This is a genomic window from Pandoraea sp. LA3 (assembly GCF_022696215.1).
GTDB lineage: Bacteria > Pseudomonadota > Gammaproteobacteria > Burkholderiales > Burkholderiaceae > Pandoraea > Pandoraea capi.
Map to the genome: position 1 here is coordinate 173,015 of NZ_PTPY01000025.1, position 90,390 is coordinate 263,404.

Sequence of the window (90,390 nt, forward strand, 5' to 3'; positions counted from 1 at the left end):
CGTCACCCAGGCGTCTTCGCACGAACGTCCCGTGGGCAGCAACACGCCTTCGTAACCGAGCGAATCGACCGCACTCGCGATCTGCCGCGCGTAATCGAAATCGAACACGCGCCCGCCGTCGGACGTGCCGAGATAACGGGTGTCGCCATGCGTCGGAATGAACCAGAACACTTGCATACGAACGGACTCCGGCGATCAGGCAGCGAGCGTGGCGCGCACGGCACGATGGCCCTGCGCAACCCTGGCCGGCCACTGACGAATCACTTCGCGCTCGTGCAGCCACTGCGAGAGCTGATCGACGCTCGCCTCCAGACGCTCGGCAATCGCGGCATCCAGCGTGGCGCCCTCTTCCTTCGGCACCTGCTGGTCGACGGCGAACACGCCGCGCAGAATGTGCTGCGCACCCAACGCGGAAAGCACTGGCTTGAGCGCGTAGTCGAGTGCGAGCAGGTGCGCCGGACTGCCGCCGGTGGCGAACGGCGCAATGAGCTTGTCGGCCAGGCCGTCTTGCGGCAGCACGTCGAGAAAGGCCTTCAGCAGGCCGCTGTAAGCCGCCTTGTACACGGGCGTCGCAACCACCACCGCTTGTGCGCCGGCCACTTGGGCAAGCGCGTGGCGCAGGTCGTCGTGCGACGTGTCGGCGGCGAGCAGCGCAGCCGGCGACAATGCCCGAATGTCGATGCGGCGGACTTCGATGCCGGACGCAGTCAGTTCGGATTCGACGAAACGCAGCAACCGGGCGCTGCGCGAGGCGGCCGACGGGCTGCCCGAGATCGTAACGGCGTATGTCATACTTCCCTGCCTAAGACGGGCCGCTGGCCCTGTGGAATCGAAGCGCATCGCGTAGTCGCCGGGCCTCACGGCCCCCCACCTTCGCGGTGCCGGCCGGGAACACTCCGGCCACTGGAGACCCAGTGTAGCGACCCGTTCTGCGCGGCCGAACCAATCAATCCGGGATAGCTTTGCGCGTTTTTTCATAACCTGAAGTCATGCACCTTGGCGGCCTTATGCTCCTGAAGCACCGAAACGGTGATGAAGGTGAGCACAGTCCGCCACGCAGCGTTTTCATCTGTCATGTCCACCGCCGCCACGCGCCTCGAACTGCGCGAGTACCGCCCGACCGATAGCACCGACACACACGACTTTCATCAGGTCGTGATCGGGCTATCAGGACGCATGTCGCTCTCACTCGACGGCGATGCCACGACCTATGGGCGTGTCGGCGCGCGTAACGGCGTGGTGATTCCGGCAGGCGTGCGTCACGACTACCGGGGCGACGGGCCGAACCGGCAGGTCGTGCTCGACGTGCCCGCGAACATCGCCCGGGAGACGGGCACGGCGCGCGCGTTCGCCCATGAGGCGTTCTTTGCGCTCGATGCGCCGCTGCTCGCGCTGGCCAACCGGGTGAGCGACAGCGTCAAAACCGGGCGCGCGCTCGACGCCGACGATCCTGTGGTACGCGAATGGCTGGAAGCGCTGGCCGCGCGGCTGACCCCTGTGCGCCATGCGTCGCGAACGCTTCGACTGGATCTGACGCAGGTCGACGCGAGACTGCAAGCCGATCTGGCCACCCCGCTGGATACGGCAACGCTCGCCCGGGAAGCCGGCATGAGCGTGCGGCACTTTCACGACTGCTTCGTCGCGATGACCGGCGAAACCCCTCATCGGCACCTGATGCGTTTGCGGCTCGCCCGCGCTGCCTCGATGCTGCTGACAGTCGACACCCCGCTTGCCGACATCGCGCTCGACGTCGGCTTCAACGACCAGAGCGCCCTCACCCACGCGTTTCGCCAGCATTACGGACTGACGCCTGCGGCGTGGCGCCGGGTGCGAACCGCGCAGGGCATGGGCGACTGACACTGCTGCGCCATTGCCGCCAGCCCTTCCTCATCTGCCAACTCCCGTCTGCCGCCTGCCGTATTTCACAAGCCTGCCGGACCAGTCGCGGATTACGCTCGCCGCTAAATCATTGATCGGCAAGGCAAGGGAGCAAGACATGACGGATTTCAGCGACAAGACAGACGCGGCAACCCCTATCGAATGGCAAGACTTCGAGAAGATCGAGTTGCGCGTGGGCACCGTCGTCGCGGCTCGCATCAACGAAAAGGCAAGGAAGCCCGCTTATGTGCTGGAAGTGGATCTCGGGGAACTGGGGGTGAAAACGTCGAGCGCGCAGATCACGGTGCACTACACACCGGAGAGCCTCGTCGGCCGACAAGTGCTGTGCGTGTGCAACTTCGCGCCGAAGCGCATTGCAGGCGTCGTCTCGGAAGTCCTGGTGACGGGGTTCGCGGATGCCTCCGGGGCCATCGTGCTGGCCGGCGTGGAGCGCACAGTGCCCAATGGCGCGCGGCTGCATTGACAGCCGACGCCACGGGTTCCTAAGAAATCACTGAATACCGACTGCCGTTCGTCCCAAAATTTAGGCAGTCGCGACACCATTCACCCAATCTCTGGTCGAATCGCATCGTTCGAGCGATGTGTGATAGCCATCGCCCGACAGCGACTATCGACAGGCATGCCTCGACGTGCCAGCAGCATTGGGGGATCTCCATCTTGAAATCACTTCTTTACCGCCTGTGCCTAGGGCTGGGCGGCCTTGCCGCGTTCTGGGCGCTGGGCATGATCAGCGCGAGCGAGTACGGCAAGAGCGCGGCGATCATGGCGACCGCGCTGCCCGGCCTCGTCGGGTTGTGTCTGTTGCTCGGCGCGCGTCCCGCCTGGCTGAGCGCGACGACGCTCGGCGTGATCGCCGTCTTCTTCCTTGACGCGGCCACCAAAGGTTTCCTTCGCGACTACTTCGGCCTGCGTCCCAACCACCTGCTGGTGTTGCAGGCGGTGTTCAACACGAATGCGTCGGAGACCGGCGAATTCTTCCGCCACAACTGGCGCGACGTGGCCGAGGCCAGTGCGGTATTTGTCGTTCTCATGGCGGGTGTCGTGGCGCTTGAGCGCCGACTCACACGCAGAGAAGCGACGCAGCCGTCTGCACCGCTGCGCCGCCGCAGCAAGGTCGCCGTGGCCACGCTCTTCACCGGTTTTCTCGCGTTGCATCTGAATCCGACGATGGCCAAGGAAAACCCGCTGCTTTACTGGCCGATTCGCTACTTCGATTACAAGGGACAACTCGCGCATGCCGACGAATTGCAGCGCACGCTTGAGCACAGCATGGCGAAGCCGGACGAATGGCAAGTGCAGTACCGCGGGCCGGCGCGCAAGACGGTCGTCTGGGTCATCGGCGAGAGCCTGAACCGCAACAACATGTCGATCTACGGTTACCCGCGCAACACCACGCCGATGCTCGGCTCGTTGCGCGACGATCTGACGGTATTTCACGACGTGGTGTCGTCCGAGCCGGCGACGATGGCCTCGCTCATGAAGATGCTCACCCCCGCAAGCCTGGACGATCCCGATGCCTGGACACGTCAGCCCGACCTCGTCATGCTGGCCAAGGCTGCGGGGTATCGCACGTACTGGATCTCGAATCAGGTGCCCAACGACGGCTGGCTGGGCCTGGTGGCCAACCGGGCCGACGAGCGGGTATTCATCAACAAGGGGGCTGGTCGCGGCGAGAACAATCTGGACGGCAACCTGCTGCCGGACTTCGAGGCTGCGCTGGCAGGCGATGCGCAACGCAAGCTGATCATCGTGCATCTGCTCGGCGCGCATCCGACCTACGACATGCGGTACCCCGACGAATTTGCCCGCTTCGACAATACCGACGATAGCGTGATGGCGAACCTCGAAGCGCAGGGGCGCTCGCTCTGGGTGCGTCATGCACGCAACGACTACGACAATGCCATCGCGTACAACGATTACGTGGTCTCCAATCTGATTCGCAAGACCATGGCGACATCGCCGCAATCCGACGCCAGCCTGCTGTTCAGTTCGGACCATGCGCAGGAAGTCGGTCACACCCGCAATCATGCCGGGCAATCGGTCTCCGACGCGTCCGGCTACGAGATCCCGATGCTGGTGTGGCAGCGCGATACGCCCCGTGCGCAGACGCGCGCCGCATGGGAAGCGCGTCCGTATCAGACCGACCGTCTGGAACACACGATGCTCGGATTGCTCGATATCGAAACGCCGTACTACGACGCGTCGCAAGACCTGCTGAGCGAGGCGTTCGTTCCGGTACCGCGACGTATTAATGGCCGACCCTATATCCCGTCGGCATTGGCGGCAGTATCGTTGCCCGAGGGCTGAGACATTCGCGGCGGGACTCGGGGGGATTGCAACCTCGCGAGTCTCGAATTCAATAGCAAGAAACGGGGTGTCAACTTTCCCCGCCGTCCATAGACTCCCGTCGAGATAATGCTCTCGAAGGGTGTCCCATGTCTGAAGCACAACAACCCGCCTCGCCCGCTCCAGCTGTGGCCAATCTCGCCACAGACGTCGATGCCGACGCGACCGTGAACGCGGCATCGTCAGCGTCATCGGTCGCATCCGTCATCGCTTCGCTCTCGCGAGCCAACCTCGCGGCACAGTTCAGCGAACAGATGACGCTGGCCGTCATTCCGATCATTGCCGTCATCGCGCTGAACGCCTCGGCAGAACAGACCGCATCGCTGCAAGCCGCCACGACGTTACCGTTTCTCCTTCTGTCGCTTCCCGCAGGGGTGCTCGCGGACCGCTATCGGCGCAAACCGCTCATGATCGCCACGGAGTTGCTGCGTGCCATGGCGTTGCTGATGCTCTTTGCCTTGCTACAGGCGAATTGGTTGACGCTGACGGCGCTGGGCGCAATGGGCTTCGCCATGGCGACCGGGACGGTCGTCTTCGGTGCCGCCGCGCCGTCGCTCGTCGCGACGCTGGTCGGCCCCTCGCATCTGCTCGCTGCTAACCGGCGTCTGGAAACCGCTCGCAGCATCGCGTTCACCGCAGGCCCGGCGATTGGCGGCGTACTCGCCGGTGTGGCGTCGGGCAGGGTCGCGTTTGCTGCCGCTTTCGCGTTGTCGCTGGGCAGCGCGTTCTGGTTGTCACGCCTGCCGATGGAGGCGCCACGGGCGGCGTCGCGCCGTCATTTCGTCCACGAACTCGGCGAAGGCATTCGCTTCATCGTGCGCAATATCCATCTGCGCTCGATCGTGACGACGGCTTTCGTGTTCAACACGTCGTGGTATCTGCTGCTGTCGGTCTTCGCGTTTTACGCGATCGACACCCTCGCCTTTTCCGCACGTGGCGTGGGTGCCGCGCTCGGGGTGTACGGCTTTGGCATGGTGTGCGGTGCGGTGGGTTACGCTCGCATCGCGCAGCGCTTGCGCTTCGGTCGGCAGATCCTGCTCGGCCCGGCCTGCGCCGCGCTCGCGGCAGTGCTAATGGCATCGACGACCGCATTTGCGCGGACCAGCACGGCAAGCTTCGCGTTATATGCCGTTGTGTTCGCCGCCTTCTTCCTGTTCGGTTTCGGCCCGATCGTCTGGACGATCTCCACGACATCGCTACGCCAGATCGTCACGCCCGGCGAGTTGATCGCGCGCGTGTCGGCCGTCACGATGACAGCCACGTTCGGGGCGCGCCCGCTCGGCGCCTTCGTCGGCGCGTGGATCGCGGCCGCGTTCGGCGTGAAGGCGTGCCTGTTCGCAATGACGGCAGGTTTCGCACTGCAACTGGCGATCATCGCCCGCTCACGTTCGACAACGTTGACGTCACTCGACATGGCACACGGGCGCTGATCGCCACACCGCGGGGTGTCACGCGACATGCCGGGTCGCGCTCTCGTAGCGAGGCACATGCACCGACGAGGGCAACAGGGACCGGTGCAATCAATGTTACGCACCGGTCCCGGCCCCGCGCCGCCCGTCGGCAGCGCACCCCCACCCCCTATCGTCCTGCTGTCCTGCTCGCGCGCCCCTTCCTCCGGCGCTTTGCTTTTTTCCCATTACCTGCGCGCCACCTTCTCGTGTACGGCCTGATCGTCATCGCTGTAGGAAAACTGGGTGCGACCTCCCTTCTCCGCCGGCAATGCAATGCGAACGATCGGGATGGCCTGCGCATAAAGGTCGAAGTACTTCTGCTGATCCGCGCGGGCACCGGCGAGCCCATCCGCATTGCCATCGCCATAGAAGAACGCGATGATCGGCAGGTCCTTGCCAACGCCCTGCGCCCACGTGGCGAGACGCAGTTCGTTCCACTGCACCCAAAACCGATCCGGAATCATGTGTTTCGCCAGGATCACCTGCACGAACCGGTCTGCCTGATCTCTGGCACTTTCCCGAAGATTGAAGCCGCACACCTGCGACATCTTGTCGAACGCGGCATCCCACTTCGCAAACCATTGCGCCGCGGTCGTCACCCCCACGATGTCGCATGGACGACTCTCCACCGGATACACCACCGACTCGCCGCATCCCTGCTCATCCCGGTAAGACGTCAGCCCATCCATCGAAAACCCGCAGAGCACTTCGATGTTGCCGATCTTGTCCGTCGGCGTGCGCATCCTGGGATAGAAGATGAAGCCGTTGGTGCGACTAATCGGAATCAGCGAGAAGTTCGCGTCCTGACGCAGCCAGGAGAACGACGTACCCCCGCTCTCGATCGACGACGCGCTCGGCTCCCACGGCGTGCCATCGGGCACGTTCTGCGTGGCGCGAATCGGCACGCCGCTGCATAACACGGCCGGAAGCTGAGGACCACCGCAATCCATCACGGTCGAGTTGTAATAGACGTAAAGCTCGACGATCGTCTCCAGCCCGCGCGTGTGCAGGCTCTTGATATCGCGTTGTGCAGATATGCCCGGCGATTGACCGCCTGCCGTTCGCGTAGGCACAGACATGCAGGCGCTCAGCAAGCACACAAACAACACGACGCTACATGTGTTCACCAGAAAACGCATCATGATGAGATCCCCCATTTCGTGCGGTTTCGCTGAAAAGGGAGGCAAACTCCACCTCACAGGGGGGATTTTTGCAGCGGGATTTACGGGCGACAACTGACAAGGTTGACAGTTGTCGCGCGTCACACGTTTCGCGATCCTGCCCGCATGGCCTACGAGGCAACATCGTCGGAAGGGCCGTCCACAAGGAACGCAATCATGACGTCATCACATCGCAACGGGCAGCCCGACGCCGGATTCGGCACGCAAGGGCACGTCGACATTCCCATGGCCAGCGGCGTCTCGCAGTTGCTGCCCGACGGCAAGATCATCAGCTTCGGCACCGAGGAGCGGCATCGCAACGGCGTGTTTGCGTATCGCCATCTTCCGAACGGTGAGATCGACGGCACCTTCGGTACCAACGGGCGCCTTTACATCACGTTCGGTGACACCACTGGAGAAACTTTCTATCCCGAGACCGCGGCCCTCACCGACGACGGCAAGATCGTCCTCGCCAACCTGATCGTCGCTCGCCCGTTCGCAGGCTTCCGTTTGTTGCAAGTCTGCCGCATCGATCAGAACGGGACGCTGGACACGACATTTGGCCTGGAGGGCAAATACGTCATCCATATCCCACCCGGCCTCGATGACTCGTTCGTCGGCATGCACTTGCTGGGCAACGGCAAGATCATCATCCTCGGTAATTCGTCCCAATCCACCACGGCCCCTCCGGCAACAACGTTTGCGCGACTCACGGCCAACGGCCTCCCGGACAGCAGCTTCGGAAGCAACGGCCTCGTGCCGTTTCCTGCCGCGTCCGGCGTGGCATCCGCTTTCGCAGCCCTGCCCGACGGCCGGATGTACACCGGCGACAGATCGGGCATCTCCTGCTTCGATGCCGCCGCGAATCTGGATCCCTCTTTCGGCACAGGCGGCCATGTGCCACTCGATTTTTCGAGTGACTATCCGGCACTGCGGCATTGGAACGTCAGCCAGATTGTCGTTCAGGCCGACGGGAAACTCGTACTCGCGGGCACCGTCGGCGACACCCAGGCGGAGCCCGGCAAGAGCGCAGTCGCGTGGTTTTTTCGCCTGTTAGCCAACGGCAGCCTCGACAGCACCTTCAACGGTGGCGTGCCGGTCATTTCACGTTTAGGCGATAGCAGTAGTTACGCCCCGTTCTCGCTCGCCATGCAGGCAGACGGAAAAATCGTTGCGGCAGGTGCGCTCTACGGCACGTCCGGGGCAGTGCTCGAGCGGTTGAATCCGAGCGGCAGTCGCGATACGACATTCGGGAACGACGGCATCATCGTCGAACCACCGCCCGCCGGCAACCTGTTGGTCATGATGCGAAGCCTCGCGATTCAACCCGATGGAAAGCTGCTGACGACCGCCCGGTCGTTCGGTGTCGAACCAGCACTCACACGACTGAGTCGATACCTGCCCTGAGCGGCAAGACTTTCCCTTGCCAACTGACAGGGTAGACCGTCGTTGCCGAACTCTGCCGGCACGAGACTACGCGGATGACCCCCTCGATGAAGATGATCAACGACCGACGATCGCGTGCTGCGCGGAGTGGCGAATCCACGTCACTCCGCGCAGAGGAAGCACTGAGGCCTTGTGCTGCGCGATGCGAGTCAGATCGCCCCAAGCAATGCGCTCAGCGCATCGGAGAGTGCCACGCATTCCGCTTCCGTTCCGACCGTAACCCGCAGGAACTGCGCGATGCGCACATGCTTGAAGTGACGCACGATGATCGAGCGCTCACGCAGCGCTGCGGCCAGTTGCGCCGCATCGTGTGCCGGGTGACGCACGAACACGAAGTTCGCCTTCGACGGCAGCACCTCGAAACCGAGCGCCGTCAGTCGCGACGTCAAGGCTTCACGGCTTTCGATGACCGCACGACGCGTCTCGTCGAAATACGCTTCGTCTTCGATGGCCGCCACGCCCGCCGCCTGTGCAAGACGATCGAGCGGGTACGAGTTGAAGCTGTTCTTCACACGCTCCAGCGCTTCGATCAGATCCTTGTGCCCGATGGCGAAACCCAGACGCAGCCCCGCCAACGAACGTGACTTCGACAGGGTCTGCACGACCAGCAGGTTCGGGTACTTCGCGATCAGACCGGCCGCCGTCTCGCCACCGAAGTCGATATACGCCTCGTCGATGACGACCACCGAGCCCGGATTGCCTGCGAGCAGACGTTCGATCTCGCCCGACGCCAGCACGCGTCCCGTCGGGGCATTCGGATTCGGGAAGATGATGCCGCCGTTCGGCTTGAGGTAATCGTCGACGGCAATCTCGAACGTGTCGGTGAGCGGCACGGTTTCGAACGCCACGCCATACAGCCCGCAATACACGGGATAGAAGCTGTAGGTGATGTCCGGGTACAGAATCGGCTTGTCGTGTTTCAGCAAGCCCTGGAACACGTTCGCCAGCACTTCGTCCGAACCGTTGCCCACGTGCACGTTGGCGACGTCGAGGCCAAAGCGCGTGGCAATCGCCTGCTTGAAACGGCGTGCGTCGGGATCGGGGTACAGCTTGAGCGCATCGGCATCGGCACCGAGCGCCTCGCGAATGGCAGCGACGACGCGTGGCGACGGACCGTACGGGTTCTCGTTGGTGTTGAGCTTGATGAGGCGCTGCATCTGCGGCTGCTCACCCGGGACATAGGGCGTCAGATCGGCGACGCCGGCGCTCCAGAATTGGCTCATGACTTGAAACCGCGTGCCAGATCGGCCTGAATGTCAGCCGGCGATTCCAGACCGACCGCCAGACGGATCAACCCTTCGGTAATACCCGCCGCAGCGCGCGCTTCCGGCGTGATACGGCCGTGCGTGGTGCTCGCCGGATGCGTGATGGTCGTGCGCGTATCGCCGAGGTTGCCCGTGATCGAGCACACACGCGTGCTGTCGATCACGCGCCAGGCGTTCTCGCGTTGCTCGGCAGGCGTCGCGCCCTTGAGTTCGAAGGCGACGATAGCGCCGCCCGACTTTTGCTGACGCTTCGCCAGTTCGTACTGCGGGTGCGACGGCAGGCCCGGATAAAACACGCGACCGACCTGCGGCTGCTGCTCAAGCCACTGTGCCAGTTCGAGCGCATTGGCCGATTGCTTCTCCACGCGCAACGACAACGTCTCCAGCCCCTTGAGCAACACCCAGGCGTTGAACGCCGAGAGCGTCGGGCCGGCGCTGCGCACGAACGTGAAGATCTTGCCCATGATGAAGTCTTTCTTGCCGACGATGGCGCCGCCCAGCACACGACCCTGACCGTCAAGGTACTTCGTGGCCGAGTGCACCACCACGTCCGCACCGTATTCGATCGGACGCTGCAACACCGGCGTACAGAAACAGTTGTCAACGACGAACAGTGCGCCCGCTTCCTTCGCGATCTTGCCGATCGCTTCGATGTCGGCAATGTCGGTGAGCGGGTTGGACGGGGTTTCCAGGAAGAACATCTTCGTGTTCGGACGGATCGCGGCACGCCATGCGTTGAGATCGGTCGGATCGACGAACGTCGTCTCGACACCGAAGCGGCTGAAGATCGTCGAGAAGACGTTCAGCGTCGAGCCGAAAATGCTTTGCGAACTGACGAGGTGATCGCCCGCCGAGAGCGCGGTCATCACCACGGACACGATGGCGCTCATGCCCGAGGCCGTCGCCATGCACGCCTCACCGCCTTCGAGCGCGGCCAGACGGTCCTGGAACATCGATACGGTCGGGTTGGTGAAGCGCGAGTACGTGAAGCCCTCTTCCGAATGCGCGAAGCGCTCGGCAGCCTCGGCCGCGCTCTTGAAAACGAAGCTCGAGGTCAGGTACAGCGCCTCGGAGTGTTCACCAAACTCGGAGCGTTGCGTGCCCGCGCGCACCGCCAGGGTATCGAAGTCGAAGGAATCCATCGTGTGTCTCGTCATTGGGTCGGCGCGCTCGCCGGCCAAAAAAAGAAAAGCCCGTTTCGCTTGTCAGCAAAACGGGCTCGAAATCCATCTGTCTAGGCCTCGCTTTAGCTGTTTCGGGGATATTCCCCCACGTCCGCAAGCTGAAATCAAATCGACGTGAGAAGCAGTGTAGCACGTTGCGGGCGAGGACGGAAAAACTCCGCCACCCCGCCCGGCAGCCCCGATCCGTGGGGGCTTCCGGTCATCATTGCACCGGCTGCACCAGGCTCAGAGGCCCAGTTGCGCGCCGCGCGGTTCGTTTTCATCGCCTTCGCTGGACTCCACGACCGGCGCCTTCGGCGCCTTGCGTTGCTGCTCCAGACGATTGAGGTACTCCGGCGTGACATCACCCGTGATGTAGTTACCGTCGAAGCACGAAGCATCGAAGTCGGAGAGCGCCGGGTTGATGTCGCGCACGGCAGCCTTCATGTCTTCGACGTCCTGATAGATCAGTTCGTCGGCGCCGATGATGCGCGCCACTTCCTCATCGCTGCGATCGTGCGCGACCAGTTCGCTGCGCGTGGGCATGTCGATACCGTATACGTTCGGGAATTTCACGGGCGGCGCCGCCGAGGCGAAGATCACCTTGCGGGCGCCGGCGTCACGCGCCATCTGCACGATTTCCTGGCTGGTCGTGCCGCGCACGATCGAGTCGTCGACGATCAGCACGTTCTTGTCCTTGAACTCCACGCGCATGGCGTTGAGTTTCTGGCGCACCGACTTCTTGCGCATCGCCTGACCGGGCATGATGAAGGTGCGACCGACGTAGCGGTTCTTGAAGAAGCCTTCGCGATAGTTCAGACCGAGACGCTTGGCGACCTGCATGGCGGCCGGACGGCTGGAGTCCGGAATCGGCATGACGACGTCGATGTCCTTGTAGTCGATTTCGCGACGAATCTTCTCGGCGAGGTAATCGCCCATGCGCAGACGGGCGTCGTAGACCGGCACGCCATCGAGCACCGAGTCCGGACGCGCCAGATACACCAGCTCGAAAATGCACGGATGCATCGACGACGATGCCGAGCACTGCTTCGACGTCAGTTCGCCGTCGTTGCTGATAAAGATCGCCTCACCCGGCTTGACGTCGCGCTCGAACGCGAAGCCCATGCCTTCGAGTGCCACCGACTCCGACGCCACCATCCACTCCGTGCCGTTCGGGCCATCGGAGCGGCCGATACACAGCGGGCGGATACCGTTCGGATCGCGGAACGCGAGCAGGCCGAAGCCGGAGATGATGGAGACGATGGCGTACGAGCCGCGCAGACGGTTGTGCACCTTGCTCACGGCCTGGAACAGCGACTCGACGGACAAGCCGTCGCGCGAGCTTTCCTGCAACTCGTGCGCGAGCACGTTGAGCAGGACTTCCGAGTCGGAGGTGGTGTTGATGTGACGACGGTCGACGCGGAACATCTCGTCCTTGAGCTGTTCCCAGTTCGTCAGGTTGCCGTTGTGGGCAAGCACGATGCCGTACGGCGCGTTCACGTAGAACGGTTGGGCCTGCGCCGCGCTCGACGAACCTGCCGTCGGGTAGCGCACCTGGCCGATACCGACCGTGCCCGGCAAATCGCGCATGTTGCGCGTGCGGAACACGTCGCGCACCATGCCGTTGCCCTTGTGCATGTAGAAGGACTGGCCATCCGTCGTTGCGATACCGGCGGCGTCCTGGCCGCGGTGCTGCAGCAGCAGCAAGCTATCGTAAATGAACTGGTTGACCGGGGATTTGGAGACTACACCGACGATGCCACACATGGCATGAATCCTTCAAAAAACATCGAAATCTGCGTCAAACGGACAGTATTATCCGTCATTCGGAAACCTTGTGCAGGCCGGTCGACGGCGTGGGCGTTCCGCCGGGGGCTGCCGAGCCGCCCGATCCCCCTACGCCACCGCTGCGCATGCCCCAGCCCTGCTGCTGGGCGTTGGCCGCATCCCCCGTCCCCTGGGCATTCAGCCCCGCACCGGACAGCGCCGTACCGCTGGTGTCGCGAAGCGCGCCACCCATGAGGTTCGACAACCGCGTCGAAACGGCTTTCGCCGCGCCGTTCTTCACTTCGTTCGTCACGTCGTTCGCAACGTCGTTGACGATACCGCTTGCCGCACCGCTCTGGCCGCCGGAAGGACGCTGTGCACCGTCGCCCGACTGACCGCCCTGACCGCCCTGCCCGCCCTGACCATTCTGGCCGCCGCGATAGGGTTCCAATTGTGGCAAGGGAATCGTCGTTCCCATCGGATTGACGCTCGGCACGACCGCCTCGGGTTTGCGCAAGTAATGCTGCACCGCCTCCGGCAGGTACGGCATCAGTCGATCCAGCCCCGCCTCGACCCATGGCCGCGTCAGCGACTGTTGCCAGACCGGTTGTTGCGGCAATGCCGTTAACTTGGCGGCGACCATCAACAACATCAAGAGCAGAATGCCGCGAACGATGCCGAATAACATGCCCAAACCGCGATCGGCCGGACGCAGGCCGATCATATCGGTCATGCGTCCCACCAGCGCACTGACGATTCCGGCGCCAAACACCACCGCCACCAGCACCAGCAGGAAGCCCAGCGCACCTTGCGTCAGTTCGCCGCCGGGAAGGTCGGCAGGCAGCCAGTGCGCCACGGTCGGGCCAAAGGCGCGCGCCACGAAGAACGCCACGACCCAGCCCACCAGATTGAACAACTCGCGAACCAGGCCGCGCAACATGCCCAGCAACATCGAACCGAGCAGAATGGCGATGGCCGCGTAATCCACCACGGTCAACAGACCGCTATGCACCGTATCGCCCAAATCAGCCCGCCTCGGCGACCTGCGCCGTCAGTCCGGCGTCGCGAATCTTCTTGCCGGCCGCTTCCGCCGCCGTGCGATCCGGGAACGGGCCTGCCCGCAACAGGTACAACTCGCGGCCGTCAACGGTGCTCTTGACCATGTAGCTCGGCACGTTCACCAGCTTCAACTTGACGAGCCAGGCCTGTGCCCGGTCCTGCGTCGAGAAGGCCCCGATGCGGACCAGATACTTGCCATTCGAGGCTGGCTTCTGCGCGGAATCGTGCGTGTCCGGCTTGGCGGCCGGTTTGGCCGTGGCATTGTTCTGCGCGAACTGCGCGATCGGATCCGCCACGTTGTTGTTCGGCTGCTGCGGCTTGGCCGGTGCCTTGGCCGCGTCGTGCGACTCCGGTTTGGCTGCCGGCTTGGCGTCGGCGTGCTGCTCCGGCTTCTTGACCTCGGGCTTGGCTTCCGGCTTGGCTTCCGGCTTCACCTCGGGCTTCGCTTGCGCGATTTGCGGCTCAGGCACGGCGCTCGGCGCGGGGGACGGCGTCGGGGCGACGCTGGCCGACGGCGGCACGGCCGTCGGTGCCGGCGCGGGCTTGGACGACGCCGCGAGCGTGCTGCTGTCGACGGCTTCCTCGCCCTTGTCGAGCGACGCATCCGATGGTGCAGTCGCCGCAGTCTGAGGCTTCACGCGCACAGGCGGCGAGTTGGCATCCTTACCGGGGATCTGGATGGCGATGTCGTCAGCCGTCGGTTTGGGCTCGGGCGCCAGCACCATCGGCAAAATGATCACGGCCGCAAGCACCAGCGCAAGCGCGCCGACCAGGCGGCGGCGCGCGCGTTGCTTTTCGGGCAGCAGCGGGTCGAGTTGCTCGTGCTCGCTGTACTCGCCCCCTCCTCCCGCCGTACGGGTGCCGGTGCGGCCGCTCCTGCGGCTACCGCGCTTCGGGGGAACGGCTTCGGCGTCTTTCTTGCGGAAGGAAAACAATCCCATAGGCCCTTGGCTCAGGTCGAAACTTGCGTCGTTGGATTGATCATCGCGCATCTTGTGCGTGCTGCGCATGACATTTCTCGTAAGCAAATGTCACGACATACGCGTCGACACACCTCAGTGGCGCTGCAACTTGCGGTGCGACATCACGCCCGCCACCGTAAAGAACGATCCAAAAACCACAATTCTATCATTCTCGCCGCACTGCTCGAGCGCGGCAGCGTAAGCTTTCTCAGGCGATTCGAAGGTTTCGATCGAATGATCGGCATCTTCGACGAATCCGACGGCACGCAGCTTCTCTTCGAGCAGCGCCGGACTCGCGGCACGCTCGGTCGGCAGCGCGCACAGGCGCCAGTGATCGACCTTGTCGACGAGATGACGCAGCACGCCTTCGATGTCCTTGTCGGCCATCGCGCCGAACACGGCGTACGTGTACGGGAAGAAGCCCATCCCGTCGAGATTGTGGCCGAGCGCTGCTGCGGCGTGCGGATTGTGCGCCACGTCGAGCACCACGGCGGGACGCCCCGGCAGCACCTGAAAACGCCCCGGCAACTCGACGGACGCCAATCCCAGACGGATATCCTGCGCCGACACCGGCAGCACGTCGCGCATCGATTCGAGCGCGGCGAGCGCCGCCGAGGCGTTGAGCAACTGGTTGGCGCCACGCAGCGCCGGGTACGCGAGCGCCGGACGACGCATCTGGCGCCCGCCATAGCTCCACTGCTGCTTGTCGCCCTGATAGTTGAAGTCACGCCCGAACAGCCACAGGTCGGCGCCGATACGCTCGGCCTCCGAGATCAACGTGGCCGGCGGCATCGGATCGCCACAGACCGCAGGCTTGCCCGGACGGAAGATGCCCGCCTTCTCGGTGGCGATCGCCTCGCGCGTATCGCCGAGATACTGCTGATGATCGATGTCGATGCTCGTGATGACGGCGCAATCCGCATCGACGATGTTCACGGCGTCCAGGCGCCCGCCCAGCCCCACCTCGAGAATCACGGCGTCGAGCCCGGCCGTGGCGAACATATGCATGATCGCGAGCGTGGTGAATTCGAAATACGTGAGCGAGACCGGTTCGTCAAAGCTCGTGCGTGCCTTCTCGACCGCTTCGAAATGCGGCAGCAGCGTGGCATCGTCGACGATTTCGCCGTTGAGGCGTGCGCGTTCGTTGAACGAGATCAGATGCGGCGACGTGTGGCAGCCCACGCGGTAACCGGCGGACAGCAGAATCGCTTCGATGATGGCGCAGGTCGAGCCCTTGCCGTTCGTGCCGCCGACCGTGAAGACGGGGCACGGGAATGTCAGACCGAGGGCGTCTTTCACGCGGCCAATGCGCGCGAGCCCCATATCGATGCCCACAGGGTGAGCGGTTTCCAGATGGGCGAGCCAGGCGTCGAGGGTGGAGTATGTCGGCATGGTATGCGGGCAGAAAAACAAAAACGCGGACGTCTCTAACGTCCGCGCTTTCTATTGCGTTCGATGCGTTGGATCCGCTCGACTTACGCGACGGCGTCTGCCGGCTGACACTGCATCAGGGCGATCAGGCGGGCGATTTCTTCACGCAGCTTGCGACGGTCGACGATCATGTCGATCGCGCCCTTCTGCAACAGGAACTCCGAACGCTGGAAGCCTTCCGGCAGCTTCTCACGCACGGTCTGCTCGATCACGCGCGGGCCGGCGAAGCCGATCAGCGCCTTCGGTTCCGCAATCACTACGTCGCCGAGGAAAGCGAAGCTGGCCGATACACCGCCCATCGTCGGGTCGGTCAGCACGGAGATGAACGGCAGCTTGGCGTTAGCCAGCTTGGTGAGCATGGCCGTGGTCTTTGCCATCTGCATGAGCGAGAGCAGGCTTTCCTGCATACGCGCACCGCCCGAAGCGGTCACACAGATGAACGGCACGCCCTGCTCCAGCGCATTCTGCGCGCCGCGCACGAAACGCTCGCCGACCACCGAACCCATCGAGCCGCCCATGAACGAGAACTCGAAGCAGGCCACCACGACCGGCAGCGTGTGGATCGCACCGCCCATCACCACCATCGCGTCGGTTTCGCCGGTGTCGTCCATCGCTTCCTTGATGCGATCCGGGTACTTGCGGCTGTCCTTGAACTTCAGCGCGTCGACGGGGACGATTTCCTGACCGAGTTCATAACGGCCTTCCGAGTCGAGCAGCGAGTCCAGACGCGCGCGCGCACCGATGCGCATGTGATGGTCACACTTCGGGCAGACGTGCAGATTCGCCTCCACGTCGGCGCGATACAGCACGGCCTCGCACGACGGGCACTTGATCCACAGCCCTTCCGGGATGCTCTTGTTGCGCTGCGTCGGATCGGTTTGCTTGATCTTGGGGGGCAGCAGCTTATCGAGCCAGCTCATAGTTACTCCTTGCGAAACGCCCGCTACGTTGTGGCAGCAGGCGCTTTCGGGGGTTCACGGCGACCGTGTAATACGATCGTTTCAATTCAGCGTTTTATCGGGCGGTAAAGCGGACAATCCAGCGGATCCCACTGCGGGCGGCACCGACACCCCGTCGCCGCCTTCCCGCCTCCCGGCAAATTTCTGCCGCGAATTTACGCCGTTTTGGCGCCCGAGTCGAGCGCCTGACGGATACCGCCGATAAATTCAGCCAGCGATTTTACCGCGTTCTGGCCCTCCAGATCACGCGGCGTGTTTTCCAGCAACTGGACGATGGCGCTGCCGATCACCACGGCATCGGCCACATTCGCCACCGCGCGGGCCGTTTCGGCGTCGCGAATACCGAAGCCCACGCCGACCGGCAGGTCCGCCTCGGCCTTGATCTGGGGGATCTTCGCGGCCACGCTGGCCGTATCCAGACTGGTAGCGCCCGTCACCCCCTTCAGGGAGACGTAATACAGATAGCCGCTCGCCTGACGCGCCACCGCCGCAATCCGGGCGTCGGTCGACGTGGGCGCGAGCAGGAAGATCGGATCGATGGCATGCGCGCGTACGGCGCCGGCAAAGGCTTCGGCCTCTTCGGGCGGGTAATCGACGACGAGCACGCCGTCCACGCCGGCTTTGGCGGCGCGCTCGGCGAAGGCGTCGAGCCCCATCGCTTCGATCGGGTTCGCGTAGCCCATCAACACGACCGGCGTACGGTCATTGGTCTGACGGAACGCGGCCACGTAGCCGAGCACTTCGGCGAGGCTCACGCCCCGGGCGAGCGCGCGCTCGGAGGCACGCTGAATGACAGGCCCGTCGGCCATCGGGTCGGAGAACGGCACGCCGAGTTCGATGACGTCGGCGCCGTTGTCGGCCAGCGCGTGCATGAGCTTTACCGTCCAGCCCGGCTCGGGATCGCCGGCAGTGATAAACGGAATGAGGCCTTTTTTACCCTGCGCTTGCAAGGCTTGGAACGTCGCTTGAATGCGGGACATGATCGGAAAGTCTCTGAAGTCGTTGGTTGGCGAGCGCGTGGTAGTGCGCGTTCAGCTCATAGCCGACGAAACGCCGGCCGTGCAGCGCGCAAGCCACGGCAGTCGTGCCGCTGCCCATGAAAGGGTCGAGCACGAGACCGCCGGGCGGGCAACTGGCCAGCACCATGCGCTCAATGATATGCAGCGGTTTTTGCGTCGGATGGTCGACCCGTTCGGGGTCTTGCCGGTGCAATCGCGAAATCGACCACAGATCCTTGGGGTTGTACCCCAGCTCCAGCCATTTACTGCCCTCGAAGATACGGCGCGAGCGCGCCTTCTTCGTGGCGGCGTCGTACGGCACGCGCACGGCATCGAGGTCGAAGTAATAGTCCTTCGAAACCGCGAAAAAGCCGATGTTGTCGTGCACGGACGAGAACCGCCGCGTACTGCCGCCCATGCTGGGCACGCGGCGATCCCAGATGATCTCGTTGATCATCAGCATGCGCTGCTTCAGAAAGACGAACAGTTCCGGGGCGTACTGCCACGTGCAGAACAGGTAGAGCGAGCCGCGCGGCGCGAGCTTCGGAATCGCCGCTTCGAGCCACCCGTACGTCCAGCCGAGAAAATCCTCGCCGGAACGCTTGTCGGAGTCGTTGCCGTAATCCTTGCCGAGCCCATAGGGCGGGTCGGCAAGGATCAGGTCGACGCTACCGTCTTCCAGTTCGTGCAGATGTTGCAGAAAGTCCGCATGACGCAACGTGATGTCGCCCGGCGCCCATCGCGCGCGCAACTCGCCGGCCGCTTCCAGGGCCTCGAGACGCGCGGCGGCGGCTTCGGTCGCATCCACGGGACGCTCGGTCCCGGGGACGTCGCGGCGCGCCTTGCGATCAGTCAGATCGGTCATGCTGGTTCTGTTGTCCTTCACCGCTCAGGTGCTTGGTCGGGTGCTTGGGATCGGTGGTCGTCGACGAATGCGACTTATGCGCCTTCCGGTGCCGGCTTCGCCAGCGCCATCACGGTGTGCATGTCCTTGTCGCCGCGCCCCGAAAGATTGACCAGAACGATCTGATCCTTCGGCAGCGTCGGCGCCAGCTTGCACGCATAAGCGAGCGCATGGCTCGACTCCAGTGCCGGGATGATGCCCTCGATCCGGCAGCAGTCGTGGAACGCACGCAGGGCTTCCTTGTCGGTAATGCCCACGTACTCGGCGCGCTTGATGTCATGCAACCACGCATGCTCAGGTCCGACACCCGGGTAGTCCAGGCCTGCCGAGATCGAATGCGTCTCCGTGATCTGCCCGTTGGCGTCCTGAAGCAAATACGTGCGGTTGCCGTGCAGCACGCCGGGCGTGCCACCGATGATCGATGCCGCATGACGGCCCGACTCGATGCCATCGCCCGCCGCTTCCACGCCGATGAGCTTCACGTCCGGCACATCGATGTACGGATAGAAAACGCCCATCGCGTTCGAACCGCCGCCCACGCAGGCCAGCACGTAATCCGGCTGACGGCCGGCCAGTTCCGGCATCTGCACCTTGCACTCTTCCCCGATCACGCTCTGGAAGTCGCGCACGAGCATCGGATACGGATGCGGGCCGGCCACGGTGCCGATGATGTAGAACGTGCTTTCGACGTTCGTCACCCAGTCGCGCATGGCTTCGTTGAGCGCATCCTTGAGCGTCTTGGAGCCGGACTCCACCGGCACGACGGTCGCGCCGAGCAGTTGCATGCGGTACACATTGGCGGCCTGACGCTTGACGTCTTCCGAGCCCATGTACACCACGCACTCCATGCCGAAACGCGCAGCGATGGTTGCGGTGGCCACGCCGTGCTGACCGGCGCCGGTCTCGGCGATCACACGGCGCTTGCCCATGCGACGCGCGAGCAGCGCCTGACCGATCACGTTGTTCACCTTGTGCGCGCCCGTGTGATTCAGGTCTTCGCGCTTGAGGTACACCTGCGCGCCGCCCAGCTCCTGGCTCCAGCGCTTGGCGTGATAGATCGGCGACGGACGGCCGACGTAGTGCTTCAGTTCGTAATGGAATTCTTCGAGAAAGGCCGGATCCTGCTGATACTTGGCATAAGCCTCACGCAGTTCATCGAGCGCGTGAATCAGCGTCTCGGCCACAAAGACACCGCCGTACTGGCCGAAATGGCCGCGGGCGTCAGGTAAATCGTACATGGTCGTCACTCTTCGCGTTACCGGGTGCGCGGCCCTTGCGGCCGCCCCGGCGGGTTGCATTAGCTTTCGGCGTCGGCTGCCAGAACCGCTTGCACGAACGCCGTCATGCGGGCGTGATCCTTCACGCCCCGCGACGCCTCGACACCGCTCGATACATCGACGGCATAAGGCGTCACCCGACGGATGGCATCAGCAACGTTGTGTGCGTTCAAGCCACCACTCAAAACGGCCCGACGCGCGATGTCTTTTGGAATAAGTGACCAATCGAAAACCTTTCCTCCACCGCCATAGCCCTCGACCAGAGCGTCGAGCAAGATCCCTTGCGCGGCGGTGTATGCATTGGCGAATTGTAGCAAATCGCCGCTGTCTTTCGTCTCCGGGCCGATACGCATAGCGCGCATATACGGACGGTTCCCTGCTGCGGCCGACAACGCGGCGCACTGCTCGGGGGTTTCGTCCCCATGAAACTGGAGTGTGGTGAGCGGCACGGCGTCGACGGCGCGCGCGATGTCATCGGCGCTGGCGTTGACGAACAGGCCGACGACGCTGACGTACGGCGGTACCCGGCGGGCCAGTTCCGCCGCACGCGTCAGGTCGACGTAGCGCGGGCTCGGCGGGTAGAAGACGAGACCGATGGCGTCGACACCGAGCGCCACCGCATGATCGATGTCGGCGGGCTGCGAAAGGCCGCAAATCTTGATACGCGTACGAGATTTCATGAACTTGCCCACGGCATCGGGAACGGCCAGGCAGCCCAGTTGGGCTCCGGCACCTGGAATGACTCAGGATACCCCACGCGAGCGAGATAGAGGCCGTCGGGCATGAACGTCGGGGCGGCCTGACGGCGGTCACCACTGGCGAGCACGTGCGTCATCCAGCTCGCCGGCTGGCGTCCCCGCCCGATCGACACCAGACATCCCATGATGTTGCGCACCATGTGATGCAAGAAGGCACTTGCGCGGAAGCGGAAGAGGAAGAAATCGCCCTGCTGCTCGATGTCGATGGCATAGAGGTGTTTCACGGGCGTCCTGGCCTGACATTCGGACGAACGGAACGCCGAAAAGTCATGCTCGCCCACGAGCACCTGACTGGCGGTGCGCATGGCTTCCAGATCGAGCGGCGTGTGGAGCCATCCCGTGCGGCCGTGCAGCAGCGGCGAGCGCACCGGATTGGCGTACAGCACGTAGAAGTACGTGCGCTCGAAGGCAGCGAAGCGCGCGTGAAAGTCGTCCGGCATGGCTTGCGCCCATTGCACGGCGACCGTCTTGGGCAGGAACGCGTTGACGCCTCGCACCCACGAGAACATCGCCCGGTCCAGGTCGGTATCGAAATGCACCACCTGACCGATGCCATGCACGCCGGTATCGGTGCGGCCCGCTACGGTCGTAGGCAGCGCGACGCCGCCGAATTCGCGCAATGCGGTTTCGAGCGCCTGCTGCACGGTGTTGCCATGCGGCTGCGATTGCCAGCCGGAGAACGCCGTGCCGTCGTAATGGATGCCCAGTGCGATTCGCATATGAAAAAGAAAAATGGGCGCTCAACCAACGAGCGCCCCAAACTACGGTCAATCAGTTCTGTACAGGCCGTAACGGGTGAACCCGACTCGATTCGTGCGCAGCCGGTGCGCCCATCCGAGCTGAGTCCGATCCGGCGACTGCGCGGGACACCGCATCGCACGGCGCGATATCACGCCGCGAACACCAGTGCCGCTCCGCGTTACTTCCCAAGTTCGGCCAGTCGTGCCCGCGCGACGGATTGCTGCGACGCATCGCCACCGGCGATCACCTCTTCGAGCAACTCACGCGCGCCCTCGTCGTCGCCGATGGTCTGGTACGCCGTGGCGAGTTCGAGCTTCGTGTGGAACTCGTCCGGCACGCCCGGCTCTGCGGCGCGCGGCTCGATCGGCTGAGCGTTCGATGTCGGCGCGGACGCTACCGGCTCCAGGGCAACGGCGTCGGGCGCCACGACCTGCGGTTCCTGCGGCGTTGCCGGCGCCTCGGCGTAAGGCGTCTGCGGCACGGGGGCTGCCAGTGCTTCGTGCTCGACCAGCGCTTGCTCGCCGACCGCTTCGGGCAACGTCGGCGCGGTGACGAATGCCGCTGCAGCCGGGGCTGCCGCAGCGTCGTCCCCCTTCAGATCCAGACTGAAATCCGACAGGTCGAACGACATCGGACGCAGCGACGGCGCTTCATGCGCCGAATCCGTGTAGCTGCGCGGCGCTTCCGGCGCGCTGGTGGCCTGCTCAGCCTGTTTCATCGCGGCGTCGAAATCAGCGTCGCTCAACTCGCCATCGAGATCGTCGGCCAGATCGGACATGTCATCGGCCATATCGCCGGAATCCGCACCGCGCGCCTGTTCGAGACGCGGATCGCCCGGAGGCGCCATCGTGAACTGCACCGAACCGATGCCTTTGCTCAACGACGGCAGCGCGTCGCTCGAAATCGTGCCGACGTTCGCCGGCTGGCCCGGAATGCCCAGATCGAGGTCGCCAAGCATGCCTGCCACACCACCATCCGGCGTCGTGTCCTGGTCGGCCTCCGATGCGGACGCTTGCGCCGCTTCCGGTTCGGATGGCGACGGCGCTGCTACGGCCACGCCACCGATGGCAGCCGCAGCACCCAGCGCTTCGAGCGACGAGAGCGTGGCTTGCGCCGAATCGTCCTGCGGCGCAGCCGCGACCTCGCCCGCTTGCTCCGCGAACGCGGCATCCCAATCGATTTCCGGCTCGCTGGCGGCCTCGGCAGGCACATCCTGCGCTGCGTGCGACGCCTCATCCATCAGCGGCTCAGCGGGCACATCGAAGGCTTCTGAGGCGATCGGCGACGCGTCGGCTTGCGCGCTGGCAGCCAACTCATCGGTCACGTCATCTTGCGCGGCATCCCATGCATCGAGTTCGTTCGTCGTGGCGTCGGCCGCGGCGGGGACTTCGCCCTCCGGCGTGGGCCAGGTCGTCTCGGCTTCCGGGTGCAGGTGTTCGTCGGCTTCCGCCTGATTGGCCGCGTACATGGCCGCAGCCCCTGCTGCGCCAGCCGCTGCAACGCCTGCGGCAGCCGCCACGCCGGACGATACCGGAGCATCCGCTTGCGCGGCCGCCTGCGGTGGGACGGGACGGTCGCTGCCGTCGTGGCCATCGTGCCCATCACGACCATCGTCATACGGCCCCGGCTGCCCGGCCGACGGCTCGGCACGACGACGTCGCATCAGCCACCACAGGCCGAGCAACACCACCAGCGCGCCTGCGCCCGGCAGCACGTAAGGATTCTGCGTCACCGCGCGCCAGTTCATCGCGGCATTCGGCGCCGGCTTCGTATCGGCCTTCGTATCGGCCGCCGGAGCACTTGCCGCCGTTGCCGCAGACGCGGCGGCTGCTGTGGCCTCGCTGGCCGACGCAGCCGCGGTCGCGGCGGAAGCATTCGCGTCAGCCGACGCCGCCGAAGCCGCATCAGCCGCAGCGGCACCGGACGCGACAGCCGCCGCAGCACCGCTCGCAGCAACATCGGCAGCTTCGGCCGGTTTGGCATCGGCCGTCGCCGGCTTGTTCGCTACGGCGCCTGCCGGCGCGGTCGTCTTGCTATCGGCGGGTTTCGCCGTCTTCTCTTGCGCAGTCGCCCCGGAAGCGGTGGCGGCCTGCTGCTCCAGATTAGCGACGGCCTGATTCTTCATCGCCAACAGCTTCTGGAGATCTGCTACGTTCTTCTGCAACTCATTCACCCTGCCCTGAGCCTCGGTCTGTGCCTTGCCCTGGGCGATTTGCTCTTCTTCGCTGCCACTGGAACGACCGGCCGAACCGGCCGCCCCACCCTTGCCGGGTCGAGACAGCTTCAATTCATCGCGCGTGGCGGGAGCGGCAGCTTCCGGTGCCTTGCCCGCTTCGATCGCGCCCTGTGCACTGCGGCCACCGGCCGGTGCTGCCTGCTGCGCCGTCGATTCGGCCAGCCGCGCGCGATACGCATCAAACTGTTCCCGCGCCGCCGACACGAACTTGCGTGCCTGCGCGGGAGGAATATTCTGCACCTGCGCATCGGCGGGACGATTCAACGTCGCCCCAAGACGCAGCCGATTGGGATCGTTGCCAATGAATGCCGAGCGGTTCGCCTCGAACAACGCGGTCATCATCTGCGCCAGCGTCGTGCCGCCCTCTCCACCCGTGTACTCCCGGGCGATCGACGACAGCGAATCGCCCCGACCGACCTTGTGCGTGTCATCACCCGACGCCGCCGCGCCGCCAGCCGACGCACTGCCCGATTGAGCAGCCGTTGCGGGGGCCGGCGCAGGCGCCGGTGCGGAAGCCGGGGTCGGGGATGATGCCGACGACTGGGTCGCCGCGGCAGGCACCACGGCCTGCGGCTGTGCCGCGCTGGCTTCGGGGATCGCCGACAACGTCACGGCGTTGGACTGACGGCCCGTGCGCCATTCGAGCACCAGCAACAAATCGAGGAAGGACGTGCTGACCGGCTCGGCCGAATCGACGTGCACGAGATACGTGCCGCTGTACCCGGCTTCGCGCCCACCCGTCGGCGTGACCGACACGGAGAGCTTCTCGAGCGTCGGGTCGTAGCGCAGCCCCGCCTGTTTGAACGCCTCACGCGGCGCGAGCTTCACCGACAGTCCGTCGGCTTCGGCCTGCGACACGTTGCCCAGCACGATCACGGCACGCAACGGCTGGCCCGGACCCGAGCGCACCTGTTGCGGACCGAACTCGGCGGCCCCGGCGTTGAGAAGCCCGAGGCTCCACAAGACAGCCGCTGCCGCACTCAAGCGAAACGAACTACGGGACGAATTTGCGCGCTTGCCGGTCGAGTATTTCCGCACTGTGTCTTGTCTAGCCTGTCAGTCGTTTGTCACTGGCGCCCCAACGAATTGGAGGGCCTCCCAAAGCGCGGACGGCGGCCTCGCGGGCCGCCGTTCTTCACGCACTACCGATACGCTGCAACGCTCAAGCGTCGAGCAGGATCCGCAGCATGCGGCGCAGCGGTTCTGCCGCGCCCCACAACAGTTGATCGCCCACCGTAAATGCCGACAGGTACTCAGGACCCATCGACATCTTGCGCAAGCGACCCACCGGGATCGTCATCGTGCCGGTCACGGCCGCAGGCGTCAAATCAGTCATCGACGCTTCGCGCGTGTTCGGCACCACCTTCACCCAGTCGTTCGCCTGGCCGATGATGTCGGTCAGTTCGTCTAACGGCACATCTTTCGTAAGCTTGATGGTCAGCGCCTGGCTGTGGCAACGCATCGCGCCGATACGCACGCACAGACCGTCGACCGGAATGGCGCGCGTGCCCGGGAAACCATCGCCCAGACCCAGAATCTTATTGGTCTCGGCACCGCCCTTCCACTCTTCCTTCGACTGACCGTTGCCCAGGTCCTTGTCGATCCAGGGAATCAGGTTGCCGCCCAGCGGCACGCCGAATTGCCTGGTTTCGTCGGCCGTCAGCGAGTGCTGCTTGGCGAGCACCTTACGGTCGATCTCTAGAATGGCCGAGTGTGGATCGTCGAGCAGCGCCTTGACTTCCGCGTTGATCGTGCCGAACTGCGTGAGCAGCTCGCGCATATGCTGCGCGCCGCCACCCGACGCTGCCTGATACGTCATCGACGTCAGCCAGTCCACCAGACCATGCTGGAACAGACCGCCCAGACCCATCAGCATGCAGCTCACCGTGCAGTTGCCGCCGACGAAGTTCTTCGTGCCCTTGGTGAGCGCGTTCTTGATGACGTCGAGGTTGACCGGATCCAGAACGATGATCGCGTCATCCTTCATGCGCAGCGTCGATGCTGCGTCGACCCAGTAACCGTTCCAACCCGCAGCGCGCAGCTTCGGGAAGATCTCTGTCGTGTAGTCACCGCCCTGGCAGGTAATGATGATGTCGCATTTTTTCAGCTCGTTGACATCATTGGCGTCTTTCAGCGAAGTCTCGTTCTTCGCCATCGACGGGGCTTTGCCGCCCGCGTTGCTGGTGCTGAAAAACACCGGCTCGATCAAGGCAAAGTCGTTCTCCTGCTGCATACGCTGCATCAGAACCGAACCGACCATGCCCCGCCAACCTACCAGACCTACGGTTTTCATTTATCCACTCTCTTATCGTTGCAATTGCGCCGAGGGGCGTCTCACGACGCCCCGTCAACGTTATAGTGCGGCCACCACTGCCGCACCCATTTCGCGCGTACCGACCTTGGTCGCGCCTTCCTGCCAGATATCGGGCGTGCGCAACCCCTGCGCCAGCACCTTCTTCACTGCATTCTCCACGCGGTCGGCCTGCTCGGCACGGCCCAGCGTGTAACGCAGCATCATGGCAGCCGACAGGATCGTCGCCAACGGATTGGCCACGCCCTTACCGGCAATATCGGGCGCCGAACCGTGCGACGGCTCGTACAACCCCTTGTTGTTGGCATCGAGCGATGCCGACGGCAGCATGCCGATCGAACCCGTGAGCATCGCGGCCTCGTCCGACAGGATATCGCCGAACATGTTACCCGTCACCACCACATCGAAGTTCTTCGGTGCCTTGACCAGCTGCATCGCGGCATTATCGACGTACATGTGCGAGAGTTCGACGTCCGGATACTGCTTCGCGACCTCGATCATCGTGTCGCGCCACAGCTGCGACGTCTCCAGCACGTTGGCCTTGTCGACCGAGCAAAGACGCTTGTCGCGCTTGGCCGCCGCCTGAAATGCCACGTGTGCGATACGCTCCACTTCGGGCACGCTATAGCGCATGGTATCAAAACCTTCGCGCGCACCTTCGAAAGCCCCGTCCGGCGATTGACGGAAGCCCTTCGGCTGACCGAAATAAATATCGCCGTTCAGCTCGCGAATGATCAGGATATCCAGCCCTGCCACGATTTCCGGCTTCAGGCTCGACGCATCTGCCAGTTCCTTGTACAGAATGGCCGGACGGAAGTTGGCGAACAGTTGCAGATGCTTGCGCAGCCCCAGAATCGCCTGCTCGGGACGCAGCGCGCGCTCGAGCGAATCGTACTTCCAGTCACCCACGGCGCCGAACAGAATGGCGTCCGCTTCCTTGGCCAGCTTGAGCGTGGCGTCCGGCAGCGGATGACCCGCAGCCTCGTAGCCAGCGCCACCCACCGGCGCCTCTTCCAGCTCGAACTTCTCGCCGAGTGCGTTAAGCACATTGACGGCTTCCGTCACGATTTCCGGACCAATGCCGTCACCCGGCAACACAGCGATTTTCATGCAATCTCCTTGGATGTACCTGACGCCCTCTCCACGAACGCGCAAGCACCTTCAGTACACGCGGCGCACTCGGTCACCCGGTGCGCCCAGCACATGGAATCAGCCCGGCAAGCGCGTTGCGAGCCACGGTTGCTTGGCGATCCGCTCGGCTTCATAGGCGCGAATCTTGTCGGCGTGACGCAGCGTAAGGCCGATATCGTCGAAACCGTTCGTCAGGCAATACTTGCGGAACGGGGCGATGTCGAACTCATACGCGCGGCCGTCCGACGTGATCACCGCCTGCTTGTCCAGATCGATGGTCAGCTGATAGCCGTTGAACGCAAACGTGTCGTTGAACAGGTGATCAACCTGCATCTCGGACAGCGCGATCGGCAGCAGCCCGTTCTTGTAGCAGTTATTGAAGAAGATGTCGGCAAAACTCGGCGCAATCACGGCACGGAAGCCGTATTGCTGCAGCGCCCACGGTGCGTGCTCACGCGAGCTGCCGCAGCCGAAGTTCTTGCGCGCGAGCAGCACGGTCGCACCCTGATAGCGCGGCTGGTTCAGCACGAAATTCGGGTTGAGCGGACGCGTGCTGCAATCCTGCCCCGGTTGCCCCACGTCGAGATAACGCCACTCGTCGAACAGGTTCGGGCCGAAGCCCGTTCGCTTGATCGACTTCAGGAATTGCTTGGGGATGATCGCGTCGGTATCGACGTTTTCGCGATCCAGCGGTGCCACCAACCCCGTATGGACGGTAAATTTTTCCATCACGAACCACCTGATCAAAACAGTTCGGTTACGGCCTGCCGCTTCGGGGCATGGCCGTCAAAACCGGGAATCTCAAAGGTGCGCGCGCCGGGCATCCCGCCCGTGCAACGCGCACCGTCGCATCACTTCTTCGCGGCGTTCTCGAGGGCCGAGCCAGCGGCTTGCGTATCCTTGCCGAGGCCCGCCATCGTGTTGCAACCTGCTACGCCCAACAGCAGCACCGCACCGATCAGCATCCACAGTTTCTTCATGGTCTTGTCTCTGTCAAAGAAATTGTCAAACGACGGATAAATCGATGCGGGCGCGTCAGACGAGACGTCGCACGTCCACGAAATGACCTTCGATGGCAGCCGCTGCCGCCATCGCCGGGCTCACCAGGTGGGTACGCCCGCCTGCGCCCTGACGGCCTTCGAAGTTGCGGTTCGAGGTCGAGGCACAACGCTCGCCCGACTCCAGACGGTCGGCATTCATCGCCAGACACATCGAGCAGCCCGGTTCACGCCATTCGAAGCCGGCGGCCTTGAAGACCTCGTCCAGACCCTCCTGCTCGGCCTGCTGCTTCACCAGCCCCGAACCCGGCACGACCATCGCCAGACGCACGTTCGACGCGACACGTCGACCGAGCTTCTTCACGACATAGGCTGCCGCGCGAATGTCTTCGATGCGCGAGTTGGTGCACGAACCGATGAACACCTTGTCGACGTTGATGCTCGCCATCGGGGTGTCCGGCGTGAGCGCCATATACTCCAGCGCGCGCTCCATGGCGCTGCGCTTGACCGGATCCTTTTCCTTCTCGGGGTCCGGCACGCGATCTTCGATGCTCACCACCATTTCCGGCGACGTGCCCCAGCTCACCTGCGGGCGCAGCGTGTTCGCGTCGATTTCGACCACGTGATCGAACACCGCACCGGCGTCGGTGTGGAACGTGCGCCAGTAGGCTTCAGCCTGCTGGAATTCCACGCCGGACGGGGCAAACGGACGGCCCTTGACGTAGTTGATCGTCGTGTCGTCGACGGCGACCAGACCGGCACGCGCACCGGCTTCGATCGCCATGTTGCACACGGTCATGCGACCCTCCATCGTCAGCGAACGAATGGCCGAGCCGGCAAACTCGATCGTGTAACCGGTACCGCCTGCGGTGCCGATGCGGCCGATGACGGCCAGCACGATGTCCTTCGCGGAGCATCCACGCGGCAGCGTGCCTTCGACCTTCACGAGCATGTTCTTGCTCTTCTTCATGAGCAAGGTCTGCGTCGCGAGCGTGTGCTCGACTTCCGACGTACCGATACCGAACGCCAGCGCCCCAAAGGCGCCGTGCGTCGACGTGTGCGAGTCACCGCACACCACCGTCATGCCCGGCAACGTGGCGCCCTGCTCCGGGCCGATCACGTGCACGATGCCCTGACGGACGTCGTTCATCTTGAATTGGGTAATGCCAAAGCTGTCGCAGTTCGAGTCGAGCGTATCGACTTGCAGGCGCGACACCGGATCGGCAATGCCTTGCGTACGGTCCGTGGTCGGCACATTGTGGTCCGACACGGCGAGGTTGGCGGACAGGCGCCAGACCGGCCGCTGCGCGAGTTTTAGACCCTCAAACGCCTGCGGACTGGTCACCTCGTGCAACAGGTGACGGTCGATGTAAAGCACGGTCGTGCCATCGTCCTCGGTATGCACGACGTGTGCATCCCACAACTTGTCATACAGCGTCTTGGCCATGATAAAAAACGCGGGGGCGGAATATCGTTCTGGGAACGGAAACTATCGTTCTGTGAACTTTTGATTATGCCATAGCGCTTTCGCGCCGGCGGAATACGAAATCCCCGGAAAACCGGGCGGTAAACGCACGATGAACCGGGGATTTGTGCGAATCACGGCAGCTTGTGCCGTGGATTCGAATATAGCGCAACGAGGGCTCGTTGCGGGGCGCACCGCCTTGCCGTTTCGGCAAGGTTACGGTGCCGGCACGGCAAGCGGGGGCCGTGCCGGACGCCTCGACAACGCTTAGCGCTTGTCGATGGTCGCGACTTCGCGCGGCGTGTGGCCGATGAACAGCTGACGCGGACGGCCGATCTTCTGATCCGGTTCGCCGATCATTTCGTTCCACTGCGCGATCCAGCCCACGGTACGGGCCAGTGCGAAGATGCAAGTGAACATCGAGGTCGGGATACCCAGTGCGCGCTGGACGATACCCGAGTAGAAGTCGACGTTCGGGTACAGCTTGCGCGACACGAAGTATTCGTCTTCCAGTGCAATCTTCTCAAGCTGCATGGCCAGCTTGAACAGCGGGTCGTCGTGCAGGCCCAGTTCGTTGAGCACTTCGTAGCACGTCTCGCGCATCAGCTTGGCACGCGGGTCGTAGTTCTTGTACACGCGGTGACCGAAGCCCATGAGCTTCACGCCCGAGTTCTTGTCCTTCACCTGCTTGATGAATTCAGGAATCTTGTCCGGCGAACCGATCTGCTCGAGCATGTTCAGCGCGGCTTCGTTCGCACCACCGTGCGCCGGGCCCCACAGACATGCAATACCGGCAGCGATACAGGCGAACGGGTTCGCACCCGACGAGCCGGCCAGACGGACGGTCGACGTCGAAGCGTTCTGTTCGTGATCGGCGTGCAGGATCAGGATACGGTCGAGCGCGCGCACCAGCACGTCGTTCACCTTGTACTCTTCGCACGGGTTGGCGAACATCATGCGCATGAAGTTCGCGCTGTACGACAGGTCGTTGCTCGGGTACACGAACGGCTGACCGATGCTGTACTTGTACGCCATGGCGACGAGCGTCGGCAGCTTGGCGATCAGACGAATCGCCGACACTTCGCGGTGATTCGGGTTATTGATGTCCAGCGAGTCGTGGTAGAACGCCGACAGGGCACCGACCGAACCGGTCAGCACGGCCATCGGGTGGGCGTCGCGACGGAAGCCACGGAAGAAGAAGTTCATCTGCTCGTGAACCATCGTGTGACGGGTCACGGTGTCGACGAAGTCCTTCTTCTGCTCCGCGTTCGGCAGCTCGCCCTTGAGCAGCAGATACGAGGTTTCGAGGAAGTCGCAGTGGGTGGCCAACTGCTCGATCGGGTAGCCGCGGTACAGCAACTCACCCTTGTCGCCATCGATGTAGGTGATGGCCGAATTGCACGACGCCGTCGACATAAAGCCGGGGTCATACGTGAATTTGCCGGTCTGGCCGTACAGCTTGCGGATGTCAATCACATCCGGGCCCATCGTACCCTGATAAATCGGCAGCTCTACGCTGGGCGAATCGTCAGAGAAAGATAGGGTGGCTTTAACATCAGACGGAGTCATATCGCTTCCTCAAAAAAATTCCAAAACCCCTACACGGCACGCAGAAGCGCCAGCAGGCGCCGCACGTCCGGCCCGTCCAGATCCGCCTCGGGCTCTTTACGCGCTAGCAGCAGATCCATCAAATCGTTATCGCTCAAGTCGAGCAATTTCGTGAGGGCGCCCACATCCTCGTCGGTCATCGACGCTTCGTACCTGGCGAAGAATCGTTCGAGAATGAGGTCGTTTTCCAGCAAACCGCGGCGTGCCCGCCAGCGCAGGCGGGCACGTTTTACCGGATCGGACTGGTGATTGGTATCCGGCATGATCAATGCATCAGACGGCGCGACGCACCATCAGCTCCTTGATCTTGCCGATCGCCTTCGTCGGGTTCAGACCCTTCGGGCACACATCCACGCAGTTCATGATCGTGTGGCAGCGGAACAGGCGGTACGGATCTTCCAGGTTATCCAGACGCTCGCTGGTCGCCGTGTCGCGGCTGTCCGCGATGAAGCGGTAAGCCTGGAGCAGACCGGCCGGGCCGACGAACTTGTCCGGGTTCCACCAGAAGCTCGGGCACGACGTCGAGCACGATGCGCACAGAATACACTCGTACAGACCATCGAGCTCATCACGTTGCTCGGGCGACTGAAGACGCTCCTTCTCCGGTGCCGGCTCGGGGTTGATCAGGTACGGCTTGATCGAGTGGTACTGGTTGAAGAAGTGCGTCATGTCGACGATCAGATCGCGAATGACGGGCAGACCCGGCAGCGGCTTGAGCACGATCTTGTTCGGCAGATCGTTCATGTTGGTCAGGCAGGCCAGACCGTTCTTGCCGTTGATGTTCATCGCGTCCGAACCGCACACGCCTTCGCGGCACGAGCGGCGGAAAGCGATGCCTTCGTCGATCTTCTTGAGCTTGACGAGGGCGTCGAGCAGCATGCGCTCATGACCGTCGAGTTCGACCTCGTAGGTCTGCATGTACGGTGCGGCGTCCTTGTCCGGATCGTAGCGGTAGACTTCAAAAATGCGTTTCATGATCTTGCGAATCCCTTAGAACGTCCGCGCCTTGGGCGGAACCGAGTCGACGGTCAGCGGCTTCATCTGCACCGGCTTGTAATCCAGACGGTTGCCTTCGCTGAAGAACAGCGAGTGGCGCATCCAGTTGGCGTCGTCGCGCTCCGGATAATCGCTGTGCGCGTGTGCGCCGCGGCTTTCCTTGCGGGCTTCGGCTGCGATCATGGTGGCCTTGGCCACTTCGATCAGGTTGTCGACTTCCAGCGCTTCCATACGCGCCGTGTTGAACACCTTCGACTTGTCCTTCAGGTGGACGTGCGACACGCGCTCGGCCACTTGCTTGATCTCGTCCACGCCTTCCTTGAGCAGGTCCGACGTACGGAACACGCCAGCGTGCTTCTGCATCGTCGCGCGGATGTCGTTGGCGATGTCCTGGGCGTACTCGCCCGAGCTGGAGCCTTCCAGACGACCCAGACGCGCCAGGGCGTTCTCGCCGGCATCGGCGGGCAGCGGCTTGTGGTCACCGTGGTTCTTGACGAAGTCGACGATGTGGTTACCGGCAGCACGGCCGAACACCACGAGGTCGAGCAGCGAGTTCGTACCCAGACGGTTGGCACCGTGGACCGACACGCACGAGCACTCGCCCACGGCGTAGAAGCCGTTGACGGGCACCGACGAGCCGTCCTTCTGCAGGACGACCTGACCGTTGTAGTTCGTCGGAATACCGCCCATCTGATAGTGGATGGTCGGCACGACGGGGATCGGTTCCTTGATCGCGTCGACGTTGGCGAACTTCAACGCAATTTCACGAATCGACGGCAGGCGCTTCATGATCGTCTCGGCACCGATGTGCGAGAGGTCGAGCAGCACGTAGTCGCCGTTCGGGCCGCAACCACGGCCTTCCTTGATTTCCTGGTCCATCGAACGCGACACGAAGTCACGCGGCGCCAGATCCTTCAGCGTCGGGGCATAGCGCTCCATGAAACGCTCGCCGTTCGAGTTACGCAGAATACCGCCCTCGCCGCGCACGCCTTCGGTGATCAGCACGCCCGCGCCGGCCACGCCGGTCGGGTGGAATTGCCAGAATTCCATGTCTTCGAGCGGAATGCCTGCACGCGCAGCCATGCCCAGACCGTCGCCGGTGTTGATGAACGCGTTGGTCGATGCAGCGTACACACGGCCGGCACCGCCGGTCGCGAACAGCGTGCACTTGCCTTCGAGCAGGTAGACTTCGCCGGTTTCGAGTTCCAGCGCCGACACGCCGAGGACATCGCCCTCTTCGTTGCGGATCAGATCGAGCGCCATCCACTCCACGAAGAAGTGCGTCTTGGCTGCGACGTTCTGCTGGTACAGCGTGTGCAGCAGCGCGTGACCGGTACGGTCGGCAGCCGCGCAAGCGCGCTGAACGGGCTTCTCGCCGTAGTTGGCCGTGTGACCGCCGAACGGACGCTGGTAAATCGTGCCGTCCGGGTTACGGTCGAACGGCATGCCGAAGTGTTCCAGTTCGTAGACGGCGTTCGGCGCCTGACGGCACATGAACTCGATCGCATCCTGGTCGCCGAGCCAGTCGGAGCCCTTGATGGTGTCGTAGAAGTGGTAATGCCAGTTGTCTTCGCTCATGTTGCCGAGCGAAGCGCCAATGCCGCCCTGAGCGGCCACGGTATGCGAACGGGTGGGGAACACCTTGGACAGCACTGCCACCGACAGACCGGCCTTGGCCAGTTGCAGCGAAGCGCGCATGCCCGAACCACCTGCGCCCACGATGACAACGTCAAAGCGGCGGCGCGGCAGCGAATTTTTAATTGCAGCCATTCTTTACACTCTCCACAGAATCTGCGCGGCATAGCCGGCACAAGCCAGCAGCCAGACGATCGTCAGCGCGTACAGCGCCAGTCGGATACCGACGGGCTTGACGTAGTCCATCCAGATGTCGCGCACACCGACCCACGCGTGATAGAACAGCGCGAGCAGCGTGACGAACGTAGCCAGCTTCATCCACTGATGCGAGAAGATGCCAGCCCAGCCTTCGTAGGAGAAATCCTTGGCGGTGAAGAACCACACCAGCAGGATCACGGTGTACACGGCCATAATGACCGCGGTCATGCGCTGCGCAATCCAGTCGCGCAGGCCGTAGTGGGCGCCGACGACGAGGCGCTTGGAACCGATATTGTTCTGTGCCATCTTAGAACGCTCCGAACAGCTTGAGGGCGACGGCCAGCGTCAGCACCAGCGACACGGCCAGCACGACCACAGCCGAATTCTTGCCGCCTTCCTTGCTCACTGCGTCGTGATTGAAGTCCATGCGCAGATGGCGCACGCCGGCACAGAAGTGGTGCAGGAAGCCCCACGACAACGCCAGGATGACGAGCTTGACAAACCAGTTGGAGGCGACGCTTCGCAGAGTGTCGAAGGTCAGTTCCGACGTGAGGCTCTGTTCGAACAAATACAGCGCGAACGGCAACAGAAGGAACAAGATGACACCGCTAATACGGTGCAGAATCGAAACGATACCAGCCGGCGGGAGACGGTACGAGACAATCTGTCCGATACCGATATTCCTGTAGACTGGCCGCTCTTTTTTTACCACTTCAGCCATGCTAGACCCCATGTAGTTACATCAGCCCCGGATTTTAGCGCCGATTCTAGTGCGTTGCACCATACCGGTTCCAATGCTCCGGAAATTCCTGCCAACGGCGCACGACACGCCGCCCCCAAGCCTCGACTCCCAGGGACTTGCCAGCCACGACACCGGCGCATTCCCGAGAACGTCTCCCTACCCTCTCAATACCAATTCAAATCAGATTCATCGACAGAATCAATGTCATGCATCAACTCAGTTCGTTCTGATAATGATGTTCGGTGGTGACATACCAACCCCGGCGCACTTCCACCGGTTTGTCGCCGTAGGTGAAGGACACACGCTCCACACTCAGCAACGGAAATCCCTTCGGCACCTTAAGCAGATCCGCGGTCATGTCGTCTGCGGCCACGGCGCGGACTTTTTCCACGGCGCGAATCATGCGCGTACCGAATTCGTCTTCAAACAGGCCGTACATCGGCCCTTTGTACTCATTGAGTCTTTCCGCGGTCAGCCCGCGAAACAGCGAACCCGGCAACCAGATTTCGTCGAGCACCGTCGGACGGTCCGAGAAATCCATCATGCGACGGATCAGGATCACGCCATCGCCCGCGCGCAAATCGAGCTGACGCGCGATTTCCGCCGGTGCGCGCATGCGGCGGCACTCGATCAGGCGGCTTGGCGGGTGATGGGGTTCGCCCGAGTCGGGCGCAAGACGCAGGAACCGGAACTGCACCCGGTCCTCATGATGGGTAGCCACGAAGGTGCCCCGGCCCTGACGGCGCACGAGCAGATTCTCGGCAGCCAGTTCGTCGATGGCCTTGCGCACGGTTCCCTGACTCACCTTGTAACGGGAGGCCAGATCGACTTCGCTGGGAATGATTTCGCCGGGCTTCCATTCGCCGGCTTGCAGGCTCTGGGTAATGAGCCCCTTGATCTGCTGATACAGCGGACTGAATGTCGGCGACGCTCCGGCAGCCGCACCCTGTTGCAAGGCCTGAGCGGCCTGAGTTACTGGTGCGGCGTCGCGCGCGCTGTCCGATCGCTGCGGGGCATCGACAGGCGGCGTAGTGTTGGATGTGTCGCGAACGTTCGCATTCATGGCGGGGATTTGACCACAAATCAAGACCTTCGTCCATCGAATAACAGCAATAATCCTATGTCTTATATAAGACATAAGATAGAGTTGACATTCGATGTGGCCACTCCTACACTGGCGCGGGCTAACAGGGGCCTGCAGCTGCAGCACGGCTATCTTATAAGATAAGAAAGACCGGTGCTTCGCACATATCGACCGCAGTACACCCCGCGCAGCCCGCAAGCTTCCGTAGGTCAAGGAATTTTAGAAGCTTCATGTGACGCGGCGCTGTCAGCCTGGCAAAAAAACTGCCACCCGGACGGCGAGCCTCTCTTGAGCTTCGCAGGAATTTGTACACGTCTGGAGAGATTCTCATGGCAAAACCCGCAATGCGTGTCGCCGTCACCGGCGCCGCTGGCCAAATCGGCTACTCCCTGCTGTTCCGTATCGCCAATGGCGACATGCTCGGCAAGGATCAGCCCGTCATCCTGCAACTGCTCGACCTCCCGCAAGCTCAAGCCGCCGTCAAGGGCGTCGTGATGGAGCTGGAAGACTGCGCATTCCCGCTGCTGGCTGGCGTTGTCGTGACCGACGACCCGAAGGTCGCCTTCAAGGATGCCGACGTCGCCCTGCTGGTGGGCGCCCGTCCCCGTTCGAAGGGCATGGAGCGTAAGGACCTGCTCGAAGCCAACGGCGCAATCTTCACGGTGCAAGGCAAGGCCCTGGACGAAGTCGCCAGCCGCAATGTCAAGGTGCTGGTCGTCGGCAACCCGGCGAACACCAACGCCTACATCGCCATGAAGTCGGCCCCGAACCTGCCGAAGGAAAACTTCACCGCGATGCTGCGTCTGGACCACAACCGTGCCCTGTCGCAACTCGCCGCCAAGACCGGCAAGCCGGTCGCCAGCATCGAAAAACTGGCCGTGTGGGGCAACCACTCGCCGACGATGTACGCCGACTACCGCTTCGCCACGATCGACGGTCAAAGCGTCAAGACCCTGATCAACGACGACGTGTGGAACAACGACGTGTTCCTGCCGACCGTCGGCAAGCGCGGCGCCGCCATCATCGAAGCCCGTGGCCTGTCGTCGGCCGCTTCGGCAGCCAACGCCGCCATCGACCACATCCATGACTGGGTGCTCGGCTCGAACGGCAAGTGGGTCACGATGGGTATCCCGTCGGATGGCTCGTACGGCATTCCGGAAGACGTGATCTACGGCGTGCCGGTGATCTGCGAAAACGGCAAGTACAAGCGTGTGGAAGGCCTCGAGATCGATGCCTACTCGCGTGAAAAGATGAACATCACGCTCAACGAGCTCGAAGAAGAGCGCGCCGGCGTGGCGCATCTGCTGGGCTGATCCTCCAGGATCGCCCCAGGGAAACGGCCCCACGAGATGCCAAAAGCATCGCAACGGGCCGACAGCGCGCCGGCGGCTACCCCCAGTGCCGGCGCCACTTCCCTAACCTGGTAGCACCTGAACGTTCCTTGAATCCAGAGTGACGACATCGCGCAAGCGCCCCATGGCGACGCAAAACGGGCAAGCCCCGTTGTCGCAATAGGCTCCCGCCACTCCCTCAAGCCTCATCGAGCGATTTCTTGGCCAAGCGAATGCAGCGTCTGATTGCCGCAAGCAACGCAACGCTCCGGACGACCGGCGTCGACAATGTCCGCGACGAGCGTATTGTCCCCTGCCCTGCCCGCGACTTCGTGCATCGTTTCGCGCTCATCTCGCGCTCGTTTCGCCAAGCATTCCGCGCTCTCGATTTCCCGCATTTTTCCGCACCGTCTTCCCGCAGCACGATCCGGGAAAAGCCCCGCCACACCCGGCGAAACCCCGAATTCCGCAATGCAGCACGATCAAACGCGACGCCGTCTCATCCCGCCGTCGCCCATTGCGCTTGCCTGAAAGGAATTGAAAAAATTTGTGTGGTGACGTCGAACGACGCAGAGTTCGTACGATAATCTGCGCTTTTGTGAACGTCGGACTTTTCCCTCTGGAGACTCACCATGAAGAAGCTTTGCCTGACTGCGCTGGTTGCCCTGTGCTCTGTTGCCGTCTTGCCGAATGCGTTTGCCGCTGAACCGGCGAACAAGACCACGGCCAAGAAGGCTGCGCCGAAGAAGAAGGCGCCGGCCAAGAAGAAGGCCGCAGTGGCTGCGGCGCCTGCGCAACCGGACGAAGGTTCGGAACTCTGGAGTTGCAAAGAGAGCAATCGGTTGTACATCAAGGGCGACATGAAGCGCGACCAGATCCTGACGATGTTCTGGCAAGGTCGTAACTACAAGTTGCCGCGCCAGCAGACGACGACCGGCGCCGACCGCTTCTATGACGCCGCAAGCGGCATGGACCTGGTCGTGATCCCGGCCAAGGCGATGTTGTTCAAGCACGAACGCAATCCGATGGATGACACGCGTCTGGCTGACGAGTGCGTGACGCAGGCGATGTCGGAGCAAAACAAGGCTGCCCCGACGCAATCGAACGAACTGATCAAGGTCACGAACTGAGCGAGTGCTCAGTGGACGCCGACTCAGTCCGTGTAATGCGCCAGCCGCTTTCCTGCTGTAGCTTTTGCAAGATTTGCAGTAACCCGTACGCCGGATGTTCGACGTACAGGTGTCGCAGCGAGCACTCACGCAGGTGCTCGCGCGATACCGTCCCCCGTTAATCGCATCACCACCGCTTTGTTTTTCTGTATCACTCAAGGAAAGATCATGGCCCACAACCTCCACAAAACGCTTAAAGAGTTCAAGCTCGGCGGCAACAAGAAAGGCAAGTTCTACTCGCTGCCCCAACTGGGCAAGGCCCTGGGCGTGAACGTCGATCGTCTGCCGGTATCGATTCGCCTCGTGCTCGAGTCCGTGCTGCGCAACTGCGACGGCAAGAAAGTGACCGAAGAGCACGTCAAGCAACTGGCCGGCTGGAAGCCGAACGCCGAGCGCACCGACGAAATCCCGTTCGTCGTGGCCCGCGTCGTGTTGCAGGACTTCACGGGCGTGCCGTTGCTCGCCGACCTGGCCGCGATGCGTAACGTCGCAGAGCGTCAGGGCACGAACCCGAAGCGTATCGAGCCGCTGGTTCCCGTGGATCTGGTGGTCGACCACTCGGTCACGATCGACCACTTCCGCGAGAAGAAGGCGCTCGACCTGAACATGAAGCTGGAATTCCAGCGCAACAACGAGCGCTACCAGTTCATGAAGTGGGGGATGCAGGCGTTCGACACGTTCGGCGTCGTGCAACCGGGCTACGGTATCGTTCACCAGGTGAACCTGGAATATCTGGCACGCGGCGTCCACAAGAAGGACGACGTGTACTACCCGGACACTCTCGTGGGTACGGACAGCCACACGACCATGATCAACGGTATCGGCGTGGTGGGCTGGGGCGTGGGCGGCATCGAAGCCGAAGCCGGCATGCTGGGTCAGCCGGTGTATTTCCTCACGCCTGACGTCGTCGGCGTGGAACTGACGGGCCGTCTGCGCGAAGGCGTGACCGCCACCGATCTGGTGCTGACGATCACGGAAATGCTGCGTCGCGAGAAGGTCGTCGGCAAGTTCGTCGAGTTCTTCGGCGAAGGCACCTCGAGCCTGGCGTTGCCGGACCGCGCCACCATCGCCAACATGGCCCCGGAATACGGCGCCACGATGGGCTTCTTCCCGGTCGACGAAAAGACGATTGACTACTTCGAAGGCACGGGCCGCACGAAGGAAGAAATCAAGGCATTCGAATCGTACTTCAAGGCACAGAACCTGTTCGGCGTGCCGAAGACGGACAGCATCGACTACACGAAGACGCTCAAGCTGGATCTGGGCACCGTGGCACCGTCGCTGGCTGGCCCGAAGCGTCCGCAGGACCGCATCGAAATCGGCAACGTGAAGCACACGTTCCAGGACCTGTTCACGAAGCCGGTCGCCGAGAACGGTTTCAACCTGACGAAGGAACAGCTCGAAACGACGTACAAGACGGCCGGTGGCATCGACGTCAACAACGGCGACGTGCTGATCGCCGCCATCACGTCGTGCACGAACACGTCGAACCCGAGCGTGCTGCTCGCCGCCGGTCTGCTCGCGAAGAAGGCCGTGGAAGCCGGTCTGACGGTCGCCCCGCACATCAAGACGTCGCTCGCCCCGGGAAGCCGCGTGGTGACCGAGTATCTGGAAGCGGCAGGCCTGCTGCCGTACCTGGAGAAGCTCGGTTTCGGCGTGACGGCTTACGGCTGCACGACCTGTATCGGTAACGCCGGCGATCTGACGGCCGAGCTGAACGAAGTCATCACCAAGAACGACATGGTCGCGGCCGCCGTCCTCTCGGGCAACCGTAACTTCGAAGCGCGTATTCACCCGAACATTCGCGCCAACTTCCTGGCATCGCCCCCGCTGGTCGTGGCTTACGCCATTGCCGGCAACGTGCAGCGCGACCTGATGACCGAGCCGGTCGGCAAGGGCAAGAACGGCCGCGACATCTTCCTGGGCGACATCTGGCCGACCAGCGACGAGATCCACAAGCTGATGAAGTTCGCCATGAACGCCAAGGTGTTCAAGGCCAATTACGACTCGGTGAAGGAGCCGAGCCCGCTGTGGGCGAAGGTGAAGGGCTCGAAGGGTCAGGTCTACGATTGGCCGACGTCGACGTACATCGCCGAACCGCCGTTCTTCGACGGCTTCGCGATGGAACCGAATGCCGACATCAAGCCGATCCAGGGCGCACGCGCACTGGGCGTGTTCGGTGACTCGGTCACGACCGACCACATCAGCCCGGCCGGTTCGATCAAGGAAACGTCGCCGGCAGGCAAGTGGCTGCTCGATAACGGCGTGCTGAAGGCCGATTTCAACAGCTACGGCTCGCGTCGCGGGAACCACGAAGTGATGATGCGCGGTACGTTCGCGAACGTGCGCATCAAGAACCTGATGATCCCGGCGAAGGCCGACGGTTCGCGCGTCGAGGGCGGTCTGACGATTCACCAGCCGAGCGGCGAACAGCTCTCGATCTACGACGCCGCCATGAAGTACGTTGGCGAAGGCACCCCGACGGTGGTGTTCGGCGGCGAGGAGTACGGCACGGGTTCGTCGCGCGACTGGGCCGCCAAGGGCACGCAGTTGCTGGGCGTGAAGGCGGTCATCACCCGCTCGTTCGAACGCATCCACCGCTCGAACCTCGTCGGCATGGGCGTGCTGCCCCTGCAATTCAAGGGCTCGGACAGCGTGGAATCGCTCGGTATCACGGGCGAGGAAACGTACGACATCGAAGGTCTGACGGCCGACATCAAGCCGCAACAGGATGTCACGCTGGTGATCCATCGCAAGAACGGCGAAACGCAAAAGGTGCAGGTCCTGCTGCGTATCGATACGCCGATCGAAGTGGACTACTACAAGCACGGCGGGATTCTGCCGTTCGTGCTGCGTCAGTTGCTGGCGGCTGCCTGAGTCTTCTGGCAGACGTAGCCACTTAGACGTTATGCATTGTGCCGTCGGCGGGTGGATTCCCTCCCCCGACGGTGCGCTAAACCCGGCCCTTGTGCCGGGTTTTTTTGTAGCGTTCTTGCGCGCCTCTTGGGTTGAGCCTCGTCCCGGAAACCCCGCTGTCCCTTATTTCCCCCACCCTCCCACAACGCAGCGGGACAGACGCCAGCGGACACTTCCCGACACTCCACCGAAAGTCGCATCGGTAAGCGCCCCCTGGCGTCTGCCTGCCTTGCCCAGGGCTAACACCACACCCTACTTTCCCGCACTTCTGCCCTCCCCTCTGCCCTCCCTTCTCCCTTCCCGTCCCGTCCACTTTTCATCTTGCGCTTTCCTTGCCATGTCCGAAAATGACTAGCCTGACGTACGGCTCGCGCGTAGAGTGGTGCGCATGTTCCCCCGCACTTCCCTCTCCATGACGCTCGATCCGGAAGTCTGCTACAAAGCCGTCTCCGCCCGCGACCGGCGCTTCGACGGCTGGTTCTTTGTCGGTGTTTCGTCCACAGGTATTTACTGTCGGCCGGTCTGTAACGTCCGGACGCCCCGCTTCGAGAACTGCTCGTTCTACGGCAGCGCCGCCGCTGCGGAAAAGGCCGGCTACCGCCCCTGCCTGAAATGCCGCCCGGAACTCGCCCCCGGCAGCGCTCGCTTCGATGCCTCCCGTGAACTCGCCGATGCCGCCGCCGCCATGATCGACGAAGGCTTCCTCAATCACGCCGCCCTGCCCGATCTCGCCGCCCGTATCGGCATCACCGAACGACACCTGCGACGCATCTTTGCCGACGAATTCGGCGTCTCCCCCGTCGAGTACGCGCAAACACAACGCCTGCTGCTCGCGAAACGTCTGCTGACCGATACGGCTTTGCCGGTGACGGAGGTCGCGCTGGCGTCCGGATTCGGTAGCGTCCGGCGTTTCAATGGCCTGTTTAAATCACGCTATGGCTTTGCACCGGGCCGGCTGCGCCTTAGCGCCCACAACGCGCGGATGGCCCGCATCGCGGCACTACCGGACGGCGATCTGGTCTTCCAGCTCGCCTATCGCCCACCCTTCGCCTGGCACGCCCTGCTCGATTTTCTCGGTGACCGCGCCATCGAAGGCGTCGAACGCCGCGAAGGCGATGTCTACACCCGCACGCTGCGCATCGAGCGACAGAGCGCACAGCCGATCACCGGCTGGTGCCGCGTCTCCCCGCTGCCGGATCGTCATGCCCTCCAAGTAACACTGCCGCCGGCGCTCGCAGGCAGCGTGCCGCAAGTGCTGGGCAAGCTGCGTCATCTGTTCGATCTCGGTGCCCGCCCGGACGTCATCGATGCCCATCTGGGCCCCCTCGCAGGCGCGACACCGGGCCTGCGTGTGCCGGGCGCCGTCGACGGCTTCGAGATCGCCGTACGCGCCATCGTGGGCCAGCAAATCACCGTCAAAGGGGCACGACGTCTGCTCGGCCGACTCGCCCAACGCTTCGGCACGCCACTGCCGGCCCCCGTCCACGGATTGACGCACACCTTCCCGAGCGCCGCGCAAATGCTCGCCGTTCCCGTCGACGCCCTCGGCGAAGCCGGTATCATTCGAAGTCGTATCGCCGCAATTCACGGTGTTGCACAGGCGATCGTCGAAGGACGTCTGCGGCTCGATCCGCTCGCACCGATCGATACGACGATGGCATCGCTGCTCGCCATCAAGGGCATCGGCCCCTGGACCGTCCAGTACATCGCGATGCGCGCCCTCGGATCGCCCGACGCGATGCCCGTGGACGATCTGGTGCTGCGTCAGGCGCTCGGTGTCGCCGATGGACGCGCCGTGACTTCCCGGGCCCATCAATGGGCCCCGTGGCGCGCGTACGCTGCGCTGCATATCTGGCGCGCAGCGGCCCAAGGACCGGCAGGCCAGCCGGTCGAGACTTTGCAGGAGGCAATTGCATGACCCGTATCACTTCCGCCACGCCAGTGACCCACTACGAAACGCTGTACGAGAGTCCGCTGGGCCAGATGCTGCTCGTCGCGAACGGCGACGCGCTGACCGGCGTTTATTTCTCGCATCAGAAGTATTTCCCGCAGGACGGCGATGTGCGCCGCGATGGCGACGGCGTTGCCGTGCTGACAGCCGCCAAACAGCAGCTCGACGAGTATTTTCACGACGGACGCCGCCTCTTCGAACTGGACCTCGCCCCCGAGGGCACGCCGTTCCAGAAGAGCGTGTGGGATGAACTACGCCGCATTCCCTTCGGTGAGACGCGCAGCTACGGCGATCTCGCGCATGCCTTGGGCGACGCCAACAAGTCGCGCGCCGTCGGCGCCGCCAACGGGCGCAATCCGATAACGATTATCGTGCCGTGCCATCGCGTGATCGGCGCAGACGGTACGCTCACGGGCTACGCCAGCGGCGTGGAACGCAAGCTCGCCCTGCTCTCGCTCGAAGGCGCAGCGCTCTCCCCCGTCAAGGGTGCGAGCGCCGCGACGACGCGCCATACGCGACTCTCCGCCCCGGCCAATCTCGCGTTCGACTTCTGAACGCCCCCGAAACGCCACGTCCCGCAACCGCCACGTCGCAGCGAACTTGGGGTGACGTGGAGGCAACTGGCGGCAGGCGTCGACGCGATTGGTGCAAGCGTCCCATCTATCGCGTTCACGCATGCCGTACAATCGTGAGTTCATGTGTTTCTGCTTTGCACGACTATGCGCTCACGCACCGCCAAACGACTGACCCCCGACGCCGAAAAGCTGGTCGGCCACGCGCTCGCGCTGGCTGCCTCGGGTAGCCGCATCGAAGACCGCTTCTGGGAAGCCCAGCTCGACACGTTGCTCACGCGCGTGCTGCGCACGGGCAACCAGCCGGCGATCGACGCCGCGCTCGACCATCTTCAGGCCAACCACAGCGAAGCCTATGGCGCACTCGCCGATCTGATCGAATCGCAAAGCGAATCCGCAGAACCCGAAGCCGACGGCGAAATCTGGGACGGCCTGCTCGTCGCCATCCCCATTCTCGCGTGGACGCGTTACGCGATTCCCTCGGGCCCGGTGAAATCCGACGCTCTCATGCCGGTGCGTGCCCATCTGCACGCCCACGTGCTGGCGGAATCGGCTCGCGTGGCCATTTCGCCCTACCTCTACAGCATCGATCAGCTCCCGCGCACGCACTGCGAATCGTGGAAGGTCACGCAACAACTCGTGCAGGCCGCCGTCAGCAACGCCGAAGTGAAGCAGCCCGGCAGCGACTTGCCGGAAACCGCGCCGATCCTCGCCGATCCGCGCTTCCTGCTCGCCGCCGTGACCGTGCCCAAGGGCGCGCCGATGTTCCGCTGGCAGGAGGATGGCGCACGCCACGCGGAACGCGGTCAATGCCAGGAAGCCTGGTCGGCCCAAGGCGGTCCCAACCTGAACGCGCTGCTGCCGGGCTGCGAGATCGAATGCCTGCTGCCCGACGCTTACTACGCCAGTTGCCGCGAAGCCGACGAGCGTATCCGTCCGCACACGATTCGCACGGCGCTGCGTTATCTGGAAGATGTGCTCACGCTCACGCCGCCGGAACTGCGTGCCGTCGTCGCCGGCTTCGGCGAGCAGAATATCGACGAGTACCGCATCGGCTTCACGCAGCGCGGCAGCAACGACGTGATCTACGGTGTGGTTTGGCCGCTGTATGGCCGTGAGAACGGTGAAGTCGAAGGCGGTGCCCTCGATGAAGTCACGGACCTGCTCAAGGTGTGCGGCGTGACGGACATTCGCAAGCATCCGGGGCGCTTCGATCCAGAGTATTGCGACGATTGCGGCGTGCCGCTCTATCCGGACCCCGTCGGCGAAGTCGTTCACGCGGAAATGCCGGAAGACGCCGAACCGAGCCGTCCCCACTTCCACTGATCGTCGATCCGACGCCGACGTTCGCCTCCGGGCACATCGGCGTTGCAAAATGCAACCGGCCGTGCGCTCATCCCGCACGGCCGGTTGCGTTTATGGGCGACCGAATCGACACTGGCGACCGAATTGCATCCGCAAGATCATTGGGACGGCAGCATGACCACGCAGCGATGCAAGCCGTGTCCAGACGCCAGGTACTTGCGTTCGAAAGGCGTGATGGGCTCCACGGATGCCGGACCGTCCTGCGGCGGCCACGCTTCGACGTGGGGCGTGACGCCGCTCAACCACGCGACCGCCAGCGCGAATTCGTCGATGTAGATGTCCCAGTTGCTACGACACTCCAGCACGCCGCCGAGGGCGACGACCGTCGGGAACACGGCATGCGCATGCCATCGACGAGCCAACTGACCGATCTTCGGCCACGGATTCGGATAGAGGATGTAGTGACGCGCAGGACGAATGCCCGCGTCATGAAGCTGCCGCCAGAAGTCCACGAGATCGGCGCGCACCCACACGAAGTTCTCGGGCCACACACCGTCCCACCAATCCTTGCCGCGCACGATGCGGCTCTCCGACTGATCGATGCCGATGACGAAGTGATCGGGGAATTGTGTGGCCAGCCGCAGCGTGCTCTCGCCGACACCGCATCCAGCATCGATGATCAACGGCGCAGCGCCTGCATTCCGCCACGCGGCGATGGCGGCATCGAATGCCGCAGCACTGTACGCCGCAAGCGGCTTGCGAAAGGTCGCGTTGCGATGACGCGCCACGAGCTCTGCGAGTTTGTCGTGCGGACCGGTTTGGGCACTGTCGACAGTGCGTGAATTTGCAAACATACCGAAGCGTAGAAACGGGAGATGGCCTGAGGCGACGCGCAAACGTGCATTGCACAAACCGCGTGAAATAGCGTGAATTACGCCGCTATTCGAACGATTGCGCGAACGCCCCGGATGCCACAATGCGCCCCCTGTTACCGCAGGACACGCGCTTTCGCCGCGAAACACGCGTGTGGATGGCGCAGTGTTTGCATGATCGATGCAGTCTCGCCGGAGGATCGAAGCGCGTTGCGCCGCATCGAATCACGTCGAAACATCGCTCAGACAGGGCCGCATTGTAGCGCGGTGTAACTTTCACTAGGCGCACTGTTACGTCTGCGGGCTTACCCGGCGGGCGTCAGCGGCTTTTTTTCGGTTAAGATGGATGCCGCTTCGCCGCTGTCTTTCAAAATGCGGTCAAGCTTCTTCGCGAGCGGTGTGTGCGAGCGATTCGTGAAATGAGTCGTCGCATGCCCGCATTGCTCAGCAATACTCAGGGCCGGTTCATGCGAACAGCCTGAACGGTCTGTCAGCCCCCGAGATTACGTCAAGCAATGTCGAATCGATTTTTTCAACGCGCCGCAGGCGTCGTGATGCGAGCCGTGCGCCAGGTCGCCGGCATCGCCGCGGTCGCTGCGCCGCTCTGCCTGTCGGGCTTCACTGCCCCGGCACAGGCCTTCACGCTCGAACAGCATCGCACGCTGGTCGAGCAATTCATCAACACCCGTCACGCGGATCCGCTGGTGGCCGATTGCGCTGCGCACGCGAGTTTCGTCGTCGCTACGCTGCCCGGTTACGAGAGTGTGGAGTATGGCGAGACGGCGCTCGACGCGGGGCACGCGAAAGTCGAACCGTGGAACGGTCCGTTCGACGATCGCAAGCAACGTGTCGACGTCACGCAGATGGTGGAGCTCGACGGCGTCGGCAAGCGCACGACCGGTCAGACCGACAACATCCACATTCGCTGTGGCTATGCCGATGGCCGCATGATGGGCTTCGATTACACCTCTCCGCTCTCGCAGGTGGAGCAGCCCGTGAAGCGCGCAACGCGCAGCAATACGCGCGGCAAGGCATCGCATGCCACGGCGAAGTCAGGCAAGCGCACCACGACGGCAAAATCGTCGGGAAGCAAGTCGACGGCGAAGTCGAGCACCGCGAAAAAGAGCACGACGAAAAAGAAGAACTGATCGTCGGACGGTCGCGGGTAGCGGTATGACGCACGGCGCATTGCGCGCCGTGCGTTGTCGCGTGCGTAGCCTTTCGCTATGAAGCCCGACGTGACGCCTGACGTAACGCCCGATGTGACACACATTACGACGCTACGACATCCACCAGGGCGACGCGCAGGCCCGCATCACGGCGTGCCTGCATGCGACATCGCCGTTCAGACCTGATCGGCCTGTAGCTGCGCCCAGATCGCGGCAAGCATCGACGCGCCCAACGAAGCACTGCGCGCCCCGCTCCATCCGACTTGCGGATCGGGGCGGTTCGCGTTGTCCTTGAACGGCATTTCAAGCGTGAGCGACAGGCAGCCGAAACGGTGCGCGATCCATTTCGAGGCCAGCTTCAGCGACTCGGGACCGTGCTTGCCCGGCGGATAGCCGAACTTGTCCTGAAAGTCGAGGCTCGCCGCTTTCAGCCGTTCGCCGAAGGCTTTCTCGCGCGCGAGCACGGCATCCGTGCCCCATTCGACACCGTCGTTGCCCGCGAGAAATACGTAAGGCAAAGCCTCGTCGCCATGGATGTCGAAGAACATGTCGCAGCCGGTCGCCTCGATGGCGGCGCGCACGTGATACACCTCGGGGCTGCGCACGAGATCAGGCGCTGCCCACTCGCGATTGAGGTTCGCGCCCGTCGCGTTCGTGCGCAGGTTGCCGCGCGACGACCCGTCGGGATTCATGTTCGGCACGACGTAGAACACCGCGTCGTCGAGCAAGGCCGGTGCGAGCGGATCGCCCGCCCAGTCACCCGCGCCGAGCAAACGACGCAGCATGCCTTCGACGAACCACTCCGCCATCGTCTCCCCCGGATGCTGCCGCGCGATCACCCAGATGCGGCGCTTGCCGGCACGCGGCTCGCCCACCGTGAGCAACGTCATGTCGCGACCGTCGACGGTCTGCCCCAGCGAGCGAGAACGCACCAGCGGCGAATTCTGCGAAGTACCCAGCAACGCCAGATGACGCTCCTCCCCATACGGCTCGAAGTACGCCAGATACACGCTGTCGTGGGCGGGCGTGAAGGCCACCGTCATGACCTGCCCGTCATACGACGTCGGCACGCGGAACCACGTCACCCGGTCGTAGGACGCCACGGCACGATAGTTTTCCCAGCCACGCGGATAAGACGTCTGCCCGGCGTTATCGAACACGATGCGGCATGGCACGCCTTTCACGCCCTGCACACAAAAATGGAACCACTGCGCGAATTCGGCGGCGCCGTCCTGCGCAATACGAACGTGGATGTCGTCGGCGCGCTCGGCGCTCACTACCTGAATGGCGCCGCTGTCGAACTGGCTGCTGATGCGTACGGTCATGGCGAGTCTCGCTGGCGAAAAAGGAAAGCCCCGGGACATTGCCCGGGGCTGAAAGAAGGCTGGCGTCAGGCCACGCGGCGACGGAAAACCCACAGCGAATCGTTCGAGACGCTGTCGTCGAACGCATACCCTTCGGTGTCGAAGGCCTTGAGTTGCTGCACGTCGGTCACGCCGCGCTCGATGGCGTAACGGGCCATCAGACCGCGCGCGCGCTTGGCGTAAAAGCTGATGATCTTGTACTTGCCGCTCTTCCAGTCCTCAAACACCGGCGTAATCACCGGCGCTTCGACCAGACGGCGCTTGACGACCTTGAAGTACTCTTCCGACGCGAGATTGACCAGCACACGGCGCGTCTCGCTATGCTCGGCGAGCGATGCGTTGATCGTCTGCGTCACACGCTCACCCCAGAATGCGTAGAGGTCACGACCGCGCTTGTTCACGAAGCGCGTGCCCATCTCGAGACGGTACGGTTGCAGCAGATCGAGCGGGCGCAGCACGCCGTAAAGGCCCGACAGAATGCGCAGGTGCTTCTGGGCGAATTCGAGCTGGCGGGCGTCGAGCGTGCGCGCGGAAAGGCCCTCGTAGACGTCGCCATTGAAGGCAAGTACGGCCTGCTTGGCGTTGGTGGTGTCGAAGCGCGGCGACCACTCGGCGTAGCGCGTGGCGTTCAGCGCGGCGAGTTGATCGGAAATGCTCATGAGCGAGCCGACCTGTGCCGGGCTCAGTTCACGCAGACCTTCGATCAGTTCGGCAGCGTCGTCCACGAACTGCGGCACGGTGTGCGTGCTCACGTGCGGCGGCGTTTCGTAGTCGAGCGATTTGGCCGGCGAGAGAACAATTATCATATCGGGTGCAGCGTTCCTGCTTGATCAAGAAACTAACGAGAAACCGTCATTCTATCCAATGCTTCAAAACGCTGTTGCCACGCCCGCTGATCGGGCCTTCGCCGAGCATCTCGACACGCTCGCCACGCCACCACGCGTGGTCCTCGACACCAATGTGTGGATCGATTTGCTCGTCTTCGACGATCCGGTGGCGCGCCCGGTGCGCGACGCCATCGTCGAGCGCCGCCTCACCGCGCTGATGGCGCCGCGCTGCCGCGATGAGCTGGCCATCGTCCTCACGTACCCCCAATTTGCCTCGCGGGAGATCGACAACGACGCCGCGCTGGTCTGGGTCGACACCCACACGCACCGCATCGTCGTCCCCGACGACGCCCCTGTGCCCGCGCAACTCCCGCTGTGCCGCGACCGAGACGATCAGAAGTTCCTCGAAGCCGCCCGCGACGGCCATGCGCATTGGCTCGTCAGCAAGGACAAGGCCGTGCTCAAGCTGCGTAGCCGCGTGGCGCGTCAGTTCGGCTTTCGGATTCTGACGGCGAGCGCCTTCACGTCGCTGCTGGTCACGGCGGGTCGTTGATCGTCGTTGATCGTCGTTGATCGTCGTTGATTGTCATTGAAGACGCTGAACGGGGACACGTCCGAAAGCCCGCTAAGAAAATACCGGCGGACGGCCTATCGATAGTCCGAAATCGCTGGCGCCGTGACCGTGGATGGCCCGCAGCGGCGGCGCGACGGCGTTAGAATGGCGACCTGATCACTGCATCGTTTACCGCCAACATGAACGCGCCTCACACTGGATCCACCACGCCTGCGCTGGTTGCGCCGCCGCTCGCGTCGCGCCTGCCGAACGTCGGCACCACCATCTTCACCGTCATGTCGGCGCTGGCTGCCGAGAAGCAGGCGGTGAACCTCGGGCAAGGTTTCCCCGACTTCCCATGCGATCCGAAGATCGTCGACGCCGTCTCGCGCGCCATGCGCGAAGACCACAACCAGTACCCCCCGATGGCCGGTGTGCCCGCGCTGCGTCAGGCTATTGCCGCCAAGATCGGCAAGCTCTACGGCCAGGCGTACGACTGGAACACGGAAATCACGGTGACGGCCGGGGCCACGCAGGCCCTGCTGACGGCGATTCTCGCCACGGTGCATCCGGGCGACGAAGTCATTGTGTTCGAGCCAACGTACGACAGCTATGTCCCGTCGATCGAGCTGGCTGGCGGCAAGCCGGTGTTCATTACCCTCGAGGCCCCTGAGTTCCGGATTCCGTTCGACAAGCTGGCCGCTGCCATCACACCGCGTACGCGCCTGATTCTGTTCAACACGCCGCACAATCCGAGCGGCACCGTGTGGCATGAGCAGGACCTCACGAAGCTGGCCGACATCGTGGCAGGCACCGACATCCTGCTGATCTCGGACGAGGTCTACGAACATATGGTGTACGACGGCAAGCGTCACGAGAGCGTGGCGCGTCACCCCGAACTCGCGCGCCGTAGCTTCATCGTGTCGAGCTTCGGCAAGACGTATCACGTGACGGGCTGGAAGGTCGGTTTCGTCGCGGCGCCGGCGTCGCTGTCCGCCGAATTCCGGAAAGTGCATCAGTTCAACGTGTTCACGGTCAACACGCCGATGCAGGTCGGTCTGGCCGACTACATGCGTGACCCTGCGCCTTATCTGGAACTCGCAGGTTTCTATCAGAAGAAGCGCGACCTGTTCCGCGAAGGTCTGGCGGGCACCCGCTTCAAGCTGCTGCCGTGCGAAGGCACCTACTTCCAATGCGTGGATTACAGCGCGATCAGCGACATGAGTGAAGCCGACTTCGCGCTTTGGCTGACGGGCGAGATCGGCGTTGCGGCGATCCCGGTCTCCGCGTTCTATCACGAGCCGCACGAGTCGGGCGTGGTGCGCTTCTGCTTCGCCAAGCAGGACCACACGCTGCGTGAAGCTCTGAAGCGTCTCGCCAAGGTCTGACGTGACGACAATCGGCGCCGCCCCCGGCGCCGATTGCGCTCAACCTGGGTTCAACCCGGGCTCAACCTGCCTTCTTGGCCTGTTGCGCCTGCTGATAGGCCTTCTGCTCGGCACGCATGCGCTGGAACGACTCGCGCTCGGAGAGCATCTTGCCGTAGGCTTTCCAGTCGATGCCTGCCGCATTCAGGAAGTCTTCGCCATACACGGCTTGCGTGGCCATGCCGAGAATGGGCAGATGGATGCCCGCGGCGACGTCGACCATCGTGAACGTTTCGCCCGCCACGAACGGCGCGAATTTAGCCAGACGCTTGAACGCCACGATATTCCGGCGCAACAGCTTCTCGGTGCGATTGCGCGTGCCTTCCGACACCGTGCCGCCGAAGAACGCCTGCGAGTAGATCTCGCGCACCACCAGTTCCAGATGCAGCTCCACCATCGTGAGGAGTTCGCGCTCTTTCGCCTGCCACCACGGATCGGCAGAGAACAGCGCCGGCGTCGGATGCGTCACTTCCAGGAAATCGCAGATCACCTGCGACTCGGCCAGAAAGCCGTTTTCCGTTTGCAGATACGGCACCTTGCCCAGCGGCGAGCATTGCAGCAGCGGCTCGTCCTGGCACGGGATGGATTCGGACTCTTCGAAGGGCAGCCCCTTCTCGTACAGCACAACCTTAACCTTGTTGTAATAGTTGCTGACTGGAAAGCCGTACAGCTTCAACATGATGTCTCCCATGTGAGTAGGCCCGCGTTTGCCCGCCCGTCGGTAACCGACTGGCGAGCGCCGGGTACCGGAAGTGTACCGTCACTGCACAACGGTTCGTGAGCGGAATTCAACCGCCGCCGTCCCGAATTTCGGCGTCATGCCCCATAGCGCTCCATCGCACCCAGACGCCCGCCTAACCCCTTGCCCTGACCGCTCAGCGGAACAATCGCTGGCAACGGCGGCGAGATCGGCGACAATAGCCGCAACGCGATTTGGGCATCGGTTTGCATCGCCCGGCAACTCGGCAGGAAATTCATTTCCCGACCGACCGGTCGGACGATAGAATGACGAGTCACGTCGACAGCATCGAGCTGCGGGCCTTCAGGCGGGCGGGCTTGCATGCCGACCTGCGCAGATCCGCGAGATGCCGCGCACCATCAAAACGATATCGGTCGACGACCATCGACCCCAACTTCGAGACATGCCGAATGACTGCATCCCCCTCTTCCGCTGCGCCTGCCGCCCCGATCACCTCGCGCCCCGCCATCGAAGTCCTCGGCATCGTCGGTGCCGGCGCCATGGGTCGTGGTATCGCCCAGATCGCCGCGCAAGCCGGTCTGCGCGTCAAGCTCTACGACACCAACGCCAAGGCCGTACAAGCCGCGCTGGATGCCTTGCGTGACACGCTGGACAAGCTGGCGGCCAAGGGCAAGATCGAGGCATCGAGCGTCAACGCGACGATGGGCCGCCTGCAGGCCTGCAACGCGCTGGAGGATCTGGCCGACTGCCAACTGGTCGTCGAGGCCATCGTCGAGAAGCTCGAGATCAAGCGCGACCTGTTCCGTTCGCTTGAAGGCATTGTCGCTGCCGATGCGATTCTGGCGTCGAACACGTCGTCACTGTCGATCACGGCGATTGCTGCGGCGTGCGAGCGCCCGGAGCGCGTCGCCGGGTATCACTTCTTCAACCCGGTGCCGCTCATGAAGGTGGTCGAAGTCATCGACGGCCTGCGCACCGCCCCGGAAGTCGGCGACGCCCTGCTCGCCCTCGGCCAGCGCATGGGGCACACGGCCGTGCGCTGCAAGGACATGCCCGGCTTCATCGTCAACCATGCCGGTCGCGGCATGAACACCGAAGGGCTGCGCGTGGCGAGCGAAGGGATCGCGAGCTTTGCCGACATCGATCGCATCCTGCGCGAACAGGCGGGTTTCCGCCTCGGCACGTTCGAGTTGCTCGATCTGACGGCCCTCGACGTCTCGCATCCCGTGATGGAATCGATCTATCACCAGTTCTACGAGGAAGCCCGCTTCCGCCCGTCGCCGATCACCGCCGTGCGCTTCGCCGGTGGCCTGCTGGGTCGCAAGGTCGGCGAAGGCTTTTACCGCTACGTCGATGGCAAACAACAGGTGCCGCCCGAAGCACCGGTGCCGGACACGCTGCCGGCAAGCGTCTGGGTCAGCCGCGCCGACACGCGCGGCTTCGCTGCCGTGGTCGAACTGCTCGGTGCAACGGGGGTGACCATCGAAAGCGGTGACAAGCCGTCGGAGACGGCGCTGATCGTCGTCACGCCGCTCGGCCTCGATGCGACGACCTGCGCGGTCGAGCAGGGCCTGGACGCCACGCGCACCGTTGCCGTGGACACGCTGTTGCCGCTCGCGGGTGCGAAGCGTCACACGCTGATGACCACACCGGTTACCACGCCGGAAGCTCGCAACGCCGCTCACGCGCTGTTCGCCCAGGGCGGCACGCCGGTGACGGTGATCCGGGACTCGGCGGGCTTCGTCGCGCAGCGTGTCATCGCCACCATCGTGAACATCGGCGCCGACATCGCGCAGCAACGCATTGCGACGCCGGGCGACATCGACCGCGCCGTCACGCTGGGCCTCGGTTACGCCAAGGGACCGCTCGCGCTCGGCGACGCTGTCGGCGCGCGTCAGTTGCTCACCGTGCTGCGCAACCTGCAATCGTTCTATGGCGACCAGCGCTATCGCCCGTCGCCGTGGCTCACGCGCCGTGCGCAGCTCGGCGTGTCGCTGCTCACCGAAGAACAGTGATCCGGAGACCCGCTCATGGCCGCTGAACTGCTTGCCGAACGCGTCGACCACACGCTGGTCCTGACGCTCTCCAACCCCGGCGCCCGCAACGCCCTGCATCCGGACATGTACGCCGCCGGGGTCGAGGCGCTGGCCACCGCCGAGCGCGACGCCTCGGTGCGCGCCGTGGTGCTCACCGGCGCCGACAACTTCTTCTGCGCCGGCGGCAACCTGAACCGCCTGCTGGAAAACCGTCAGAAAGACCCGTCCGTGCAGGCCGCGAGTATCGATGCGCTGGCCGAGTGGATCGAAGCCTTGCGTGCCTGCCCGAAGCCGATCATCGCCGCTGTCGAAGGCGCAGCGGCCGGCGCCGGCTTCTCGCTGGCGCTGGCGTGCGACCTGCTGGTCGCGGCAGACAACGCGAAATTCGTGATGGCGTACGTCAAGGTCGGTCTGACGCCGGACGGCGGTGGCTCGTGGTTCCTGTCGCAGGCACTGCCCCGCCCGCTCGCCACGGAGATCCTGCTCGAAGGCAAGCCGGTGACGGCCGCGCGCCTGGCGACGGCCGGGCTCGTCAATCGAGTCGTCGCGCCGGGCCAGGCCCGAGCGGAAGCCCTGAACTGGGCGACGGATCTCGCCCAGTTGTCGCCGAATGCCGTGGGCCGCATCAAGGCGCTCGTCGAGAGCGGCGCGAGCGAGACGCTGACGTCGCAACTCGGTGCCGAGCGCGATAACTTCGTGGCGTCGCTGCATCACGCGGATGGTCTGGAAGGGATCAGCGCCTTCCTCGAGAAACGTCCGGCACAATACACCTGATCGCTCGTCGGATGAACGGCATGCATGACGCGTTCCGTTCATCCTGCACATGCTTCCTACGCACTGGCGAGTCCGGCGGGTTGTCACATCGGGACGCGCGCCATCGGTCACTGCCGGGCACGCCGCGCTAGGCCAAGGTACGCTGACGGCTGCCCCACGTTCAGGAGAATTTCCGCATGAGTTCACTCGGCCATCTCGGCCCCGCCGCCGGTCCGCTGGCGTTCACGCTGCCGCAGCGCCGCCGCATCTATCTGATGCGTCACGGCGACGTCACCTACTTCGACGACAGCGGCAAACCGATCGATGCCGATGCCGTCCCGCTCAATGCACTGGGCCGCACGCAAGCCACCGCTGCCGGACGTGCCTTCGCCGCCGAGCACATCCGCTTCGACCGCGTGATCGTCAGCGGCCTGCCGCGCACGCGCGAGACAGCGGAACGGGTCCTTGCCGAGACAGGTCAACAGATCGATATCGAGACGTGGACGTGCTGGCAGGAGATTCGCGCCGGTAGCATCTCTCATCTGCCCCCGGCCGAACTGGCGCAGGCCTTTCTCAGCGCGTTCGATGGGCTGGTGCCCGAGGACACGCGTTTCATGAACGGCGAGTCGGTGCGTGAGCTGCTCGATCGTGTGGTCCCGCCGCTCACCGAACTTCGGGACGACAAGTCGTGGGACACGGTACTGCTGGTGCTGCACGGTGGCGTGAATCGCGCGATTCTCTCGCATGCCATGCACCCGGACGGCCGCCTCTTTCTCGGTCAGCTCGCACAGACGCCCGCGTGCATCAACGCCCTCGACGTCGGCGACAAGCCCTCGGACTGGGTGGTGCGCCTCATGAACTATGCGCCGCCGCAGCCGCTGCATCGTGACAACCGGCTCACCGTCATGGAGAAAATCTTCGCGTCGTTTCTTGGCTCGCGTCAGGGGCGTTAAGCGTGCAAGCGTCACGCGCACCTCGTCAGTCCTGATGTCGGCGCACGGATCGGGCCATCCCGATCCGTCGATAAGCATCCGCGCCCCACTGAAGTCGTCTCTCTGAAGTCGTCGTAACCGGCAAACCCTACGAATTCGTCTCGATCAACGCAGCACCGGAAATGCAGGAGACAGCATGGCCGAGGAGCTTGTACAGGACTTTTCCGCATTTGCAGGCGAACGCACGTTAGGCGATCGCATTCCCTTCGACGCCGCAGCGCTCGAACGCTGGCTGACTACCTACGTAGATGGCTACGCCGGCCCGCTCGTCATCACACAGTTCAACGGCGGACAGTCCAATCCGACCTACCGGCTGACGACGCCCGCGGCCGCCTACGTGCTGCGCACCAAACCCGCCCCGGCGGCCAGACTTCTCCCATCCGCACATGCCATCGAGCGCGAGTATCGCGTGATGGATGCGCTGTCTCGCACCGACGTCCCCGTCGCGCGCATGCGAGGCCTGTGCGAAGACGAAAGCGTGATCGGACTCGCGTTCTATGTGATGGATTTCGTAGACGGTCGCGTGCTGTGGGATCCGTCGCTCCCGGGCATGACGTCGACGGCGCGCAGCGAGATCTACGACGAAATGAATCGCGTCATCGCCGCGCTGCATCGCGTTGACTATCGCGCCGTCGGCCTCGAATCGTATGGCAAGCCGGGGGACTACATGGCGCGTCAGATTGCGCGATGGAGCAAACAGTACCGGGCGTCGGAGACAGACACCATCGACGCGATGGATCGGCTCATCGACTGGCTGCCCGCCCATTTGCCCGCCGTCACGGCAAGCGCCCCTGAGCGCACGACCCTCGTACACGGCGACTTCCGTCTCGACAATCTGATCTTCCACCCGAGCGAGCCACGCGTGCTCGCCGTGCTCGATTGGGAGTTGTCGACGCTGGGCGATCCGCTCGCCGACTTCAGCTATCACTGCATGGCGTGGCACGTCAGTCCCGGCGTGTTTCGCGGCATTGCGGGACTCGACTGGCCAGCGCTCGGCATTCCCGATGATGCCGACTACATCCGTCGATACAGCGAGCGCACGGGTAGCGTCCCGCCTGCGCAGTGGGACTTCTATCTCGCGTACAACATGTTCCGGATCGCGGCGATCCTGCAAGGCATCATGAAGCGCGTGAGCGACGGCACCGCCGCCAGCGCACAGGCGCTGGACGCCGGCAAACGGGCGCGTCCGATGGCGGAACTCGCGTGGGCGTATGCGCAGCGAGCGGAAGGTAGAGACAGTCACTGAACGGAGACCTCATGGATTTCAGCTACAGCCCGAAAGTCGAAGCGCTGCGTGCGCGCCTGTCCGCGTTCTTCGACCAGCACATCTTTCCGAACGAGCAGCGCTATCTGGAAGAGATCGACGTCGCGCGGCGCAACGGCGACGCGTGGCAGCCGTCGCAAGTCATCGAGCGTCTCAAGCCCCTCGCACAACAGGCCGGGCTGTGGAACCTGTTCCTGCCCGACTCGGGGCGCGGCGCAGGGCTTACCAACGTCGAATACGCGCCGCTGTGCGAGATCATGGGACAGGTGCCGTGGGCGCCGGAGGTCTTCAACTGCAACGCGCCCGACACCGGCAATATGGAAACGCTGGAGCGTTACGCCACCGACGCACAGAAAGCGCAATGGCTCGAACCGCTGCTGCGCGGCGAGATCCGTTCCGCCTTCCTGATGACGGAACCGGACGTAGCGTCGAGCGACGCGACCAACGTGCAGTGCCGCATCCGGCGTGAGGGTGACGACTATGTCGTCAATGGTCGCAAGTGGTGGTCCACGGGCGCGGGCGACCCGCGCTGTGCGCTCTACATCGTGATGGGCAAAACGGATCCGAACGCCCCGAAGCACGCGCAGCAATCGATGATCCTGATCCCGGCGGACGCGAAAGGTGTGTCGCGGGTGCGTCCGCTCACCGTCTTCGGCTATGACGATGCCCCGCATGGTCATATGGAGATCGTGCTCGACGACGTTCGCGTGCCCGCCAGCAGCCTGCTGCTCGGCGAAGGACGCGGCTTCGAAATCGCGCAGGGACGCCTCGGCCCGGGCCGCATCCACCATTGCATGCGACTGATCGGGCTGGCCGAGCGAGCCCTTTCGCTCATGTGCCGCCGCACGCTCTCACGTGAAGCGTTCGGCAAACCGATTGCAGCGCAAGGCGTCACCCGTGAGCGCATCGGCGAAGCGCGGTGCCTGATCGAGCAGGCGCGTCTGCTCACGCTCAAGGCCGCCTACATGATGGATACGGTTGGCAATAAGGCCGCACGTGCCGAGATTGCCATGATCAAGGTCGTCGCGCCGAACATGGCATGTCAGGTGATCGACTGGGCGATTCAGGCGCATGGCGCGGCGGGGTTGTCCGGAGACTTCCCGCTGGCTTATGCCTACGCCAGCGCCCGCACACTGCGCTTTGCCGACGGCCCCGACGAAGTCCATCGCAACGCGATCGCGAAGCTGGAACTGGCGAAGTACGCCGCGAACGCCGCCGACGGTCATTGACCTGCAATGGCGCTCGCTCCGCTTTGGAGGTCCTGCGTGTTGCAAACGCCCCGCGAGCCGGGGGACGGCGGCGTCGCCGGCCCCTCCTACGGGCTTCCCACGCTCCCAGACCCCTCGCCCGGCAGGGAAAAACGTTCTGTGGTGTAATTTGCGAGCCGTTTTCCCCGGGGACGTGAGCGATTCGCGCCCCTGGTGTGCTTCGCTGTCGTCACCGTGCCGGGCGCCCTGCGCAATCGTTGCTGCGCCAGACAAGGCGTGACGTCGACCGACGCCCGAGCGTCGCTGTCGAACGAGACGAATCGAATCGTTCCATGGCGTTCGCCGACGTCCCCCACCGTTCCAACAAGGAGCCGCAATTGATTCAGGTCTATTCCTGGGCCACGCCCAACGGCCACAAGGTCCACATCATGCTCGAAGAGTGCGGGCTGGCTTACCACGCGCATGCCGTCGACATTGGCGCGGGCGACCAGTTCAAGGACGAATTTCTCGCCATTTCGCCGAACAACAAGATTCCGGCCATCGTCGATGAAGACGGCCCGGACGGCAAACCGATCTCCCTGTTCGAATCGGGCGCGATCCTGCTGTATCTGGCCGGCAAGACGGGCCGCTTCCTGCCGGAAGACGTCCGCGGCAAGTACGAAACGCTTGAATGGCTGATGTTCCAGATGGGCGGTGTGGGGCCGATGCTCGGGCAGGCGCACCACTTCCGTATCTACGCGCCGGAGAAGATCGATTACGCGATCAAGCGCTACACGAACGAAGCGCGACGTCTGTACGGCGTGCTCGACAAGCGTCTGGGCAACCATCCCTATGTCGCGGGCGACATGTACACCGTAGCGGACATCGCCATCTGGCCGTGGCTGCGCTCGTGGAAGAATCAGGGCGTGGAGCTCTCGGACTTCCCGAACGTGCAGAAATGGTTTGAAGCGATCGAGGCACGCCCGGCGGTGCAGCGCGGTATCAAGGTGCTCGCCGACGCCCGCAAGCCGCTTCAGGACGACAAAGCGCGCGAAATGCTCTTCGGCGCGACGCAATACGCCCGACGCTAATCACCTGGTACGGCAACTTGCCGGTCGCCGCCCTCCGGTCGGTCTGGGGGCGGCAATGGGTTTCCCCTTGCCATGACGACGGCACGCTGCGTGAACTTCTGCGCACCGTGCCGTCGGACGCCATCTCTGCCGCTTGGGCCACAGATCGCCATTCGGCGGGACGTCACTTAAAGTGGTTTACACTTCGAAACAAAGTGCGGTATCGCCGAAATGCGGGCGGTGCTAATCTAGGCGCATTCTCGGGCGCGGTGCACAGCCGTCGTCCCCTTGCAGTTCGCAGTCCCTCGCCGCTGGCTTTTGGAAGATCCGGGAGATCCACATATGTCAGGCAAGTTCGAACTCAAGCGCAGCCCCAACGGTGAATTCCACTTTCATCTGCTGGGCGAGAGCGGCCACACCATTCTTTCCTCCGAAACGTACAAGGCGCGCGCGTCGGCGCAGAACGGCATCGAGTCCGTTCGCAAGAATTCGGGGGAAGATCACCGGTTCGAGCGCAAGACGTCCACCTCGGGACGCCCCTACTTCGTGCTCAAGGCGCGCAACGGCGAGATCATCGGCCAAAGCCAGATGTTCTCCACCGCCGAGCAAATGGAAGACGGGATCAAACAGGTCAAGCACGACGCACCTGCGGCCTCAGTGAGCGATTTGTCGCATTGAGCACCGCTTCGACTCGGCATCACGACGTATCGCCTTCATGCGTGGCAAGCGAAGTTTGGCAAACCTGACACTGCTTGGGCGTCGCAAGATCACGATCGGTCTGCGCGAATCGGGCGAGATGTGCCGTAGTGTGCCGGTGTTCGATGCGACGCTCAGGCGCCGCGCTTTCGATACAACCCCGTGCCCCGGAAGCGGCAGACTTCCTCGCCGTGCTGATTGGTGGCGGTCCAGAGTTGGCGCACGATGCCACGGTCGGGACGGCTCTTGGATGCGCGCACTTCAAGCGTGCTGCTGGTGACCGTTACCGTGTCGCCGGGGCGCACCGGCTTGAGCCATTCGATCTGCTCCACGCCCGGCGATCCCATGCTCGACGAGCGGGACAGCAGCTTGTCGACGTTCATCCGCATCATGATGCTGCACGTGTGCCAGCCGCTGGCGACCAATCCACCAAAATGCGACTCGCGTCCGGCCGCTTCGTCGATGTGAAACGGCTGCGGGTCGAACTGACGGGCGAAATGCACGATTTCGTCAGCCGTGAACGTGTATTCCCCCAGATCGAAGGTGTCGCCGACCGCAAAGTCCTCAAAGTAGTACTCGAGCGTTGCCATGCCAACCTCCCGTGGTGCGAGTGATCGATACGCGGCCAGATCAGGCCGGCGTCAGAGGGACATTATGCATGAGCGCACGACGTCGCCATCCGCCACGCGATGTACCGGGGATAGACGAACGGCGGGCGGGACCCTTGAGGGAATTTGAGGAGACGGGACGGAAGATCTCAGTCGGATCGTTATTGCAGCGTTTCCTTCACGCTGTCGGGCAACGGCAGTGACATGACATCGATCCCTTCGTCGGCGAGCGCCTCGGCTTCCTCACGTGACGTCGTACCGCGAATGTTGCGCTCGGGCGCTTCCTGATAATGAATCTTGCGGGCTTCCTCGGCAAAGTTCGTCCCGACGTCTTCAGTATTTGCCATGACGTGCCGCACAGCTTTCATCCACAGCGTCTGCAACTGACGCTGCGTGTCGGCAACCTCGGGCGAGGCTGCCCTCGCCGGCGCGGCAGCACTGGCCTGCGTCGCCCCCGACAGGTTCAGACGAGGCGCGGACGGCATGCGCACGATAGCCGTGTCGCCGCACACCGGGCAACTCACCAGTCCCCGGGACTGCTGCGAAAGGTAATCGTCCTCCGAGCCGAACCAGCCCTCGAAGGTGTGCTCATGGGCACAACGCAAATCAAAAACCTTCATGATGCGACGGAAATGTCCCCGCCCCGGCGGATGGCCGGGACCGGGATGCAAAAGTGACCGCGTAACGGCAAATCAGCGGGTAAATCAGCGCAACGGCGAACGCTCGCCGGGCTGCCAGACTCCCGATAATATCTTTTCCAGCCAAAACGCGCCGATGATCGTCTTGACATCAGTGACACGCCCATCGCGCACCCACTCCAGAAGTTCCGTCGCCGGCATCTTGAAGACGTCGAGGAACTCGCCATCGTCGAGCTTCTGCTCGCCCTTCGTGAGGTCGCGTGCCAGCCAGATATCGATGAACTCGGTCGAATAGGAAATCACCGGGTGAATGCGGGTGAGATAGTCCCAGCGCTTCGCCATATAGCCCGTTTCTTCGAGCAGTTCGCGCTGACCGCACACGAGACCGCCCTCGGCCTCGTCGAGCTTGCCGGCGGGCAATTCCGTCATCACACGCTGCAACGGATACCGATACTGACGCTCCATGAGCACCTGGCCGTCTTCGAACAGCGGAATCACCATTACGGCGCCCGGGTGCGTGGTGTACTCGCGAATGGCGGTCTTGCCGTCGGGCAGACGCACCCGATCGCGCTTGATGGTGAGGAAGGCCCCGTCGTACACGGTATCGCTTTCGATGCCCGTCTCGATCAGGTGCGAATCGTCATGCTTAGGTTGGGTCATAAGCCCTCCACGGCTAAAAATTGGCGAACCCAAAATACAAAACGCCGCCCTGGGGCGGCGTCTTGCTAGGCCATCATCTCACGCGGCAGCCGCCGGTCGATGACGCCACAAATACCGATACACGAATCCCGGGAACGCGAATACGACGAACAGGCTGGCGGTCACGGCGTAAAACTCCCAGCCCTGCGAGAAGACGTTACCGATGCCGGACTCGATCAGATAACCGAGCGCGCCGACCACGAAGTACGCCACGATCATCTCGACCAGACGCAGCCATAGCGACTTGGTCGCCGCCTTACGCGCGATAAATCCGAACAGCCGCTGGTTCACGAACGGCAGGTTCGCGCCCAGCACGGCCAGCAGAATCACCAGCGTTCCCCCTGCCGACATGCCCATCGTTCCCATCTCCCGCAACGTCCCGCAATGTCCCGCGCGATTCCGTCGTTCAAACGACAAGGCAGATCGTTCCGATCCGCCCTGTCCTGTTCCCTAAATGCCTTTGCTTGCCGCCGCTTAGCTGGCCAGCGTCAGCTTGATCGTACGCAGGCACCAGTCCATCAGCGAACCCGGCATCAGGCCCAGATAGAGCATGGCCAGACCGTTGAGCGACAGCACGAAGCGCATCGTACCGCTGCCTTGCAGCGCGTTGGTGTCTTCGGCCTTGTCGAAGTACATCAGCTTCACGACACGCAGGTAGTAGAACGCGCCGATCAGCGATGCCACCACAGCCACCACGGCCAGCCACACCATACCGGCGTTCACGACCGCTTGCAGCACAGCCAGCTTGGCGTAGAAACCTGCCAGCGGCGGAATGCCTGCGAGCGAGAACATCAGCATCAGCATGACGAACGCAAACCACGGGCTACGCTGGTTCAGGCCCTTCAGATCCGAGAGGTTCTCGGCTTCGAAGCCCTGACGCGAAAGCAGCAGCACGATACCGAAGGTGCCCAGCGTCGTCAGCAGATAGATCACGCTGTAGAACATCGACGAACCGTAAGCATCGGCGATACCGTCGATCTTGCCGCCCACCACGCCCGAGAGCATGCCCAGCAGCACGAAGCCCATGTGCGAGATCGTCGAGTACGCCAGCAGACGCTTGACGTTGGTCTGCACGATAGCCGTCAGGTTACCGATCAGGAGCGAGAGCACTGCCAGGATGATTAGCATCTGTTGCCAGTCGATCGCCAGCGGCAGCATGCCTTCGACGAGCAGACGCAGCAGCAGTGCGAAGGCACCCAGCTTCGGCGCGCCGCCGATCAGCAGCGTGACCGGGGTCGGCGCGCCCTGGTAGACGTCCGGCACCCACATGTGGAACGGTGCCGCGCCGAGCTTGAACGCGAGACCGGCGACCACGAACACCACGCCGAACACCAGCACGATCTTGTTCACGGCGCCCGAAGCGATCACTTCGAAGACCTTGGCCAGTTCGAGCGAACCCGTCGCGCCGTACATCATCGACATGCCGTACAGCAGGAAGCCCGAAGCGAGCGCACCCAGCACGTAGTACTTCATGGCCGACTCGGTCGCATTCGTCGAATCGCGCCACACGGCGGCGAGTGCATACAGCGACAGCGACATCAGTTCCAGACCCAGATACAGCGTCAGGAAGCTGTTGCCCGAGATCATCACCGACAGGCCCAGCAGCGAGAACAGGCTGAGGACATAGAAGTCGCCACGGGCGAGACCGCGCGCTTCCAGATACTTCTGACCGTAGATGAAGGTGACGAACGTCGCCAGACCACCGAAGGCCTTGAGCAGGTTCGACATCGGGTCGGCGACGAACACATTGCCGAACAGGTAGTGCGACGCCGGGTCGGCGGAGTTGCACGCCCACAGCACCGACACGACAGCCGTCGTGATGAGTGCCAGCACGTAGTTGAGCTTGCGCGTCTGGCCGAGGAACGCGTCGCACATCATGATCACGAGGATCATGAGCAGCAGGATGGCCTCCGGCAACGCAGGCAGCAGATTAATGTTTTGCATGATCTAGATGTCCTCCCCGATTACGGCAGCTTGGTCTGCGCCACGTGGGCGAGGAGGTTAACCACGGAGGTATGCATCAGGTCCGTAAAAGGCTTCGGATAGATACCCATGAACAGCGTGAGGGCCGCCAGCACCGCAAGCATGAAGAACTCGCGCTTGTTGATGTCGACCAGTTCGCGCACGTGATCGTTGGCGATGGCGCCGAAAATCACGCGCTTGTACATCCACAGCGAGTACGCAGCACCGGTGATCAGCGAGGTGGCAGCCAGCAGGCCCACCCAGAAGTTCAGCTTCACGGCGCCCAGAATCACGAGGAATTCGCCCACGAAGCCCGACGTTGCCGGCAGACCGCTGTTGGCCATCGCGAACAGCATCAGGAAGGCGGCGAACTTCGGCATCGTGTTCACGACACCGCCGTAATCGGCGATGTTGCGCGAGTGCATGCGGTCATACAGCACGCCGATACACAGGAACATGGCGCCCGACACGAAACCGTGCGAGATCATCTGCACCATCGCACCCTGCATGCCGATTTCGCTGAACATGAAGAAGCCAAGGATCGCGAAGCCCATGTGAGCGATCGACGAGTAAGCCACGAGTTTCTTCATGTCCGTCTGCACCAGTGCCACGAGGCCGATGTAGACGATGGCGATCAGCGCGAGCGCGACCATGAAGCCCGACAGGTAATGGCTGGCGTCCGGTGCGATCGGCAGCGAGAAGCGCAGGAAACCGTACGCGCCAAGCTTCAGCATGATGGCAGCCAGCACCACCGAGCCGCCCGTCGGGGCTTCCACGTGGGCGTCCGGCAGCCAGGTATGCACCGGCCACATCGGCACCTTCACGGCGAAGGCCATGAAGAAGGCGACGAACAGCAGTATCTGCACGTTCATCGGCAGCTTCGCGGCGTACCAGTCCGTCAGCGTGAACGAACCCGTCACGTTGTACAGATAGATCAGCGCGACCAGCATCAGCAGCGAGCCGAGCAGCGTGTACAGGAAGAACTTGAACGCGGCATACACGCGGTTCGGGCCGCCCCACACACCGATGATCAAGTACATCGGGATCAGCGTGGCTTCGAAGAACACGTAGAACAGCAGGCCGTCTTGCGCCGAGAACACGCCGATCATCAGACCCGAGAGGATCAGGAACGCGGCCATGTACTGCGCCACTCGCTCCGTGATCACTTCCCAGCCCGCGATCACCACGATCACCGTGATGAGCGCCGTGAGCACGACCAGCCACAGCGAAATGCCGTCGATGCCCAGGAAGTAGTTGATGTGGAAGCGTTCGATCCAGCTCGACTTCTCGACGTACTGAAACGCCGAGGCCTTCGCGTCGAAATTCGAGATCAGCGGCAGCGTGACCAGGAAGCTCGCCAGCGAACCGATGAGCGACAGCGCACGTGCGCCGCCCGGATTGCGGTCGTTACCCACCGCGAGGACAAGAATCCCCGAAACGATGGGCAGCCAGATGGCCAGACTCAGAAGCGGTATTGATTGCATTGTTATTGGCTCCCCCTATTACTTGCCGTTCAACGTCACAAACAGCGTCAGGAGCCCGAGCATGCCGATGATCATGGCGAACGCGTAGTGGTAGATGTAACCGGATTGCACGAAGCGGATGACACCCGCGAACCAGCCCACCAGACGCGCGCTGCCGTTCACGACTGCGCCATCGATCAGGCCCTGATCGCCCGCCTTCCACAGGCCGCGACCAATCTTCAGCGCGCCCTTGGCGAAGACCACTTCGTTGATCTTGTCCATGTAGTACTTGTTATCGAGCAGCTTGTAGACGCCCGAGAACTTGTTCTTCAGCGCTTCCGGAATGTCCGGGCGCTTGAGGTAGAAGAACGCCGCGAGAATGATGCCCAGGGCCGACAGTGCGATCGGCAGCGTGCCGAACGAGTGCAGCGCCATGGCGACCCAGCCGTGGAACTCGTGGCCGAGTTCTTCCATCGCCGGGTGATTCTCGCCGATAAAGATCACGTCCTTGAACGCCACGCCCTGCTTGAAGAACTCGCCGAAGAGCATCGGGGCAATCGCGATGGCGCCGATGATGACCGACGGAATCGCCAGCAGAATCAGCGGAATCGTCACGACAGCAGGCGACTCGTGCGGCTTCTGACCCGGCGCGAGACCGTGGTGCTCGTCGTGTGCGTCCTCTTCTTCCTCGTGGTGCGCGTCGTGATGGTCATGCGCATGCGCCTGACCGAAACGCTCCTTGCCGTGGAAGACCAGGAAGTACATACGGAACGAGTAGAACGCCGTGACGAACACGCTGGCGACCACTGCGAAGTAGGCAAAACCCGAACCCGGCAGATGCGAGGCGGCCACCGCTTCGATGATCGAGTCCTTCGAGTAGAAGCCCGAGAAGAACGGTGTACCGATCAGGGCAAGCGAGCCCAGCAGCGACGTAATCCACGTGATCGGCATGTACTTCCACAGGCCGCCCATGTTGCGCATGTCCTGATCGTGGTGCATGCCGATGATGACCGAGCCGGCACCGAGGAACAGCAGCGCCTTGAAGAACGCGTGCGTCATCAGGTGGAAGATGGCGACCGGGTAGGCCGACACACCGAGCGCGACCGTCATGTAACCGAGCTGCGAGAGCGTCGAGTAGGCTACGACACGCTTGATGTCGTTCTGGATCATGCCCAGGAAGCCCATGAACAACGCCGTGATCGCACCGATGATCGTGATGAACGACAGCGCGGTGTCCGACAGTTCGAACAGCGGCGACATGCGGCTCACCATGAAGATACCGGCCGTCACCATCGTTGCCGCGTGAATCAGCGCCGAGATCGGGGTCGGACCTTCCATCGAGTCCGGCAGCCAGACGTGCAGCGGGAATTGCGCCGACTTACCCATCGCGCCGATGAACAGGCAGATACAGGCCACGGTGATCAGGCGCCAGTCGGTGCCCGGGAACGACAGGGCCGCGACTTCGTTGGCCTTGGCGAACACTTCGCCGTAGTTCAGCGTGCCGGTGAAGGCCAGCAGCAGGCCGATACCGAGCAGGAAGCCGAAGTCACCGACACGGTTGACCAGGAACGCCTTCATGTTGGCGTAGATCGCGGTCGGACGCGTGTACCAGAAACCGATCAGCAGGTACGAGACCAGACCCACCGCTTCCCAGCCGAAGAACAGTTGCAGGAAGTTGTTGCTCATCACGAGCATCAACATCGAGAACGTGAACAGCGAGATGTACGAGAAGAAGCGCTGGTAGCCCGGATCTTCCGACATGTAGCCGATGGTGTAGATGTGCACCATCAGCGACACGGAAGTGACCACGCACATCATCGTCACGGTGAGCGTATCGACGAGGAAACCGATCTCGAGCTTGAGTTCGCCGATGCGCGCCCATTCGTAGACCGTGGCGTTGAAGCTCGCCCCGTTCAGCACGTCGATGAAGGTCATGACCGACAGAACAAACGCGACGAGTACGCCGAGGATCGTGACCGTGTGGGCGCCCGCGCGTCCGACTTGCTTGCCGAACAGGCCGGCAATCATGGAGCCGACGAGCGGCGCCAGCGGAATCGCGAGCAGCAGGTTGGGATTCAATGTGGATGCCATAACAGCGTTCGCTTTTAACCCTTGAGGCGGTCGAGATCTTCGACGTTGACCGTTTCGAGCTTACGGAACAGCGTGACCAGAATGGCCAGGCCAATCGCAGCTTCTGCGGCGGCCACCGTAAGAATGAAGAACACGAATACCTGGCCGGCAATGTCGCCCAGGTAATGCGAGAACGCGACGAAGTTCAGATTGACCGCGAGCAACATCAGCTCGATGGCCATGAGCAGCACAATCACATTTCTGCGGTTGAGGAAGATACCGGTAATGCTGATCGCGAAGAGAATCGCACCCAGCACCAGGTAATGCGCTAGCGACAACGACATCATGCTGTCTCCTTATTCCGCCGCCGGCTTGTCAGTGCCGGTGGATTGCTGCCGGGCTTCGGCGGGCATCGACACCAGACGCACGCGGTCGCGCTTCTTCACGCGCACCTGCTGGCTCGGGTCGGTCTGTTTGTGGTCCTTACGGCTACGCATCGTGAGCGCAACGGCTGCCACGACGGCCACCAGCAGGATCAGACCTGCCACTTCGAAGGCGAAGATGTAGTCGGTGTACAGCGCAATACCGAGCGCCTTGGTGTTCGGCACATCCGGTGCCGACACGGCCTTGACCGGAGCACGCGTGGCACCGTAGCCGCGCATCAGCACGAGCGCCGCTTCGACGATCATGATCGCGCCGACGGCACTCGCCAGCGGAATGAACTTGCCGAAGCCGCGACGCAGTTCGTCGAGATTGATGTCGATCATCATCACTACGAACAGGAACAGCACCATCACCGCGCCGACGTAGACGAGCACCAGCATGATTGCCAGAAACTCGGCTTCGAGCAGCATCCAGATCGCCGCAGCGTTGAAGAAGGCCAGCACCAGGAACAGTGCAGACTGCACGGGGTTGCGCGAGGTCACGACCTTGAGGCCGGAGATCACGAGGATCAGCGCAAACACGTAAAAAAGAAAGGTTGTGAATTCCATAATCACCGGGTGTGCCGAGAATTAGCCAACGTCTGTTGCCGTACCGGGCGCGCTACACAGGCAACGCGCCCTGCCCTGCTTTAACGGTACGGCGCATCGGCCGCCTTGGCCGCCGCGATTTCGTTTTCGTAACGATCGCCCACCGCGAGCAGCATCTCTTTGGTGAAGTAAAGATCGCCGCGCTTCTCGCCGTGATACTCGAGAATGTGCGTCTCGACGATCGAGTCCACCGGGCAGCTTTCTTCGCAGAAGCCGCAGAAGATGCACTTGGTCAGATCGATGTCGTAGCGCGTGGTACGACGCGTGTTGTCTTCACGCACGTCCGATTCGATCGTGATGGCCATTGCCGGGCACACCGCTTCGCAAAGCTTGCAGGCGATGCAGCGTTCTTCGCCGTTCGGATAACGACGCAGCGCATGCAGACCGCGAAAACGCGGCGACAGCGGCGTCTTCTCTTCCGGAAACTGCACCGTCACCTTGCGTGCGAACGTGTAGCGCCCCGTGAGCGCCATGCCCTTGAGCAGTTCCAACAACAGGAAACTGCCGAAAAAGTCCTTGATTGCCCTTACCATGGGATTCCTCTACTCCGTTCGCCTCAGCCCCAGATGTTCCAGGGCGACATGATCCAGCCCCCAACCACGATCACCCAGAGGATCGTCAACGGCAGGAACACCTTCCAGCCCAGACGCATGATCTGGTCGTAGCGGTAGCGCGGGAACGTCGCACGCACCCAGATGAACACCGACAGCAGCAGGAACACCTTGAACGCCAGCCAGAACACACCCGGGATGAACGACAGGAAGCCGAACGGGGCACTCCAGCCACCCAGGAACAGCACCGACGCCAGCGCCGAGATGATGATCATGTTGATGTACTCGGCCAGGAAGAACAGGGCGAAGCCCATGCCCGAGTATTCGATCATGTGACCGGCCACGATTTCTGACTCGCCTTCCACCACATCGAACGGGTGGCGGTTCGTCTCGGCAATGCCCGAGATGAAGTAGACGACGAACATCGGCAGCAGCGGCAGCCAGTTCCACGACAGCAGATTCAGCCCCATGCCTGCGAACATGCCGTGCTCTTGCGAGCGCACGATGTCCGACAGGTTGAGCGAACCGGCCGTCATCAGCACCGTGACCAGCGCAAAGCCCATCGCGATTTCGTAGGAAATCATCTGAGCCGATGCGCGCATGGCGCCGAGGAACGCGTACTTCGAGTTCGATGCCCAACCGGCCAGAATCACGCCGTACACACCGATCGACGAAATCGCGATCGCGTAGAGCAGACCGGCGTTCACGTCAGCCAGCACGGCACCCGGCTGGAACGGGATCACCGCCCAGATCGCGAAGGCCGGCAGCACCGCCATGACCGGCGCGATGGCGTAAATGCCCTTGCTGACTTGCGACGGCGTGATCACTTCCTTGAGCAGAAGCTTCAACACGTCGGCGATCGGCTGGAGCAAACCGGCCGGACCCACGCGGTTCGGACCGAGACGCACGTGCATCCAGCCGATGAGCTTGCGCTCCCACAGAATCAGATACGCCACGCACAGCAGCAGAATCACGGCAACGACGAGAATGCGGACCAGCGCCCACACCGTCGGCCAGGCAACGCCCAGCAACTGCGTGCCGTATTGATTGATGACTTCGTTCAGGCTCATTTACGCCTTCTCCACCGAAATTTCACCGAACATCGCGCCAAGCGCGGCGGACGCCGGCGTGGCTGCCGGAACACGCACCACATTGGCAGGCAGCGTTTCCGAGCGAGCGGCCGGCAGCGTAACTACGGTGTCGCCCTGGCGCACGCGCACCGCGTCGCCCTTGGCAAGCCCCAGGCTGTCGAACAGCGCAGCCGGCAGCGTGGCACGCAGCGCAGCCTTGGCATCGTTGGTCAGTTGCAGCGACGGTGCGCGGCGCACCAGCGCATCGGCAGCGTAAATCGGCACATCGGCCAGACGCTCCAGACCCTGAGCCGCCGCCTTCGGCGCAGCCAGTGCGGCCTTGGCGCGGTTGTCGAGCGATGCTGCCGAGAAACCGGCCAGCGCTTCGTCGCGCACCTGCTCGGCGGTGTCCTGCTCGAAGCCTTGCAGCTTGAGGAGGTTGCCCAGCACGCGCAGCACCTTCCAGCCCGGACGCGCTTCACCCAGCGCACGCACCACACCGTTGAAGTGTTGCGGCAGGCCTTCGGCGTTGACGAACGTACCGGCGGTTTCCGTGAACGGCGCGATCGGCAGCAGCACGTCGGCGTATTCCAGACCGTGCTTGAACGGCGAGAGCGAGACGACCATCTTCGCGGCGTTCAGTGCCGTGAGTGCTTGCTTCGCATCAGCCGAGTCGAATTCCGGTTCGGCATTGAGCAGCAGGTAAGCCTGACGCGGTTGCGCGAACAGCGCAGCGGCGCCCTTCGCATTCGTCGCCTTCACGGCATAACCGCCGACCGTGTTCGCGCCTTCCGTCAGGAAGCCCAGCTTGGCGCCGGTGATATCAGCGATCACTTGCGCGACGGCGTGCAGTTGAGCGAATTGCGGATGCTGCACCACGGCGTTACCCAGCAGAATCGCACGACGCTCGCCGTTGATCAGCGAAGCGGCGATGGCCTTGGCCGCGTCGCTTGCGCTCACGCCGGCCAGTTCTGCCGGGACGGCAACGCCCTTGGCAGCGGCAGCGGCCACGGCGATACCGGCCAGCTCGCTCACCCAGGCGCTCGGCGCAGCGATGATCTTGTTGGCCAGCTTCACCAGCAGATCGTCGTCCGAGCCATGCAGCAGATTCAGTTGACCACCGGCCTTCACTGCCGAGCGCAGACGCGAGGCGAACAGCGGATGATCCTTGCGCAGGAACGAACCGACGACCAGCGCGCTTTGCAGCGTATCGAGTTCGGCGATCGGCAAGCCGAGCCACGGGGCACCCTGAGTGCCGCCCGACACGTCCGTCTGACGCAGACGGAAGTCGACGTTGTCGCTACCCAGCGCACGCACGAACTTCTGCAGCAGGTGCAGTTCTTCGATGGTCGCGTGCGGCGACGCCAGCGCGGCGACGGCATCGGCGCCGAAGTCGCGGATGATGTCCGTCAGACCGTGACCGACGTACTCAAGCGCCGTCTGCCAGTCGACTTCATGCCACTCGCCGCCTTGCTTGAGCATCGGCTTCGTGAGGCGCTCGTCGCTGTTCAGACCTTCGTACGAGAAACGGTCCTTGTCCGAGATCCAGCACTCGTTGACCGCTTCGTTCTCGAGCGGCACAACGCGCATGACCTTGTTGTTCTTCACTTGCACCACGAGGTTCGCACCCACGCCATCGTGAGGGCTCACCGACTTGCGGCGCGACAGTTCCCACGTACGGGCGCTGTAGCGGAACGGCTTCGAGGTCAGTGCACCGACCGGGCACAGGTCGATCATGTTGCCCGACAGTTCGGAGTCGACCGTCTTGCCCACGAAGGACGTGATTTCCGAGTGCTCGCCGCGACCCAGCATGCCGAATTCCATGACGCCGGCCACTTCCTGACCGAAACGCACGCAACGGGTGCAGTGGATGCAACGCGACATCTCTTCCATCGAGATCAGCGGGCCCACATTCTTGTGGAACACCACGCGCTTCTCTTCCTGATAGCGCGATGCCGACTTGCCGTAACCGACGGCCAGATCCTGGAGTTGGCACTCACCGCCCTGATCGCAGATCGGGCAGTCGAGCGGGTGGTTGATCAGCAGGAACTCCATCACCGATTGCTGTGCCTTCACAGCCTTCTCGGAGTTCGTACGCACGATCATGCCGTTGGCCACCGGCGTAGCACATGCCGGCACTGCCTTCGGGGCCTTCTCGACCTCGACCAGGCACATGCGGCAGTTCGCAGCGATGGACAACTTCTTGTGGTAACAGAAGTGGGGAATGTAGGTGCCGTTCTTCTTGGCAGCCTGGATCACCATGCTGCCTTCGGGCACCTCGACCTTTTTGCCGTCAATTTCGATTTCAACCATAGCGGTTCAATGCCAAGCGTCAAAAGGGATTAGTGAGCGCCGACCAAGCAATGCTTGTGCTCGACGTGGTAGGCGAACTCGTCCCAGAAGTGTTTGAGCATGCCGCGCACCGGCATCGCTGCGGCGTCGCCCAGCGCGCAAATGGTACGGCCCATGATGTTCTCGGCCACCGAGTTGAGCAGGTCCAGATCTTCCTTGCGGCCTTCACCGTGCTCGATACGATTGACCACGCGCCACAGCCAGCCCGTACCTTCACGACACGGCGTGCACTGACCGCACGATTCTTCGTAGTAGAAGTACGACAGACGCAGCAGCGACTTCACCATGCAGCGCGTTTCGTCCATGACGATCACCGCGCCCGAACCCAGCATCGAGCCAGCCTTGGCGATGCTGTCGTAGTCCATCGTGGTTTCCATCATCAGCCCGGCCGGCACGACAGGTGCCGACGAACCGCCAGGAATCACTGCCTTCAACTTCTTGCCGCCGCGCATGCCGCCGGCCAGTTCGAGCAGCTCGGGGAACGGCGTGCCCAGCGGCACTTCATAGTTACCCGGCAACTCGACGTCGCCCGACACCGAGAAAATCTTGGTGCCGCCGTTGTTCGGCTTGCCCAGTTCCAGATACTGCTGCGGGCCGGTGGCCAGCAGGAACGGAACGGCAGCGAACGTTTCGGTGTTGTTGATGGTCGTAGGCTTACCGTACAGACCGAAGCTCGCCGGGAAAGGCGGCTTGAAGCGCGGCTGCCCCTTCTTGCCTTCGAGCGATTCGAGCAGTGCCGTTTCTTCGCCGCAGATGTACGCACCGTAACCATGGTGGCCATGCAACTGGAACGAAAAATCCGTACCGAGAATGTTGTCGCCCAGATAACCGGCAGCGCGCGCCTCATCCAGGGCCTCTTCGAAGCGTTCGTACACTTCGTAGATTTCGCCGTGGATGTAGTTGTAGCCGACGGTGATACCCATCGCGTAACCGCCGATGATCATGCCTTCGATCAGCGAGTGCGGGTTGTAGCGAAGAATGTCACGGTCCTTGAACGTACCGGGTTCGCCTTCGTCCGAGTTGCAGACGAGGTACTTCTGCCCCGGGAATGCACGCGGCATGAAGCTCCACTTCAGGCCGGTCGGGAAGCCTGCGCCCCCGCGACCACGCAGGCCCGACGCCTTGACGTCGGCAATGACCTGCTCCGGCGTGATGCCCTCTTTCAGGATACGTGCGAGCTGCTGGTAACCACCGCGCTTGACGTAGTCCTCGAGGTGCCAGTTCTCGCCGTTCAGACCGGCGAGAATCAGCGGTTTGATGTGACGGTTGTGCAGCGACGTCATGCTTTCTCTCCTGCGGCGCCCTTGGCCTTGAGCTCGTCGATGAGCGCGTCGACCTTTTGTTCGCTCATGAAGCCGCACATGCGATGGTTGTTCACCAGCATGACGGGAGCATCGCCGCAAGCGCCCATGCACTCGCCTTCCTTGACCGTGAAGAGGCCGTCGGGCGTGATATCGCCATACTCGACGCCCAATTTTTCCTTCAGGTACTTGGCCATCTCTTCGCCACGCGTGAGCTGGCAAGGCAGGTTCGTGCACACGGTCAACTTGAACTTGCCCACGGGGCTCGTGTTGAACATGGTGTAGAAGGTTGCGACCTCTTGCACCGCGACTGCGGGCATTTCGAGGTAATCCGCCACGAACTGCATCACTTCGGGCGACAACCAGCCTTTTTCGACCTGCGCTACGGCAAGCGCGTGCATCACCGCCGACTGCTTCTGCTCGGCAGGGTATTTGGCAACGGCGCGGTCGATTTTCTTCAGGGCTTCGGGAGAAAGCATTTCCGATCCGACTGTTTTCTAAAACGTTATCCCCGCTCGTGCCAGCGCGGGCGCGTCGATTTTGTCGACTGCCCACGCACTACTGGCACGGCTACTGGAACGGCAATGGTATCGACCTGCGAAACCCTGCCGAATAAAACCTGCGGGCGCCTGGGGCGCCCGCTGCGCATTTAGCGATCGATCTCGCCGAACACGATGTCCTGGGTACCGATGATCGCCACAGCGTCGGCAATCATGTGACCCTTCGCCATCTCGTCGAGCGCAGAAAGGTGGGCAAAGCCCGGCGCGCGAATCTTCAGGCGATACGGCTTGTTGGCGCCGTCCGACACGAGATAGATGCCGAACTCGCCCTTCGGATGCTCGACAGCGGCATACGTCTCGCCGGCGGGCACGTGGAAGCCTTCGGTGAAGAGCTTGAAGTGGTGAATCAGCTCTTCCATGTTCGACTTCATTTCGACGCGCGACGGCGGTGCCACCTTGTGGTTATCCGTGATCACGGGACCCGGATTCGCACGCAGCCACTTCACGCACTGGCGGATCAGGCTGGCCGACTGGCGCATCTCTTCCACACGCACCAGATAACGGTCGTAGCAATCGCCTTCCTTACCCACCGGAATGTCGAACTCGAGGCGGTCATACACTTCGTACGGCTGCTTCTTGCGCAGATCCCAGGCAATGCCCGAGCCGCGCAGCATCGCGCCGGAGAAACCGAGCTGCATCGCACGTTCCGGCGACACCACGCCGATACCTACCAGACGCTGCTTCCAGATGCGGTTGTCGGTGAGCAGCGTTTCATACTCGTCGACACACTTCGGGAAACGGATGGCGAAATCTTCGATGAAATCGAGCAGCGAGCCTTCGCGTGCTTCGTTCATCTTCTTGATCGCGCGCTCGTTGTGGAACTTGGACGCGCGATATTTCGGCATCGTGTCCGGCAGATCGCGGTACACGCCACCCGGACGGTAGTACGCCGCGTGCATGCGGGCGCCCGAGACGGCTTCGTACACGTCGAACAGGTCTTCGCGCTCACGGAAGGCGTAAAGGAACACGGCCATTGCGCCCACGTCGAGGGCGTGCGAGCCGATCCACATCAGGTGGTTCAGCACGCGCGTGATCTCGTCGAACATCACACGGATGTATTGTGCGCGAATCGGCACGTCGACGCCGAGCAGCTTTTCGATCGCCATGACGTATGCGTGCTCATTGCACATCATCGACACATAATCGAGACGATCCATGTACGGCACGGATTGCAGGAACGTCTTCGACTCGGCGAGTTTTTCGGTCGCGCGGTGCAACAGGCCGATGTGCGGATCGGCGCGCTGGATCACTTCGCCGTCCAGCTCGAGCACCAGGCGCAGCACGCCGTGCGCTGCCGGGTGCTGCGGACCGAAGTTCAGGGTGTAGTTCTTGATGTCTGCCACAAGGCCACCTTAATGTTTCAGACCGGCGTAATGCTCTTCGCGGATGATGCGCGGCGTGATTTCGCGCGGCTCGATCGTCACCGGCTGGTAGATCACTCGCTTCTGCTCGGGGTCGTAACGCATCTCGACATAGCCCGACGTCGGGAAGTCCTTGCGGAACGGGTGACCGATGAAGCCGTAGTCCGTCAGAATGCGGCGCAGGTCCGGGTGACCTTCGAACACGATACCCACCAGATCGAACGCCTCACGTTCGAACCAGTTGGCCGAGCTCCACAGATCGATCAGCGATGCCACGACCGGCAGATCGTCTTCCGGTGCGAACACGCGCACACGCAGACGCCAGTTGTGGGTGAGCGAGAGCAGATGCGAGACGGCAGCGTAGCGCGGGCCATCATGGGCGCCATCGCCGTAAGCCGAATAGTCCAGGCCGGCAACGTCCATCAGTTGCTCGAACTTCAGCTCGGGATGATCGCGCAACGTGCGCGCCACTTCGAGATAGTCGCTCGCCTTGACGGTGAGCGTGAGCTCGTCGAGGGCTTCCACCAACTGCTCGGCACGGGGGCCAAGCACGTTTTGCAGGGTGGTTTTGAGTTTTTCTAGTGTAGACATGGGCGGTAGCGGTTATTTACGCGCGATCGTCGCAGTCCGCTTGATCTTCGACTGCAACTGGATGATGCCGTAGACCAGCGCCTCGGCCGTCGGCGGACAGCCTGGCACGTAGACGTCGACTGGCACGATGCGATCGCAACCGCGCACCACCGAGTAGGAATAGTGATAGTAGCCGCCGCCGTTGGCGCACGACCCCATCGAGATCACCCAGCGCGGTTCGGCCATCTGGTCGTAGACCTTGCGCAGCGCGGGCGCCATCTTGTTGCACAGCGTACCGGCCACGATCATCACGTCCGACTGACGCGGGCTGGGGCGGAACACCACGCCAAACCGGTCCAGATCGTAACGCGCCGCGCCGGCGTGCATCATTTCAACGGCACAGCACGCGAGGCCGAACGTCATCGGCCACAGCGAACCCGTGCGCGTCCAGTTGATGAGTTTGTCAGCCGTGGTGGTGACGAACCCTTCGCGCAAAACCCCTTCGATGCTCATATGCTTACCCTGAATCCTTCTGCAATGCTGCCAATGACGATGACGGTCTTATTCCCAGTCGAGCGCACCGCGCTTCCACAGGAAAACGAAACCGACGAGCAGTTCAAGCAGGAAACCCATCATGGAGATAAAGCCCACCCAGCCGATATCGCGCAGAGCAACGCCCCACGGAAACAGGAATGCCGTTTCGAGATCGAACAGGATGAAAAGGATGGCGACGAGATAGTAGCGCACATCAAACTTCATGCGCGCGTCTTCGAAAGCCTCGAAGCCGCACTCGTACGGAGAGAGTTTTTCGCTGTCGGGATTGTTGGGGCCGAGGAATTTACCGACGCCAATCAGGACCGCCCCAAGACCGCCACCTACCAGAAGAAATAGCAGGACGGGATAATAGGTTCCGAGGTTCAACTCTACCCTCTTTCGGTTAGTTCAAAGAACCGCTCTCGTCGATGGTGTGGGGACCGGAAAGCGGATGAACGGTGAGCACAAAATAAAATGCCAGCCAAAGCATAAACGCAAGGCTGGCATCGTAGAACTGTGGTGCCGACGGCGAGACTCGAACTCGCACAGCTTTCGCCACTACCCCCTCAAGATAGCGTGTCTACCAATTTCACCACGTCGGCATTCATAGTCTGCAATCCGCTGTCACTTACGAATCGCTTCAAGACCGCTATAGTAGCGCTCTTCGGCATTTTGTTCAATGCACAAATCGATTTTTTTTCAACTTTCTTTACAACGTATTACGTGTCACAAACGTACTGCGAATTACTTCGGCACGTCTTGCGGATTCGCTGCCGATGCCGGTGCCGGAGCACTTGCCGCAGCCGGTGCAGAGGCCGTTGCCGGTGCCGTCGCCGCAGGCAAATTACCAAGGACACCGATGTTTGCCGCCGGCTTGTACGAACCGAGATAAGTGAGGCCCAGCGTAGTCACGAAGAACACGGCAGCCAGTACAGCCGTGGTACGCGAGAGGAAGTTGGCAGAACCCGATGCACCGAAGAGGCTACCCGACGAACCGCTGCCGAATGCCGCGCCCATGTCGGCGCCCTTGCCATGCTGCAACAACACCAGACCGATGATGCCCAGCGCGGAAAGCACCTGCACCACGATCAACAACGTTTTCAACAACCCCATCTGATCACCCGTAGAGAAGAATCCAATTCGTCCAGACAACAGCGCAAATTGATGCACCGCGTCATGACTTATTTCACGCCGTTACAACGAACGGCATCGACGTCAGCGCGACAGACCCGCCTCGCAAATCGCCAGAAAATCGACTGCCTTCAGTGCCGCACCGCCGATCAGACCACCATCGACGTCCGCCATCGAGAACAGCTCGGCCGCGTTATCCGGCTTCACACTGCCGCCGTACAACACTGCCACATCAGTTACCGCCTCGCCCTTCGCACGCAGCAACGAACGCAGATGCGCATGCACTTCCTGCGCTTGCGCCGACGTTGCCGTCTTGCCGGTGCCGATCGCCCAGACCGGCTCGTAAGCGACCACGATCTGCACGGCCTGCTCAAGCGTCAATGCCGCCAGCACGGTTTCGAGCTGACGCGACACCACGGCCATCGTCTCGCCTGCCTCGCGCTCTGCAAGCGTTTCACCGATGCACACGATCGGCGTCATGCCGGCGTCGAGCACGCGCAACGTCTTCGCGGCGACGCTCGCATCGGTCTCGCCGTGATACGCGCGGCGCTCCGAGTGCCCCACGATCACAAAGCGTGCGCCGAACTCGGCGATCATCTGCGCAGCCACTTCACCCGTGAAGGCACCGCTCACCTGCGCCGACACATCCTGCGCGCCGAAGCCGAGCACCTGTCCCGAGAGGCGGGTCTGGCATTGTGCGAGATAGGGGGACGGCACACAAACGGCGGCGGTCACGCCCGGTGCGCTCAGCACAGGCGAAGCCAGCAGGTCGCCCAGCAGCGCCTCATTGCCGGCCAGACTGCCGTGCAGTTTCCAATTGCCCACGACGAGCTTGCCAGCCTTGCGGCTAATGGTGCGAGCCGAAGCTGCGGTACCAGTTGTCACGCCTTATCCCCCAATGCGTATGGACGAAAAACCTCTCATTCTAGTGCGTCCGGGGCATGGGGGTCAATTTCGATGGCTTTCCATCGAGCAAAACCGCATCAATTGGGATCTTGATGCGGTTTCTCCCGACAAATCACAACAAACGTGCTTACCAGGTCAGCACGATCTTGCCGACGTGCGTGCTTGTTTCCATCAATGCGTGGGCCTTGTCTGCCTGTTCGGCCGGAAACGTCTGATAAATCACCGGACGAATCTTGCCCGCCGCGAACAACGGCCACACCTTGTCGTGCAGGTTCTGGGCGATCGCCGCCTTGAACGCCACCGAGCGCGGGCGCAGCGTCGAGCCCGTCACCGTCAGACGGCGGCGCAGCAACGCGCCCATATCCAACGTCGCTTTGCTGCCGCCGAGCAGCGCGATGATCGCGATGCGACCGTCGAAGGCCAGCGCCTGCACTTCGCGCGGCAGATAGTCGCCGCCCACCATGTCGAGCACGACGTCTACGCCGCGATCCTTGGTGAGTTCCTTCGTCACGGCGACGAAATCCTCGGTCTTGTAGTTGATACCACGCTCAGCACCCAGCGTTTCGCAGGCGCGCGCCTTATCGTCGGACCCGGCCGTCGCGAACACACGATGACCGAGCGCCACCGCCAACTGGATGGCCGTCACGCCGATACCGCTCGTGCCGCCCTGTACCAGCAGCGTTTCCTTCTCACCCGCTTCCGTTTCGCCAAGACGTGCACGATCGAACACATTGCTCCACACGGTGAAGAACGTTTCGGGCAACGACGCCGCCTCGACATCCGACAGCCCCTCCGGCACCGGCAGCACTTGCGCGAGCGGCGCGGCGCAATACTCCGCGTAACCGCCGCCCTGCACCAGCGCACACACCCGCGAGCCGACCTTCAGGCCCCAGCGGTTGTCGGCGCCATCAAGCGCACCGTCCACGATCTCGCCCGCGACTTCCAGCCCCGGCAGATCCGACGCGCCGGGCGGCACCGGATACTGTCCGATGCGCTGGAGCACGTCCGGACGATTCACCCCTGCCGCACTCACCTTGATGAGCACTTCGCCCGGCTTGAGTTCGGGGCGCGGTCGCTCGGTGAGCTTGAGCACTTCGGGGGCGCCGTACTGGGTGATCTCGATGGCCTTCATCGTGTCTGTCCTCGGTTCTCGGAGCGGCGCCGCGTGGGTGCGGCGCCGCTCATCGTCATGGAATGCGATGGCGGCGTGCGAGCGCGCACCATCCGTATAAATAATGTCGAGCCGGTACCTTATCACCGACTGCGCAATCGCGTCGGCTGTCAATGCGGGTCGCGCGCCTCGACGAGAACATTCCGTATTTTCGGGACGCCGTCAGACCGACACTTTCGCGCAACGCGAACGCAGCGCGCGACAACGCGCAACAGCACGACAGCACAACGACGCGAACAGGGAACCCCCTCGGGGAAGCCGCAAGACGACAGCACGACGGCGCCGCAACGGGAGATGTGACTGGCGCGCCGCAACGCTCATCGGGGAACGTTCGCGACGCGCCGGGTTGACTAGCAATCTGAGGGCTTGTCCTGCGCCTGCATCCCCTAGGCGACGCCCTCGCCCTCTTCGTCGATCAGCCCGTGCCGCACGGCGTAGCCGATCAGTTCCGCGCTATCGCCCAGCGCGAGCTTGTGCAGAATGTGCGCGACGTGAGACTCGACCGTGCGTCCGTTCAGATGCAACGCATGGGCGACCTCATTGACGGCCAGACCGTCGACCAGCATATGAAACACTTCATTTTCACGCACCGACAGGCTGAGATGTCGCGCCTCGTCGTCACGTACATCGGTTCTCGACCGCGTTTGCGGCCGCCGATGCGATGCTCGCGGCAAATCACGGCGCGCCCCGTCGCACCACCCTGCGTCGGAAGCCGCCCGCGTGCCCGCACGGCCTCGTCCGCCTTCAAGTTTCATGCCCGCCTCCTCTGAGAAGACTTCCCACCACCCGAACCATCGGCGATATCGGACAGCCTGTGCATCGCCAACGACGGGCGTCGCTCATTGTGCGTCAGACAATTTGTGTTCGTAACTTCAGGGAAGATGATCGCCACCGCACTTTCGATTGCCTGCGGCTAACGCGCGAGAGGCGACGCCGGTTGCCGGCCCAGTCGGATGGGAACACGTCACCGCGACGCCATGCCGCCCCGGTGAGTGCCCGCTTACCTTCCGATGGCGCTTACCGAATGCGGCCGGAAGTGCCGGTCGCGTTTTCCTGGCTGAGAACGAAGCGCCCGCGTCCGCCATGCTTGGCGTCGTACAGGGCGCGATCGGCGGCTTCGAACAGCATGTCGGACGTCCTGTCCTCGCCGCTCGGCACGATGGCCACGCCAACACATGCGCCGACCGAGACCTCGCCCACCGAGAGCATCATCGGTCGCGACGCCGCATCGAGAATCGCCATCGCCGCGCGCTCGACGTCGAGCAAATCCTGGACGTCGCGCATGATCACGGCAAACTCGTCGCCACCGAAGCGGGCAATCACATCGCCTTCACGCACATTCGCGATCAGACGCTTGGCCAGACGCCGCAGGAGTTCGTCGCCCAGCGCATGCCCCCAGGTATCGTTGACGACCTTGAATCGATCCAGATCGACGAACAGCAGTGCTTGCGCGCCCGCCCCCTCGCGCGCCCGGCGCACCGCGCCCGACAACGCCTGATCGAAGCCTTTGCGGTTGAGCAATCCCGTGAGGTGATCCGTATGCGACTCACGCCGCCAGCGCCGCTCGTTCGAGCGCTCCACCGAAATATCGCGCACGAACACGTGCACCCCGGCCAGCACGTTATGCGAAGCCCACTCCGGCTGATAGCTCACTTCGAAGCATCGATACAACGCATCTTCACCGAAGTCCCACACGAACGTCGCCGCTTCGCCCGCGAGCGCACGCGCCAGATGCGGCGCGAATTCGCGATACAGCGACGGTCCGAGCAACTCGCGCGCCGTGGCACCCAGAATGCGTTCGCGCGGACGCCGCAACCGCACCTCGCACGCCCGGTTCACGAAGGCGAATCGCTCGCCGCCATCGAGGAACGCCACGAGATACGGCACCCGATCCGCGACCTCCTGCATGCGCCGCACGTTCGCGCGCGCCGCCTCGCGCGAGATCTCCAGCGCCTCGGTCCGGTCGCTCAGTTGCTGCATCATGGAGCGGAAGGTATTTGCGAGCGCGCCGATCTCGTCTGCCCGTTGCACGGGCAGTGACTGCACGGCGCGCATGTCGCCTGCGCTGCGCTCCACGAGGTCGCGCAGCGTGTCGAGCGGACGCAGCAGACGACGCGCCACCCACCACATCACCAGCGCGGCGATCCCGATAGCGACAATCGCCAGCAGGAACACCTGACGTCGCACGCGCGAGATCGGGCTGAACGCCTCCGCGCCCGGCAGCACCGCCACGACGAACCACCCCGTCGTCGCCATCGGCGCGCGGGCCACCAGCGGCAGCATATGCACGATGTCGTTCGAATTGCCGTCGCGCACGCCACACAACGTCTGCGATGGCCCGACGGCCGTCAGAATCTTCGCAACGTCGACCTGAATCACGTACCTCGGCGGATTTTCGTTCGAGATGAGGCAGTAACGCCCGGTCTCGCCGACACGATTGCTCGCCAGATCGACGATGAAGTTCTGCCGCAGCAAGTTGATCGCGCCGCCCACGACGGCAATGACCTTGCCCTGCGCGTTTGTCACGGGCACGGCGAGCACGACACCCGGCGAGCGCGTGATCTTGCCGGCAATCACGCTGGACGCCGCCTGCGGCGCGCCGGCGAGCAACTGCCGGAAGTAATCGCGATCGGCGATATTGATGGGCGTGTCGGGGAACGTCGAGTCGTAGAGCATGTGCCCGTCGGGCGCAGCCACGAACAACGTATTGAATGTCTCGGGCATCGACACCGAGAGTTTGACGAAGGCCTCGAACTGCGCACTCGTCATGGCGTTCGGATCGCCAATGTTGCCCGCCATGCGGTGGAGCACGAGAAATTTGGAGCGCAACTTGTCGTCGAGTTGATCGGCGGCAAGTTTGACGTGCGTGTCGAGCTGCGCCTGCATCGCGCTTCGCAACTCGCCATAGACGAAGAACTCGATCCCGACGGCCAATCCGACGATCAATATCATCGAGACGAGTGCGGTCGCCGCTGCGACCCGTCCCTTCAACGACTTCACCATACTGGCCCGAACGAGAGTAGCTTTTGTCTTGCTTTTGCTTATTTTTGCGAGAGCTTACCACCCAAAACGGCACGTTTTCGGGAAACTTGAGAAAAACTCGGCCCCTTCGTGTAACCGACTCACCGACATCGAAGTGTGACATCTGCGTGGTATCCGCGCGGTATCGATAGGGATTGAGTAACGGAGGATGTCGAACCCGTCGTAAAATTGCGCATCCAACGCGCCACGATGGTGCGACCCGCCCGATCGCCGATTTGACGCAGCGCCAGCCGCCGGCCCCATTGCCGCCCGCCGCGAGACGCATCCGACCGACGATTTGGCCGCATGCATCGTGACCCGACTCGCCCGACCCGAATTCATTCATGACGAGCACCCAAGCGACACACGCCCCAGACGCATCGACTGCATCGACCGCATCGACGATTGCGCCCACGAATTCCGCGAACGCCGCGGCTCCGGCCATGACGCCGATGATGCAGCAGTACACCCGCATCAAGGCCGAGCATCCGAACATGCTCGTCTTCTATCGCATGGGCGACTTCTACGAGCTGTTCCACGACGACGCCGCCAAGGCCGCGCGCCTGCTCGACCTCACGCTGACCGCGCGCGGTCAGTCCGGCGGTCAGCCGATCCGCATGGCCGGCGTGCCGCATCACGCCGTGGAGCAATACCTCGCCAAACTGGTCAAGCTTGGCGAATCCGTCGCCATCTGCGAACAGATCGGTGACCCAGCCACCTCGAAAGGCCCCGTCGAGCGCAAAGTCGTTCGTATCGTGACGCCCGGCACACTGACTGACGCCGCACTGCTCAGCGACAAGGTCGACCAGTACCTTCTCGCCGTCCAGATGCCGCCCGCGCGACGCGCCAGTGAACGCGTCGCGGGGCTGGCATGGCTCTCGCTCGCGAGCGGCGAGTTGCGCCTGATGGAAGTCGCCGCAGACAAACTGCCGCGCGAACTCGAACGCATCCGCCCGGCCGAGACGCTCTTGCCCGACAGTACGGTCGAAGCCTTCGCAGGGTTCTCGCTGGGAACCACCACGCGCGTGCCCGACTGGCACTTCGACATGGCGGCCGGCACACAACGCCTGCGCGACCAGCTCGGCGTGGCCAGCCTGACCGCTTTCGGGTGCGACGGGCTCGATCCGGCGCTGGGCGCGGCCGGTGCGCTCTTGCAGTACGCTGCGGCCACCCAAGGCCAATCGCTGCGCCATGTGCAAAGTCTGAATGTAGAGCGGGAAGCCGCCTATATTGGCCTCGACGCCGCAACGCGTCGCAACCTCGAACTGACCGAGACGCTGCGCGGCACCGAATCGCCCACGCTTCTCTCGCTGCTCGACACCTGCGGCACGACGATGGGCAGCCGCCTGATGCGTCACTGGCTGCACAATCCGATGCGCGATCAGGAAGTCCCGCAGTCGCGCCAACTGGCGATTGCCACACTGCTCGAAGGCCCTGGCGCCTGGCGCGCGCTCAACACCGAGCTGCGTCACGTGGCCGACGTGGAGCGCATTACGGCGCGACTGGCATTGCTGACGGCACGTCCGCGCGACCTGTCGAGCTTGCGCGACGCATTGCGCCGTCTGCCCGAGCTGCACACCACACTGCGCGCCGTCGAGTCGCGCTCACCGCTGCTGGCAATCCTGCACGAGGATCTCGCGATTCCCGACGACGCCCTCGCCCTGCTCACCGGCGCCGTTGCTGAAGAACCCGCAGCCATGGTGCGCGACGGCGGCGTCATCGCGCGCGGCCACGACGCCGAACTCGACGAATTGCGCGACATCTCCGAGAACTGCGGTCAGTTCCTCGTCGATCTGGAAACGCGCGAACGCGCCCGCACCGGCATCAACAATCTGCGGGTCGAGTTCAACAAGGTGCACGGCTTCTACATCGAAGTCACGCGCGGCCAGACCGACAAGGTGCCGGACGACTATCGCCGCCGCCAGACGCTGAAGAACGCCGAGCGCTACATCACGCCGGAACTGAAGACGTTCGAAGACAAGGCGCTGTCCGCCCAGGAACGCTCGCTCGCGCGTGAAAAGATGCTGTACGACGCGCTGCTGCAATCGCTGCTGCCGCACATTACCGAGTTCAAGCGTATCGCGCAGGCGCTCGCTCAGCTCGACGTGCTGGCCTCACTGGCCGAACGCGCCGAAACGCTCGGCTGGGTGAAGCCCGAACTGGTGCAGGACCGTGTGGTCGACATCCGTCAGGGCCGCCACCCGGTCGTCGAACAGCAGGTCGAGCGTTTTATCGCCAACGACTGCTCGCTGGGCGACCCGCGCCGCTTGCTGCTCATCACCGGCCCGAACATGGGCGGTAAGTCGACGTTCATGCGCCAGACGGCGCTGATCGCCCTGCTCGCTTATGTCGGCTGCTACGTGCCCGCCGAGTCGGTGCGCCTCGGACCGCTCGACGCGATCTTCACACGCATCGGCGCCTCGGACGACCTCGCCGGCGGGCGCTCGACATTCATGGTCGAGATGACCGAATCGGCCGCGATCCTGCATACGGCCACCGATCAGAGTCTCGTGCTGATGGACGAGATCGGGCGCGGCACGTCGACGTTCGACGGCCTCGCGCTGGCATGGGCCATCGCCCGCCATCTGCTCGGCCACAACCGCTGCTATACGCTGTTCGCCACGCACTACTTCGAACTCACGCAGTTGCCCGACGAATTCCCGCAATGCGCGAACGTCCACCTGTCTGCAGTCGAACACGGCGAAGGCATCGTGTTTCTGCACGCCGTGCAGGATGGCCCGGCCAGCCAGAGCTACGGTTTGCAGGTCGCGCAACTCGCGGGGGTGCCGATGCCGGTCATTCGCGCGGCACGCAAGCATCTCGCCTTGCTCGAACAACAGGCGCTCGACCCCGCGGCACCGCAACTCGATCTCTTCGCCCCGCGCGCGGCCGTCGATACATTCAATGCGTTCGATGCATTTGAAGACGAGACCGAGAATTCGGACAATGCCGGTGCAGCTTCCGCGATCAGCGGGAGCGACGATCGTACCGCAGCACTCGATCCGGCGGCCGAAGCGACACTTGCGCGCCTGGCGCAGATCGATCCGGACGACCTGCGTCCGCGTGAAGCGCTGGATCTCCTCTACGAACTGCGAGGCCTGTTGAGCGGCCGCACGAACGACTGACGTCACGCCAATGCCAAGCTTGCGTCGCCTGCATCGCCATCGCTCTGCGCCTGCCCGGGCTAGCGCTCGCACCGGTCTGCTGATCGCGTGCAGCGTGACGCTTGCACTGGCGATCGCGGCCACGCAGGCGTTCGGTTCGCCGGCAAGCGCGAAGCCGACGGCAAAGGCCGCCACAAAAGCCCAACCCAAGGCGCCGGCGAAGCCGCCACCGTTCGAGTTCGCCGTGCTCGGCAACACGCCGTTCAACAACACCGAAGTTCCGGTCGCGCGCAGTGTGCTGGCGAGCATCGGCGACAGCGATGCGGCATTCGTGGTCCACGCAGGCAATCTCAAGAACGTTGGCGAATCGTGCCGCGACGATCTCATCACCCAGCGACTGAGTCTGCTCGCCAGTTCCCCAAAACCGATGATCTACGTGCCCGGCGCGAACGACTGGGCGGATTGCGAGCGGGCGTCAGACGGCAGCTACAACCCCGTGGAGCGGCTCGACTATCTGCGAGATCACGCCTTCGACGACGACGCCCTGCTCGGCCCGGGACCGGTCGGCTACGCACAGTTCGATCTCACACGGCAAAGCGACATGGCGCGCTTTCGCCAGTATCACGAGAACGTTCGATGGTTCTATCGCGGCGTGGTCTTCGTCGGCGTCAATCTGCCGGGCAACAACAATAACTACCGATCCGCCGGCGGCCGTAACGGCGAGTTCGAGGACCGCGTCATCGCCACGCGCGTGTGGTTGCAGCACGCACTCGTCTACGCCCAGCAGAAAGACGCCATCGGCATGGTCATCGTCGCGCAGGCCGATCCCGAGTTCGAACCCGTGCGCAGCAGCGGGCTTAAGGGCATCTTCTCGGACCGTAACGGACGTCGCGGCGTCGACGGCTACAAGGATTTCCGCACGCAATTGCAGCGACTGGCCGCGCGCTTCAAGGCACCGATTCTGCTGATCGACAGCGGCAAGACGATGCATCACACGCAACCGCTGCGTGATGCGCATGGCGCACTGGTGAAGTCGTTCACGCAGTTGAGCACCTACGGATCGCCCGCCGCAAACCGATGGGTTCGCGTAACCGTCGATCCCAGGAAGTCGCAGTTGTTCAGCTTCGAAAGCGCGACACTGCCAGCAAACAGTCCGACGGCACCGGCAGTCAACGGCCCTCGCCCCGGGAGCGCGGCCTCCGCATCTAGCCTCACATCGAACGTCCTGACGGGCGCAACGGGCACCGCAGCGTCTGCGCCACAAGCCACGCCTACGATGTCGGCTGCGCCTTACTCCGCCCTCTATCCGGCATCAGGACTCTCTACCAACAGTCCCTCAGTCAGCTCGGATCCGAATCAGGGCGTGATGCCGATCGGCCCGGCACTCCTGCCAAGCGCCGCGTCGCACGCCCCGACACGCGGCAAATAGGCGCGAGCCTGTCGTGGAGCCGCGGACGACACCGGCATTCGAATCACGCTGTCGAGGGCCAAAAGCGCAAACACAAAACACAAACGCCAGTCAGGCACATCGTCATGTCACGATGCGCCTGACTGGCGTTCATGGTCCCTACAGTCCTGCTACGCTTCGCGATACGTCATCCGACGGACCGCGTGAGACGCATCAGTGCAACGTCGGGGCGTCGTCTTCGTCCTCGTCGACGATCTCGAGACCCGATGCGCCGTGCGCATGCTGGTGCTCGATTTCCTCTTCCGTGGCCTGACGCACGTCCGTCACCTTCAGTTCGAAGCGCAGTGCCATACCCGCGAGCGGGTGGTTGCCGTCGAGCACGACCTTGTCTTCGGCAACGTCCGTCACCGTGTAGATGAACGTGTCGGCTTCCTCGTCGCCGTCTTCCGGCGTGCCTTCGAACTGCATGCCGACTTCGAGCGGTTCCGGGAAACGGCCACGCTCTTCGATCTTGATCAGCTCGGAATCGTAGTCGCCAAAGGCGTCCGACGGTTCCAGTTGCAGTTGCGTTTCAAAGCCTACGTCCTGCCCGTCGAGCGCTTCCTCGATCTTGGGGAACGTGCCATCATAGCCGCCGTGCAGATAAACCATCGGCTCGGCGCCGCTTTCTTCGATCAGGTTGCCCTGAGCGTCCGACAACTTATAAGTCACCGAGACGACGGTATTCTTTTCGATCTTCATCAAACTCTCCGAAAAACAGCCCGCATTATACGCGCAGCCGTATGACAGCGCCCCGGCAGTGGCTGTATCGATTACATCGATTACGCATGACGACCTCTCGCAAGACATCGCCCAAGCGCGACAACCCGCCTCAAACGGCACCTTCATCGCTCCTCGGCGGCCTTGCTGCCGACGCGTTCATGAAGCGCTACTGGCACAAGCGCCCGCTGCTCATCCGGCAAGCCATTCCCGACTTCACCGCGCCGCTCTCGCGTGAAGCGCTGTTCGCGCTCGCGGCACAGGACGATGTGGAATCGCGTCTGATCAGCCATGCCCGCAAGCGCTGGCAGCTCGACCACGGCCCGTTCGACGCCGACGACTTGCCGCCGCTCACCCGCAAGCAGTGGACGCTGCTCGTGCAAGGCGTGAATCTTCACGCACCGGCGATCGACACGCTCATGCAGCAGTTTCGCTTTATTCCCGACGCGCGTCTCGACGATGTGATGATCAGCTACGCGACCGACGGCGGCGGTGTCGGCCCGCATCTCGATTCTTACGACGTGTTTCTGCTGCAAGCGCATGGCAAGCGTCGCTGGCGCATCGGGCCGCAGCGCGACACCACGTGGCTCGAAGACGTGCCGCTGCGCATCCTCAAACACTTCGAAGCCGAAGAAGAATGGGTGCTGGAACCGGGTGACATGCTGTACCTGCCTCCGGGCTACGCGCACGATGGCGTCGCCGAGGGCGAGTGCATGACATACTCCATTGGATTTCGCGCGCCGCTGGAGCAGGAGATGCTCCAGAACTTCCTGTACTACCTCGCCGAAAACGCAGCGGAACTGCCGTTTGCGCGTCACTTCGCCGGTCGATATGCCGACCCGAAACAGCCCGCCGTCAAACATCCCGCCGCACTGCCCGATGCCATGATCGACACCTTGGTGACGCAACTCGAACGCGTGCGCTGGGGGCAAAAGGAAGTGGAGGATTTTCTCGGCCGTTGGCTGAGCGAACCGAAGTCGCACGTGTTTTTCGATCCGCCGGAAAAGCCGCTCGCGACGAGTCGTTTCGTGCAAGAAGCGTCGTCACGCGGATTGATGCTGTCGGCGAAGACGCAATTGTTGTATCGACGCAACCGATACTACGTCAACGGCGAACCGCTCGAAGTGCCCGTCAGCGCGCGCGCAACGTTACGCGCGCTCGCCGATCGACGTACGCTGGATGCGAGCGAATGTGCGAATTTCGAGCAAAATAACCAAGAAATCGTTGAAATTCTGTACGATTGGTACGCTTCGGGATGGCTGCAACTCGGGGCGGACTCGAAGGCCATGCGAAAGTTGCGCGCTGTAAGGAAAAAAGCGGGGTAAATGCGCGAGTTTGACGTGACGCGTTGGGGAAAACCCAATATAATTTCTCGCCAAGCAGCTTGCATGACCAAGGGTAATCCTCAATTGCCAATGTCTCGCAATCGGCTTTGCGCTGGCAAGAGCGTATTACCGTAACTAATATTCAATTCGCTTGTCTTCTACCATAAAAGGACGTGATCATGAAGAAGTCTCTCCTCGTCGCTTCGTTGTTGGCTATCGCCCTGACCGCCTGCGGCAAGAAGGAAGAAGCCGCTGCTCCGGCTGCTGACGCTGCCGCTTCGGCTGCTACGGCTGCTTCGGACGCCGCTTCGGCTGCTGGCGCTGCTGCTGATTCGGCTGCTTCGGCTGCTGGTGCTGCTGCTGGCACGGCCGCTTCGGCTGCTGGTGCTGCTGCTGACGCCGTTGCTTCGGCTGCTGACGCTGCTGCCAGCAAGTAAGCTCTCGCTGCCGCAAGGCAGTTGAGCAAAAAAAGCCGGTCTTACGACCGGCTTTTTTACGTCTGTTGTCCCGTCCTGAAATAGGTTGACACTTTTTCGTTGAAACGAGGAGGTGGCAAATGGAGCAAGGGATTAAGCGGACACAGCGAGACTACAGCCTGGCTTTTAAGCTGTCAGTGGTCGAGCAAGTAGAAAAAGGCGAGTTGACCTATAA

Annotated in this window: 83 protein-coding genes and 1 tRNA gene (1 of these 84 running past the window's edge); 26 read left to right on the forward strand and 58 right to left on the reverse strand. The window is 63.0% G+C overall.

Going from position 1 to position 90,390, the window contains the following annotated elements:
* Both ssuD and ssuE read right to left on the reverse strand, forming a co-directional pair.
* Positions 1 to 177 carry the 5' portion of an FMNH2-dependent alkanesulfonate monooxygenase gene (gene ssuD / locus C5N93_RS07020; protein WP_242558741.1) on the reverse strand. It extends 975 nt beyond the left edge of the window, so the window shows 177 of its 1,152 coding nt (coding positions 1-177); it begins with the start codon at positions 175 to 177; the stop codon falls past the left edge of the window.
* An 18-nt stretch (positions 178 to 195) separates the two neighbouring features.
* Entirely contained in the window at positions 196 to 792 is a 597-nt protein-coding gene (gene ssuE, locus C5N93_RS07025) for an NADPH-dependent FMN reductase (protein WP_242558742.1), read from the reverse strand.
* A 282-nt stretch (positions 793 to 1,074) separates the two neighbouring features.
* Here ssuE and C5N93_RS07030 point away from each other — a divergent pair, with 282 nt between their 5' ends.
* The 4 genes from C5N93_RS07030 to C5N93_RS07045 all read left to right on the forward strand — a co-directional run bounded on the left by C5N93_RS07030 (position 1,075) and on the right by C5N93_RS07045 (position 5,675).
* Positions 1,075 to 1,857: an AraC family transcriptional regulator gene (locus C5N93_RS07030; protein ID WP_242558743.1), complete on the forward strand. Its 783-nt coding sequence runs from the start codon at positions 1,075 to 1,077 to the stop codon at positions 1,855 to 1,857.
* A gap of 139 nt (positions 1,858 to 1,996) precedes the next feature.
* Positions 1,997 to 2,362 carry a tRNA-binding protein gene (locus tag C5N93_RS07035; RefSeq protein WP_242558744.1) on the forward strand — a complete coding sequence of 122 codons (366 nt, stop codon included), beginning with the start codon at positions 1,997 to 1,999 and terminating at the stop codon, positions 2,360 to 2,362.
* 194 nt (positions 2,363 to 2,556) lie between these two features.
* The gene (locus C5N93_RS07040) at positions 2,557 to 4,206 is read left to right on the forward strand and encodes a phosphoethanolamine transferase (protein WP_242558745.1); all 1,650 of its coding nucleotides are present in this window, start codon (positions 2,557 to 2,559) and stop codon (positions 4,204 to 4,206) included.
* A 128-nt stretch (positions 4,207 to 4,334) separates the two neighbouring features.
* Positions 4,335 to 5,675 carry an MFS transporter gene (locus C5N93_RS07045; RefSeq protein WP_242558746.1) on the forward strand — a complete coding sequence of 447 codons (1,341 nt, stop codon included), beginning with the start codon at positions 4,335 to 4,337 and terminating at the stop codon, positions 5,673 to 5,675.
* 206 nt (positions 5,676 to 5,881) lie between these two features.
* Here C5N93_RS07045 and C5N93_RS07050 read toward each other — a convergent pair whose 3' ends face one another.
* Positions 5,882 to 6,775, reverse strand: coding sequence for a hypothetical protein (locus C5N93_RS07050; protein ID WP_242558747.1), 894 nt, complete (start codon positions 6,773 to 6,775; stop codon positions 5,882 to 5,884).
* Between the two features lie 348 nt (positions 6,776 to 7,123).
* Between C5N93_RS07050 and C5N93_RS07055 the strand changes: the two genes are divergently transcribed.
* Positions 7,124 to 8,263 (forward strand): hypothetical protein, encoded by a 1,140-nt coding sequence (locus C5N93_RS07055; RefSeq protein WP_242558748.1) that lies wholly within the window; start codon positions 7,124 to 7,126, stop codon positions 8,261 to 8,263.
* A 188-nt stretch (positions 8,264 to 8,451) separates the two neighbouring features.
* Here C5N93_RS07055 and hisC read toward each other — a convergent pair whose 3' ends face one another.
* The 25 genes from hisC to C5N93_RS07180 form a co-directional block, all read right to left on the reverse strand.
* A complete protein-coding gene (gene hisC / locus C5N93_RS07060; protein WP_242558749.1) occupies positions 8,452 to 9,525 on the reverse strand; it encodes a histidinol-phosphate transaminase in 1,074 nt (357 codons plus the stop codon).
* Complete coding sequence (locus C5N93_RS07065) at positions 9,522 to 10,709, reverse strand: O-succinylhomoserine sulfhydrylase (protein WP_242558750.1); 1,188 nt, start codon at positions 10,707 to 10,709, stop codon at positions 9,522 to 9,524. Before C5N93_RS07065 ends, hisC begins: the two co-directional genes overlap by 4 nt.
* Before the next feature lie 267 nt (positions 10,710 to 10,976).
* Positions 10,977 to 12,497, reverse strand: coding sequence for an amidophosphoribosyltransferase (gene purF / locus C5N93_RS07070; RefSeq protein WP_069345092.1), 1,521 nt, complete (start codon positions 12,495 to 12,497; stop codon positions 10,977 to 10,979).
* A 55-nt stretch (positions 12,498 to 12,552) separates the two neighbouring features.
* Positions 12,553 to 13,521: a CvpA family protein gene (locus C5N93_RS07075; protein ID WP_242558751.1), complete on the reverse strand. Its 969-nt coding sequence runs from the start codon at positions 13,519 to 13,521 to the stop codon at positions 12,553 to 12,555.
* A gap of 1 nt (position 13,522) precedes the next feature.
* Positions 13,523 to 14,566: an SPOR domain-containing protein gene (locus C5N93_RS07080; protein ID WP_242558752.1), complete on the reverse strand. Its 1,044-nt coding sequence runs from the start codon at positions 14,564 to 14,566 to the stop codon at positions 13,523 to 13,525.
* A 45-nt stretch (positions 14,567 to 14,611) separates the two neighbouring features.
* Complete coding sequence (folC, locus tag C5N93_RS07085) at positions 14,612 to 15,910, reverse strand: bifunctional tetrahydrofolate synthase/dihydrofolate synthase (protein WP_242558753.1); 1,299 nt, start codon at positions 15,908 to 15,910, stop codon at positions 14,612 to 14,614.
* Positions 15,911 to 15,993: 83 nt separating this feature from the next.
* Entirely contained in the window at positions 15,994 to 16,869 is an 876-nt protein-coding gene (gene accD / locus C5N93_RS07090; protein ID WP_069345089.1) for an acetyl-CoA carboxylase, carboxyltransferase subunit beta, read from the reverse strand.
* 194 nt (positions 16,870 to 17,063) lie between these two features.
* Positions 17,064 to 17,888 (reverse strand): tryptophan synthase subunit alpha, encoded by an 825-nt coding sequence (gene trpA / locus C5N93_RS07095; RefSeq protein WP_242558754.1) that lies wholly within the window; start codon positions 17,886 to 17,888, stop codon positions 17,064 to 17,066.
* Positions 17,842 to 18,771, reverse strand: coding sequence for a site-specific DNA-methyltransferase (locus tag C5N93_RS07100; protein WP_242558755.1), 930 nt, complete (start codon positions 18,769 to 18,771; stop codon positions 17,842 to 17,844). Before C5N93_RS07100 ends, trpA begins: the two co-directional genes overlap by 47 nt.
* A 74-nt stretch (positions 18,772 to 18,845) precedes the next feature.
* Positions 18,846 to 20,048, reverse strand: a complete 1,203-nt coding sequence (gene trpB / locus C5N93_RS07105) for a tryptophan synthase subunit beta (protein WP_242558756.1) — start codon at positions 20,046 to 20,048, stop codon at positions 18,846 to 18,848.
* 59 nt (positions 20,049 to 20,107) lie between these two features.
* Positions 20,108 to 20,767: a phosphoribosylanthranilate isomerase gene (locus tag C5N93_RS07110; RefSeq protein WP_069345169.1), complete on the reverse strand. Its 660-nt coding sequence runs from the start codon at positions 20,765 to 20,767 to the stop codon at positions 20,108 to 20,110.
* Entirely contained in the window at positions 20,764 to 21,564 is an 801-nt protein-coding gene (gene truA / locus C5N93_RS07115) for a tRNA pseudouridine(38-40) synthase TruA (RefSeq protein ID WP_242558757.1), read from the reverse strand. The genes C5N93_RS07110 and truA overlap by 4 nt, the downstream gene beginning before the upstream one ends.
* Before the next feature lie 200 nt (positions 21,565 to 21,764).
* Complete coding sequence (locus C5N93_RS07120; protein ID WP_242558758.1) at positions 21,765 to 24,806, reverse strand: FimV/HubP family polar landmark protein; 3,042 nt, start codon at positions 24,804 to 24,806, stop codon at positions 21,765 to 21,767.
* A 178-nt stretch (positions 24,807 to 24,984) separates the two neighbouring features.
* Positions 24,985 to 26,115, reverse strand: a complete 1,131-nt coding sequence (gene asd, locus C5N93_RS07125) for an aspartate-semialdehyde dehydrogenase (protein WP_242558759.1) — start codon at positions 26,113 to 26,115, stop codon at positions 24,985 to 24,987.
* A 60-nt stretch (positions 26,116 to 26,175) separates the two neighbouring features.
* A complete protein-coding gene (gene leuB, locus C5N93_RS07130; RefSeq protein ID WP_069345084.1) occupies positions 26,176 to 27,243 on the reverse strand; it encodes a 3-isopropylmalate dehydrogenase in 1,068 nt (355 codons plus the stop codon).
* Positions 27,244 to 27,342: 99 nt separating this feature from the next.
* Positions 27,343 to 27,993 (reverse strand): 3-isopropylmalate dehydratase small subunit, encoded by a 651-nt coding sequence (leuD, locus tag C5N93_RS07135; RefSeq protein ID WP_069345083.1) that lies wholly within the window; start codon positions 27,991 to 27,993, stop codon positions 27,343 to 27,345.
* Positions 27,994 to 28,115: 122 nt separating this feature from the next.
* Positions 28,116 to 28,244, reverse strand: a complete 129-nt coding sequence (locus tag C5N93_RS07140) for an entericidin A/B family lipoprotein (RefSeq protein WP_023596599.1) — start codon at positions 28,242 to 28,244, stop codon at positions 28,116 to 28,118.
* 55 nt (positions 28,245 to 28,299) lie between these two features.
* Positions 28,300 to 29,709, reverse strand: coding sequence for a 3-isopropylmalate dehydratase large subunit (leuC, locus tag C5N93_RS07145; protein ID WP_242558760.1), 1,410 nt, complete (start codon positions 29,707 to 29,709; stop codon positions 28,300 to 28,302).
* Between the two features lie 285 nt (positions 29,710 to 29,994).
* Positions 29,995 to 31,296, reverse strand: a complete 1,302-nt coding sequence (gene gltA, locus C5N93_RS07150; RefSeq protein ID WP_150721527.1) for a citrate synthase — start codon at positions 31,294 to 31,296, stop codon at positions 29,995 to 29,997.
* Between the two features lie 29 nt (positions 31,297 to 31,325).
* Positions 31,326 to 31,598, reverse strand: coding sequence for a succinate dehydrogenase assembly factor 2 (locus tag C5N93_RS07155; protein ID WP_150619538.1), 273 nt, complete (start codon positions 31,596 to 31,598; stop codon positions 31,326 to 31,328).
* Between the two features lie 10 nt (positions 31,599 to 31,608).
* Entirely contained in the window at positions 31,609 to 32,313 is a 705-nt protein-coding gene (locus C5N93_RS07160) for a succinate dehydrogenase iron-sulfur subunit (RefSeq protein WP_039368514.1), read from the reverse strand.
* A 12-nt stretch (positions 32,314 to 32,325) separates the two neighbouring features.
* Entirely contained in the window at positions 32,326 to 34,101 is a 1,776-nt protein-coding gene (gene sdhA / locus C5N93_RS07165) for a succinate dehydrogenase flavoprotein subunit (protein WP_069345080.1), read from the reverse strand.
* A gap of 3 nt (positions 34,102 to 34,104) precedes the next feature.
* On the reverse strand, positions 34,105 to 34,470 hold the full coding sequence (sdhD, locus tag C5N93_RS07170) for a succinate dehydrogenase, hydrophobic membrane anchor protein (RefSeq protein WP_069345079.1): 366 nt from the start codon (positions 34,468 to 34,470) through the stop codon (positions 34,105 to 34,107).
* 1 nt (position 34,471) lies between these two features.
* On the reverse strand, positions 34,472 to 34,885 hold the full coding sequence (gene sdhC / locus C5N93_RS07175) for a succinate dehydrogenase, cytochrome b556 subunit (protein WP_069345078.1): 414 nt from the start codon (positions 34,883 to 34,885) through the stop codon (positions 34,472 to 34,474).
* 232 nt (positions 34,886 to 35,117) lie between these two features.
* Positions 35,118 to 35,969, reverse strand: coding sequence for a GntR family transcriptional regulator (locus tag C5N93_RS07180; RefSeq protein WP_242558761.1), 852 nt, complete (start codon positions 35,967 to 35,969; stop codon positions 35,118 to 35,120).
* Positions 35,970 to 36,319: 350 nt separating this feature from the next.
* On the opposite strand from C5N93_RS07180, the gene C5N93_RS07185 reads away from it, so the two are divergent.
* The 7 genes from C5N93_RS07185 to C5N93_RS07215 all read left to right on the forward strand — a co-directional run bounded on the left by C5N93_RS07185 (position 36,320) and on the right by C5N93_RS07215 (position 45,255).
* On the forward strand, positions 36,320 to 37,303 hold the full coding sequence (locus tag C5N93_RS07185) for a malate dehydrogenase (protein WP_069345077.1): 984 nt from the start codon (positions 36,320 to 36,322) through the stop codon (positions 37,301 to 37,303).
* A 239-nt stretch (positions 37,304 to 37,542) separates the two neighbouring features.
* Positions 37,543 to 37,908, forward strand: a complete 366-nt coding sequence (locus tag C5N93_RS07190; RefSeq protein WP_242558762.1) for a hypothetical protein — start codon at positions 37,543 to 37,545, stop codon at positions 37,906 to 37,908.
* A gap of 45 nt (positions 37,909 to 37,953) precedes the next feature.
* Positions 37,954 to 38,451, forward strand: coding sequence for a hypothetical protein (locus C5N93_RS07195; RefSeq protein ID WP_242558763.1), 498 nt, complete (start codon positions 37,954 to 37,956; stop codon positions 38,449 to 38,451).
* Positions 38,452 to 38,658: 207 nt separating this feature from the next.
* On the forward strand, positions 38,659 to 41,367 hold the full coding sequence (acnA, locus tag C5N93_RS07200; protein ID WP_069345075.1) for an aconitate hydratase AcnA: 2,709 nt from the start codon (positions 38,659 to 38,661) through the stop codon (positions 41,365 to 41,367).
* A 451-nt stretch (positions 41,368 to 41,818) separates the two neighbouring features.
* Positions 41,819 to 43,324, forward strand: a complete 1,506-nt coding sequence (locus tag C5N93_RS07205; RefSeq protein WP_242558795.1) for a DNA-3-methyladenine glycosylase 2 — start codon at positions 41,819 to 41,821, stop codon at positions 43,322 to 43,324.
* Positions 43,321 to 43,911, forward strand: a complete 591-nt coding sequence (locus C5N93_RS07210; RefSeq protein ID WP_242558764.1) for a methylated-DNA--[protein]-cysteine S-methyltransferase — start codon at positions 43,321 to 43,323, stop codon at positions 43,909 to 43,911. Before C5N93_RS07205 ends, C5N93_RS07210 begins: the two co-directional genes overlap by 4 nt.
* A gap of 165 nt (positions 43,912 to 44,076) precedes the next feature.
* Complete coding sequence (locus C5N93_RS07215; RefSeq protein ID WP_150721524.1) at positions 44,077 to 45,255, forward strand: DUF2863 family protein; 1,179 nt, start codon at positions 44,077 to 44,079, stop codon at positions 45,253 to 45,255.
* A gap of 137 nt (positions 45,256 to 45,392) precedes the next feature.
* On the opposite strand, the gene C5N93_RS07220 is transcribed toward C5N93_RS07215, so the two are convergent.
* On the reverse strand, positions 45,393 to 46,088 hold the full coding sequence (locus tag C5N93_RS07220) for an SAM-dependent methyltransferase (protein ID WP_242558765.1): 696 nt from the start codon (positions 46,086 to 46,088) through the stop codon (positions 45,393 to 45,395).
* 533 nt (positions 46,089 to 46,621) lie between these two features.
* Between C5N93_RS07220 and C5N93_RS07225 the strand changes: the two genes are divergently transcribed.
* Positions 46,622 to 47,254, forward strand: a complete 633-nt coding sequence (locus C5N93_RS07225; protein ID WP_242558766.1) for a hypothetical protein — start codon at positions 46,622 to 46,624, stop codon at positions 47,252 to 47,254.
* A 197-nt stretch (positions 47,255 to 47,451) separates the two neighbouring features.
* On the opposite strand, the gene C5N93_RS07230 is transcribed toward C5N93_RS07225, so the two are convergent.
* Complete coding sequence (locus tag C5N93_RS07230; protein WP_242558767.1) at positions 47,452 to 48,600, reverse strand: M14-type cytosolic carboxypeptidase; 1,149 nt, start codon at positions 48,598 to 48,600, stop codon at positions 47,452 to 47,454.
* A 65-nt stretch (positions 48,601 to 48,665) separates the two neighbouring features.
* Complete coding sequence (yaaA, locus tag C5N93_RS07235) at positions 48,666 to 49,445, reverse strand: peroxide stress protein YaaA (RefSeq protein WP_242558768.1); 780 nt, start codon at positions 49,443 to 49,445, stop codon at positions 48,666 to 48,668.
* Positions 49,446 to 49,503: 58 nt separating this feature from the next.
* Between yaaA and C5N93_RS07240 the strand changes: the two genes are divergently transcribed.
* Together C5N93_RS07240 and C5N93_RS07245 are read left to right on the forward strand one after the other, a co-directional pair.
* Entirely contained in the window at positions 49,504 to 50,019 is a 516-nt protein-coding gene (locus tag C5N93_RS07240) for a putative toxin-antitoxin system toxin component, PIN family (RefSeq protein ID WP_242558769.1), read from the forward strand.
* A 200-nt stretch (positions 50,020 to 50,219) separates the two neighbouring features.
* On the forward strand, positions 50,220 to 51,407 hold the full coding sequence (locus tag C5N93_RS07245) for a pyridoxal phosphate-dependent aminotransferase (RefSeq protein ID WP_242558770.1): 1,188 nt from the start codon (positions 50,220 to 50,222) through the stop codon (positions 51,405 to 51,407).
* A 61-nt stretch (positions 51,408 to 51,468) separates the two neighbouring features.
* Here C5N93_RS07245 and C5N93_RS07250 read toward each other — a convergent pair whose 3' ends face one another.
* Both C5N93_RS07250 and C5N93_RS28300 read right to left on the reverse strand, forming a co-directional pair.
* The gene (locus tag C5N93_RS07250) at positions 51,469 to 52,125 is read right to left on the reverse strand and encodes a glutathione S-transferase (RefSeq protein WP_242558771.1); all 657 of its coding nucleotides are present in this window, start codon (positions 52,123 to 52,125) and stop codon (positions 51,469 to 51,471) included.
* 137 nt (positions 52,126 to 52,262) lie between these two features.
* On the reverse strand, positions 52,263 to 52,397 hold the full coding sequence (locus C5N93_RS28300) for a hypothetical protein (RefSeq protein ID WP_277990233.1): 135 nt from the start codon (positions 52,395 to 52,397) through the stop codon (positions 52,263 to 52,265).
* Positions 52,398 to 52,595: 198 nt separating this feature from the next.
* Between C5N93_RS28300 and C5N93_RS07255 the strand changes: the two genes are divergently transcribed.
* From C5N93_RS07255 to C5N93_RS07285, 7 genes are all read left to right on the forward strand, one after another.
* Positions 52,596 to 54,161 carry a 3-hydroxyacyl-CoA dehydrogenase gene (locus C5N93_RS07255; protein ID WP_242558772.1) on the forward strand — a complete coding sequence of 522 codons (1,566 nt, stop codon included), beginning with the start codon at positions 52,596 to 52,598 and terminating at the stop codon, positions 54,159 to 54,161.
* Positions 54,162 to 54,176: 15 nt separating this feature from the next.
* Positions 54,177 to 54,956 carry an enoyl-CoA hydratase gene (locus C5N93_RS07260; RefSeq protein ID WP_242558773.1) on the forward strand — a complete coding sequence of 260 codons (780 nt, stop codon included), beginning with the start codon at positions 54,177 to 54,179 and terminating at the stop codon, positions 54,954 to 54,956.
* A gap of 215 nt (positions 54,957 to 55,171) precedes the next feature.
* Entirely contained in the window at positions 55,172 to 55,888 is a 717-nt protein-coding gene (locus C5N93_RS07265) for a histidine phosphatase family protein (protein WP_242558796.1), read from the forward strand.
* Positions 55,889 to 56,063: 175 nt separating this feature from the next.
* A complete protein-coding gene (locus C5N93_RS07270; RefSeq protein WP_242558774.1) occupies positions 56,064 to 57,173 on the forward strand; it encodes a phosphotransferase in 1,110 nt (369 codons plus the stop codon).
* Positions 57,174 to 57,184: 11 nt separating this feature from the next.
* Positions 57,185 to 58,420, forward strand: a complete 1,236-nt coding sequence (locus C5N93_RS07275) for an acyl-CoA dehydrogenase family protein (protein ID WP_242558775.1) — start codon at positions 57,185 to 57,187, stop codon at positions 58,418 to 58,420.
* A gap of 356 nt (positions 58,421 to 58,776) precedes the next feature.
* Entirely contained in the window at positions 58,777 to 59,469 is a 693-nt protein-coding gene (locus C5N93_RS07280) for a glutathione binding-like protein (protein ID WP_069345162.1), read from the forward strand.
* 321 nt (positions 59,470 to 59,790) lie between these two features.
* A complete protein-coding gene (locus C5N93_RS07285; RefSeq protein WP_150721511.1) occupies positions 59,791 to 60,126 on the forward strand; it encodes a YegP family protein in 336 nt (111 codons plus the stop codon).
* Between the two features lie 152 nt (positions 60,127 to 60,278).
* Here the strand turns inward: C5N93_RS07285 and C5N93_RS07290 are convergent, their stop codons facing one another.
* The 24 genes from C5N93_RS07290 to C5N93_RS07405 form a co-directional block, all read right to left on the reverse strand.
* On the reverse strand, positions 60,279 to 60,734 hold the full coding sequence (locus tag C5N93_RS07290; protein WP_242558776.1) for a MaoC family dehydratase: 456 nt from the start codon (positions 60,732 to 60,734) through the stop codon (positions 60,279 to 60,281).
* A 179-nt stretch (positions 60,735 to 60,913) separates the two neighbouring features.
* Positions 60,914 to 61,372 (reverse strand): DUF1178 family protein, encoded by a 459-nt coding sequence (locus tag C5N93_RS07295; RefSeq protein WP_242558777.1) that lies wholly within the window; start codon positions 61,370 to 61,372, stop codon positions 60,914 to 60,916.
* Positions 61,373 to 61,456: 84 nt separating this feature from the next.
* Positions 61,457 to 62,050 (reverse strand): NUDIX hydrolase, encoded by a 594-nt coding sequence (locus C5N93_RS07300; RefSeq protein ID WP_069345055.1) that lies wholly within the window; start codon positions 62,048 to 62,050, stop codon positions 61,457 to 61,459.
* A 78-nt stretch (positions 62,051 to 62,128) separates the two neighbouring features.
* The gene (locus C5N93_RS07305; protein ID WP_069345161.1) at positions 62,129 to 62,440 is read right to left on the reverse strand and encodes a DUF2818 family protein; all 312 of its coding nucleotides are present in this window, start codon (positions 62,438 to 62,440) and stop codon (positions 62,129 to 62,131) included.
* 123 nt (positions 62,441 to 62,563) lie between these two features.
* The gene (gene nuoN / locus C5N93_RS07310; RefSeq protein ID WP_242558778.1) at positions 62,564 to 64,033 is read right to left on the reverse strand and encodes an NADH-quinone oxidoreductase subunit NuoN; all 1,470 of its coding nucleotides are present in this window, start codon (positions 64,031 to 64,033) and stop codon (positions 62,564 to 62,566) included.
* A gap of 20 nt (positions 64,034 to 64,053) precedes the next feature.
* The gene (locus C5N93_RS07315) at positions 64,054 to 65,535 is read right to left on the reverse strand and encodes an NADH-quinone oxidoreductase subunit M (RefSeq protein WP_069345053.1); all 1,482 of its coding nucleotides are present in this window, start codon (positions 65,533 to 65,535) and stop codon (positions 64,054 to 64,056) included.
* Positions 65,536 to 65,553: 18 nt separating this feature from the next.
* Complete coding sequence (gene nuoL / locus C5N93_RS07320; protein ID WP_069345052.1) at positions 65,554 to 67,605, reverse strand: NADH-quinone oxidoreductase subunit L; 2,052 nt, start codon at positions 67,603 to 67,605, stop codon at positions 65,554 to 65,556.
* Positions 67,606 to 67,619: 14 nt separating this feature from the next.
* Positions 67,620 to 67,931: an NADH-quinone oxidoreductase subunit NuoK gene (gene nuoK / locus C5N93_RS07325; protein ID WP_023596640.1), complete on the reverse strand. Its 312-nt coding sequence runs from the start codon at positions 67,929 to 67,931 to the stop codon at positions 67,620 to 67,622.
* 9 nt (positions 67,932 to 67,940) lie between these two features.
* Positions 67,941 to 68,576, reverse strand: coding sequence for an NADH-quinone oxidoreductase subunit J (locus C5N93_RS07330; protein ID WP_242558779.1), 636 nt, complete (start codon positions 68,574 to 68,576; stop codon positions 67,941 to 67,943).
* 80 nt (positions 68,577 to 68,656) lie between these two features.
* Positions 68,657 to 69,148: an NADH-quinone oxidoreductase subunit NuoI gene (gene nuoI / locus C5N93_RS07335; RefSeq protein WP_039399235.1), complete on the reverse strand. Its 492-nt coding sequence runs from the start codon at positions 69,146 to 69,148 to the stop codon at positions 68,657 to 68,659.
* 23 nt (positions 69,149 to 69,171) lie between these two features.
* Entirely contained in the window at positions 69,172 to 70,236 is a 1,065-nt protein-coding gene (gene nuoH, locus C5N93_RS07340; RefSeq protein WP_044455301.1) for an NADH-quinone oxidoreductase subunit NuoH, read from the reverse strand.
* Complete coding sequence (gene nuoG / locus C5N93_RS07345) at positions 70,237 to 72,549, reverse strand: NADH-quinone oxidoreductase subunit NuoG (RefSeq protein ID WP_242558780.1); 2,313 nt, start codon at positions 72,547 to 72,549, stop codon at positions 70,237 to 70,239.
* Between the two features lie 29 nt (positions 72,550 to 72,578).
* Positions 72,579 to 73,871: an NADH-quinone oxidoreductase subunit NuoF gene (gene nuoF / locus C5N93_RS07350; RefSeq protein WP_069345048.1), complete on the reverse strand. Its 1,293-nt coding sequence runs from the start codon at positions 73,869 to 73,871 to the stop codon at positions 72,579 to 72,581.
* On the reverse strand, positions 73,868 to 74,368 hold the full coding sequence (nuoE, locus tag C5N93_RS07355) for an NADH-quinone oxidoreductase subunit NuoE (RefSeq protein ID WP_069345047.1): 501 nt from the start codon (positions 74,366 to 74,368) through the stop codon (positions 73,868 to 73,870). The genes nuoF and nuoE overlap by 4 nt, the downstream gene beginning before the upstream one ends.
* A 170-nt stretch (positions 74,369 to 74,538) precedes the next feature.
* Positions 74,539 to 75,792, reverse strand: coding sequence for an NADH-quinone oxidoreductase subunit D (locus C5N93_RS07360; RefSeq protein WP_069345046.1), 1,254 nt, complete (start codon positions 75,790 to 75,792; stop codon positions 74,539 to 74,541).
* A 9-nt stretch (positions 75,793 to 75,801) separates the two neighbouring features.
* The gene (locus C5N93_RS07365; protein WP_069345045.1) at positions 75,802 to 76,401 is read right to left on the reverse strand and encodes an NADH-quinone oxidoreductase subunit C; all 600 of its coding nucleotides are present in this window, start codon (positions 76,399 to 76,401) and stop codon (positions 75,802 to 75,804) included.
* Positions 76,402 to 76,413: 12 nt separating this feature from the next.
* Positions 76,414 to 76,893 (reverse strand): NADH-quinone oxidoreductase subunit B, encoded by a 480-nt coding sequence (locus tag C5N93_RS07370; RefSeq protein WP_010807413.1) that lies wholly within the window; start codon positions 76,891 to 76,893, stop codon positions 76,414 to 76,416.
* A gap of 48 nt (positions 76,894 to 76,941) precedes the next feature.
* Entirely contained in the window at positions 76,942 to 77,301 is a 360-nt protein-coding gene (locus C5N93_RS07375; protein WP_039368621.1) for an NADH-quinone oxidoreductase subunit A, read from the reverse strand.
* Positions 77,302 to 77,431: 130 nt separating this feature from the next.
* A tRNA-Leu gene (locus C5N93_RS07380) sits at positions 77,432 to 77,516 on the reverse strand.
* A gap of 142 nt (positions 77,517 to 77,658) precedes the next feature.
* Complete coding sequence (gene secG, locus C5N93_RS07385; RefSeq protein ID WP_069341649.1) at positions 77,659 to 78,027, reverse strand: preprotein translocase subunit SecG; 369 nt, start codon at positions 78,025 to 78,027, stop codon at positions 77,659 to 77,661.
* Positions 78,028 to 78,129: 102 nt separating this feature from the next.
* Positions 78,130 to 78,897: a triose-phosphate isomerase gene (gene tpiA, locus C5N93_RS07390; protein ID WP_242558797.1), complete on the reverse strand. Its 768-nt coding sequence runs from the start codon at positions 78,895 to 78,897 to the stop codon at positions 78,130 to 78,132.
* 181 nt (positions 78,898 to 79,078) lie between these two features.
* Positions 79,079 to 80,083 carry an NAD(P)H-quinone oxidoreductase gene (locus C5N93_RS07395; RefSeq protein ID WP_150721500.1) on the reverse strand — a complete coding sequence of 335 codons (1,005 nt, stop codon included), beginning with the start codon at positions 80,081 to 80,083 and terminating at the stop codon, positions 79,079 to 79,081.
* Positions 80,084 to 80,508: 425 nt separating this feature from the next.
* A complete protein-coding gene (locus tag C5N93_RS28305; RefSeq protein WP_083253765.1) occupies positions 80,509 to 80,877 on the reverse strand; it encodes a LuxR C-terminal-related transcriptional regulator in 369 nt (122 codons plus the stop codon).
* A 262-nt stretch (positions 80,878 to 81,139) separates the two neighbouring features.
* On the reverse strand, positions 81,140 to 83,125 hold the full coding sequence (locus tag C5N93_RS07405; protein WP_242558781.1) for a diguanylate cyclase: 1,986 nt from the start codon (positions 83,123 to 83,125) through the stop codon (positions 81,140 to 81,142).
* 461 nt (positions 83,126 to 83,586) lie between these two features.
* Here C5N93_RS07405 and mutS point away from each other — a divergent pair, with 461 nt between their 5' ends.
* Together mutS and C5N93_RS07415 are read left to right on the forward strand one after the other, a co-directional pair.
* On the forward strand, positions 83,587 to 86,268 hold the full coding sequence (mutS, locus tag C5N93_RS07410; protein ID WP_242558798.1) for a DNA mismatch repair protein MutS: 2,682 nt from the start codon (positions 83,587 to 83,589) through the stop codon (positions 86,266 to 86,268).
* A 10-nt stretch (positions 86,269 to 86,278) separates the two neighbouring features.
* On the forward strand, positions 86,279 to 87,676 hold the full coding sequence (locus tag C5N93_RS07415) for a hypothetical protein (protein WP_242558782.1): 1,398 nt from the start codon (positions 86,279 to 86,281) through the stop codon (positions 87,674 to 87,676).
* A 192-nt stretch (positions 87,677 to 87,868) separates the two neighbouring features.
* Here C5N93_RS07415 and C5N93_RS07420 read toward each other — a convergent pair whose 3' ends face one another.
* Positions 87,869 to 88,396: a peptidylprolyl isomerase gene (locus C5N93_RS07420; protein WP_242558783.1), complete on the reverse strand. Its 528-nt coding sequence runs from the start codon at positions 88,394 to 88,396 to the stop codon at positions 87,869 to 87,871.
* 86 nt (positions 88,397 to 88,482) lie between these two features.
* Here C5N93_RS07420 and C5N93_RS07425 point away from each other — a divergent pair, with 86 nt between their 5' ends.
* Positions 88,483 to 89,739 carry a cupin domain-containing protein gene (locus tag C5N93_RS07425; RefSeq protein WP_242558784.1) on the forward strand — a complete coding sequence of 419 codons (1,257 nt, stop codon included), beginning with the start codon at positions 88,483 to 88,485 and terminating at the stop codon, positions 89,737 to 89,739.
* A 179-nt stretch (positions 89,740 to 89,918) separates the two neighbouring features.
* The gene (locus C5N93_RS07430; protein ID WP_242558785.1) at positions 89,919 to 90,176 is read left to right on the forward strand and encodes a hypothetical protein; all 258 of its coding nucleotides are present in this window, start codon (positions 89,919 to 89,921) and stop codon (positions 90,174 to 90,176) included.
* The last annotated feature ends 214 nt before the right edge of the window (positions 90,177 to 90,390 follow it).

What these genes read in the sequence shown, in the direction of transcription:
- ssuE (WP_242558742.1), bottom strand. Translation starts at nt 792, where the DNA reads ATGACATACGCCGTTACGATCTCGGGCAGCCCGTCGGCCGCCTCGCGC.
- C5N93_RS07030 (WP_242558743.1), top strand. Translation starts at nt 1,075, where the DNA reads ATGTCCACCGCCGCCACGCGCCTCGAACTGCGCGAGTACCGCCCGACC.
- C5N93_RS07035 (WP_242558744.1), top strand. Translation starts at nt 1,997, where the DNA reads ATGACGGATTTCAGCGACAAGACAGACGCGGCAACCCCTATCGAATGG.
- C5N93_RS07045 (WP_242558746.1), top strand. Translation starts at nt 4,335, where the DNA reads ATGTCTGAAGCACAACAACCCGCCTCGCCCGCTCCAGCTGTGGCCAAT.
- C5N93_RS07050 (WP_242558747.1), bottom strand. Translation starts at nt 6,775, where the DNA reads ATGTCTGTGCCTACGCGAACGGCAGGCGGTCAATCGCCGGGCATATCT.
- hisC (WP_242558749.1), bottom strand. Translation starts at nt 9,525, where the DNA reads ATGAGCCAATTCTGGAGCGCCGGCGTCGCCGATCTGACGCCCTATGTC.
- C5N93_RS07065 (WP_242558750.1), bottom strand. Translation starts at nt 10,709, where the DNA reads ATGGATTCCTTCGACTTCGATACCCTGGCGGTGCGCGCGGGCACGCAA.
- purF (WP_069345092.1), bottom strand. Translation starts at nt 12,497, where the DNA reads ATGTGTGGCATCGTCGGTGTAGTCTCCAAATCCCCGGTCAACCAGTTC.
- C5N93_RS07080 (WP_242558752.1), bottom strand. Translation starts at nt 14,566, where the DNA reads ATGCGCAGCACGCACAAGATGCGCGATGATCAATCCAACGACGCAAGT.
- folC (WP_242558753.1), bottom strand. Translation starts at nt 15,910, where the DNA reads ATGCCGACATACTCCACCCTCGACGCCTGGCTCGCCCATCTGGAAACC.
- accD (WP_069345089.1), bottom strand. Translation starts at nt 16,869, where the DNA reads ATGAGCTGGCTCGATAAGCTGCTGCCCCCCAAGATCAAGCAAACCGAT.
- trpA (WP_242558754.1), bottom strand. Translation starts at nt 17,888, where the DNA reads ATGTCCCGCATTCAAGCGACGTTCCAAGCCTTGCAAGCGCAGGGTAAA.
- C5N93_RS07100 (WP_242558755.1), bottom strand. Translation starts at nt 18,771, where the DNA reads ATGACCGATCTGACTGATCGCAAGGCGCGCCGCGACGTCCCCGGGACC.
- trpB (WP_242558756.1), bottom strand. Translation starts at nt 20,048, where the DNA reads ATGTACGATTTACCTGACGCCCGCGGCCATTTCGGCCAGTACGGCGGT.
- C5N93_RS07110 (WP_069345169.1), bottom strand. Translation starts at nt 20,767, where the DNA reads ATGAAATCTCGTACGCGTATCAAGATTTGCGGCCTTTCGCAGCCCGCC.
- truA (WP_242558757.1), bottom strand. Translation starts at nt 21,564, where the DNA reads ATGCGAATCGCACTGGGCATCCATTACGACGGCACGGCGTTCTCCGGC.
- asd (WP_242558759.1), bottom strand. Translation starts at nt 26,115, where the DNA reads ATGAAAACCGTAGGTCTGGTAGGTTGGCGGGGCATGGTCGGTTCGGTT.
- leuB (WP_069345084.1), bottom strand. Translation starts at nt 27,243, where the DNA reads ATGAAAATCGCTGTGTTGCCGGGTGACGGCATTGGTCCGGAAATCGTG.
- leuD (WP_069345083.1), bottom strand. Translation starts at nt 27,993, where the DNA reads ATGGAAAAATTTACCGTCCATACGGGGTTGGTGGCACCGCTGGATCGC.
- C5N93_RS07140 (WP_023596599.1), bottom strand. Translation starts at nt 28,244, where the DNA reads ATGAAGAAACTGTGGATGCTGATCGGTGCGGTGCTGCTGTTGGGCGTA.
- leuC (WP_242558760.1), bottom strand. Translation starts at nt 29,709, where the DNA reads ATGGCCAAGACGCTGTATGACAAGTTGTGGGATGCACACGTCGTGCAT.
- gltA (WP_150721527.1), bottom strand. Translation starts at nt 31,296, where the DNA reads ATGACTCCGTCTGATGTTAAAGCCACCCTATCTTTCTCTGACGATTCG.
- C5N93_RS07155 (WP_150619538.1), bottom strand. Translation starts at nt 31,598, where the DNA reads ATGCCGGATACCAATCACCAGTCCGATCCGGTAAAACGTGCCCGCCTG.
- sdhA (WP_069345080.1), bottom strand. Translation starts at nt 34,101, where the DNA reads ATGGCTGCAATTAAAAATTCGCTGCCGCGCCGCCGCTTTGACGTTGTC.
- sdhD (WP_069345079.1), bottom strand. Translation starts at nt 34,470, where the DNA reads ATGGCACAGAACAATATCGGTTCCAAGCGCCTCGTCGTCGGCGCCCAC.
- sdhC (WP_069345078.1), bottom strand. Translation starts at nt 34,885, where the DNA reads ATGGCTGAAGTGGTAAAAAAAGAGCGGCCAGTCTACAGGAATATCGGT.
- C5N93_RS07180 (WP_242558761.1), bottom strand. Translation starts at nt 35,969, where the DNA reads ATGAATGCGAACGTTCGCGACACATCCAACACTACGCCGCCTGTCGAT.
- C5N93_RS07185 (WP_069345077.1), top strand. Translation starts at nt 36,320, where the DNA reads ATGGCAAAACCCGCAATGCGTGTCGCCGTCACCGGCGCCGCTGGCCAA.
- C5N93_RS07195 (WP_242558763.1), top strand. Translation starts at nt 37,954, where the DNA reads ATGAAGAAGCTTTGCCTGACTGCGCTGGTTGCCCTGTGCTCTGTTGCC.
- acnA (WP_069345075.1), top strand. Translation starts at nt 38,659, where the DNA reads ATGGCCCACAACCTCCACAAAACGCTTAAAGAGTTCAAGCTCGGCGGC.
- C5N93_RS07205 (WP_242558795.1), top strand. Translation starts at nt 41,819, where the DNA reads ATGACGCTCGATCCGGAAGTCTGCTACAAAGCCGTCTCCGCCCGCGAC.
- C5N93_RS07210 (WP_242558764.1), top strand. Translation starts at nt 43,321, where the DNA reads ATGACCCGTATCACTTCCGCCACGCCAGTGACCCACTACGAAACGCTG.
- C5N93_RS07215 (WP_150721524.1), top strand. Translation starts at nt 44,077, where the DNA reads ATGCGCTCACGCACCGCCAAACGACTGACCCCCGACGCCGAAAAGCTG.
- C5N93_RS07220 (WP_242558765.1), bottom strand. Translation starts at nt 46,088, where the DNA reads ATGTTTGCAAATTCACGCACTGTCGACAGTGCCCAAACCGGTCCGCAC.
- C5N93_RS07225 (WP_242558766.1), top strand. Translation starts at nt 46,622, where the DNA reads ATGTCGAATCGATTTTTTCAACGCGCCGCAGGCGTCGTGATGCGAGCC.
- C5N93_RS07230 (WP_242558767.1), bottom strand. Translation starts at nt 48,600, where the DNA reads ATGACCGTACGCATCAGCAGCCAGTTCGACAGCGGCGCCATTCAGGTA.
- yaaA (WP_242558768.1), bottom strand. Translation starts at nt 49,445, where the DNA reads ATGATAATTGTTCTCTCGCCGGCCAAATCGCTCGACTACGAAACGCCG.
- C5N93_RS07240 (WP_242558769.1), top strand. Translation starts at nt 49,504, where the DNA reads ATGCTTCAAAACGCTGTTGCCACGCCCGCTGATCGGGCCTTCGCCGAG.
- C5N93_RS07245 (WP_242558770.1), top strand. Translation starts at nt 50,220, where the DNA reads ATGAACGCGCCTCACACTGGATCCACCACGCCTGCGCTGGTTGCGCCG.
- C5N93_RS07250 (WP_242558771.1), bottom strand. Translation starts at nt 52,125, where the DNA reads ATGTTGAAGCTGTACGGCTTTCCAGTCAGCAACTATTACAACAAGGTT.
- C5N93_RS28300 (WP_277990233.1), bottom strand. Translation starts at nt 52,397, where the DNA reads ATGCAAACCGATGCCCAAATCGCGTTGCGGCTATTGTCGCCGATCTCG.
- C5N93_RS07255 (WP_242558772.1), top strand. Translation starts at nt 52,596, where the DNA reads ATGACTGCATCCCCCTCTTCCGCTGCGCCTGCCGCCCCGATCACCTCG.
- C5N93_RS07260 (WP_242558773.1), top strand. Translation starts at nt 54,177, where the DNA reads ATGGCCGCTGAACTGCTTGCCGAACGCGTCGACCACACGCTGGTCCTG.
- C5N93_RS07270 (WP_242558774.1), top strand. Translation starts at nt 56,064, where the DNA reads ATGGCCGAGGAGCTTGTACAGGACTTTTCCGCATTTGCAGGCGAACGC.
- C5N93_RS07275 (WP_242558775.1), top strand. Translation starts at nt 57,185, where the DNA reads ATGGATTTCAGCTACAGCCCGAAAGTCGAAGCGCTGCGTGCGCGCCTG.
- C5N93_RS07285 (WP_150721511.1), top strand. Translation starts at nt 59,791, where the DNA reads ATGTCAGGCAAGTTCGAACTCAAGCGCAGCCCCAACGGTGAATTCCAC.
- C5N93_RS07290 (WP_242558776.1), bottom strand. Translation starts at nt 60,734, where the DNA reads ATGGCAACGCTCGAGTACTACTTTGAGGACTTTGCGGTCGGCGACACC.
- C5N93_RS07295 (WP_242558777.1), bottom strand. Translation starts at nt 61,372, where the DNA reads ATGAAGGTTTTTGATTTGCGTTGTGCCCATGAGCACACCTTCGAGGGC.
- C5N93_RS07300 (WP_069345055.1), bottom strand. Translation starts at nt 62,050, where the DNA reads ATGACCCAACCTAAGCATGACGATTCGCACCTGATCGAGACGGGCATC.
- C5N93_RS07305 (WP_069345161.1), bottom strand. Translation starts at nt 62,440, where the DNA reads ATGTCGGCAGGGGGAACGCTGGTGATTCTGCTGGCCGTGCTGGGCGCG.
- nuoN (WP_242558778.1), bottom strand. Translation starts at nt 64,033, where the DNA reads ATGCAAAACATTAATCTGCTGCCTGCGTTGCCGGAGGCCATCCTGCTG.
- C5N93_RS07315 (WP_069345053.1), bottom strand. Translation starts at nt 65,535, where the DNA reads ATGCAATCAATACCGCTTCTGAGTCTGGCCATCTGGCTGCCCATCGTT.
- nuoL (WP_069345052.1), bottom strand. Translation starts at nt 67,605, where the DNA reads ATGGCATCCACATTGAATCCCAACCTGCTGCTCGCGATTCCGCTGGCG.
- nuoK (WP_023596640.1), bottom strand. Translation starts at nt 67,931, where the DNA reads ATGATGTCGTTGTCGCTAGCGCATTACCTGGTGCTGGGTGCGATTCTC.
- C5N93_RS07330 (WP_242558779.1), bottom strand. Translation starts at nt 68,576, where the DNA reads ATGGAATTCACAACCTTTCTTTTTTACGTGTTTGCGCTGATCCTCGTG.
- nuoI (WP_039399235.1), bottom strand. Translation starts at nt 69,148, where the DNA reads ATGGTAAGGGCAATCAAGGACTTTTTCGGCAGTTTCCTGTTGTTGGAA.
- nuoH (WP_044455301.1), bottom strand. Translation starts at nt 70,236, where the DNA reads ATGAGCCTGAACGAAGTCATCAATCAATACGGCACGCAGTTGCTGGGC.
- nuoG (WP_242558780.1), bottom strand. Translation starts at nt 72,549, where the DNA reads ATGGTTGAAATCGAAATTGACGGCAAAAAGGTCGAGGTGCCCGAAGGC.
- nuoF (WP_069345048.1), bottom strand. Translation starts at nt 73,871, where the DNA reads ATGACGTCGCTGCACAACCGTCACATCAAACCGCTGATTCTCGCCGGT.
- nuoE (WP_069345047.1), bottom strand. Translation starts at nt 74,368, where the DNA reads ATGCTTTCTCCCGAAGCCCTGAAGAAAATCGACCGCGCCGTTGCCAAA.
- C5N93_RS07365 (WP_069345045.1), bottom strand. Translation starts at nt 76,401, where the DNA reads ATGTCTACACTAGAAAAACTCAAAACCACCCTGCAAAACGTGCTTGGC.
- C5N93_RS07370 (WP_010807413.1), bottom strand. Translation starts at nt 76,893, where the DNA reads ATGAGCATCGAAGGGGTTTTGCGCGAAGGGTTCGTCACCACCACGGCT.
- secG (WP_069341649.1), bottom strand. Translation starts at nt 78,027, where the DNA reads ATGGGGTTGTTGAAAACGTTGTTGATCGTGGTGCAGGTGCTTTCCGCG.
- C5N93_RS07395 (WP_150721500.1), bottom strand. Translation starts at nt 80,083, where the DNA reads ATGAAGGCCATCGAGATCACCCAGTACGGCGCCCCCGAAGTGCTCAAG.
- C5N93_RS28305 (WP_083253765.1), bottom strand. Translation starts at nt 80,877, where the DNA reads ATGAAACTTGAAGGCGGACGAGGCCGTGCGGGCACGCGGGCGGCTTCC.
- C5N93_RS07405 (WP_242558781.1), bottom strand. Translation starts at nt 83,125, where the DNA reads ATGGTGAAGTCGTTGAAGGGACGGGTCGCAGCGGCGACCGCACTCGTC.
- mutS (WP_242558798.1), top strand. Translation starts at nt 83,587, where the DNA reads ATGACGCCGATGATGCAGCAGTACACCCGCATCAAGGCCGAGCATCCG.
- C5N93_RS07415 (WP_242558782.1), top strand. Translation starts at nt 86,279, where the DNA reads ATGCCAAGCTTGCGTCGCCTGCATCGCCATCGCTCTGCGCCTGCCCGG.
- C5N93_RS07420 (WP_242558783.1), bottom strand. Translation starts at nt 88,396, where the DNA reads ATGAAGATCGAAAAGAATACCGTCGTCTCGGTGACTTATAAGTTGTCG.
- C5N93_RS07425 (WP_242558784.1), top strand. Translation starts at nt 88,483, where the DNA reads ATGACGACCTCTCGCAAGACATCGCCCAAGCGCGACAACCCGCCTCAA.
- C5N93_RS07430 (WP_242558785.1), top strand. Translation starts at nt 89,919, where the DNA reads ATGAAGAAGTCTCTCCTCGTCGCTTCGTTGTTGGCTATCGCCCTGACC.